Annotated in this window: 101 protein-coding genes, 1 tRNA gene and 2 pseudogenes (2 of these 104 running past the window's edge); 64 read left to right on the top strand and 40 right to left on the bottom strand. The window is 48.3% G+C overall.

Translation table 11 applies throughout. The features are described from left to right. The 3 genes from HWI92_RS22980 to HWI92_RS22970 all read left to right on the top strand — a co-directional run. On the top strand, positions 1-1,458 hold the 3' portion of the coding sequence (locus tag HWI92_RS22980; protein WP_229248508.1) for a DUF5723 family protein. It extends 54 nt beyond the left edge of the window; 1,458 of the gene's 1,512 nt are visible here — the last part of the coding sequence; its start codon lies beyond the left edge, outside the window; its stop codon occupies positions 1,456-1,458. A gap of 75 nt (positions 1,459-1,533) precedes the next feature. Continuing rightward, on the top strand, positions 1,534-1,929 hold the full coding sequence (gene msrB / locus HWI92_RS22975) for a peptide-methionine (R)-S-oxide reductase MsrB (protein WP_204659676.1): 396 nt from the start codon (positions 1,534-1,536) through the stop codon (positions 1,927-1,929). Between the two features lie 75 nt (positions 1,930-2,004). Then, entirely contained in the window at positions 2,005-4,563 is a 2,559-nt protein-coding gene (locus tag HWI92_RS22970; RefSeq protein WP_204659674.1) for a penicillin-binding protein 1A, read from the top strand. Positions 4,564-4,582: 19 nt separating this feature from the next. Here HWI92_RS22970 and HWI92_RS22965 read toward each other — a convergent pair whose 3' ends face one another. Then, entirely contained in the window at positions 4,583-6,352 is a 1,770-nt protein-coding gene (locus HWI92_RS22965) for an ABC transporter ATP-binding protein (RefSeq protein WP_204664787.1), read from the bottom strand. Between the two features lie 171 nt (positions 6,353-6,523). Between HWI92_RS22965 and HWI92_RS22960 the strand changes: the two genes are divergently transcribed. The 14 genes from HWI92_RS22960 (at position 6,524) to HWI92_RS22895 (ending at position 19,220) form a co-directional block, all read left to right on the top strand. Next, a complete protein-coding gene (locus tag HWI92_RS22960; protein ID WP_204659672.1) occupies positions 6,524-7,438 on the top strand; it encodes a helix-turn-helix domain-containing protein in 915 nt (304 codons plus the stop codon). A 94-nt stretch (positions 7,439-7,532) separates the two neighbouring features. After that, positions 7,533-8,918, top strand: a complete 1,386-nt coding sequence (locus HWI92_RS22955; protein WP_204659670.1) for a glycoside hydrolase family 88 protein — start codon at positions 7,533-7,535, stop codon at positions 8,916-8,918. A gap of 326 nt (positions 8,919-9,244) precedes the next feature. Continuing rightward, positions 9,245-10,069, top strand: a complete 825-nt coding sequence (locus HWI92_RS22950) for a sugar phosphate isomerase/epimerase family protein (protein WP_204659668.1) — start codon at positions 9,245-9,247, stop codon at positions 10,067-10,069. 19 nt (positions 10,070-10,088) lie between these two features. Then, positions 10,089-11,234, top strand: a complete 1,146-nt coding sequence (locus tag HWI92_RS22945; protein WP_204659666.1) for a Gfo/Idh/MocA family protein — start codon at positions 10,089-10,091, stop codon at positions 11,232-11,234. Further along, the gene (locus HWI92_RS22940; RefSeq protein WP_204659664.1) at positions 11,231-12,001 is read left to right on the top strand and encodes a 3-ketoacyl-ACP reductase; all 771 of its coding nucleotides are present in this window, start codon (positions 11,231-11,233) and stop codon (positions 11,999-12,001) included. The genes HWI92_RS22945 and HWI92_RS22940 overlap by 4 nt, the downstream gene beginning before the upstream one ends. 205 nt (positions 12,002-12,206) lie before the next feature. After that, on the top strand, positions 12,207-13,448 hold the full coding sequence (locus HWI92_RS22935; RefSeq protein WP_204659662.1) for an MFS transporter: 1,242 nt from the start codon (positions 12,207-12,209) through the stop codon (positions 13,446-13,448). A gap of 294 nt (positions 13,449-13,742) precedes the next feature. Beyond that, positions 13,743-14,123, top strand: coding sequence for a hypothetical protein (locus HWI92_RS22930; protein ID WP_204659660.1), 381 nt, complete (start codon positions 13,743-13,745; stop codon positions 14,121-14,123). 156 nt (positions 14,124-14,279) lie between these two features. Beyond that, a complete protein-coding gene (locus tag HWI92_RS22925) occupies positions 14,280-14,630 on the top strand; it encodes a type II toxin-antitoxin system HigB family toxin (RefSeq protein WP_204659658.1) in 351 nt (116 codons plus the stop codon). Positions 14,631-14,640: 10 nt separating this feature from the next. Continuing rightward, the gene (locus HWI92_RS22920) at positions 14,641-15,216 is read left to right on the top strand and encodes a helix-turn-helix transcriptional regulator (RefSeq protein ID WP_204659656.1); all 576 of its coding nucleotides are present in this window, start codon (positions 14,641-14,643) and stop codon (positions 15,214-15,216) included. A 57-nt stretch (positions 15,217-15,273) separates the two neighbouring features. Continuing rightward, positions 15,274-16,383, top strand: a complete 1,110-nt coding sequence (locus HWI92_RS22915; RefSeq protein ID WP_204659654.1) for a Gfo/Idh/MocA family protein — start codon at positions 15,274-15,276, stop codon at positions 16,381-16,383. Between the two features lie 12 nt (positions 16,384-16,395). Beyond that, positions 16,396-17,508: a Gfo/Idh/MocA family protein gene (locus HWI92_RS22910; protein ID WP_204659650.1), complete on the top strand. Its 1,113-nt coding sequence runs from the start codon at positions 16,396-16,398 to the stop codon at positions 17,506-17,508. Between the two features lie 24 nt (positions 17,509-17,532). Beyond that, positions 17,533-18,528 carry a glycosyl hydrolase family 18 protein gene (locus HWI92_RS22905; protein WP_204659648.1) on the top strand — a complete coding sequence of 332 codons (996 nt, stop codon included), beginning with the start codon at positions 17,533-17,535 and terminating at the stop codon, positions 18,526-18,528. Positions 18,529-18,585: 57 nt separating this feature from the next. Next, positions 18,586-19,032 (top strand): DUF6934 family protein, encoded by a 447-nt coding sequence (locus HWI92_RS22900; RefSeq protein WP_204659646.1) that lies wholly within the window; start codon positions 18,586-18,588, stop codon positions 19,030-19,032. A gap of 8 nt (positions 19,033-19,040) precedes the next feature. After that, positions 19,041-19,220 carry a hypothetical protein gene (locus HWI92_RS22895; RefSeq protein WP_204659644.1) on the top strand — a complete coding sequence of 60 codons (180 nt, stop codon included), beginning with the start codon at positions 19,041-19,043 and terminating at the stop codon, positions 19,218-19,220. 76 nt (positions 19,221-19,296) lie between these two features. Here the strand turns inward: HWI92_RS22895 and HWI92_RS22890 are convergent, their stop codons facing one another. The 3 genes from HWI92_RS22890 to HWI92_RS22880 are packed head-to-tail and all read right to left on the bottom strand — an operon-like array spanning position 19,297 to position 19,960. Beyond that, entirely contained in the window at positions 19,297-19,515 is a 219-nt protein-coding gene (locus tag HWI92_RS22890) for a helix-turn-helix transcriptional regulator (RefSeq protein ID WP_204659642.1), read from the bottom strand. Continuing rightward, complete coding sequence (locus HWI92_RS22885) at positions 19,505-19,729, bottom strand: helix-turn-helix domain-containing protein (protein ID WP_204659640.1); 225 nt, start codon at positions 19,727-19,729, stop codon at positions 19,505-19,507. The genes HWI92_RS22890 and HWI92_RS22885 overlap by 11 nt, the downstream gene beginning before the upstream one ends. Positions 19,730-19,747: 18 nt before the next feature. Further along, positions 19,748-19,960, bottom strand: a complete 213-nt coding sequence (locus HWI92_RS22880) for a helix-turn-helix transcriptional regulator (protein ID WP_204659638.1) — start codon at positions 19,958-19,960, stop codon at positions 19,748-19,750. Between the two features lie 154 nt (positions 19,961-20,114). Here HWI92_RS22880 and HWI92_RS22875 point away from each other — a divergent pair, with 154 nt between their 5' ends. The 11 genes from HWI92_RS22875 (at position 20,115) to HWI92_RS22825 (ending at position 26,779) form a co-directional block, all read left to right on the top strand. Then, on the top strand, positions 20,115-20,339 hold the full coding sequence (locus HWI92_RS22875) for a SymE family type I addiction module toxin (RefSeq protein WP_204659636.1): 225 nt from the start codon (positions 20,115-20,117) through the stop codon (positions 20,337-20,339). Positions 20,340-20,385: 46 nt separating this feature from the next. Next, a complete protein-coding gene (locus tag HWI92_RS22870; RefSeq protein WP_204659634.1) occupies positions 20,386-20,628 on the top strand; it encodes a hypothetical protein in 243 nt (80 codons plus the stop codon). Continuing rightward, positions 20,625-21,023: a type II toxin-antitoxin system VapC family toxin gene (locus tag HWI92_RS22865; protein WP_204659632.1), complete on the top strand. Its 399-nt coding sequence runs from the start codon at positions 20,625-20,627 to the stop codon at positions 21,021-21,023. The genes HWI92_RS22870 and HWI92_RS22865 overlap by 4 nt, the downstream gene beginning before the upstream one ends. A gap of 23 nt (positions 21,024-21,046) precedes the next feature. Continuing rightward, positions 21,047-21,850 (top strand): penicillin-binding transpeptidase domain-containing protein, encoded by an 804-nt coding sequence (locus HWI92_RS22860; RefSeq protein WP_204659630.1) that lies wholly within the window; start codon positions 21,047-21,049, stop codon positions 21,848-21,850. A 108-nt stretch (positions 21,851-21,958) separates the two neighbouring features. Beyond that, entirely contained in the window at positions 21,959-22,504 is a 546-nt protein-coding gene (locus HWI92_RS22855; protein WP_204659628.1) for a DUF6934 family protein, read from the top strand. 14 nt (positions 22,505-22,518) lie between these two features. Continuing rightward, entirely contained in the window at positions 22,519-22,710 is a 192-nt protein-coding gene (locus HWI92_RS22850) for a hypothetical protein (RefSeq protein ID WP_204659626.1), read from the top strand. A 229-nt stretch (positions 22,711-22,939) separates the two neighbouring features. Further along, entirely contained in the window at positions 22,940-23,854 is a 915-nt protein-coding gene (locus tag HWI92_RS22845) for an SMP-30/gluconolactonase/LRE family protein (protein ID WP_229248506.1), read from the top strand. A gap of 89 nt (positions 23,855-23,943) precedes the next feature. Next, complete coding sequence (locus HWI92_RS22840; RefSeq protein WP_204659624.1) at positions 23,944-24,714, top strand: hypothetical protein; 771 nt, start codon at positions 23,944-23,946, stop codon at positions 24,712-24,714. Positions 24,715-25,064: 350 nt separating this feature from the next. Next, positions 25,065-25,475: a hypothetical protein gene (locus HWI92_RS22835; protein WP_204659622.1), complete on the top strand. Its 411-nt coding sequence runs from the start codon at positions 25,065-25,067 to the stop codon at positions 25,473-25,475. A 96-nt stretch (positions 25,476-25,571) separates the two neighbouring features. Next, positions 25,572-26,264 (top strand): DUF421 domain-containing protein, encoded by a 693-nt coding sequence (locus tag HWI92_RS22830; RefSeq protein ID WP_204659620.1) that lies wholly within the window; start codon positions 25,572-25,574, stop codon positions 26,262-26,264. Positions 26,265-26,377: 113 nt separating this feature from the next. Beyond that, on the top strand, positions 26,378-26,779 hold the full coding sequence (locus HWI92_RS22825; RefSeq protein WP_204659618.1) for a DUF1398 domain-containing protein: 402 nt from the start codon (positions 26,378-26,380) through the stop codon (positions 26,777-26,779). A gap of 7 nt (positions 26,780-26,786) precedes the next feature. Here HWI92_RS22825 and HWI92_RS22820 read toward each other — a convergent pair whose 3' ends face one another. Beyond that, positions 26,787-27,800, bottom strand: a complete 1,014-nt coding sequence (locus tag HWI92_RS22820) for a threonine aldolase family protein (RefSeq protein WP_204659616.1) — start codon at positions 27,798-27,800, stop codon at positions 26,787-26,789. Positions 27,801-27,888: 88 nt separating this feature from the next. On the opposite strand from HWI92_RS22820, the gene HWI92_RS22815 reads away from it, so the two are divergent. Then, the gene (locus tag HWI92_RS22815; RefSeq protein ID WP_204659614.1) at positions 27,889-28,077 is read left to right on the top strand and encodes a hypothetical protein; all 189 of its coding nucleotides are present in this window, start codon (positions 27,889-27,891) and stop codon (positions 28,075-28,077) included. A 47-nt stretch (positions 28,078-28,124) separates the two neighbouring features. Then, complete coding sequence (locus HWI92_RS22810; RefSeq protein ID WP_204659612.1) at positions 28,125-29,000, top strand: alpha/beta hydrolase; 876 nt, start codon at positions 28,125-28,127, stop codon at positions 28,998-29,000. A 69-nt stretch (positions 29,001-29,069) separates the two neighbouring features. Here HWI92_RS22810 and HWI92_RS22805 read toward each other — a convergent pair whose 3' ends face one another. Next, positions 29,070-30,218 (bottom strand): FAD-dependent oxidoreductase, encoded by a 1,149-nt coding sequence (locus HWI92_RS22805; protein ID WP_204659610.1) that lies wholly within the window; start codon positions 30,216-30,218, stop codon positions 29,070-29,072. A 201-nt stretch (positions 30,219-30,419) separates the two neighbouring features. On the opposite strand from HWI92_RS22805, the gene HWI92_RS22800 reads away from it, so the two are divergent. Further along, on the top strand, positions 30,420-31,268 hold the full coding sequence (locus tag HWI92_RS22800; protein WP_204659608.1) for an MBL fold metallo-hydrolase: 849 nt from the start codon (positions 30,420-30,422) through the stop codon (positions 31,266-31,268). Between the two features lies 1 nt (position 31,269). Further along, on the top strand, positions 31,270-32,031 hold the full coding sequence (locus HWI92_RS22795; RefSeq protein WP_204659606.1) for a patatin-like phospholipase family protein: 762 nt from the start codon (positions 31,270-31,272) through the stop codon (positions 32,029-32,031). Here the strand turns inward: HWI92_RS22795 and HWI92_RS22790 are convergent. The 4 genes and pseudogenes from HWI92_RS22790 to HWI92_RS25690 form a co-directional block, all read right to left on the bottom strand. Further along, a complete protein-coding gene (locus HWI92_RS22790; RefSeq protein ID WP_229248504.1) occupies positions 32,020-33,345 on the bottom strand; it encodes a vanadium-dependent haloperoxidase in 1,326 nt (441 codons plus the stop codon). The genes HWI92_RS22795 and HWI92_RS22790 overlap by 12 nt on opposite strands. Next, positions 33,335-36,721 carry a VCBS repeat-containing protein gene (locus HWI92_RS22785; RefSeq protein WP_204659604.1) on the bottom strand — a complete coding sequence of 1,129 codons (3,387 nt, stop codon included), beginning with the start codon at positions 36,719-36,721 and terminating at the stop codon, positions 33,335-33,337. The genes HWI92_RS22790 and HWI92_RS22785 overlap by 11 nt, the downstream gene beginning before the upstream one ends. A 92-nt stretch (positions 36,722-36,813) precedes the next feature. After that, positions 36,814-37,082 (bottom strand): annotated as a pseudogene (locus tag HWI92_RS22780) (hypothetical protein); the annotation flags it as partial. Positions 37,083-37,139: 57 nt separating this feature from the next. After that, positions 37,140-37,220, bottom strand: a pseudogene (locus tag HWI92_RS25690) (hypothetical protein); the annotation flags it as partial. A gap of 281 nt (positions 37,221-37,501) precedes the next feature. Between HWI92_RS25690 and HWI92_RS22770 the strand changes: the two are divergent. Next, positions 37,502-38,854, top strand: a complete 1,353-nt coding sequence (locus HWI92_RS22770; protein ID WP_204659602.1) for a vanadium-dependent haloperoxidase — start codon at positions 37,502-37,504, stop codon at positions 38,852-38,854. Here the strand turns inward: HWI92_RS22770 and nadB are convergent. The 6 genes from nadB to HWI92_RS22740 form a co-directional block, all read right to left on the bottom strand. Continuing rightward, on the bottom strand, positions 38,851-40,428 hold the full coding sequence (gene nadB / locus HWI92_RS22765; protein ID WP_204659600.1) for an L-aspartate oxidase: 1,578 nt from the start codon (positions 40,426-40,428) through the stop codon (positions 38,851-38,853). The two genes, HWI92_RS22770 and nadB, sit on opposite strands and share 4 nt — an antisense overlap. Before the next feature lie 30 nt (positions 40,429-40,458). Beyond that, the gene (gene nadA / locus HWI92_RS22760; protein ID WP_204659598.1) at positions 40,459-41,454 is read right to left on the bottom strand and encodes a quinolinate synthase NadA; all 996 of its coding nucleotides are present in this window, start codon (positions 41,452-41,454) and stop codon (positions 40,459-40,461) included. A 156-nt stretch (positions 41,455-41,610) separates the two neighbouring features. After that, positions 41,611-43,032 (bottom strand): inorganic phosphate transporter, encoded by a 1,422-nt coding sequence (locus HWI92_RS22755; RefSeq protein ID WP_204659596.1) that lies wholly within the window; start codon positions 43,030-43,032, stop codon positions 41,611-41,613. Positions 43,033-43,108: 76 nt separating this feature from the next. Next, complete coding sequence (rlmN, locus tag HWI92_RS22750) at positions 43,109-44,173, bottom strand: dual-specificity RNA methyltransferase RlmN (protein ID WP_204659594.1); 1,065 nt, start codon at positions 44,171-44,173, stop codon at positions 43,109-43,111. Positions 44,174-44,306: 133 nt separating this feature from the next. Then, positions 44,307-44,864 carry a CvpA family protein gene (locus HWI92_RS22745; RefSeq protein ID WP_204659592.1) on the bottom strand — a complete coding sequence of 186 codons (558 nt, stop codon included), beginning with the start codon at positions 44,862-44,864 and terminating at the stop codon, positions 44,307-44,309. Further along, positions 44,861-45,310: a GatB/YqeY domain-containing protein gene (locus HWI92_RS22740; protein WP_204659590.1), complete on the bottom strand. Its 450-nt coding sequence runs from the start codon at positions 45,308-45,310 to the stop codon at positions 44,861-44,863. Before HWI92_RS22740 ends, HWI92_RS22745 begins: the two co-directional genes overlap by 4 nt. A 542-nt stretch (positions 45,311-45,852) precedes the next feature. Here HWI92_RS22740 and HWI92_RS22735 point away from each other — a divergent pair. After that, entirely contained in the window at positions 45,853-46,572 is a 720-nt protein-coding gene (locus HWI92_RS22735; RefSeq protein WP_204659588.1) for a pyridoxine 5'-phosphate synthase, read from the top strand. Between the two features lie 21 nt (positions 46,573-46,593). Here HWI92_RS22735 and HWI92_RS22730 read toward each other — a convergent pair whose 3' ends face one another. After that, entirely contained in the window at positions 46,594-46,899 is a 306-nt protein-coding gene (locus tag HWI92_RS22730; protein WP_204659586.1) for an SCP2 sterol-binding domain-containing protein, read from the bottom strand. 151 nt (positions 46,900-47,050) lie between these two features. Here HWI92_RS22730 and HWI92_RS22725 point away from each other — a divergent pair, with 151 nt between their 5' ends. The 3 genes from HWI92_RS22725 (at position 47,051) to xylA (ending at position 51,274) form a co-directional block, all read left to right on the top strand. Beyond that, positions 47,051-47,533 carry a hypothetical protein gene (locus HWI92_RS22725; protein WP_229248502.1) on the top strand — a complete coding sequence of 161 codons (483 nt, stop codon included), beginning with the start codon at positions 47,051-47,053 and terminating at the stop codon, positions 47,531-47,533. Positions 47,534-47,639: 106 nt separating this feature from the next. Then, positions 47,640-49,760, top strand: coding sequence for a peptidylprolyl isomerase (locus HWI92_RS22720; RefSeq protein WP_204659584.1), 2,121 nt, complete (start codon positions 47,640-47,642; stop codon positions 49,758-49,760). Positions 49,761-49,945: 185 nt separating this feature from the next. Continuing rightward, entirely contained in the window at positions 49,946-51,274 is a 1,329-nt protein-coding gene (xylA, locus tag HWI92_RS22715; protein ID WP_204659582.1) for a xylose isomerase, read from the top strand. Positions 51,275-51,363: 89 nt separating this feature from the next. On the opposite strand, the gene HWI92_RS22710 is transcribed toward xylA, so the two are convergent. From HWI92_RS22710 to HWI92_RS22665, 10 genes are all read right to left on the bottom strand, one after another. After that, positions 51,364-52,866, bottom strand: a complete 1,503-nt coding sequence (locus HWI92_RS22710) for a RagB/SusD family nutrient uptake outer membrane protein (protein WP_204659580.1) — start codon at positions 52,864-52,866, stop codon at positions 51,364-51,366. A gap of 27 nt (positions 52,867-52,893) precedes the next feature. Beyond that, positions 52,894-56,349: a SusC/RagA family TonB-linked outer membrane protein gene (locus tag HWI92_RS22705; RefSeq protein WP_204659578.1), complete on the bottom strand. Its 3,456-nt coding sequence runs from the start codon at positions 56,347-56,349 to the stop codon at positions 52,894-52,896. A 21-nt stretch (positions 56,350-56,370) separates the two neighbouring features. After that, positions 56,371-57,378 (bottom strand): FecR family protein, encoded by a 1,008-nt coding sequence (locus tag HWI92_RS22700; protein ID WP_204659576.1) that lies wholly within the window; start codon positions 57,376-57,378, stop codon positions 56,371-56,373. 42 nt (positions 57,379-57,420) lie between these two features. Next, positions 57,421-58,095 (bottom strand): RNA polymerase sigma-70 factor, encoded by a 675-nt coding sequence (locus tag HWI92_RS22695; protein ID WP_204659574.1) that lies wholly within the window; start codon positions 58,093-58,095, stop codon positions 57,421-57,423. Between the two features lie 278 nt (positions 58,096-58,373). After that, complete coding sequence (locus HWI92_RS22690; protein WP_204659572.1) at positions 58,374-60,086, bottom strand: GMC oxidoreductase; 1,713 nt, start codon at positions 60,084-60,086, stop codon at positions 58,374-58,376. Between the two features lie 96 nt (positions 60,087-60,182). Then, entirely contained in the window at positions 60,183-60,704 is a 522-nt protein-coding gene (locus HWI92_RS22685; RefSeq protein ID WP_229248500.1) for a gluconate 2-dehydrogenase subunit 3 family protein, read from the bottom strand. Positions 60,705-60,732: 28 nt separating this feature from the next. Beyond that, complete coding sequence (locus HWI92_RS22680) at positions 60,733-61,974, bottom strand: MFS transporter (protein WP_204659570.1); 1,242 nt, start codon at positions 61,972-61,974, stop codon at positions 60,733-60,735. 141 nt (positions 61,975-62,115) lie between these two features. Continuing rightward, positions 62,116-62,604, bottom strand: a complete 489-nt coding sequence (locus HWI92_RS22675; RefSeq protein ID WP_204659568.1) for a lipocalin-like domain-containing protein — start codon at positions 62,602-62,604, stop codon at positions 62,116-62,118. Positions 62,605-62,757: 153 nt separating this feature from the next. Then, positions 62,758-63,768, bottom strand: a complete 1,011-nt coding sequence (locus tag HWI92_RS22670) for a T9SS type A sorting domain-containing protein (RefSeq protein ID WP_204659566.1) — start codon at positions 63,766-63,768, stop codon at positions 62,758-62,760. Positions 63,769-63,839: 71 nt separating this feature from the next. Then, positions 63,840-64,217 (bottom strand): helix-turn-helix domain-containing protein, encoded by a 378-nt coding sequence (locus HWI92_RS22665; protein ID WP_204659564.1) that lies wholly within the window; start codon positions 64,215-64,217, stop codon positions 63,840-63,842. A gap of 246 nt (positions 64,218-64,463) precedes the next feature. Between HWI92_RS22665 and HWI92_RS22660 the strand changes: the two genes are divergently transcribed. The 6 genes from HWI92_RS22660 (at position 64,464) to HWI92_RS22635 (ending at position 72,135) form a co-directional block, all read left to right on the top strand. Next, a complete protein-coding gene (locus tag HWI92_RS22660) occupies positions 64,464-65,138 on the top strand; it encodes a ClpP family protease (RefSeq protein WP_204659562.1) in 675 nt (224 codons plus the stop codon). A 280-nt stretch (positions 65,139-65,418) separates the two neighbouring features. After that, complete coding sequence (clpX, locus tag HWI92_RS22655) at positions 65,419-66,663, top strand: ATP-dependent Clp protease ATP-binding subunit ClpX (RefSeq protein ID WP_204659559.1); 1,245 nt, start codon at positions 65,419-65,421, stop codon at positions 66,661-66,663. A 240-nt stretch (positions 66,664-66,903) separates the two neighbouring features. Then, on the top strand, positions 66,904-67,863 hold the full coding sequence (locus tag HWI92_RS22650; RefSeq protein ID WP_204659557.1) for a 1-phosphofructokinase family hexose kinase: 960 nt from the start codon (positions 66,904-66,906) through the stop codon (positions 67,861-67,863). Between the two features lie 83 nt (positions 67,864-67,946). Next, the gene (locus HWI92_RS22645; protein ID WP_204659555.1) at positions 67,947-69,008 is read left to right on the top strand and encodes an NHL repeat-containing protein; all 1,062 of its coding nucleotides are present in this window, start codon (positions 67,947-67,949) and stop codon (positions 69,006-69,008) included. A gap of 221 nt (positions 69,009-69,229) precedes the next feature. Continuing rightward, a complete protein-coding gene (locus HWI92_RS22640) occupies positions 69,230-71,542 on the top strand; it encodes a TonB-dependent receptor (RefSeq protein WP_204659553.1) in 2,313 nt (770 codons plus the stop codon). Positions 71,543-71,580: 38 nt separating this feature from the next. After that, complete coding sequence (locus HWI92_RS22635) at positions 71,581-72,135, top strand: hypothetical protein (RefSeq protein ID WP_204659551.1); 555 nt, start codon at positions 71,581-71,583, stop codon at positions 72,133-72,135. 47 nt (positions 72,136-72,182) lie between these two features. On the opposite strand, the gene HWI92_RS22630 is transcribed toward HWI92_RS22635, so the two are convergent. Continuing rightward, positions 72,183-72,593: a Fur family transcriptional regulator gene (locus HWI92_RS22630; protein WP_204659549.1), complete on the bottom strand. Its 411-nt coding sequence runs from the start codon at positions 72,591-72,593 to the stop codon at positions 72,183-72,185. Between the two features lie 176 nt (positions 72,594-72,769). Here HWI92_RS22630 and HWI92_RS22625 point away from each other — a divergent pair, with 176 nt between their 5' ends. Then, complete coding sequence (locus HWI92_RS22625; RefSeq protein ID WP_204659547.1) at positions 72,770-73,168, top strand: MerC domain-containing protein; 399 nt, start codon at positions 72,770-72,772, stop codon at positions 73,166-73,168. A 7-nt stretch (positions 73,169-73,175) separates the two neighbouring features. Here HWI92_RS22625 and HWI92_RS22620 read toward each other — a convergent pair whose 3' ends face one another. After that, positions 73,176-74,390, bottom strand: coding sequence for a serine hydrolase (locus tag HWI92_RS22620; protein WP_229248490.1), 1,215 nt, complete (start codon positions 74,388-74,390; stop codon positions 73,176-73,178). Positions 74,391-74,538: 148 nt separating this feature from the next. Here HWI92_RS22620 and HWI92_RS22615 point away from each other — a divergent pair, with 148 nt between their 5' ends. Then, positions 74,539-76,263 (top strand): IlvD/Edd family dehydratase, encoded by a 1,725-nt coding sequence (locus HWI92_RS22615; protein WP_204659543.1) that lies wholly within the window; start codon positions 74,539-74,541, stop codon positions 76,261-76,263. 11 nt (positions 76,264-76,274) lie between these two features. After that, complete coding sequence (locus tag HWI92_RS22610) at positions 76,275-77,081, top strand: SDR family NAD(P)-dependent oxidoreductase (protein ID WP_204659541.1); 807 nt, start codon at positions 76,275-76,277, stop codon at positions 77,079-77,081. Here HWI92_RS22610 and HWI92_RS22605 read toward each other — a convergent pair. From HWI92_RS22605 to HWI92_RS22595, 3 genes are all read right to left on the bottom strand, one after another. Then, the gene (locus HWI92_RS22605) at positions 77,078-77,791 is read right to left on the bottom strand and encodes a hypothetical protein (protein WP_204659539.1); all 714 of its coding nucleotides are present in this window, start codon (positions 77,789-77,791) and stop codon (positions 77,078-77,080) included. The genes HWI92_RS22610 and HWI92_RS22605 overlap by 4 nt on opposite strands. Positions 77,792-77,855: 64 nt before the next feature. Beyond that, positions 77,856-78,452 (bottom strand): gliding motility lipoprotein GldD, encoded by a 597-nt coding sequence (gldD, locus tag HWI92_RS22600; protein WP_204659537.1) that lies wholly within the window; start codon positions 78,450-78,452, stop codon positions 77,856-77,858. A 128-nt stretch (positions 78,453-78,580) separates the two neighbouring features. After that, positions 78,581-79,387, bottom strand: a complete 807-nt coding sequence (locus HWI92_RS22595; protein WP_204659535.1) for a glycogen/starch synthase — start codon at positions 79,385-79,387, stop codon at positions 78,581-78,583. A 207-nt stretch (positions 79,388-79,594) separates the two neighbouring features. On the opposite strand from HWI92_RS22595, the gene panC reads away from it, so the two are divergent. Then, positions 79,595-80,437 (top strand): pantoate--beta-alanine ligase, encoded by an 843-nt coding sequence (gene panC / locus HWI92_RS22590; RefSeq protein WP_204659533.1) that lies wholly within the window; start codon positions 79,595-79,597, stop codon positions 80,435-80,437. Between the two features lie 57 nt (positions 80,438-80,494). Here the strand turns inward: panC and HWI92_RS22585 are convergent, their stop codons facing one another. Next, a complete protein-coding gene (locus tag HWI92_RS22585) occupies positions 80,495-81,967 on the bottom strand; it encodes a Gfo/Idh/MocA family protein (RefSeq protein WP_204659531.1) in 1,473 nt (490 codons plus the stop codon). A gap of 300 nt (positions 81,968-82,267) precedes the next feature. Here HWI92_RS22585 and panD point away from each other — a divergent pair, with 300 nt between their 5' ends. The 4 genes from panD to HWI92_RS22565 all read left to right on the top strand — a co-directional run bounded on the left by panD (position 82,268) and on the right by HWI92_RS22565 (position 85,011). Beyond that, complete coding sequence (panD, locus tag HWI92_RS22580; RefSeq protein ID WP_204659529.1) at positions 82,268-82,618, top strand: aspartate 1-decarboxylase; 351 nt, start codon at positions 82,268-82,270, stop codon at positions 82,616-82,618. A 39-nt stretch (positions 82,619-82,657) separates the two neighbouring features. Further along, positions 82,658-83,686 (top strand): lysylphosphatidylglycerol synthase transmembrane domain-containing protein, encoded by a 1,029-nt coding sequence (locus HWI92_RS22575; RefSeq protein ID WP_204659527.1) that lies wholly within the window; start codon positions 82,658-82,660, stop codon positions 83,684-83,686. Positions 83,687-83,764: 78 nt separating this feature from the next. After that, complete coding sequence (gene rfaE2 / locus HWI92_RS22570; RefSeq protein ID WP_204659525.1) at positions 83,765-84,253, top strand: D-glycero-beta-D-manno-heptose 1-phosphate adenylyltransferase; 489 nt, start codon at positions 83,765-83,767, stop codon at positions 84,251-84,253. A 77-nt stretch (positions 84,254-84,330) separates the two neighbouring features. Then, a complete protein-coding gene (locus tag HWI92_RS22565) occupies positions 84,331-85,011 on the top strand; it encodes a zinc metallopeptidase (protein WP_204659523.1) in 681 nt (226 codons plus the stop codon). A 57-nt stretch (positions 85,012-85,068) separates the two neighbouring features. On the opposite strand, the gene HWI92_RS22560 is transcribed toward HWI92_RS22565, so the two are convergent. Further along, entirely contained in the window at positions 85,069-86,238 is a 1,170-nt protein-coding gene (locus HWI92_RS22560; protein WP_204659521.1) for an FG-GAP repeat domain-containing protein, read from the bottom strand. Between the two features lie 161 nt (positions 86,239-86,399). On the opposite strand from HWI92_RS22560, the gene gcvT reads away from it, so the two are divergent. The 8 genes from gcvT (at position 86,400) to HWI92_RS22520 (ending at position 95,727) form a co-directional block, all read left to right on the top strand. Further along, positions 86,400-87,479 carry a glycine cleavage system aminomethyltransferase GcvT gene (gene gcvT / locus HWI92_RS22555; RefSeq protein ID WP_204659519.1) on the top strand — a complete coding sequence of 360 codons (1,080 nt, stop codon included), beginning with the start codon at positions 86,400-86,402 and terminating at the stop codon, positions 87,477-87,479. A gap of 26 nt (positions 87,480-87,505) precedes the next feature. After that, positions 87,506-88,216 carry a 2-phosphosulfolactate phosphatase gene (locus tag HWI92_RS22550; RefSeq protein ID WP_204659517.1) on the top strand — a complete coding sequence of 237 codons (711 nt, stop codon included), beginning with the start codon at positions 87,506-87,508 and terminating at the stop codon, positions 88,214-88,216. 21 nt (positions 88,217-88,237) lie between these two features. Beyond that, positions 88,238-90,208 (top strand): hypothetical protein, encoded by a 1,971-nt coding sequence (locus tag HWI92_RS22545; protein ID WP_204659515.1) that lies wholly within the window; start codon positions 88,238-88,240, stop codon positions 90,206-90,208. Between the two features lie 18 nt (positions 90,209-90,226). After that, on the top strand, positions 90,227-92,041 hold the full coding sequence (locus tag HWI92_RS22540; RefSeq protein ID WP_204659513.1) for a PorZ beta-propeller-like domain-containing protein: 1,815 nt from the start codon (positions 90,227-90,229) through the stop codon (positions 92,039-92,041). A 52-nt stretch (positions 92,042-92,093) separates the two neighbouring features. Continuing rightward, a complete protein-coding gene (locus tag HWI92_RS22535) occupies positions 92,094-92,735 on the top strand; it encodes a uridine kinase family protein (RefSeq protein ID WP_204659511.1) in 642 nt (213 codons plus the stop codon). 40 nt (positions 92,736-92,775) lie between these two features. Then, positions 92,776-93,480 (top strand): hypothetical protein, encoded by a 705-nt coding sequence (locus HWI92_RS22530; RefSeq protein WP_204659509.1) that lies wholly within the window; start codon positions 92,776-92,778, stop codon positions 93,478-93,480. Positions 93,481-93,607: 127 nt separating this feature from the next. Continuing rightward, positions 93,608-93,763 carry a lasso RiPP family leader peptide-containing protein gene (locus tag HWI92_RS25685; protein WP_204659507.1) on the top strand — a complete coding sequence of 52 codons (156 nt, stop codon included), beginning with the start codon at positions 93,608-93,610 and terminating at the stop codon, positions 93,761-93,763. A gap of 23 nt (positions 93,764-93,786) precedes the next feature. After that, positions 93,787-95,727 carry an asparagine synthase-related protein gene (locus HWI92_RS22520; RefSeq protein ID WP_204659505.1) on the top strand — a complete coding sequence of 647 codons (1,941 nt, stop codon included), beginning with the start codon at positions 93,787-93,789 and terminating at the stop codon, positions 95,725-95,727. On the opposite strand, the gene porU2 (HWI92_RS22515) is transcribed toward HWI92_RS22520, so the two are convergent. Both porU2 (HWI92_RS22515) and porU2 (HWI92_RS22510) read right to left on the bottom strand, forming a co-directional pair. Continuing rightward, a complete protein-coding gene (gene porU2, locus HWI92_RS22515; RefSeq protein ID WP_204659503.1) occupies positions 95,724-99,059 on the bottom strand; it encodes a putative type IX secretion system sortase PorU2 in 3,336 nt (1,111 codons plus the stop codon). The genes HWI92_RS22520 and porU2 (HWI92_RS22515) overlap by 4 nt on opposite strands. A 58-nt stretch (positions 99,060-99,117) precedes the next feature. After that, positions 99,118-102,078: a putative type IX secretion system sortase PorU2 gene (gene porU2, locus HWI92_RS22510; RefSeq protein ID WP_204659501.1), complete on the bottom strand. Its 2,961-nt coding sequence runs from the start codon at positions 102,076-102,078 to the stop codon at positions 99,118-99,120. A 315-nt stretch (positions 102,079-102,393) separates the two neighbouring features. Here porU2 (HWI92_RS22510) and HWI92_RS22505 point away from each other — a divergent pair, with 315 nt between their 5' ends. From HWI92_RS22505 to HWI92_RS22495, 3 genes are all read left to right on the top strand, one after another. After that, positions 102,394-102,972, top strand: coding sequence for an RNA-binding protein (locus HWI92_RS22505; protein WP_204659499.1), 579 nt, complete (start codon positions 102,394-102,396; stop codon positions 102,970-102,972). 262 nt (positions 102,973-103,234) lie between these two features. Continuing rightward, a complete protein-coding gene (locus HWI92_RS22500; protein WP_204659497.1) occupies positions 103,235-104,761 on the top strand; it encodes a malate:quinone oxidoreductase in 1,527 nt (508 codons plus the stop codon). A 160-nt stretch (positions 104,762-104,921) separates the two neighbouring features. Next, positions 104,922-107,858, top strand: a complete 2,937-nt coding sequence (locus HWI92_RS22495) for a DEAD/DEAH box helicase (RefSeq protein WP_204659494.1) — start codon at positions 104,922-104,924, stop codon at positions 107,856-107,858. 72 nt (positions 107,859-107,930) lie between these two features. Here HWI92_RS22495 and HWI92_RS22490 read toward each other — a convergent pair whose 3' ends face one another. The 3 genes from HWI92_RS22490 to HWI92_RS22480 all read right to left on the bottom strand — a co-directional run bounded on the left by HWI92_RS22490 (position 107,931) and on the right by HWI92_RS22480 (position 112,223). Beyond that, a complete protein-coding gene (locus HWI92_RS22490) occupies positions 107,931-109,226 on the bottom strand; it encodes an adenylosuccinate synthase (RefSeq protein ID WP_204659492.1) in 1,296 nt (431 codons plus the stop codon). A gap of 68 nt (positions 109,227-109,294) precedes the next feature. Further along, complete coding sequence (locus HWI92_RS22485) at positions 109,295-109,798, bottom strand: Fur family transcriptional regulator (RefSeq protein WP_204659490.1); 504 nt, start codon at positions 109,796-109,798, stop codon at positions 109,295-109,297. Positions 109,799-109,922: 124 nt separating this feature from the next. Continuing rightward, entirely contained in the window at positions 109,923-112,223 is a 2,301-nt protein-coding gene (locus tag HWI92_RS22480; RefSeq protein ID WP_204659488.1) for a RelA/SpoT family protein, read from the bottom strand. A gap of 168 nt (positions 112,224-112,391) precedes the next feature. Here HWI92_RS22480 and HWI92_RS22475 point away from each other — a divergent pair. After that, positions 112,392-112,473 (top strand) — tRNA-Leu (locus HWI92_RS22475). A 150-nt stretch (positions 112,474-112,623) separates the two neighbouring features. Beyond that, the gene (tig, locus tag HWI92_RS22470; RefSeq protein WP_204659486.1) at positions 112,624-113,973 is read left to right on the top strand and encodes a trigger factor; all 1,350 of its coding nucleotides are present in this window, start codon (positions 112,624-112,626) and stop codon (positions 113,971-113,973) included. A gap of 71 nt (positions 113,974-114,044) precedes the next feature. Here tig and HWI92_RS22465 read toward each other — a convergent pair whose 3' ends face one another. Further along, on the bottom strand, positions 114,045-115,343 hold the 3' portion of the coding sequence (locus HWI92_RS22465) for a sulfatase family protein (protein WP_229248485.1). The gene runs 225 nt beyond the window's last position; 1,299 of the gene's 1,524 nt are visible here — the last part of the coding sequence; the start codon falls outside the window, past its right edge; it ends in the stop codon at positions 114,045-114,047.

The raw sequence follows: 115,343 nt of genomic DNA, 5'->3' as shown, positions 1-115,343 counted from the left end.
ATGAGTAATTACGCAGGTATCAATGCATTGTATCACAATCCCGCGTTTGTAGCCGACAGCCGGTACAATGTTCACGTCAACGTAGCGGGTGCGCAGATGTACGTTGGCAACAACTACGTCAAGTATGGAGCTCCTTTTTCCATGTTCGCCTACATTACCGACTCGGCCAACGACAAGTACAAAAATTCGCGCGGCCAGGTTGAATTTCCCCGGACTTACCTGATCGAAAAACTGAACGGAAAACCCAAATACCTGAACACCGGAGGTGACCTGCGGCTGCCTTCCATTATGTTCAACCTCTTTCATTCCCGCGTGGGGATAGCATTTTCGTCAAGAGGAAGGTTCTTTGTTAATGCATCCGAAGTCACCGAGCCTATCGCCCGCGTTATTGCCAAAACCACCCGCCCGCGCGACCTGCGCAATACGCTTTATGAAAATCAATCCGGCAGGCTTCATATGAATGGGTTCGGAGAAGTGGCATTTACGTTGGGCGGAGTACTCATGAACAATGAAACCCAGTTTCTGAAAGTCGGGGCAACTGTAAAAAGGCTCATCGGTCTGTATACAGCCCACGTCATCATCGACCAGTCTTCTTTCAGGGTACTGCCCGACCAAACCTGGGACAACCGGAAGCAATACATCAGCGTGGACGAAATCCATGTCAAGTATGCCATTACAAGGGATGCAGGTTATGAAAATGTACAGCCGGCCTGGCTCCTCAGCAATGGTCCTCCGGGCAGCGGCTGGGGATTTGACATCGGGGCTGTTTACGAGATCAGGCCCGACATCCAGAAATTTACCTACCGGGAAAAAGGAGAGCGGAAGCAGGACCCCTCCAAAAATAAATACAAGTACCGCATTGCAGCTTCACTGACCGACATTGGGAAGATCCATTTCCGCAATCCGGCCTATGTGATCCAGCAGGAAACACACGCTGTCAACAAGGAATTCCGCTTTGATAATTTCCAGGATCTGGACGGGTCTGAGGGCTTGTACAATGCCATCAACACGGCATTGGAAGGCGGCCCTTCCCTGGCTCCCAATTTCCGGTCAGTACTACCGGCGGCTTTCCAGGCGAGCGTGGATTATCATCACAGGGACAACATTTACGTGAATGCATTGTGGGTACAAAACATGATTCCAAAGGATGCATTCGGCATGAAAGCAGAGTCTGTACTAAGTGTTACGCCGCGCTATGAGCATAAATGGTACGAGTTTTCTGTACCGCTGAGCCTGCTCAACCATTACCGGTCGCCTGCCATCGGACTGGCGGGCCGTGCAGGGCCGGTATGGATCGGGACAGATAACCTGACGGCCATGCTCAACATCGGCAACCCCAGGGCGTTCAGCTTTTACTTCGGGCTTTCGGCAGGATTGTACAGGCAGGGTCCCGAATCCCAAATCAAATGCTGGCCGCCGCAAGACTCCTGGCTGCGCCGTATTTTCACCAAACGATAATGCACCCGAAGTTGTTAACAGACTGAGTGGTATGCCTTTTTAATTGATATCATTTGTAAAACAGGAACATCTGAAATGAGAGCAGTAGAAAAAACCAAAGAGGAATGGGCACAGGAACTTACTGGCCAGCAATGTTTTGTCTTGTTTGAAAAAGGTACCGAGAGGCCGTTTTCGCATCCGTATAACGACAATAAAGAAAAAGGCACCTACGTTTGTGCAGCATGCAATACGCCGCTGTTTGACTCTGATGCCAAATTCGATTCAGGCACAGGCTGGCCCAGCTTCTTCAAACCGGTGGATGCCGACAATGTGGAGGAAATTACGGACAGGAGCCATGGCATGAGCCGTACCGAAGTGCTTTGTACCAACTGCGGCGGCCACCTGGGTCACGTTTTCAATGACGGACCGAGGCCCACAGGACTGAGGTACTGCATGAATGGAGCCGCATTGAAGTTCATCAAAGCCGTTTAGCATTAACAACAAAAGCCGGAAGCCATAAATGTCCGGCTTTTGTTATCTTTGAATCCTTACGAACCATAACGTTTGATGGAAGTTATCAGATCGTTTTTTAATAAAATCAAGGCCATTTTTCAATTCATTGGAAATCAGCTATACACATTCTTCAAACGCATTGCATACAGGCTGGTCGCCGTATTCCTGGGCAGGGAGAAAGCAGACCGCCTCTTTTTTTCCGTCAGACGAAACCGGAAGTCTGTCCAGGGCTGGTGGCACGAAAAGGTAGACGTCCATTCGCGCTTTTACCGGCCCGTCGTGTTTCTCTGGAAAACCTTCCTTTACGGCGTTGCCTTCATCGCTGTTTATATTTTCTGCGTCGAAACCAACTTTCTCTGGCTTATGGGCAGCATGCCCAGCGTTGAAGACCTGCAGAATCCCAAGGTTGCCCAGTCATCCGAAATTTATACTTCCGATGGCGTGATGATTGGTAAATTTTACACCGAAAATCGTACGCCCGTCACTTTCAAGATGATCTCCCCCAATCTGGTAAAAGCATTGATTGCCACGGAAGATGTTCGCTTTTACCGGCATTCGGGCATTGACTACAAGGCCATGGCCAGTGTGGCTTTGGGAATCGTAACCGGGGCCACAGACCGCGGCGGCGGCAGTACCATTACGCAGCAGCTCGCCAAAAAGCTCTTCCAGACCCGGAAATCCGGCGCAAGAGGCTTGCTGGGCTATGTTCCCGGATTCGGTATTATCATTTACAAAACCAAAGAGTGGCTGACGGCGATCAAGCTTGAAAGGAATTTTACCAAAGAAGAAATTCTTACGATGTACTTCAATACCGTGGATTATGGTAACAATACCTACGGAATCAACACCGCAGCCCAGTCCTATTTCAGCAAATCACCCGACAGCCTCAATGTCCAGGAGTCGGCCGTACTGGTAGGTTTGCAGAAGGCGACAACCACCTACAACCCCATCCGGAACAAAAAGCGCTCGCTTGAACGCCGCAACGTGGTGATCGGACAAATGGCCAAATATGGCTACATCAATGCAAAGCAGGCGGATTCTATCAGCGCCCTGCCCATTGAACTCAAAGCCAAATTTGAAACACCGTATGATGGCAATGCCAACTATTTCAAGAATGCGGTAGTGGATTTTGTTAAAAAATGGGGGGACAAAAACGGTTATAACCTCTATACCGACGGGTTGAAAATCTATACGACCATCGATTCCAGGATGCAGGAGGATGCCGAGGAAGCCATGACCCAGAAGATGAAGCAGTTACAGCGTGTTTTTGAAGACCACTGGGGTAAACAAAACCCCTGGGTAGATGAGCAGGGCAAAGAAATTACCGACTTTTTACCCAATGTTGTAAAAAGAACCAGTAAGTACCGCACCCTTGCCGCCAGATTTCCCAATGCTCCGGACAGCATCGCCTATTACCTGAACAAAAAGGACACCATGACGGTGTACGACTGGAAAAACAGTGGCGAAATGAAGAAGTATTGGAGTTCCATGGACTCCCTCGACTACTATAAAAGAATCCTGCGGGCTGGCATGATGGCCATGAACCCGCACTCCGGACATATCAAGGCGTGGGTAGGCGGACTTGACTATAATTACTTCAAGTACGATGCCGTAAAGCAGGGCAAACGCCAGCCAGGATCAACTTTCAAATCTTTTGTATACACGACTGCAATCGACGATACGACTTTCAACATGACCCCTTGCGACCAGATTGTTGACAAGCCCTTTGAAAAGAAGTATGAAGAAGACGGGGAAGAAAAAATCTGGAAGCCGCGGAATGCAACCGGTACGTTTTCCTACGCCAACATGACCCTGAGGCGTGCACTGGCACAATCCATCAACTCGGTCACTGCCGAACTTACCGACCAGGTAGGGCCGGCTAATGTGGTGCGTTATGCAAAAAAAATGGGCATTACCACACCGTTAAAGCCCGTACCATCGATCGGGCTGGGCCCCTTTGATGTTTCCTTGTACGATATGGTGGCAGCTTACAGCGTGTTTGTCAACAATGGTACCTATACCACACCCATACTTGTAACCAAGATCGAAGACAGTAATGGAAAGGTCATCGAGGAATTTCAGCCGGAAACGCACGAAGCCATCAGGCCTGAGTCTGCATTTCTGATGCAACAAATGCTGCGGGGTGGCGTGGAAGAAGCAGGCGGAACTTCCGGGAGCATCCGGTGGAAGTTTGATGTAACCAAAAACGGGAATGAGCTGGGCGGCAAAACGGGTACGACTTCCAATAACTCCGACGGCTGGTTTATGTGTATCACCAAAGACCTGGTAGTAGGTGCCTGGGTGGGCGGCGACGACCGCAGCATTCACTTCCGTACTACCAACCTGGGAGAAGGTGCCAAAACAGCCCTGCCGATTGTCGGCAGTTTTCTTGAAAAAGTATACCGTGATAAAGGAAACGGTGTAGAGCCGGGACCATTTCCAAAACCAAACTTCAAGATCAGTAAAACTTACCAGTGCCCAACCTATTACGAGCCTGTTGCCGACGACTCGCTCTACAATGGCGTTGACTCAATACCCGACAGGCGCAATGACGAAGATGATTTTCTGATAGGTCCGCCTCCAATCCCGCTGGATACCGGGCGAAGCAACTGACGATAGGGCCTTACGGGCCCTATCCTATTTTCAGGACCTCCTTGTACTGCATCCGGTACAGGTTGGCGTAAAAACCCTCCTTTTCAAGCAGCTGCTCATGCGTACCTTCTTCCATGATCCGGCCCTTGTCTACTACAATGATCTTGTTGGCTTCCTGAATAGTGGACAACCTGTGCGCAATCACGATAGCCGTACGGCCTTTCATCAGCTTTTCTATGGCTTTCTGGATCAGCTCCTCCGTCTCACTGTCCACAGACGAGGTAGCTTCGTCGAGTACGATGATCTTGGGTTCGTGCACCATGGCGCGCACAAATGAAATAAGCTGCCGCTGACCCACCGAAAGGGTTGAACCCCGCTCCATCACATTATAGCTGTACCCGCCGGGCAGTTTTTCAATAAAATCATGCACGCCTACCAGCTGCGCAGCTTCCACGATTTTCTCGTGCGTAATACTGGTGTCACCCAGCCGGATGTTATTTTCAATAGTATCGGAAAACAGGAAAACATCCTGCAAAACAATGCCGATATGCCTGCGGAGTGCATTGAGCTCATAGTTGTGCACTTCCACATCATCCACATAAATATTCCCCTTATTGATATCGTAAAAACGCGTCAGCAGATTGATGATGGACGACTTGCCTGCGCCGGTAGCGCCTACCAGCGCAATAGTTTCCCCTTCATTGGCGTGAAAAGAAATGTCACGCAGCACATATTCCTCCTCATTGTAGGCGAACCACACGTTTTTAAACTCAACCTTTCCTTTGAGATGATCAGGTGCGAAAGTGCCTTCATTGGAAGTATACTCGTCACTATCCAGCACTTTCAGGATCCTGTCGGTACTTACAATGCCCATCTGAAGGGTGTTGAACCGGTCGGCCAGCTGACGTATCGGTCTGAAAAACAAGTTGATAAACATCACAAAAGCGGTGACGGTACCAAATGTAATTTCAGCATTCAGGATTTGTTTGGACCCGTACCATACCACCAGCCCCGTACCAGCGGCAGCAATCACATCAGCCACCGGATAATAGACCGAGTAATACAGGATCGACCGGATGTTGGCATCACGGTGTACCTTATTGATCTCCCTGAATTTTTTATACTCAATATCCTCACTGCTGAAAATCTGCACAATGCTCATCCCGGTGATATGTTCCTGCACAAAGGAGTTCAGATTAGATACTGCCGCGCGTACTTCGTTAAAGGAATCTTTGATCTTTTCCTTGAAAATGTAGGTACAGATCAGCATCAGCGGGATCATGGAAAGACTGATGAGCGACAATTTCCAGTCTGTATAAAACATGACGGCAATAATGAGTACCAACTGCAGAATATCTCCCGCAATCGCCGCCATACCATCACTGAAAACATTGGAAAGTGTCTCTACATCCGAAATAACCCTGGTAACCAGCCGGCCGATGGGGGTATTATCAAAAAATTTCAGGCGCAAGCTGATCAGTCTCTGATACAGCTGCACACGAATGTCGCGGATGATGTACTGTCCCAGCCAGCCCGACATGTACGTATTCCAGAACTGGGCAATCCCCTGCAGAATGGTCACCACGATCATGATAATCAGCATCACCGTAAGCTGGCCGTAGTCCCCGTTTGCGATGGGCGTGTCAATGGTGTACTTGATCAGCAGCGGTGTGAGCGGCGCCAGTACGGCATTCAGCATAATGATAAATATCAGCAGGTAAAACTGCTTCTGGTAGGGACGAACAAACGCATATAAACGCCGAAGGGTAGGCAGGTCGAATATCTGGCCGCTCTTGGTTTCCTGATTCACCGATGGACTGGTTGTTTTGATGTGATGCTGAAGCAACAATGTTCGGGCCGAAAATGTCGCACTCAAATGCAGATTTGTAGTCGGTGGCAGCTGCCGCAAGTGATTAGTTTTTTTGTAAAACAAGCTTATAAAACAGGATTGTATTTTGAAAAAGCATAAAAATCCGGCGCCATGACCGATGAAATTCCTGTACATACCCTGCCCAAAGCGACTGGAAAAGTACCGGCGCTGAATATTTACCGCTTCAAAAACAGCATTGGCGTGCAAAGGGAATTCCCTGTTTCCCTGCCCATTACGCCCCTGCCTACCGACACGCCCCACCGGCATACCTATTATGAAATCCTGTTCATTGAAGAAGGCAGCGGCTTTCATGAGATTGACTTGCATTCCTACCCCATACAAGGTGCAGGCATGCATTTTCTGACGCCCGGCCAGGTGCACTTACTGACATTTTCAGCTTCGTTCCGGGGCTACATCATTGCCTTTTCCGAGGATTTTTACACGTTTTACAATCCGGAAAGTCCGGCTTTGTCCCAGCTTCCGTTTTTTCAGCCGGTACGGCGACAGCCTGTCGTGCTGCTTTCCGAGAACGAAAAGCTGTATTTTCATAATCTGGTTGCCAATATGGTGTCCGATCATCTTCAGGAACCTGCCGACCCGGGTATGAGCGGGAGGTATCTGGGATTGCTTTTACAAAAATGCACACACCTGGCAAAGCAGCAGAACCAGGTGCCCAATGCCGCCCCACACGCATTGCCGGAGCTGGTCGGAAGATTTCAGGAGCTGGTAGAAAAAAACTTTCTCCGCATGCATGAAGTGCAGCAGTATGCCATTCTGCTCGACGTTTCACCGGACTATCTCAGTAAAATCATCCGGCGGCACCTGGGCATTTCATCCCAGGAGTATATTCTGGAAAAACTATTGCTGGAAGCCAAGCGGCTGCTCGTTTTTACAACCCTCAGCAGTAAGGAAATCGCCTATCACATTCAACTGGACGACCCTTCGTATTTTGGCCGCATCTTCAAAAAGAAAACCGGCCTTACGCCCAGTGAGTACCGCGACCATGTTCGGAAAAGTGCCATTTAATGTACGAAATGTACCTTGATGAGGTAAACAGGGAAGGATAGCTTTGTATAATCCTGCTTTTAAATAGCAGGATAACACGACTGACCTTTTTCCTATGCAAATACGCCAGGACCTCACCGCAGCAGCGCTCCAACCCAAAATCGACCGCCTCTGGCAGTTATCAGCCGAGAAAATCGACCTGATCAACCGTGAATACGACAATTCAAAGGGAACACCCGTATTTACGGTCAATGGCAAATATACCCTTCGCGGCTGGACAGAGTGGACGCAGGGATTTCAGTACGGAGCAGAAGTACTTCAGTATGACGCTACCGGCGATACCCGGTACCTGGAAAGTGCCAGACAAAAAACGGTCGGACTGATGGCCTCCCATGTGGGGCATTTTGGTGTGCACGACCACGGGTTTAACAATGTGAGCACCTACGGAAATCTGCTCCGGCTGATGAACGAAGGCCGCATACCCGAGCAGGAATGGGAGCGCAACTTCTACGAGATTGCTCTCAAAGTTTCCGGGGCTGTGCAGGCGCGTCGCTGGACGCCCATTCAGGGCGGACAGGGATTTATCCACTCCTTCAACGGACCGCATTCCCTTTTTGTGGATACGATCCGCTCCGTGCGGGCATTGATGGTGTCGCATTTGCTCGGCCATAGTTATATGGGTGAGAATGATCTGAAAACCAGTCTGCTCGAAAGAGGTACACTGCATTCACTCGCCACGGCCAGGTATGCCGTGTACTACGGCGAGGGCCGCGACAGCTACGATCTTTGGGGCCGCACGGCACATGAAAGTATTTTTAATACCAATGACGGCAACTATCGCTGCCCTAACAGTCAGCAGGGATTCTCAGGCTTCACCACCTGGACGCGCGGCCTGGCCTGGGCGATGGCCGGTTTTGCTGAGCAGCTTGAATCACTTTCTGCATTTAAGGAGGAAGAGCTTACATCCCTGGGCGGACGTGCTGCATTGGAAACCATTTACCTGAAAGCTGCCCGCGCTACCTGCGATTTTTACATTGAAAATACCGCATCTGACGGCATCCCCTACTGGGATACCGGCGCACCTCAGCTACACAAACTGGGTGACTACACTTCCCGCACCTCGGATCCGTACAATGATTTTGAGCCAGTCGACAGTTCGGCGGCGGCGATCGGTGCGCAGGGCTTGCTTCGTTTGGGAAAATACCTGAATGACAAAGGGCAGACGGACGATGGAAGCAGATACTGGCAGGCCGGGCTTACCGCGCTTGATTCCCTGTTTGCCGAACCCTACCTGTCTGCCGACCCGGCTCACCAGGGACTGATCCTGCATTCCATTTACCACCGTCCCAATGGTTGGGACCACATTCCTGCCGGCCAAAAAATCCCTTGCGGAGAATCCAGCATGTGGGGCGACTACCACGCCCGCGAAGTAGCATTGTACGTAAACAGAATTAACAAAGGGCTGCCCTACTACTCCTACCTGGGAAGCGTGCGGGAATGAGGTTGGCTTGTGCCTCCTTTGTCACCCTGAGCGCAGTCGAAGGGGAGTTCCGGGCCTCCTTTGTCACCCTGAGCGGAGTCGAAGGAAGTTGCGGGCCTCTTTGTCACCCTGAGCGCAGTCGAAGGGGAGTTCCGGGCGACCTAGGTGTTATGTAAAAACTCAGGTAAAGTGCTTTGGGTGGCGTTAAAAGAGCTTTTTAGGTGCCGCATCAGCCCTTCGGCTCCGCTCAGGGTGACAATGCGTGGTCGACAAGCGGGCGGAAGCGCCTTAGGCTTACAGAAGGGACGAATGAGCTGCTTATTGTTAAACATTTTAGAAGAACAACCTTGGAAAATATAACCCTCGACCGTTGCTGCATTCACACCATCACTACTAAACCCTGGGCTTTGCCGGAGGCGGTGGAGAAGTATGCGGCGGCGGGTATCAAAGGTGTCAGCGTTTGGACAAATGCAATCGAAGGCCTTGGACCGAAGCGGGCAGGTGAGCTGATCCGGGAGGCCGGGCTGGAAATCGTGTCGTATGTACGCGGAGGCTTTTTCCCGCACAGCAGCAGCGCAGGACGCGCGCAGGCAATTGAGCAAAATAAAAAATTGCTGGAAGAAGCTGCTGCATTGAGCGCACCGATGATCGTGCTGGTATGCGGCGCCTCGCCCGATCAGTCTATGCAGCAGTCGCGTGAACAGATCAGGGAGGGCATTGAAGCCATCCTGCCCCTGGCCGAAAAGCTGAACGTGAAGCTTGCTATTGAACCTTTGCACCCGATGTACGCCGCCGATCGTTCCGCGATCAACACGCTGGCGCAGGCCAATGATATGGCCGAACATTTCAGGTCGACTTATCTGGGTGTGGCGGTGGACGTGTACCACCTCTGGTGGGACGGGGATCTGGAAAAAGAGATTGCAAGATGCGGCGCAAACCGAAATCTGTTTGCTTATCATGTATGTGACTGGAAGGTAAAAACACTTGATTTCCTGAATGACCGCGGACTGATGGGAGAAGGCTGCATTGATTTGAAAAAGATCAGGGGCTGGGTAGAAGCGGCCGGCTTCAACGGCTTTTGTGAAGTGGAGATCTTCTCGGATATCCATTGGGCCAAAGACCAGAATATTTTCCTGAAAGAAGTGACCGACGCATTTGTAAAAACTGTCTGATAAAAACAAGCATTTCAATATGACGACACATACCATTGGTATTATCATGAACGGCGTCACTGGCCGTATGGGGACCAACCAGCATTTACTGCGCTCCATTAAAGCGATCATTGAGCAGGGCGGCGTACGAATCTCGGCCGACGAGGTGATCATGCCCGACCCGATCCTGGTAGGTCGCAATGCAACCAAGCTGCAGGCACTTTGCAGGCTGGCCGGCGTAGAGCAATATACAACTGATCTGGACGCAGTACTCGCCGACCCCCGGTACCAGATTTACTTTGATGCACAGGTTACCGGCCGGCGTGCAGCGGCGGTAAAAAAAGCCATTGAAGCCGGCAAACACATTTATTGCGAAAAACCCACAGGTACTACCACTGAAGAAGCACTCGAACTGTACGAACTTGCTACGGCGGCCGGCCTTAAAAACGGGGTAGTTCAGGATAAACTCTGGCTGCCGGGATTACGCAAGCTGAAAAGACTGATGGAAAATGATTTTTTCGGAAAGATCCTTTCAGTTCGCGGAGAGTTTGGCTACTGGGTATTTGAGGGACATAGCATTCCGGCTCAGCGGCCTTCGTGGAACTACCGCAAGGAAGATGACGGCGGTATTATCGTGGATATGCTCTGTCACTGGCGTTATGTACTCGACAATCTTTTTGGTCAGGTAAAAGCAGTATCATGCCTCGGCGCTACCCACATTCCCGAGCGTATTGATGAAAATGGCCAGCCATATGAATGTACTGCGGACGACTCATGCTATGCCACATTCGAGCTGGAAGGGGATGTAGTAGCACACTTCAACTCGTCATGGACGGTACGCGTACGCCGGGACGACCTACTCACTTTACAGGTAGACGGCACCAAAGGCTCAGCTGTGGCAGGACTTCGTGATTGCTATATTCAACACTACGGCAATACGCCGAAGCCCGTCTGGAACCCCGACATTCCCCAGCCTATCCCATTTTTCGAAGGCTGGTCCAAAGTACCTGAGCAGGAAGTATTTGATAATGCATTCAAGGTACAATGGGAGCTTTTTCTCAAACATGTGGTCAAGGACACACCATTTCCGTGGGACCTGAAAGCGGGTGCAAGAGGTGTGCAGCTGGCCGAAAAAGGGCTGGAAAGCTGGGCTAAACGTGCCTGGGTAGACATTGAGGCACTATGAGAAAAACAGCCCTGATTACCGGCGGCAGCCGAGGTATTGGCTTCGGTATTGCCACAGCACTTGCGAAAGAAGGATTTGACCTGGCCATCAATGGGGTGCGTGATGAAGCATATGTTGGTGACGCCCTCGGTGAATTGCGTGCACTCGGTGCAGAAGTCGTGTATTGCCAGGGCAGCATTGCATCCGCAACTGATCGTGAAGCGATTTTAGACAAAGCCTATGCAGGCCTGGGTGAGATCAATGTGCTGGTCAACAATGCAGGCATCGCGCCCAGAACACGCCTTGATATTCTTGAAACCACCATTGAGAACTATGAAGAAGTAATGACCACAAACCTGCAGGGTCCTTTTTTTCTTACGCAGGCAGTTGCCAGGAGGATGGCACATACCAAACAGAATAACCATGCATTTGAGGCTGCAATCATATTTGTGACCTCTATTTCGGCAACAGTTGCGTCCATCAACCGGGGAGAATACTGTATTTCCAAGGCAGGACTGGCAATGACCAACTTACTTTTTGCGGTAAAAATGGCCGAGTTCAGCATTCCTGTTTTTGAGGTACGACCCGGTATTGTGTCTACGGATATGACATCCAAAGTACAGGAAAAGTACGACAACCTTTTTCAGAGCGGCATTGCATTACAGCCGCGCTGGGGTACACCCGAGGACGTCGGAAAAGCGGTGGCATCTCTTACCCGCGGCGACTTCCCCTACTCTACCGGACAGGTGATCGGGGTGGATGGGGGGATGCTGATTGGGAGACTTTAGGCTGTCGGCAGTCGGCTTTCGGCGATCGGTTTTTTTAATGAGAATTGAATTCAGGAGTTTGTGCATTTGATATAAAAACAAAAAAGCCGAAAGCCGACTGCCAAAAGCCAATGTAAAAAACCCCTGCGTCCCCCCTGTGATCTGAAAGATTAAAACCAAACATGCCGACTGCCGAAAGCCGACAGCCGGAGTAAACATTCGCTCCATGTCCGAACTTCCCCAAACCCGTCCATCCCTTTTGTCGCAGCTCCTGCAGGTACCGGTCATTGTGGCTGCATTGGGCTACCTGGTGGATATGTATGACCTTTTTTTGTTCAGTGTAGTGCGGGTACCAAGCCTGAAAGCGCTGGATGTACCTGCCGACCAGCTCCTGCCGCAAGGTATTTCACTGCTCAACTTCCAGATGGCCGGTATGCTGATCGGGGGTGTTCTCTGGGGAATCATTGCGGATAAAAGAGGCCGCCTTTCGGTACTGTTCGGCTCTATCATCATGTATTCGCTGGCTAACATTGGCAATGGCTTTGTTACTTCGTTACAACAATATGCCTTCCTGAGGTTTATAGCAGGGGTTGGTTTGGCAGGTGAGCTGGGCGCGGGCATTACGCTGGTGACCGAGGTTTTACCCAAAGAAATACGGGGCTACGGCACAACACTTGTAGCCACACTGGGTGTGCTGGGCGCTATCCTGGCCTACTTTGTTGCCGACTTGTTTGCGTGGCGCATCTCCTACTTTGTGGGCGGTGGTATGGGCCTGCTGCTGCTGGTCCTCCGGTTTAATGTATTTGAGTCGGGCATGTTTCACCAGGTGAAGGAAAAATCTGTAGAGCGCGGGAATATCCTGATGATCCTGACCAATGGAAAAAGACTGGGCAAATACCTCATGGCGATCCTCGTCGGGCTGCCGATCTGGTTTGTGGTGGGAATTCTGATCACCTTTTCTCCCGAGTTCGGCGAGGCAAAAGGTATTGAGGGGATCAATGCCGGCAAGGCTGTGATGCTGGCGTTTTCGGGGCAGGTAGGCGGAGATATTGTGAGCGGACTGTTGAGCCAGTACCTGCGAAGCCGTAAAAAAGTAATCAGGCTGTTTATAGCCCTCTCTCTTGCGATGATTGTCGGTTACCTGATGATCCCTATCACAGACCTTTTTTCATTTTACGTGCTTTGTGCATTGCTGGGCTTCTGCAATGGCTACTGGACACTTTTCATCACAATTGCTGCCGAGCTTTTCGGAACAAACCTTCGCGCTACGGTTGCCACGACGGTGCCCAACTTCGTACGCGGCGCGACTATACCGCTCGCTGCATTATTTGTGAGCTTCAAACCAGGGCTGGGTGTCATTCAAAGTGGATTACTACTTGGGGTCGCTACTGCGCTGGTGGCGCTGGTTGCCCTCTATTTCTTAGAAGAAACCTTTACGAAGGATATGGATTTTGTAGAAAAGGAATAATTCAGACAGAACCTAAAATCATAATTTAAGCGGCTTTCCGGTGACGGGGAGCCGCTTTTTTTAACTTTTCTTAACAAAGAACATGCAACGTTCCGGGTCATGCCGGGCTCATTATACCAAAGATTAAACCGGAAGAAAAAGCCATTTAATTGCTCATGAAAGATATCAACCATTCATTTACCTAAAACTCCCACTCCTGTACTTTGTATTACATAGTACCGGAAATCCTGCCACCTTTGTTATGTCCTCAGGGACAAAAAAAGAATTTAAAACAGCCATAAAAATAAAATAGCCATGAAAACTTCAGTAAAAACCTTCGCATTTGCCGCAGCCCTGATCGCTGCTTCCTTTACTGCCAACGCAGAAGATAAAGAGGCCAAAAAAGCTTCTTCGTTTGCCACCGGAATTTATCCCACCAAGCAGGGAAAAGTGAATGTACTTGTTGATAAAGCCAATGCGAATTCCAATACCACGCTCCTGCTGAAAAACGAAGACGGCACCATTGTTTACCGGGAAACCATCAACAAATCACAGCAAAAATTTGGCCGCTCGCTGAATGTTGATGGCCTGGATGCCGGCAAGTATCAGCTGGACGTGATCAGCGGAAAAGAAGTCCAATCCAAAACTTTTCAGCTCTCGGAACAAAAAGTAGAGCGTACCGTGGAAGTAAAATAAGGTTCAAATTGAGTGAACAAGCCTCCGGATTGCTCCGGAGGCTTTTTTGTTTGGGGCAACATTGTGACCTGCCGGGCTTTTGACCGTCCAAACCTTGGGAAAGAAAAGCCTAGTTCTACTTTTTACAGAACTTTCTGTTTACATTTACTTAGTCCCATGAATGTAGAAGGCAAGGACATATTGTTCCGGTTTTTAAAGAAAAACAGGGGTGACAGCAGGCTGGTTGATGCGGCAACCCAACTGATCAAAGACCTTGAAGAAGCAGAAGTGAAATCTCTCGACCACCTCTATAAGCTCAGAAACGGCGTTGACAAAGTTCATAATGACGGATTTTACTTCTTTGATGTCAACCTTCACAGAGCCCTGATCCTGGTCAGATTTTTTGCAGACCGGGCTATCATAGTCTGGTTTGGCAGCCACAAGCAGTACATGTCTACTTTTAAAAATAATAAAAACAGTATCGAAAATGGCTCAGAAAAAACGGGCATATCCACTAAGCGAATCTAACATTCGCTCAATGGTTCGCAAAGGAGCGCTGAGTTCTGAGCTCGACTTACACAGGGCTTCCATTGCCGCCCGGTTTTTGCGCCAGCAAAGTCAGGAGTATCCAGATCTTGTTGGCCTCGAAGAAGAACTGGGCAAGCTCATCCGTAGTTACGAATCAAAGCACTGGTCTGATTTGGAAACAATCAGCCAGGAACAAGTGGCAGAAAATGAATCAGCTGAAAAGCAGGCAGCGGCTGAGTTCAGGTTTTTCAGGCGGAGAAGAGATACTATTTTGAAGAAAATGAAAAAGGCTGGTATCAGACAGTCAGACCTGGGCTTTATTCTTGCACATAGTAAATCATACACGTCCGAATTGCTGAACGGGATCAGGCCATTTTCAACAACTGACCTGATTGTCATTCATCAATTGCTCGAAATACCGCTTGACCAGCTTTTCTGTACCGAACTCTCAGCAAGTACACAGGAGAAAGTCGACCTGGTAAAGCAAAATCTAAGTTCTGCGGATCGAAAAAACAAAGCTTCACAATCTGGTTCTCTATCCTCCGCGCCTACTCACATTTCCATGTCGGCTGCTGATCTGAAATAAGGAGATAAGTAACCGGGGCCTCTTTTTCAGTTGTTTTCAACATGCTAACAACTGACTATGAACTCCCGTCGCGATTTCCTGCAAACACTTTCATTAAGCATAGGTGCGGCTGCTCTGGTGCAGCCTGCCGTCGCTGATACTCCGATTTTCGATACACCCAAAGCCGACAAGCAGCTCCGCGTGGCACTGATGGGCCTGGGCGGCTATGCCAATATTGTTGCAAGGGGAATGCAGGAATGTAAGGTGGCAAAGCTGGTAGGGATTGTGACAGGAACGCCTTCCAAAATTCCCGAGTGGAAGCAGAAGTACGGAATCGAAGACAAGAATGTGTACAACTACGAAAACCTGCACGAAATCAAGAACAACCCGGACATTGACCTTGTCTATGTAATTACTCCTAATTCACTGCATCACAAGCATGTGCTGCAAGTAGCGGCAGCAGGTAAGCATGTGCTCTGTGAAAAACCGGTTGCGGATAATGCAAAGCAGGCGCGGGAAATGATTGCAGCTTGTGAGAAAGCGGGCGTTAAGTTTTATATCGGTTACCGGCTGCACTTTGAGCCGCACACGCGCGAGCTGATCCGTATGCGCGAGGCGGGAGAGTTTGGCAAGATCAAGCATGTAAACAATTATGCGGGATTCACGATCGGCGATCCCACGCAATGGCGGCTGAAAAAAGCATTGGCAGGCGGCGGCGCGATGATGGACGTAGGCGTTTATTCAACAAACGGAGCGCGCTACTGCACGGGGGAAGAGCCGGTTTGGGTGACGGCTCAGGAAAGCAAGACAGACCCTGTCAAATTTAAAGATGTGGATGAAACAGTCACTTTCCAGCTGGGTTTTCCGAGCGGCATTATCGCCAACTGCGGCTGCACCTACAATTTTAACCACGCAGAAATGCTGCGTGTGATGGGTGAAAAAGGCTGGGCCGAAATGAATCCGGCATTTGGCTACGGGCCTATCCGCGGAAATACAGACAAAGGTCCGATTGAGCAGCCCGACGTAAATCACCAGGCCTACCAGATGGACGGCATTGCAGATGCAATCCTGAACGGAAAGCCAGACCCGAATGTGACCGGGCATGAAGGTTTAAAGGATATGCTTGTCATTGATGCTGTTTACGAGTCGCTTCGCAAAGGAGGCGCGAAGGTTTTTATCAAACAATAATCGCTCATTACTATGGATTCCCGTCGTGATTTTTTACAAAAAGTAACACTTGGGCTGGGCGCTACGGCATTGTCCAACCTGCCTGGCGTGGTGAGTACGTCCTGCGCTTCTCCCAAAGCCGACAAACAATTGCGCGTAGCGATCATGGGGCTTGGGAGTTATGGCTCGCGTGTAGCAGATGCAATGAAAGATTGCAAAATGGCTACACTGGTCGGGGCGGTATCCGGCACGCCGGCCAAGCTGGAAGACTGGAAAAAGAAGTATAACATTCCGGACAAGAACACCTACAACTACGAGACGGTAAGTCAGATTAAAAACAATCCGGACATTGACCTGGTGTACATTACTACTCCGAACTCGCTGCATCACAAGCATGTGCTGCAAATTGCCGCAGCCGGAAAACATGTTCTCTGTGAAAAGCCCGTGGCCGATAATGCCAAGCAAACGCGTGAAATGATTGCAGCCTGCGAAAAGGCAGGGGTGAAATTTTACATTGGTTACCGCATGCATTTTGAGCCGCATACCCGCGAGCTGATCCGCATGCGCGAGGCCGGCGAGCTGGGCAAGATCATGCATGTCAACAACTATATGGGCTTCAAGTCCGGTGATCCCAATCAGTGGCGACTGAAAAAAGCGCTGGCTGGCGGCGGCGCGATGATGGATGTGGGTATATATGCATTGAACGGTGCGCGGTATGCGACGGGCGAAGAGCCTATCTGGGTGACTGCCCAGGAAACCAAAACCGATCCTGTCAAATTCAAGGAAGTTGATGAGACGATCATGTTCCAGCTGGGTTTTCCGAGCGGCGTGGTGGCAAGCTGCGGCACAACTTACAATTTTAACAACTACGAAAGATTGTATGTAATTGGTGAAAAAGGGTTTGTAGAGCTGAGCCCCGCATTCAGCTACGGGCCGATCAAAGGCCGCACGCACAATGGCCCGATGAACCAGCCCGTGGTAACGCACCAAACCCTTCAGATGGACGGCATTGCCGATATTATCCTCAACAATAAACCAGATCCGAACGTCAGCGGTGCCGAGGGATTGAAGGATATGATTGTGGTGGATGCGGTATATGAATCCATCCGAAAAGGCGGCGCGAAGATTATGCTTGCAGGAAAATAGTATTTCAATCTACAAAAAATCACCATGAAGACTCCGAAGTTGTTCAAGCAATGTATCTCCGTTTTCATGGTGATTCTTGCATTAAGTGCCGGTTGCAGTAAAAAGAGCATGAGCGTTTCCGGCAATGGAGGCGGCAGTAATTCCTTCAAAGTGATCGGTTACCTGCCCAATGGTACCAGTTTGTCTGCCGGGGCCAATCAGGTGGATTTTGGTAAAATCACCCATTTGTACGTTGCATTCATCAATCCGGACTCCCTGGGAAATTTGACGGGAACTACTGATCTTAAAGCAGTGGCTGCACTGGCCCATGCTAAAAACGTGCAAATCATGGCCTCGATCGGCGGGGGTGGTGCGCCGAAGTATTACCCTTCTTTTTTGATCGGGGACAAAAAAAGTAAACTGATCAAAGACCTTGTTAATCTGGCAGTTGATAATAACCTCGACGGCATTGACGTAGACCTGGAAGGTGCATTGATTGACGCGAATTATGAGAATTTTGTGATTGACCTTGCTGCTGCATTACGACAGAAAAACAAGCAGATTACCGCCGCGATTGCTACTGTTTACAAAGACCAGTTTACGGATAAAGCATTGGCTCAGTTTGACTTTGTAAATATTATGTCCTACGACCGGACCGGTCCCTGGCGGCCCGACAAACCCGGTCCGCACGCACCCTACTCCATGGCTGAGGAAGACCTGGATTACTGGCTCAACACCCGCAAAATTCCGAGAGAAAAGCTGACCCTTGGTCTGCCTTTTTACGGCTATGGGTTTGGCGGCAATGCACCTGAAAGTGTGTCGTATAAAGGTATTTTAAAGCAGTACCCTGACTCCATCAATCAGGATGAAATGCACTTGAATGGCGGCATGGTATACTACAATGGCCTGCCGACAATCCGGAAGAAAACGCAGCTCGCGAAGGAGCGGGTAAGCGGGGTAATGATCTGGCAATTGTTGCAGGATACGACGGGAGCAAGGTCGATGTTGGGGGAGATTGATGGGGTGATTAGGGGGAAGTGATTTTGTAAAATTCTCCCTTTATTTGCAAGGTCAAAACACACTGGTTAAATCACTTAAATGAATCTTGATACATACACACTATCCGCATCACCCGACTTTCAATCATTTAAATTTTACAGCGTTGGTCCGAACGGAAGTATTCCAAAGGCAGTACAGTTTCAGACAATACTCGGTACAGATTATTTTAACTTGGCTTTTGGAGACCTGGATCCAGCAAGTGGTGAGCTCGACGACTTGGCTAAATCAAACAATGGTGATAGTGAAAAGGTGCTAGCCACGGTGGTAACAGCCTTATACAGCTTCTTGAAAAAATACCCAAATGCAACTGTCTATGCAAAAGGAAGTACGCCTGTCAGAACACGTCTTTACCGAATGGGAATTTTCAAATATTACAATAAAGCCAATTCAGACATTTCCGTATACGGTGAACTGGAACTTGAATTTGAACCGTTCTGTAGCGGACAAGATTATCTAGGATTTCTGGTTAGAAAAAAATTTAATTAACTTGTATCATGTCAAGAACAATAACACCCAAAGCAGACAGTCACGTTTCAAACATCGAGATTGATCCTGAACTGGAAAGATATCAGGGTATAATTCTATTTCCTGAAAAATTGGCGATAGCTAATGAAGTTATCAGAACCAAGAAGATTCCTGAGGAAATGCAACCCAAAGTACCTGCTGAAAAGTGACCCGTCCCAACCTCCTCGTCGTCTGCGGAAGAAATAAAAGGCGCAGCCGCACTGCCGAGCATATCTTAAGAGTAGTTTACAAGGTTACTAACATCTCCAAACGAACTTCAAGCGCGACAGCAATCTCGTACAAAGTATAAAGCGAAGGTGACAGCTTTCCATTTTCGATCCTTTCCATAGCCTGCCGATCCTTTTCGCACGCACGGGCAAGATCCGCCTGGCTCCAACCTTTCTCGGTTCTAAGCTGAACAATTCGCCTTCCGATCAGCTTTTGAAGTTCTACCTTATTCAGCATTGTTCGGCAACTTCACTCCTTTATAGATGGTTTTTAGAAGATCGCATGGATCGACATCCATGGCGAGCGCAATCAAATAAAGCTCCTTTGCCCGCAGATGCGCTCCTTCTTTTAATGTAAGTTCACTCAACCGCGAAGCGCTGATTCCAGTCTTACGCGAAATCTCTGCTTTGTTGATTGATTTTCTTCCCAGGTATAAACCTAATTCTGTCATTGAATCCTGTTTTGCAGCTTAATACTGTTTTGAAGGCACCAGTAATTCTCTAACTTCAACATCCAGCAACTTTGCAATCTCGTAAAAAGTCTCAATCGTAGGCTGCATATCGTTTGTACACCAACGTGATACAGTAGATTTATCCTTACCAGTTACTTCGGCCAACCACTTAGCTGACTTCTCTTTTTCTGCAAGAACAATTTTGATTCGATTGTACTTCTGCTTGGGCATTCACTTGGAAGTTTTCGTTTGGCGCAAACTTAGCAAAAACTTTAAGCATATGACAACCAATCAGTTACCAGCCTAATTTGTGTAATATGCGAAACATAGTTTTCGTTTTACGAAACTTATTTTTAGTTTCGCGAAAACTATATCTTACATTTGTATGTCAAAATACAAAAAACGTCAATTGAAAATTTATTCCAAGTTCAAGCAAAACTCCGGTTGGAACTCGAAGCTTGTCCCGGAAATACGGCTTTGCGGAAAGTGGCTGGAAGAAATGGGATTTGACTATGGTGACCGCATTACTGTCCGGCTGGAAGAGGGGCGGCTGATCATTGAACCGGAGGGTGAATTGAGAAAGAACCCTCAGCTGACTATCTGGAACTAAAAATAACTCCGGATTTTTCCTAAATTTGGATAAACGACACATTATCATGACATCAGGTAATCAACATATTAGCCTTGCCGATCACTATTTTGGTTTTCTGAAAAACCTTGACTCTGAAAGTAAGCTCGATTTAATCAGCAAGCTTTCGCGGTCTTTGGAAGAATGTCAATCTGGTGAGATCTCCTTGCAATCGCTTTTTGGGGCCTACCAGTCGGAAGAAACCGCTGACGAGATTATTGCAGGGATTCGGTCATCACGAATTTCGAACCGCAACATTGAGCAGCTTTGACACAATATCTTCTTGACACCAACATTTGCATCTACTTCATCAAAGGTCTTTATCAACTTGATAGTCGGATTAACAGCATTGGCGCAGACAACTGCTTCATTTCCGAGGTGACAGTTGCCGAGTTGAAATATGGAGTCGCTAATAGTAACCAGCCGGCTTTGATGAAACCCATCATTGAAGCATTCATTCCAAAATTCGCGATACTTCCCGTTTACGACGCGCTTGACATATATGCTGCCGAAAAAGCCCGGCTCCGAAAATCCGGATCATTAATTGACGATTTCGACATTCTGATCGGAGCCACCGCAATTCAGCATCAGCTGATACTCGTCACCAATAATGTTAGCCACTTGGGAAGGTTGCAAGATATTGTCATTGAGAATTGGGCTAAATAAACCACCAATCCACTACCAGCCTGATGAAGTGCTTTGTACGCATACTTACTATTCTTTTTCTTGGGCTTCTATCATGGAATTTACCTGCCCAGGACCTCACCACCCCATTCAAATCCTGCAAACTCGCTGGCAGCATCACCATTTACGATTACAAAAACAGAAAATGGATCACCAGCGACGAGGCGGACTCGCAGCGCGAAACGCAGCCGGCTTCGACTTTCAAGATTTTTAATTTGCTTGTCGCACTGGAAACCGGGGTGATTGCGGATGAAAATGCTGTGGTGAAGTGGCCTGGAAATACGGATACTACCTTATACGGTTACCGGCCGGAAATCTATAAGGATATTACGGTCAAAGAGGCATTTGAGGTATCAGCTGGCTGGGCGTTTGTCGAGCTGGCAAAGCAGATCGACCGCAAGAAATATGCACATTATATGAAGCTCACGAAATATGGAAATGGAGACCTCACCGAGCAAGGCGACGATTTCTGGAACTTCGGTGCATTCGGCATTTCACCCCGAAATCAGGTGGAGTTTCTGATCAGGGTTTTTGAAGGTAAAACACCGTTTTCAAAGCGGAATGTTGATATTTTGAAAAAAGTGATGATCAATGAACAACCCACCGATTACACGCTTCGTGCCAAAACCGGCTGGACTCGGGTGAATGGAAATGATATTGGCTGGTGGGTTGGCTATGTGCAGCGAAAGGATAATACTTACTTCTTTGCCACACGCGTGACCAAGAAGCGGAGCACACCAAATCCAGAGTTTGGGAATTGCCGAAAAACGATCACGAAGGATGTGCTGCGGCAGTTAGGGGCGATTTGATGTAATCGTTAACCGAAGGATCATTTGCAGTTAGCCGAACGATCAGTTTTTAAGAGCACAGACTCTTTGCTTTGCTAATTTTTGCCATTTCGAATTTAGTCTCCGCGAATGGCAAATCTGACACAAGCTTATGAGCTGCAAGAACTGGATATCAGAACTGGATACAGATTTTTGTTTGTAAGTGTAGGATCGAAAACTATTTTAAAAGCTGTCCGATATACCTACGCCCGGACATTTGAAGACAAAAAAGTATACAACCTAGGTTTTGGAGATTACGACATCAAGACCGGTACAATTGTTGATCAGGCCAAATCCAATAATGGTGACGCTTACAAGGTTCTACAAACAGTCCTCTCCACAATTCCATATTTCTTCGAAAAAAATCCAGACGCAATGGTACTCGTCCAAGGAAGTGACAGTGATCCTGCTTTTGCTGAAAGATGCAGGAAAACCTGTAACAAACATTGCTTCACTACTTGTAAACGATTCAGGCAGCGTATTAAAGTATACAGATCATATGTTGAAAAAAATTTTGGCGATTTGAGCATATCTTTTTGGTTTTTGGGCGGTTTCTTATCTATTAATAGAGATGTAGAAATTCAGCGGTATGTACCTGGCCGTGAGTATGATGCCATTTTATTTTTTAGAAAATAAAACTAACTTGATATATGGAAGCGAAACAAAAAGAAGAAAGGACTATTCCTACGGACCCGGTCGAACAAGCCAAATTTCTTCGAGAGCTGGCAGAGGAAATCGGTGACCGGGATCTCTTTCCCGAAAAAACAGCAAGCGCTAAAAGATTTTTAGACAGGCTGGAAAAAAGCCAGCAGCGCATTACCCCAAAGGTGTCAGCAAGCTGACACCTTTTTTATTATTGTTTAATCACCTCTCAAACAATCCGCTCAGAATTTGATGTGCATCACAGGATTGTTTGAGAGGCATAGTTTACAAAAAACAAATGAAAATCCCGCAACGTGGGGTACGACGTGAGCAACTTGAACCCGAAACCTCATTGAATTGCAAGTAACCCTTGATGCCCGGCGACTTTATTGCACGTCGGGCTTCTTTATATATACCGGCATCAATTTTATGAACTATCGGAAAAGTATCTACTCACTCATAGCAGCGGCGGCATTGATGCCAGCCTCGCTTTTTGCTCAGATTATGGATTCAAAATCAATTGTTGCGCCTGGTGCACAGGTCGAGAAGCTGGGAGACGGCTATAAGTTCACCGAGGGACCTACACCTGACAAAGACGGAAATGTTTATTTTACCGATCAGCCCAATAACAAAATCATTCGCTGGGATGCCGGAACAGGCCAGTTTTCTGTATTCTCGGATAGTCCCGGCCGTGCGAATGGAATGTATTTCGATAGCCGGGGTAACCTCATAAGTTGTTCGGATGAGGATAATCAGGTTTGGTCATTTGACAAAAACGGAAAGCATACCGTGCTGGTCAAAGACTATGAAGGCAAGCTGCTGAATGGCCCCAATGACCTCTGGGTGGATGCCAAAGGCGGCATTTACCTTACGGATCCGCTTTACAAGCGTGATTATTGGAAGCGTGACCCGGCAATGCAGCAGGATGGCGAGCACGTCTACTACCTTAGCCCCGATCACAAGAAATTAAGCCGCGTTGACGAAAAAATAAAAAAGCCCAACGGCATCATTGGGACACCTGACGGCAAGACGCTTTATGTGGCAGATATTGGCGATAACAAGACTTATAAGTACGACATTCAACCCGACGGAACACTTACCAACCGCCAGCTTTTTATCTCCAAGGGTTCTGACGGCATGATCCTCGATGAACAGGGCAATCTTTACATAACCGGAGATGGCGTAACTGTATTTGATAAAAAAGGAGAACAGATAGCCCACTTTCCTGTTCATAAAGGCTGGACAGCGAACCTTTGCTTTGGTGGCAAAAACCGGGATATGCTTTTTATCACTGCTGAAACCGCGGTATACGGACTAAAAATGAAGGTGAAAGGAAACAAGTAAGCAGTACCGTTTACTCGAACTGCTCACCAGCGTTGCAACCTTTCATTTTCCTATTGTTTCAGGCTGATAAACAACATCCATTTTCAGCCATGAACAAAAGCATCAGAATCGCATTACTTTCTTTCAATCATTGCATTGCCGCCATGCTCCTGGCGGCAATTGCTTTTTCCTGCCGTACCGCTGAGGTAAGTGTACACAATGACTTGAAAACCGGCGCAGAGGTCTATACTGTCAAAGGCAGGCAGGGCTTCCAGGTAGGACAGGTACTTAGCTTTGGTGATTTCAAAACCAGCAAGGTAAACCGTGGCTGGACCTTCGGTTACTCCATTCCATTTATCGTTAGCTTTCAGGGAGCAAGCGAAAAGCTCAGCTTCCGGCAGCTGGATCAGCATGGAGGTCAGGCCGAGGTTGTACTCGTGAGTAAATTCAGGGAAACAGAACTGGCCGTGGCAAAAGACTATTTTTCAGTTTCCCTGCACTACAAAAACTATTTTGCAGGCGCCATTAAACTTGACCATGCAGAAAGCTCGTGGGACTTTATCGTATATAATGCGGACGGCGCAGGCCGCGGCTTCGGTAATCGGGAAACCAGTGGTTTTGTCAGAAATGGTCGTACACGAATCGATATACGCGCAATCAACTCACTTGAAGGCTCCTCCGAAATTCTGACGTACAACAGCGTGTATGGATATGAGTTCACGCAGGGCGGCAAAGTCATTGCTGCCGTGTCGACCATCAACAATGGTAAAGTATGGATGAAAGAGGGTCTGGATGCGGAAACCAGGCTGGTACTCGCCGGTATATGCTCCGGGCTCATGCTCAGAAACCAGGTAGAAGATCAGGCTTTATCGCTTCAATAAGGTGCTTTCTACATTTTCGGCCACAATGAGGTGCTTTAACCTCATTGTGGCTGGTTGTTTATTAACATTTTGCCAGGAAAATATATAACTTACTATCCTTAACACAATACGGATGTTAAGCAACATGAGCGTAAGTAACATGATGATTATCTAATCCCGTTTTAATGATCATCAGGCACAAATAAAGTGTTTGCTGCACGTGTAAAAGCATGTATTCTGACGGTGACTCCTGGCAATCCGGCCAAAGGCACAGTTTTTTCCATATACACTAGCAAAACATTCACCTGAACGAACCTGAACTTTACAGTAACCCGTTCGACAAATATTGATAACCTTAAAAAACTTTTCTTATGGACTTACAACACACGGATAAAAGGGACGAAAAACAGGAAAATCCTTCAAATAAGAATATGAGCGAGCCTGATACCCTGATCGAAACTCTTGAAGCTTTGCAGAAAGACGGCTATACCTATGACTTCAATATGACAGCACATGCGCTGGAAGTTCATAACACCGACGGTATCTGCCTGACACTTTCTCCTGATCAATTTGATATCGTGCATGTTTACCGTTTTGAAGGAATGACCAATCCGTCGGATATGTCTATCCTGTATGCCATCGAATCAAAAGATGGTTTGAAAGGTACACTGGTAAGCAGCTACGGCGTATATGCGGATTCAATGTCTAATGAAATGATCAAAAAGCTGGATACGCGCAGCTCGTTGATTGTACACCACGATGATGAGGAGACTACTTCATAAATCTTCGTGTAGTAGACTTAGCTAATAATTCAGGATGTTACTTTATCGGAAGGTGGAGTAGCATCTTTTTTTTACAAAAAACCGCCTTACCTGGTTATGACCGAAATCCTCGAATGGGAGCGCGTCCTGCTTAACGAACTTCCGCCTGCATTTTTGCTAGAGGTAGCAATACGGTCGTTTATTATGTTCACTTTTCTGCTGATCGCCCTGCGCGTTACCGGAAAGCGGGGGGTGAGGCAACTCTCGATTTTCGAGATGGTGATCATCATTTCACTGGGTTCGGCAGCGGGCGATCCCATGTTTTACGAAGATGTGGGTATCATGCCGGCACTCGTCGTGTTTGCGACGATCATCCTGCTTTACCGGATCGTGACCTGGCTTACCGGAAAAAGCCAGTTTTTTGAAAAACTTGTGGAAGGTAAAACTGTTTGCCTGATTCACGAGGGAAAGTTTTCTGTAACAGAATTCAAGAAGGAAACGCTGGCCCAGGATGAGTTTTTCTCAGAGCTAAGGATCAGAAATGTCGAGCACCTTGGGCAGGTAAAGAATGCCTACTTGGAACCTTCGGGAGAGGTAAGTGTATTTTTTTATGAAGACAAAGCCGTTAAACCCGGCCTCCCGCTCCTGCCCGAGCTATATCTGAAAAAAACCAGAACAATCCCCAAAGAAGGTACATATGCCTGCACCTTTTGCGGTAACACACAGGAGCACAGTGCCAGTACCGCTGCCTGTGAAGTATGCGGAAAAGATGAGTGGGTAGAAGCTATTGACACGGTCCGGATTGCATGATAGAATTACAAAAATGCCCTTTGCAGCCTGGCATGCGTATTTTAAGCCATTTTGCGCGGCTGATCTTTGTGGAACGTTGACTAACTATTTATAGAACCAACCATCACATCACTATGGAACTTATTGAATTAACCGAAGAACAAATCAAAGCCGCAGAGGAACAAGCGAGCGGGCAGCCTTATCCATATCTGGCAAAAATCCTGAAAGATATCGGGGTGGATAATTACGAGGTAAAGGTGCGCAACCACAAGGTAACCTACACGAGCATCAATGGTGAAAAGCTGGTTCTACCGGGAGATATGCCTGAGTTTGAATGCGCTGAAGCATTCAAGCTGGAAGAAGTAAAAAGCGCAATCCGCAGAACCCAGGAAGGACAAACGGACTACGCAACTTTTCTGAGAGAAATCGGAGAAGCGGGCATTCACACCTACGTTGCCGACCTCACCGGGATGAAAATTATTTACCAGGGTCCCAACTCCGAATATGAGTATGAGGAGCTGATTCCGGAAGTGTAACCGGCGGCTATTTCAGCCGCCGGCTCATTTCTTCCAGATGGTCATCCGTAAAATCAAGGTGTGTCACGAAGCGGACCAACCCTTTACCAAAACCAATTGCGAGTATATCCTTCTCGGCCAGGCTGCGGACGTACGCTACTTCCGAAATACCCTCAGCCAGCCTGGCGATCACAATGTTGGTATCCACAGGAAACACTTCCTCCACCTCCGGGCTTTTTTCCATCAGCAAACCAATAGCACGTGCGCGGCTATGGTCTTCTTTGAGACGATTGACATGGTAATCCAATGCATAAATACCGGCCGCGGCCAGAAAACCTGCCTGCCGCCAGCCTCCTCCCATTACTTTCCGGAACCGGCGCGCATGCCGGATACTTTCGGCGGAGCCCACAAGCAATGAGCCCACGGGACATCCCAAACCTTTGGAAAGACAAATGCTGATGGTGTCAAATACCTGTCCGTACTGCATGGTGGTTTCACCCGTTTCCACAAGTGCATTGAAAAGGCGGGCTCCATCCAGGTGCAGGGGAATACCGCTATCGGCACAAACTTGCCGTATTTGCCTGATTTCTTCAAAATCATAGTAACACCCGCCACCCTTATTCATGGTGTTTTCCAGCGAAACCAGCCTGGTGACAGTAGAATGTACATCATTTTGCGGGCTGATTGCCGCCGCTACCTGGCCGGCCGAAATGCGCCCCCGGTTACCGTCCAGCAACTTTACCGATGAGAATGCATTGAGCATGATGCCGCCGCCTTCGTAGAGGTAGATATGGGATGATTTATCACAAATCACATCGCTGCCCGGCAAGGTATGGATACGGATCGCCAGCTGGTTGGTCATGGTACCGGACGGACAAAAAAGTGCGTCCTCCATTCCGAACAACCGGGCAGCCTTTTCCTGTAATGCATTGACGGTAGGATCATCACCCAGCACGTCATCCCCTACTTCCGCCGCCCACATTGCCTCCTGCATTTCCCTCGTCGGCCTGGTGATTGTATCGCTTCTTAAGTCAATTTTCATTTTTATAAAACTTTTACCCGGTCAGCGGATTTTACACATTGGACCAAGATAAAGTCGAAAGCGATATATTGCAATCAAAATCGGCCGCATGGAGTTTTCAGAATACCTTATTCAAAAAAAAATAAGCCCTCAGCTATTTCGGGAAGGTGACCCGGCGCGGTACCGTGAGTGGAGCGACCTCTTTGAAACCATGCACCCCGAGAGCTTTACTGCTCAAAAGAAATTTCTCGTCAATGAGATCCGCAGGCGCTACCACCTGCCCGATCCTGATAGGTAGGATTTACAGGCAGCTGCTTTTTTCTGAAAATATAAAAACAGACCTGCATGAAAAAACTGCTGCTTTTCGCCTGCCTGCTCTTTGCAGGACTACCTTCATTTGCCCAGCACAGCCTGATCAAGGAGAGCCTTAAAATTCAGAGCTCCGTAATGGGAAAAGAGATGAGGTACAACATTTACCTGCCCGCAGATTACGACAAAACCGACCGCAGCTACCCGGTATTATACCTCCTGCATGGCTACTCCGATGACGAAACCGGCTGGACACAATTCGGAGAAGCGCAGCAGATTGCCGACAAAGCGATCGAGAGCGGCGACGCTACGTCCATGATCATCGTGATGCCGGATGCTGGTGTTACTTTTTACATGAACAGTTACGATGGAAAGGCAAAGTATGAGGATTACTTTGTTAACGAATTCATTCCGCATATTGAGTCCGCCTACCGGATCAGGAAGAAAAAAGAGTTCAGGGCTGTGGCAGGACTGTCTATGGGCGGCTACGGCACCATGCTGCTCGCCATGAAGCATCCCGACCTGTTTGTGGCCGCGGCTCCGATGAGCGGTGCTTTCTGGTCAGATGATGATATTGCAAACATGCCGGCTGAGCGCTGGGACGGGCTGATGGCCACGTTGTTTGGCAAGGCAGCTCCCGGTAAAGCCCGGCTTTCAGAACACTGGTACAAAAATTCCATTTTCAAGATCATCGAAACCACTCCGCTCGACAAGCTGAAATCCGTAAAATACTACATTGATTGCGGAGACGACGATTTTCTGATCAAAGGAAATATGGCGCTGCACGGAGCCATGCTGGATAAGGCCATACCCCACGAGTTCAGAGTACGCAATGGCGGGCACACCTGGACCTACTGGCGTACCGCTCTCCCGGAAGTCATGAAGTTTGCTACCCAAAGCTTTCACCGCTAAAATCAGAAAGGGTCAGAAAGCCCGATGCTTCCTGACCCTTTTTATGTTAACAAACGGCCACAAGTCCTGTCAGCCTTTCATTTCCTCCATCAACTTCATCAAAATACCGACAGTCTTTTCGGTCTGCTCCCTGCTTGGCGTTGTATCCCAGTTGCCGACAATACCATTACTGCCAATGTAAATTCCATCTTTACGGGAGATGAAATTGGCCCCCTGCGTATACAGCTTATAATTCGCTTCTCCTTGCGGGATCAGGCACGAAAGCTGCCCCGATACGGGTGTCAGTTCCTCATCATTGAACACCGGCTTGGCACCGAGCCCCATGCAATTCACCACTACTTTTTCGGGTAGAGCGTCAATGTCCTCCGGTTTTCTGATCTCCTGTATTTTTACTTTTCCACCAAACATGGTAAAATCCTGTAACTGGTGCCGGAGGTAAGCCGGTATGTTGAACATCAGGTTGCTTCGGCGGGTTACATGATTTGCTTTAAAAGGGTGTTCCCTGGCACTCAGGCTCACTCTCTCCGGCAAAAGTCCATGCACCTCGAAGTCCTCTCCGCCGGCACCTGGCACATAGTTTGGTTCATTTTGAAAAACGCCGTACTCTTCCGCCCAGCATGCAATGTCGTTCATACCCAGTAAAAACTGGAACCTGCGGAATGAAAACCGGCAGGCATCTTCCCATACCGCCCGGAACTCAGGCCTGACAACCTTGACGTCGCACACCCGGGAAGCCGGTGACCAGGTACCTGTGGCAAGATTGCTGGTGATGTTGGGAGGAACATCCCTGGTGTAGATCGTCACCTCACAGCCGCTCTCCTGCAACAGCCGCGCGGTGGCAATACCAACCGTACCGCAGCCAAGTACCGCCACCTTTTTCTCCTGCGTAGCCAGCACGTGCTTGCGGGCAATGTTTCCAGTACCCCATGAAAGCGACCATCCCGAACCTCCGTGACCATAGTTATGAACAAGCGTTTTATTCCCGAGCTGCTCCACATCCAGCCTGGGTCCCGACGCACGGAAAGGCCGCAGTCCCACCGTTTCTTTCACAATGCGGTCCATGGAAAGGCGCAGCTTGGGAATGTGGTGGTAACCCCGGGAAATATGGTAATGTTTGTCGGGGTACATCTGCTGACTTTTGGGCATGCAGGCCGAAACGCCAGCTGCGAGCGCGATACCAGCCGGCATTGCAGTTTCAAGGAAATTTCTGCGGTTCATCAGGTGAGTTTAGAATGGTAGATACAGGCTGAAAATAAATACATACAACTAGTAATACAATTTATATTCTGCTATCACCAAATTATACAATACAAAATTTGTTGAATTACAGTTTTTGCAAATTCGTCTCCAATTACCTGCGATTGAATCTTATTGAAAATAGTACTATGTTGAACCCATTAAGATTTTAATAAATCAGTAATGAGGATACGTACAGTAGATACCGGATATTTCAAGCTGGATGGAGGCGCCATGTTCGGGGTGGTACCTAAGTCGCTCTGGAACAAACACAATCCTGCGGACGAAAAGAACCTTTGTACCTGGGCAATGCGATGCCTGCTTATCGAAGACGAAAACCGGCTTATTCTGATCGATACCGGCCTCGGCGACAAGCAGGATGCCAGGTTCTTCGGGCACTATGACCTGCACGGAGATGCAAGCCTGCTTAGTTCCATCAGGCAAAATGGCTACACGCCGGAAGATATTACCGATGTAGTACTCACACACCTTCATTTTGATCATGTAGGCGGAGCCGTAACTTACAATCATGACCGCTCCGAGTTACGGCCCGTTTTCCCGAATGCTACGTACTGGTCCAACGAGGCACACTGGCACTGGGCAACCAACCCCAACCCCAGGGAAAAAGCGTCTTTTTTACGAGAAAACATCTGGCCGCTGCACGAGAGCGGACAGCTGAAATTCATTTCCGAAGGCAGTTCACCATTTCCATCGGTAGACTTTTTACACGTAAACGGACATACGGAGCAAATGATGCTTCCTCTGATCCACGCCGGAAAGCACCGTCTGCTTTACGCCGCCGACCTGCTCCCGTCCAGCTATCACATTCCATTAGCCTGGGTGATGAGCTATGACGTGCGTCCGCTGCTCACCATGCAGGAGAAGGAAACTATCCTGCAAACCGCGGCACAAGAAAATTACGTCCTGATCTTTGAACATGACCCCGTGTACGAAGCCGGAATTGTGGAGCAGACGGACAAAGGTATCCGCATCCGCGAACGCGGCAACCTGAGCAGCTTTATCAACCTGTAATATGCGCGTCGGACTGGTACTATCAGGCGGAGGCGCACGCGGAATTTCCCACATCGGGGTAGCAGCAGCATTATCCGAGTATGGCATCGTCCCGGATATAATCAGTGGCACGAGCTCAGGCGCCTTTGTAGGAGCATTGCTTGCGCACGGCTACAAACCCAGGGAAATTATTGAGCTGATTACCAAAACACGCCTGTACTCCTACCTCAGGCTTGGTTTCGGTGTGAATGGATTTTTGCAGCTGCACAAAATGGAAGAGGTTATATGCCGCTACCTGCCGCATAACAGTTTCGAAGCATTGCAGATACCCTTGATTGTGACGGCGACCGATATTGTAAATGCTGCCGAGATCAGGTTCAGCAGCGGGCCGCTGGCGATACCCATCGTAGCGTCGTGCAGTATTCCCGGACTTTTCAGTCCCATTATGCATGCAGGATACGAGCTGGTGGACGGAGGTGTGCTCAACAACCTGCCGGTAGAGGCCATAAGAGAAGAGACAGCATTCGTGATCGGCAGTCATTGCAATCCTTTTCTTTTGGATAAACCGCTGAAAAGCACCTCGGAGATCGTGTATCGCAGCCTGATTCTCGCCATGCACGCCAAAACGCGGGAGCGTTTCGGCAAATGTGACCTGCTCATCGAGCCGCCCGCCCTGAGCCGTTTCAGTATTTTTGATTTCCGGAAGGCTGAGCAGTTGTTTGAGGCAGGTTACCGGTATACCAAAGAACTGCTCGCCGAGGTAAGACCTCGGTTACCTGCCTGAATGCTGCTGCTTCACTCCCAGCTTTTTGACGACCCACTCTCCTACGCGCGCGCCCTGCACCTGTCCGTTGGTCACGGCATCCATAAAGTGAATACCGCCATAAAAACGCGACATGGCCGATTCCTGCGCTGCCGCCGCAAAGGAGGCGAACTTACGGGCTTTAAGGCCGAAGCGCTCCTCGACAGTATCAGTATATGCAAACTTATCGCCAAAGTAGTGGGTCAGAATGATTGCCGAAGTTGTGGAAATCACGGAGTGCCCGCTCAGATATTCGGGAAAAGGAGGGGTTTGCAGGAACGGTTTCCAGGAAGGATCAATGTACTTGCGGATGGCCGTCTCGGGCCTGATCCGGTTGCTTAGGTACTTTTCGTCCCAGCAAGCCATAAAAGAGTCCATCAGCCCCACCGCCACACTGGTATTTACGAGTGTTGTTTTCGCAAAATCAGCCTTGGCCTGCCCGCAGGCAATATTGGTAATTCCCATCCAGTGCGCCCCCGGTGAGATTTTCTTCATTCCCACCAGCAAATGTCCCCGGTTTTCCAATGCAAAAGGATTGCAGTCCCAGTATGCTGCCATCACCAGGTGCTCTGCCTGCTTAGTATCATCATAATTCAGTTTCATGAGCTTGAAAAACGCTGAATTTTTGTCTTCTGAAAATGCTACCGGTGGGTTTCCCCGGAACTGGGAGCAGGTATCCAGCGTAAATGGCCGCACCGTGCGGAAGTAAGGCTCTACGGGTGGAAAGTAGCCGGGAGGTGTAGGGTACCAGGTTCCGGGCAGACGGCTGGGCTCATACCTCGGGAAATTACTGATCCGGTTGTAGCGGTCACTTTTGGCATATTTCAGTATTTCCTTGCTGATCGCCAGCGCATACGCCTGCGAGCCGGCAATCCGGTCGGCATCCAGGCCCGCCTTGCGGCAGGAGTCAATCAGCCGGTCCTGGTACTTGCGGAGCAAAGCGCCGGACGGCTGCATTTTCCTGGCCGTTTCCAGCATAGCCAGTGCAGCAGTGAGCTGATAAGCATGGTTCTCAATACCTTCCGGACGTTTGATCGAAGGATAATTGTTGAGTACGCCGAACATGCTGCGGTAGGCGGAATCGTTTTGTGCAATGACCTCGTAACCCGCCAGACACGCATAAGCAAAGAACCGGGCACCGAGAGGCGGATTGGTCACATCATGCACCATTACATCCGTCATTTCATTCACCACAGTACCTACTACCGCGGGATGGATGTCGAAGGGTTTGTTGTCTTTTTTACAACCGGCCAGCATGCCTGCCAGCAGCAGGACCAGGATCAATTTATTGAGCACTTCCAAGTTGATATGCTTTAACTTCCTGCTGATTTATACCAAATAATAACTTATTACCCACCGGCAATACACTCCGGACATCCCCGCGAAGCGAAAATCCGGACAATGCCTGCGGCACATATTCAAATGCACCATTGCCTTTACCTTTCAGCAAAACACCATAATTGGCATCATACTTCCCGAATCGCAGCCGGGCCTTGCTGACATTGCCGCAAAGCAGCAGGTCTTTTTTTCCATCGGCATTGAAGTCCAGCGAAGTAATGGTGTATACCGGTGAATTTTGTGCTTCCAGCGGCAGTACCGTAGGGGCATACTTCCCGTTTTTGTTTGTGACAAAAATAGTGGTCTGCAGGTAGTTGGAGGTAAGCTCCTGTGCTCCTTCCAGTTCATCCTGTGTAAAAACCTCTTTAACCGTAGCATCCGCATAGCTTTTATAATCCTGAAAACGCGTCCGCATAATGCTCATCTGATCAAGCAGCTCGTCGCGGGTGATGTAGGGATAACTTTTTCCCTGGATATAAAAACTCATAATCGGATCCACGGATCCGTTATCGTCAAAATCTTTGTAGATCAGCTGAACCGGCTCCTTGTCACTGGCTTTGCATTGGGTGTTGAGCCCCATGTTCCCGGCCACAATTTCCGGCTTACCATCTCCATTGAGATCTTCCACAAGCAGTTTATTCCACCAGCCGCTATATGGTTTATCAAAGTACTCGCTTGTTTTATTTTCCAGCTTTCCGTTGCTGCTGATAAATATACTGACCGGCATCCACTCCCCTGCCACTACCAGGTCGGGCTTCTTGTCTCCATTGAAATCGGCCCAGCTGGCATCCGTAACCATTCCAATACGTTCCAAAGCCGGGCACAATGCCTTCGTCTGATCCGAAAACTTTCCTTCTCCATCATTGATCAGCAGGTAGCTCCGGGGTGTCTCGGGGTATCTTCCCGGGATCACGCGCCCACCGACAAAGAGGTCGGGCTTCCCGTCTCCATTCACATCCGCGACTTCCACGCAGCTGGTACTGGTGAGCATGGCCGGCAATACACCCGCAGCTTTTGTAAAATTACCCTTGCCATCATTCAGGTACAGCCGGCTTTGCAGCAGTGGATCCTCAGGCATAAAGCTTGCATAACCGCCGCTGCACACAAACAGATCCGTAAAACCATCCCCGTTTGCATCAAAAAACGCGGCGTCGGTATCCTCACTTTGTTTGTCTGCGACAAATGCAGGTACTGGCCGAAGCGTAAAAGATCCATTTGGACCGCCTATGTACAGTTTTGCAGGTTCACCCGAGCCGCCGCCTGCAAAAATATCCGCTATCCCGTCCCCATTCACATCTCCTTTGACCATACACGGACCGGAAAATGAAATAGGATTTGTGAGCAGTGGCTGGCGCTTGAAATCATTGGTATTAACCGGCGCACCTTTGAAAGCGATCGGCGCATTTACCGGGACAAAAACAGGCTTGGCAGTAGTACTTTTTGCCGTACCCGGCTTTGCATTCTTTTCTGATAATGTCAGCAGCTGATTGACTTTCGGATTTACCAGCAGCTCGGTTTTTGCATTCAGCCACACAATCCGCAGCGAGTCGATTGTACCTTCTTTTCCGAGTCCGAAATGCAATACCGGCGACACGCTCGACTGGTAACCTCTGGTAGGCATTTGTTCGAGGTACTGCTTTTTTCCTTTCTGGTAAATAGTCAGCTTTGCGCCCAGCCCGAGCGTATTCAACCCGGCACCATCCAGCTTTACATTCAGATAATTGGTCTTTAGCTGCGACCCTGATTCGTTCTGGTAAATGAATGCAGGTTTGTTGATGTTGTTGACAACCAGGTCCAGGTCACCATCATTATCCAGATCGGCATAGGCAGCGCCTCCGCTGTTGGAGACTTCTCCCAGGCCCCATTGCTCAGCTACATTAGTGAATGTCAGGTTTTTCTGATTATGAAAAAGATAGTTTTTCATATTGGAAGAAGGCATCTGATAAACAAGCTGCAATACATCTTCCCGCTTCACCTGTCCTTCTATCCGCTTAAGATGGTCGCCCATAAACTTTACAAAGTCCATGTTCGTAAAATCCCGCAGGTTTCCGTTCGTGATGAAAATGTCCTTCCAGCCATCATTATCATAATCTGCAAAAAGCGGCGCCCAGCTCCAATCCGTGTTGGAAACGCCCGACAGCTGACCAATTTCTGAGAATACCGGCGCTTTCGTGTTTTTCCCTGCACCCTCATTCAATTGCAGCATATTGCGCATATACTGGTGATGAAAACCAACTTTAACGTTGAAATCAAACAGTTCATAGTTGTCGAGACCGGCAAGCAGCTTCTGGCGGCGATTATCTTCGGGCAGCATATCCAGCGTAAAAATATCCGGCAGACCATCATTGTTGAAGTCGGCAATGTCATTGCCCATGGAGGAGTGCGACGTATGCCCAATGCCTGCATCGGTAGCATCTGTAAACGTACCATTTCCATTATTGATGTACAGGAAATCGGGTACGGAATAATCATTGGACACATACATATCCTGCCAGCCATCCTGATTTACATCCGCTATGCCAATCCCGAGACCATAGGTAAGAGGCGAGCTTTTGATGCCGGCTTTGGCAGTGATGTCGGTAAAATGGGGTGTACCGTTTTTCCCGGCTTCATGACGAAACAACCTTACACCCGAAATCGGGTCATCTTTTTTCAGCAGATCGGCGGTACTTGCCTCATCGAGGATCGGGAGTGACTTGGGATTGTGATTGAGCAGGAACATATCGAGGTCACCATCTTTGTCAAAATCAAAAAATGCCGCCTGCGTGCTTGTACTTGGATCTGCCAGGCCATATTGCTCGGCCAGCTCCTCAAACTCGGGGATACCCTGCGCATTGTTGCCTTTGTTAATGAAAAGCTGATTTTTGAGACTTTCCGGCGAAACGTTCCCAGAGTAGCACACATAGATGTCGAGCTTGCCGTCACCATTCACATCGGCCATCGTCACGCCGGTTTTCCACGGCCTTTCCCTGCCGGCTACGCCTGCCACACTTGTTATGTCCGCAAACGTCATCTTGCCTTTGTTCAGGTAGAGCTTGTTGGCGACCATATTACCTGTGAAATAAATATCGTCAAGACCATCCCCGTTCACATCACCGGCTGCAACCCCGCCGCCATTATAGAAGTACTCGTACATGAGCACATTCGTATTAAGGCCTTCCGTCAGGGTATTTTCAAAGGTGACACCTGTTTTTTCCGGCGTAAGCAGACTGAAAAGGGCTGGACCTGCCTTGGATTGTTCATCCTTTTCAGAGGAAGATGAATTACAGGAAACGAAAAGTTGAACTATAAACAGGAAAAACACGCCTGCAAGGCAGGATCGGGCTTGCTTCATGACAACGAAGGAGAAGTATTTGGTATACAAAAAAAGAAACTATGCCTTACAGCGAAGGCATAGTTTCAGTAAAATTAAGTAATTAAATATTACTATTTACCGTAACCCGGGTTTTGAACCAATTTTGCATTCCGGTTGATTTCATCTCTGTTGAAAGGACGGAAATACACCTTGTCGATTCATGTACGGTTTTCATGCGCCTTTTCTTCCACCGGCGTATAAGCCTTGGTATAGCGGAAGAAAGGCCACGGAATATTCTTAAAATCGGTGTTGTCCACCAGGTCAGGGTTTGGATTAATGAATTTACGCATGTAGTATCCATTGTGGCTTCGTTCCAGTCTTCGATAGAGCTGCGACTGTTTTTGTCTGCATTTACGGTATAAAGACCATCAATATCGGTTGCAGTACCGGCTGTTGTTCCTTTAACCACAACGCTTACGCCGCTCAGTGATTGGCCTTGCTCATTCTTGATCTTACCGCTGATTGTGTTCTGCGCCATAGCACCGCAGACCGCAACACGAAGGAGCGCCAATGACAATATCCATCGAAGGAGAACAGGATGAATTGATCCGGTAGAAAATGTTTTTTTAAACCATACATTCTTCAAAAACAACAATAAAAAGCACTTTTCTGAGATATATTTTGATTTTTAGTAGCCAATGGTTACAATGGGTACTTGCTACCATGATACGTTTATGTTAATTTAGTATCCGTGTTCGCCAGGCAAATGGTTTTTATAAAACAGTCACCCACACCCAACCCATATTTGTGTTTGCAAGAATGAAAGTACGCTTACTCTCCCTGCTCGTCATAGGAATCGCGTTGGGCTGCAAGCCGGACCAAACGCCGGAAAAATACAATGCAGCAGCGTCCGACCCCAGGTTATTTCATGAGACCGCCACGCATCTCACAGATGTGATCATCCATGATATTTTCAAACCGCCGGTAGCCAGCCGGATTTACGGATATTCGTTTCTGGCTGCGTATGAGGCACTTGTCCCGGCTTATCCGGAGTACCAGTCACTAGGCAACAAACTGGTGAAGTTCACGCCTGCGCCCCGCCCTGACACCTCGGCGACCTACTGTTTTCCGCTTGCCAGTATCAAGGCTTTTACGGTGGTAGCCCGCACACTGACCTTTTCCGGAGATATGTGGGATGCGTATGAAAAAGGCCTTTTTGCCAAATACGAAGACATGGGGATCCCTCAAGACGTTTATGAACGCTCCATGGCATACGGCGACACGGTTGCCAAACATATCCTGGCTTATTCCGCCAAAGATCATTATAAAGAGATCCGGGGTTACAGGTATACGGTTACCAATCAGCCAGGCACCTGGGTGCCCACACCACCCGCCTATGCCGACGCTTGCGAGCCTATGTGGAACACCGTTAGAACTTTTGCGCTCGACTCGGTAACCCAGTTCCGGTGTCCTGCTCCTGCCAGTTACAACCTGGCCAAGGATAGCCCGTTTATGAAGCTGGCGATGGAAGTTTATAACATGGGCAACAACCTTACTGAACAACAGAAAGCAAGTGCTTTTTTCTGGGATGATAATCCGTTTGTGACCAACGTGGTAGGACATGCCATGTTTGCCAATAAGAAAATGACCCCCGTAGGACACTGGATGGCCATTATCAGAACGATTACGACCGACAAGAAAGCCGATCTGATGCAGGTTAATGAGGCGTATACGCTGGGAGCTCTTGCGGTTTACGATGCATTTATCGCATGCTGGGATGAGAAATACCGCTCAGTGCGCATCAGACCGGAGACCGTGATCAATAACAATTGGGACCCCAACTGGCGCCCGTATCTGGAAACACCTGCATTCCCTGAATATGTCAGCGGGCACAGTTCCATATCAGCGGCCTGCGGCAGGATACTGATCCACCTCTTTGGTGAAAATGTTGCATTTACCGACACCACGGAAAAGAAATATGGCCATGGTGTAAAGTCCTTTACATCCATTGAAGCTGCCTATTGGGATGCTTCCATCAGCCGGATGCTCGGGGGTATCCACTACCGCGACGGCGTGGAAGAAGGCACTCGATTGGGCGAGAAAGTAGGAAATAATGTGTGGCAGCGCGCGGTTACCCGCAAAAACCGGGAAGCGCTTGCCCAGAAAAACTAAACGTTATCAGCATTGAAATGCAGGCCGATGTTCTCGCGGCGCGCCATCGCCATTTTAATGATCAGGTACGAAACCGAGATCATATTCCTGAGCTCGCATATGGCAACGGATACCTTTGACTCACGGTAGAGCTGCTCGTGTTCCTTATGGAGTAGTTCAAGCCGGTCATATGCACGCTTCATCCGGCGGTCGGTGCGGACAATGCCTACGTAGTTGGACATGATGCTGTTGAGCTCACGCGTCATTTCCGTAACCAGCACCTGTTCCTCCGGGTGGGTAGTGCCAGAGTCATCCCATTCAGGAATGTCTTGGGGAATTACGGCTTCTGCAAACCGGGAGATGGTATCTTCATAAGCGCGATGACCAAAGACCACCGCTTCAAGAAGAGAATTGGAAGCCAGGCGATTTGCGCCGTGCAGTCCGGTGCAGGCGCACTCGCCCGCAGCGTACAGGAAGTTAATATTGGTGTGCGCCCATTCATTTACCTTGATTCCACCGCACATATAATGCTGGGCAGGCACCACAGGGATCATATCTTTGCGGATGTCTACACCGGCTTTGAGGCAGTACTCGGTGATATTTGGAAAATGGTCGACAAATTTCTCGTAGTCGCAGTGGCGCACATCCAGGTACACGTGATCTACCCCGTTCTTTTTCATCTCGGAGTCGATGGCGCGGGCTACAATGTCCCGGGGAGCCAGCGACAGGCGCTCGTCATAGTTTTCCATGAATGTACTTCCATCCGCACGCTTCAGAATGCCGCCGAAGCCCCTTACTGCCTCCGAAATCAGGAATGAAGGTTTTTGGCCCGGCTGGTAAAAGCTTGTGGGATGAAACTGGATAAACTCCATGTTATCGCAAATTCCCTTGGCGCGGTACGCCATGGCAATTCCGTCACCTGTAGCGATGGTCGGGTTGGTGGTGCTCTGGTAAATATTACCAATGCCGCCCGTTGCCAGCATAGTCGTTTTGGCTACAAACTTCTCTACTTCACCCGTTTGCCGGTTCAGCACATAAGCCCCGAAACATTTAATATCTTCCCTGTAACGGTATACGGTTTCCCCCAAATGGTGCTGGGTGATCAGCTCTACTACGTAATAATGCGTAAGAACCTCAATACTCGGATGGCGGTTGACCTCTTCCAGCAATGCGCGCTCAATTTCAGCTCCCGTAATGTCCTTGAAATGCAGGATACGATGGTCGGAATGCCCTCCTTCCCTGGCCAGGTCGTATGCTTCTCCACCCTGGTCTTTGTCAAAACGGGTACCGTAGTCAATGAGCTCCTGAATTCGCTCAGGAGCTTCCCTGACCACAATGTCCACAATATCCTTTTTGTTGATACCATCCCCGGCATCCATCGTGTCCAGGATGTGTTTTTCAAAAGAGTCTGACTCCGACCATACTACCGCAATGCCGCCTTGTGCATACTTGGTATTGGTTTCGTCCGCCTGCACCTTGGTAATGACCGCAATGGACACTTCCTGGTTTAACTTATCAAAATGGCGGGCTAGTTTGGCAGCGTAGCTAAGTCCGGCAATGCCAGACCCGATGATCAGAAAATCAAACTGGGGCATAAAGTCAATATGGAATAAATGGTGTCAGGATCAAATGCCTTTGCTCAGTTCCAGCATGCGCGCAACTGACTCGTAAGCTTTCAATCTGATATCTTCCGGGACAAAAATCTCCGGCTGCTCATAGTAAAGTGCATTATACACTTTTTCTAAGGTATTCATTTTCATATACGGGCACTCGGAGCAGGCGCAGGTATTATTATCGGATCCTGGCGCCGGAATCAGCTTTTTGTCAGGTACCGCCTGTTTCATTTTGTGCAGGATACCGGCTTCGGTAGCCACGATGAATTTATCATGGGAAGATTCCTTGACAAACTTAAGAAGGCCCGTAGTGGAGCTGACAAAATCAGCCTGCTTCAAGATATCCTCTTTGCATTCAGGATGTGCAATGAGCAGTGCATCCGGATTTTCGTCCTGCAACTGTTTTAATTTCTCCCGTGAAATATCAATATGTACAATGCATGCACCATCCCAGAGCACCATTTCCCGCCCTGTTTTATGCGCCACGTAGCGGCCCAGATTCGCATCAGGAGCAAAAATGATTTTCTGATCTTTTGGCAGACTATCAACAATCTGCAAAGCATTGGACGAGGTACAAACAATATCCGTCAATGCCTTGATCTCGGCGGAACAGTTGATATAACTGATCACAAGATGGTCAGGATACTGAGCCTTAAAAGCAGCAAATTTGTCTGCTGGGGCCGAATCGGCCAGGGAGCAGCCTGCATTCAGATCGGGGATAACCACTTTTTTATTCGGGCTCAGAACTTTGGCCGTTTCACCCATAAAATGAACGCCGCAAAATACAATCATATCCGCGTCGGTAGCAGCTGCCTGTTGTGAAAGCCCCAGACTGTCACCAATGTAATCGGCCAGGTCCTGGATTTCAGCGTCCACATAGTAATGCGCGAGGATTACTGCATTTTTCTCCTTTTTCAAACGCTTTATTTCCGCAATCAGGTCAATATCTTCTGCCACTGCCTCGGTTACATACCCGTACCGGCCTACCTGCTCTTCAATGGTTGTCATTCTGGTGAATAATTGGGTTCAAATGGTTTATAATGAAAAATCCCCTGCCGAATTTACTATATTAAACCAATGTAATCCAAAGAAAGTGCGGTATCCTGATAAAAGAAGAGGCCGCAGGAATCGATCCCCCGGCCTCTTCATCAGCATATGATTTACTTATAAAATCCAGCGGAAAAACACGTAAAGTGTTCCTGAAAGTACCATTGTTACCGGCAGCGTAAGAATCCATGCAATCACAATGTTCCGGATCGTCCCTCCCTGAAGGTTTTTAACACCCTTACTGGCCACCATAGAACCTGCGATACCAGAAGAAAGTACATGCGTGGTTGAAACCGGCAATCCCATGTAAGACGAAACCCCAATGGTACTTGCCGCAACCAGCTCCGCAGAAGCACCCTGCGCATAGGTAAGGTGTTGTTTACCGATCTTCTCACCAATCGTAACCACGATACGCTTCCAGCCAACCATGGTACCCAGGCCAAGTGAAAGCGAGATCATCAGGATTACCCAGTCAGGCGCATAGTCGGTGTACCGGCGGATGCCTTTTTCGCCGGACGACTGACTTTTCAGAAATGCCAGGTCGGCGGCATTCAGATTGGCATGACCGTTATCGATGATCGTTTTGGTATTACGGCTGATGAGCAGCAGCGAGCGGCGGGCGTTCATACGCGCGTCTCCTGGTAATTTGTTGTCGACAAGAGGCTTGCTCAGCTGCGTGTTCAGGTTGTTGATTTCCTGGTGGATCATGTATAAATGCTGCCTGTCTGCAATCGAGAGGCGGGAAGAATCGATGCGGCTCACAGCCTGCTCAATGCCGGCAAGCTCGGTCTTCATGGCAAGCGGATTTTCATTGTTGTTAATAGCAAAATGAGCGGGCACAATGCCGATCAGAATCAGCATCACAAGCCCCACACCCTTCTGACCATCATTGGAGCCATGAAAAAAGCTTACCAGTGTACAGGTCGTCACCAAAATTGCCCGGATCCACATGGGCGGTGGTTGATTTTTCTTGGGCTCACTGAAAACAACCTCACGCAATGGTTTGGACAAAGACCGTCTCAAGATAAACATGATGATGATCGCCATCGCAAAACCAAAAATCGGTGAGGTAAGAAGCGACATAAAGAGTTCCTGCGCCTTGGACCAGTTGACTCCCGATCCAAATGAATTTTCAGGCATGAAGGTAAATGCAAGTCCGACGCCCAGAATGGAGCCGATCAAGGTATGCGAGCTCGAACTCGGCAGACCAAAGTACCAGGTTCCCAGGTTCCAGATAATAGCGCTGAACAGGAGTGAAAACACCATGGCAGCGCTGTGATATACATTTTGATCAATCAGCAACTCTACCGGAAGCAGGTTTACAATCCCCATCGCTACGGCAATGCCACCGAAGAAAACACCGCAAAAGTTCATAAACCCCGACCAGACAACGGCCACGCTTGGTTTCAGGGAATTGGTGTAAATAACTGTGGCAACAGCATTGGCAGTGTCATGAAATCCGTTTACAAATTCAAATGCGCAGGCCGCTAGGATACTGAATGCAAGAAGGAGGAAAATGTCGGTTTCAAGACCAAACATAGAAGAGAAGTATAAGTTTTTTATCGAATGCCGGACAAAGCTACTTAATGTGCCCCGTTACAATATTAACAAATTGTTAAGTTGCCGGCTGAACGGTTTCCTTGTTGGCGAGTTGGCCGCAGGCTGCATCAATGTCCTTCCCACGGCTCCGGCGCACATGTACAGACACGCCGCGGTCTTCCAGAAATGCTGCAAAACGATCCAGTCTGTCGGCTTCCGTGTTCCGGAAATCGGCTTCTGCAATGGGATTGTACTCAATGATATTGACGCGGGCAGGAACCCGCTTTGTAAACTCCCAGAGCTCCTTTGCATCCTGCAAAGTATCATTGAAGTTGTTGAAAACAATGTACTCGAAAGTAATCCGGTTTCCTGTTTTCCTATAAAAATAATTGAGCGCCTCGGCCAGGTTATCCAGCGAGTTCGACTCATTGATCGGCATAATCTGATTACGTTTTACATCATTGGCCGCATGCAGCGAAAGTGCCAGCCTGAAACGTACCTCATCATCGCCCAGCTTTTTAATCATCTTGGCAATGCCGGCAGTTGAAACCGTAATGCGCTTCGGCGACATATTCAGTCCTTCGGGAGAGGTAATGTATTCGATAGACTGTAATACGTTTGCATAATTGAGCAGCGGCTCGCCCATGCCCATATACACAATGTTGGTCAGCGGCGCTTTAAAGCTACCCTCCGCCTGGCGCGCAATGGCCACTACCTGATCGTAAATTTCACCTGCATCCAGGTTACGCTTGCGGTCCATATAGCCTGTCGCACAAAACTTGCAGGTGAGCGAACATCCTACCTGGCTGCTTACACACGCTGTCATACGGTCAGCAGCGGGTATCAGCACGCCTTCTACGAGATTGCCGTCGAAAAGCTGAAATGCAGACTTGATCGTACCATCATTGCTCTGCTGCTGTTTGGCTACGGAAAGTGTGTGAATTACAAAATGCTCATTGAGCAGCTGACGTGTGGCAAGTGACAGATTGGTCATGTCGTCAAATGAAGCAGCCGACTTTTTCCAGATCCATTCATACACCTGTTTGGCCCGGAATCCTTTCTCCCCATGGCCGGCTAGCCATTCTTTGAGCTGGCCGGCGTCCCATTTTCTAATATCCTGCTTTGTATTTTCCTGGATCATCTTAATATGCTGTCTGCCAAACGTATACTGCTCGGCTAGTATTGGTCAAAGGTACTGAAACTCAGTTACCCAAGTGTAACTGCTACTGCATTTTGAAAGTTCATTATGCCGGAATACTGCAAAACGATGACATTCAGGATTTATCATTGCGCTCTCCCGCATCGTCAAGGTACTCTTTTTTCCATTCACGGATCAGGTCCGTTCCGGCCGGCATCATGCCGAGTGCCTTGGTAATCAGGTTGGGTGCGATGGGTACTACCAGCGGGTAAATGAAAGTATCGTCCGTGCGGTGTGCCGGAATTTTTACCCCCACCGCATTGACAAGCCAGAAGAACACACTGATGCCAAATACCCAGGTAACAATACCAACCAGGCCACCCGCAAAGCTGTCGAAAGTACCCAGGATAGAGTACCGCAGCGACCGCCTGATGGAGTAGCCGAATTGGTTCAGTAAAAAAATAGTCGGGAAGAATATAGCTGCAAAGCCAACATAAGGTAATATCCGCCTTGCTACGCCGGCACTCATATAAGGTGTCAGGACCTCCATTCCTAGCCCCAGGAATTTGAAGCCCAGTACCATGGCTACCACCAGGCCAAGTATGCCGATGATCTCGATCAGCAAGCCTTTACGGTACCCATGTACTGCGCCCCAAAGCAGGGGAACCAGGATCAGCAAATCCAGTAACTTCATGCAAGCAGGCTTTTTACGGTTGCGGAGATAACCTTTCCGTCGGCTTGCCCGGTAAGCTCCTTGGTAGCAGCGCCCATTACTTTGCCCATATCGGAAGGACCACTTGCTCCTACCCTAGCAATGATTTCCTGCAACTTCGCTTTCAGCTCATCATCGCTGAGTTGCTTGGGCAGAAACTGCTCGATCACGGCAAGCTCGGCTTCTTCTTTTTCAAGAAGGTCGGCACGATCCTGTGCCTTGTAAATGTCAGCAGACTCCCGGCGCTGCTTGGCAGCTTTGGTCAGCAGTTTCAGTTCATCGTCAGCCGATAGGTCGCCGCTTGCGCCTCCTTTGGTTTCTTCCAAAAGAATAAGTGACTTGATCGCACGCAGTGCACGCAGTGTATCCTGATCCTTGGCACGCATAGCGTCTTTAATTCCGCTTTCAACCTGGGTTTTTAGGGACATGGGAAGTTTTGAATGGGTGAATGATGATTGTTAATGACTGAATGATTGAATGATTGAATGACTGAATGTTCGTGATGGGTATTTTATACTAGTGTCGTAGCTGGTTGTTGTGGGTTGTGTGTTTTTGTTTTTAAGTTATTAATCAAATATAGCCTGCAAAGTTGGGTGGCGGACCTGCATCCATCCTTTTACATTGCAGGCAGGGAGCAAAGTTAGAATTTTCATAATAAATGCCATCCTCCCATCTCTAACCCAAATTTCCTACATTTACCTCTAAACACATCAAAAATGAAGTTTATAAAAGGATGTAACGACCAATAATCATCGGGAATCCTAGGGCAACATTAAGTCATTAGGTCATTAGGTCATTAGGTTGTTCAGTCATTCAATCATTAGGTCATTAAGTCATTAGGTCATTAAGTTATTTGTTCATTCAAACATTCAGTCATTCAATCATTCAGTCATTCAGTCATTCAGTCATTCAAACATTCAGTCATTCAAAACTCACTACCTCACTAACTCACCACCCAATCCCCACCCCCATGACCCGCCTGAGCGTTAACATCAACAAAATTGCTACCCTGAGAAACTCCCGCGGCGGAGACAATCCCAATGTACTGAAAGTGGCGCTGGACTGTGAACGGTTTGGTGCGCAGGGAATTACGGTACACCCGCGCCCCGATGAGCGCCATATCCGCTACCAGGATGTGTATGACCTCCGTGCTGAGGTAACGACCGAGTTCAATATAGAGGGAAATCCTTCTGAGAAGAAGTTTGTGGAGCTGGTACTCGCCAATAAACCCGAACAGGTAACACTTGTGCCCGATGCCTTACACGCAATTACGTCCAATGCGGGCTGGGATACCATCACCAACGAAGCTGAACTTACCGACCTGATTGCCATATTTCACTCAGCCGGGATACGCGTGTCGGTATTTGTGGATGCAGATGAAAAAATGGTGGAAGGTGCCAAAGTCTGCGGTGCCGACCGTGTGGAGCTGTATACCGAACCCTACGCAGCCTACTACTTTGAAAACCGGCAAAAAGCAGTCCTGCCTTTTGTTAAAGCCGCAGAAAAGGCCAGGGAAGTGGGACTCGGCCTGAATGCCGGTCACGACCTCAGCCTTGACAACCTGCGTTTTCTGAAACAAAACATACCCTGGCTGGACGAGGTATCCATCGGACATGCGCTGATTTCGGATGCATTGTACCTGGGACTGGAAAATACCATCCAGATGTACCTCCGCGAACTGCAGGTTTAACGATTGGCAGGGAGGCTGCGGCTATTCGCGGCCTCCGAACGTTTGCGCAATCTTCATCGCTACGCTCATATCGCCATCGATTTTCAGCTTTCCGGTCATGTAGGCCATCATGGCATTCAGGTCACCGTCGATTAGCTTCAATGCATTTTTGGTAGAAACTTCAAAAGTACAATCTGCTTCCAGGTCTTCCTGGGATACGGAATTGGGAACCGATTTACCGTCCACGAACAAAGAGCCGTCTTCGGTTTTAAATTTAACAGTAGCATCAAGGCCGCTGTCGGTTCCCAAGATATCTTTAATGCGGTCGGCAAGGATTTGGAGGCTCATAATGGCGGTTTTGAGAATGTTGCGCGTATATTTTGCAAAGCGACAAAAGTAAAGACCGTGCCAGAATAATCAAATGCACTTTGGTGTTTTCACTTAAAACGGCAAATTTTACATGCTTTGCCAATCTCGCGGGCATCCACTGTTTTGACTTATGAGTGAAGATTTTATCAGACCCACGTTCCTAACCATACTTTGCTTTCTCACATTTATGACTTCGGTTTCAGCCCTTTGGAACCAGTCGAAAAATCTCTGGAGCCCGGGTGTTGCCGCGGAAAATGTGACGCAAATGTTCGAGAGCGCGCAGGAGAAATTGCATGCCCGCCCCGGTGCCGCTGACCTGCGGGCGACAGATACCATGTTTAAGATCATTTATGATCAGACCAATGCTGCCAATATGCATACAATGGCAGTGATCCTCCTGATTTTTGAATCCATATCGCTTTATGCCGCTTACCTGATGTGGAACCTGCAGAAACGTGGATTTTACCTGTACCTGGCGGGGATAGCCATAGCGTTTTTTACTCCCTTGCTGCTGATCGGAGGATGGTTTGGGGCGGTTAATGCCATTGCCGGTGTATTTTTCAGCTGCTTCATGGCAATCCTGTACGCCTTCAATCTGAAACATATGCATTGAGTGCCAGCGTGATCGTTGCTCTGCCAATTATTTGATTTTGAAACGGTCAACCCTTGCATTCGATATAGAAAAGATATTATTTTGCGCACTAATTTGAATTGAGAAAATGGCTTTAATTAACAAGATCAGAGAAAAATCCGGTATTGCCGTAACCGTAATCGCAGTCAGTTTAATTCTTTTCATGGTAGGTGGCGACCTGCTGGGCCCTAATTCCCTTTTTGGCAGTGGTAATAACCAGACTGTCGGAGAGATTGCCGGAAAAGAAATTAACATCAAGGATTTTCAAAGCCGGGTGGATGGTTTTCGCCAGAATTACGAGGCACAATCCGGGCGCAGCCTGAATGAAAATGAGCTCGCTTCTCTCCGCGATCAGGCATGGAATCAATTCATTATCGACATTGCTTATAAAAAACAGTTTGATGAGCTCGGACTGACGGTAACTGACGACGAGCTTGTTGACATGGTACAGGGCAACCATATCAGCCCCTCTATATTGCAGGCTTTTTCAGATCCTACTACGGGTAAATTTGACAAAAATGCAGTTGTCAACTACCTGAAAAACCTGAAAACACTTCCGATCGAGCAGCAAAGATCCTGGGAGAACTTTGAGAAAAGCCTCCGCGAGGAACGTGTCCGTACCAAATACGAAAACATGCTGCGCCTTTCTACCTACATCCCGAAGGCACAGGCAGAGAAAGAGTACGTAGCCCAAAATACCAAAGCTACCTTGCGCTACCTCTATGTACCTTACTACTCTGTTGTGGATACAACAATCAAGGTTACTGACTCACAGCTTGAAGAGTACCTGAGCGCCCATAAGAAGGAATACAAAGGTACCGACACCCGCTCCATCGAGTACGTCACTTTCCCGATCCAACCTGCAAAAGACGACAGTTCCGCACTTTATTCCGAAATCAAACAACTCGCAAGAGGCCTTGCTACTGCGCAGAACGACTCTGCTTTTGCAAGCATGAACACGGATATTCCATTGCCGATCAACATGTCTTATGCAAGTATGTCGGATCAGCTTAAAGAGGCTGTAAAGTCATTCGTTCCGGGAGGCGTTTACGGCCCGTACCGCGAAGGCAACAATTATTTTATTTATAAATATGATGGTACCCGTTCTGATACGGTTTCCACTGCCCGTGCCAGCCATATCCTGATCCGTGCTGAAAACCAGTCGGACTCTGCCAAATCAGCTGCCCGCGCCAAAGCAGAAGGTATCCTTGCACAGATCAAAGCCGGTGCCAACTTTGAGGCCCTGGCTGCTACATCCAGTGCCGATCCCGGTTCGGCCCAGCGTGGTGGTGACCTGAATTATTTCCAGAACAACGGTGCCATGGTAAAGCCATTTGAAGAAGCTGTGTTTTCAGCTACTGCTCCCGGCCTGATCCCTCGCCTGATCGAAAGCCAGTTCGGTTTTCACATTATTAAAGTAACTGAGCCTAAGTCCAACACGCTGTACCGGATCGCTGCAATCGGAAAAACCATTGCGCCAAGCCAGGCAACACGCGATGAGGCTTACCGCCGGGCTGACGAGTTTGCCAATTCCGTGAAAACGAAGGAAGACTTTGATGCAGCAGTGAAAAAGAACAAGGCACTGGTTGTGGCGACTGCAAACCGCATTCCCGAGTCGGCTACCAACATCAATGCGATCCAGAACGGACGTGAGATTGTAAGGTGGGCATTTAAGGATGACACCAAGATCAACTCGGTTTCTCCTCAGGTTTTTGAAACTGATGAACAATATGTGGTGGCTGTACTGACAGGCAAGTCGGACCAGAAAGATGTGAAAGTGAATGATTTCCGTGATGAACTGACTACTAAGGTGCGTAACCAGATCAAGTCGGAGCAGATCACCGCCAAGCTGAAAGGTGCTACCGGCAACCTGGAAGGTATTGCAAAAAAATACGGCGCAGGTGCACTGGTTGAATCTGCTAATGATATTTCCCTGGCTACCGGCTTCCTGACAAGCGCAGGATTTGACCCGATCGCACTCGGAAAAGCATTTGCTTTGAAAAACGGACAGCGTACCGGCGTATTCACAGGTGAAAACGGGGTATTTATCGTAGAAATGGTCAACAAGGCGGAAGCACCTAAAATTGCTGATTACACGCAGTACAAGACACAGCTGACCCAGTCTCTGGAAAGCCGTATGTCCTACCTGGTGAATGAAGCAATTCGCGAAAACGCTGATATTGAAGACCGTCGCGCGAAGTTTTTCTGATAGCATAAATTTTCAGAGGTCAGGAGGAGCAGAAATCATTTCTGCTCCTCTTTTTATTTATACTGCAATCCATTCAGAAAAAAGTGATAGTATTGCAGTATGAACTGTCAATGTTACACTTAATGAATAAAGATGTAGCATTCCGCAGGCCAACCATTCATTCAGAAACATTTAATTACAATACAATGAGCATTTTACTCGGAGAACAGGAGTATTTCAAAGGTATCGGGAAGATCGCATACGAAGGCCCCGAAACAGACAATCCGCTGGCTTACCGCTGGTACGATGAGAACCGGATCATTGCCGGAAAAAGTATGAAAGAACATCTTCGGTTTGCTGTCGCTTACTGGCATACATTCTGCGGATCGGGCCTTGATCCTTTTGGAGGACCTACCTTGTTTTTTCCCTGGGATAAAAAATCCGATGCAGTAGACCGTGCCCGTGACAAGGCTGATGCTGCCTTTGAATTTATCACCAAACTGGGCGTGCCTTACTACTGCTTTCACGACGTGGACGTGGTAGACTACGACGACGACGTGCGTACCAACGAAAAGCGCATTCTGGCATTGACGGAGTACCTGGGTCAGAAACAAAAAGAATCGGGTGTGAAGCTGCTTTGGGGTACTGCCAACCTTTTCGGACATCACCGCTACATGAATGGTGCGTCTACAAATCCTGATTTCAACGTAGTAGCCCATGCCGGAGCCCAGATCAAAATGGCGCTGGATGCAACAATCGCCCTGGGTGGTGAAAACTACGTGTTCTGGGGAGGACGTGAGGGTTACATGACTTTGCTGAACACGGACATGAAACGCGAGCAGGAGCATTTTGCACAAATGCTGAAAATGGCTGTGAAGTATGCCCGTGCAAATGGTTTTACAGGTAAATTCTTCATTGAACCCAAACCTTGCGAGCCGACCAAACACCAGTATGACTATGACGCAGCTACCTGCATCGGTTTCCTTCGTCAGCACGATCTGCTGGAAGACTTTGCATTGAACATTGAAGTAAACCATGCGACATTGGCAGGCCATACTTTCGAGCACGAATTACAGGTAGCGGCGGATGCCGGCATCCTGGGTTCGATTGATGCCAACCGTGGTGATTATCAGAACGGCTGGGATACCGACCAGTTCCCGACGGATATCGCTGAATGGACAAAAGCATTGCTCGTAATCCTGAAAGCAGGCGGCCTGAAAGGTGGCGGCGTCAACTTCGACGCAAAACGCCGTCGTAACTCTACCGACATGGAAGATGTGTTCCATGCACATATTGGCGGTATCGACACCGTAGCCCGTGCACTGGTAGTAGCCGACAAAATTATCCAGCATGGCGAATATGACAAGATTCGTACGGATCGCTACGCCAGCTTCAATGGCGGAAAAGGTGCCGAGTACGAGGCTGGATCACTGAGCCTGGAAAACCTTTTTGACCTTGCTGCAGCCAACGGAGAGCCTGCAACGATTTCAGGAAAACAGGAGTACCTGGAAAACCTGCTGAACCGCTTTCTTTAATTAATTTCATACCAGCAAAAAAGGGGATAGCCGAAAGACTATCCCCTTTTTGCGTATGCGCTATTTGCTTACCGGCGCTGGAACAAATCCTAGTACCCGGTATTCTGTCTCAGATTGGTGTTATTGCGCATTTCGGGTGTTGGAATGGGAAACAACAGCTCACGGGCAGAAAGCGTAGGGCCATAGGAAAACCGGTGACCTACATAGTCATCGAACTTTTTGGTAGACACATTGAATGCCTTCCGCAGCCTGACCATATCAAACCAGGTGATATTTTCAAAACACAGCTCATACCAGCGCTCGCGCCATACTGCTTCCCGGAATGCATCTTTCGACAAACCCGTCCATGCAGGCAGTTGTGCACGGGTGCGTACGGCATTTAAAGCTTCATAAGCTTTGGTCGCCGGGCCGCTTACTTCATTGGCAGCTTCCGCGTAGGTCAGCAGCACGTCGGCATAGCGGATTACAGGCCAGTTGAGGTCGCTGCTGGCTGTGCTGGTCTGGGCAGTAGGATCAAAATGTTTGTAAATAAAATACCCGCCTAGATCCACTTCCTGATTCCGGTTAGACTCATTGGTGAACTTGGTAAAAAAGAATTGTTTTTCCTTGATCCGGAGATCGGCGGGATCGTATGACTTTACAAAATCGCCGGTAGCGTAAATACCTCCGGTTTCATCCGAATACTGAGAAATATTCTTGTTGTAAGGAATAATCGAAACCTGCCAGTTGGAAGGCAGTATCTGTGCCCGGAACTGGATCATGAAAATGTTCTCCTCAATGTTCTTTTTGGCAGGATCGTGCAGGTCGTTGTACGAGCTGAAAAGCTTGAATTGCTTTGAGTCGATCACTTCCTCAGCTTTCTTGGCCGCCAAACTGTAATGCGATGCGCCTTTTTGCAATGGAAACCCTGCCATCGTAAGGTACACCTGCGAAAGCAGTGATTTCACAGCTCCCAGGGTTGCACGGCCGGTATTATCCGTCCAGGGTAATCCCGCAGCCTCTGCCGTCGTCAGATCGGCCACGATCAGGTTATATACTTCTTCAACACTCGCCTGGGTCGGCCGGAGCTGCTCCGATTGCAGGTTAACAGGCTCCGTCACGAGCGGAATGTTGCCAAACATGCGCACCAGCTGAAAGTAGTACCAGGCTCTGAGAAAGTATGCCTCGCCCATGAGCATTTTGGCTTGCGCGGCGTCCATGGTAATTGTCGGAATCTTGCTCAGCGACAAATTGGCATTGGCTATGCCCCGGTAGTACGATGACCAGTAAGTCTGACCATAACCATTATCAGAGGTATTCCGCAGGTCTTTTACAAAGTAACTGTTTACTGCCTGGCCAAGGTCGGTGGCTGCAAGCCCGGTACCGAACTCAGTCATCATCCAGGCACCGCCACCAAATCCGCTGCCCAGTGGGTCGCGCATGGGTGCATATATTGCATTCACGGAACTGACTGCATGTGCCGGCTGCGTAAAGTAGTTCTCTACTGTAAAGTTACTGGGGTCAGATTCGTCAAGGAAGTCGGAGCAGCCTGTTGCCGCGAAGATGCTCAGCAAGGTTGCGAGCAGTCCCATTTTTTGAGATAATTTATTCATTGCTACTTCAAGTAAGAGTCAGTATTGTTACAAACCTATGTTCAAGCCCAACATGAAAACCCTTGGTTTCGGATAATCGTACAAGCCAAATCCCTGATCAAACGGGGAGCCCGAGTTGGACACTTCCGGATCGTACCCGCGGTATTTTGTCGTAACAAAGAAGTTCTGAACTGACCCAAATACACGCAGCCGGTCAAGTTTCAGTCGGGATACCACATTGGGTGAGAAAGTGTAAGCCAGCAGCAGGTTACGGCCCCGGATAAACGATGCATCGGTTACCTTGTGGCTGTCATTGTTGGTCGTATAGTAGGCATTAATAGGCCGGATCTGCGCAATCGGCGTGTTCTGGTTGGTTTCGGTCCATGCATTCAGTACGGTTTTGTAACTGTTGGCAATGCCCTGGCGGTCTTCCGCCGAGTGGATACTGCGGTCGAGCACGTCGTTTCCATACATGTACTGCAGGTCAACGGTCAGCGACCAGGCTTTGTACTGGAACGTATTCAGGAAAGTACCGAAACCATCGGGAATACCTTTACCGATGATGGTACGGTCATTGTCGTTGATGGTTCCGTCTCCATTCAAATCCTTGTATTTCACATCGCCCGGCAGCATATTGTACTTTTTGGCCTGCTCAGCTTCTGCGGTAGACCATGTACCTTCATGGACCCGGCCAAAGAATGAACCCACAGGCTCCCCTACCCTGATGACCGTAGCGCCTGAATAAATGTCGCTGCCTCCTGACAATGCAAGCACTTTATTTTTGTTGACAGAAATGTTGAAAGTAGTGCTCCAAGAAAAATCTCCCGCCTTGATGTTGGTAGAATTAATAGCAAATTCAACACCCTTGTTTTCCATACTGCCGATGTTGGTAAAGATACTGGCATACCCGCTGCTCATCGGGAGGGGTGCATCCAGGAGCATATCGTTTACTTTTCTGCGGTAGAGATCAAGCTCAAAGCTGAGCCGGTTAGAGAAAAGTCCCAGTTCGATACCCAGATCAACCTGCTGCGTTTTCTCCCACTGCAATGCAGAGTTGGACATCCTGCCCACACCGATACCGATGTTGCGGGAGCCGCCGAAGATCACATCGTAGCTCGACATCCCTGCCAATGCACGGTAAGCCGGGATTTCGGAGTTACCGGTAGCACCATAGCTGGCCCTGATTTTCAAATTTGTGATCGCATGCACCCCTTTCAGGAACTCTTCTTCGGATACACGCCAGGCGACGGCAGCCGATGGAAAAAATGCATAGCGGTTAGCATCCCCGAACTTGGACGAACCATCGATCCTGCCTGTGAAGGTGACGAGGTACTTGTCCATTAAACCATAGTTAAGCCGTGCAAAGTACGAGTTCAGGCCGTATGCGGATGCAAAAGACGAAGGCGCCAGCGCCGTAGCACCGGCTCCCAGGTTGTTATATTCGAAATAGGTATCAGTAAAGTTCTGGCTTCTGGCCATGTTTTCGAACCGATCCACGTGCTGCCACGACAAACCCAGCATGGCATTCAGGGAGTGAATTTTTGCAAACTCCTTATTATAGGTCAGGTAGTTTTCAAATTGCCAGGAATTGTAGCGGTTGTTCGTAACCTGGGCATCCCCATTGTTGGAAATGTACTGCAGACCGGCCGCTGCAAAGTAGTCCAGGCGCTGGTTGATCACGTTAGTACCGAGTGTCGAGCGCAGATCCAGTCCGTCGGCCAGGTGGAAAGCAGCATACATATTGCCCAGCATGGTCTGGGTTTTAAGATAATACAGGCGCTCATTAACCACACGCAGCGGGCTGTCGCCACCTTCCATTCCCGGGTAATCACGGTTGCTTGCCCAGCGGCCGTCAGGATATTTGACAGGAATAATGGGCAAAGCTTCCAATACCTGGCGCATGGCCGTAATACCTCCGCCGCCCAGCTGGTCCACCTGCTTTTCATTCTGATCGGTATAGCCAAGGCTGCCGCCTACTTTGAGCCAGCTTTTTATTTGTGAATCAAAAACAAAGCGGCCCGAGTACCTTTTCTGCCATGATTCACGGACGATACCGTTTTCGTTCCGGTAGTTGAGGAAGGCACCGTAGCTGCCCTTTTCACTGCCGCCGGTAAGGCCGAGCTGGTGATTTTGAATCAGGGCTTTTTGAAACGCTTCTTTCTGCCAGTCTGTATCATACAATGGATTTCCACTTGCATCAAAAAGGAGCGGATTGGTGCGCTTGGTACGCGGATCGGTGTACTTGGTACCCGTAGCCCATCCAACCGGATCGTACTTGGCTGCATTGGCGTAGGCCTGTTCTTCTACCTGAAGAAATTCGCGCGAGTTCAGCACGGGCAATTTCTTGGGTGCAACTCCGATGCTGAAATCGGTATCATAAGTGATTTTTCCTCCGCCGGATGTACCACGCTTGGTTGTGATCAGGATTACACCATTGGCACCCCGGGCTCCGTAAATCGCCGTTGACGACGCATCTTTCAATACCTCGATAGACGCAATATCATTAGGGTTAATGTAATCGATCGGTGTACTGCCATTCTGCAGGTCTACTGCATTCAGGATCACCCCGTCAATCACGTACAGCGGATTGTTGGACACGCTGATGGAGCTGGCACCGCGGATACGGATATTGGCGCGTCCACCCGGACGTCCCGAGTTAGAGGAAACGTTAACCCCCGCTACCCGGCCTGACAATCCCTGGTTGAGCGAAGATGCGGGACGCTCCTGCAATACCTCACCTTTGATCGTACCCACGGCCCCGGTAAGATCCGATTTTTTCACAGTACCGTAACCCACCACGACCACTTCATCCAATGCATTTTCATCAGGCATCATGCTTACAGATACCTCTGCCTGATTGCCCACAGTAACTTCCTGCGATTTGTACCCTACAAAACTAAATACCAGAATGTTGCCGCTTCCGTCGGGGACGTCCAGTGCAAATTCGCCCGCTGCGCCCGTAGAAGTACCACGCTGGGTACCTTTCAATACCACACTTACGCCTGGAAGTCCATTCCCCGACTCGTCCGCAACCTTGCCTCTCACTGAACGATCCACTACGGCCACAGTCGGCACAACTTCGTTTTCAGGGTTCACAGGCGACTCAGGCAGGGCCGCCGACTCCTTTTTTCCAGCCTTTTCAGGGGTATTTTCCCGCAGTTTATCCTCCGTAATCACAAAGGTATTCTTCCTCGTTTTCCGGTATTTAAGCCCATTTTGTCCAAGGATCGTTTCCAGGTTTTTTTCGATAGGGCGGGAAAAATCGAGGGAGGCGGATGTGACGTTTACCGACCCTACGAGGCGGTCTTCGAAAACAATCTCCACCCCATAATGACGCTGCAGATCAAGGAGCACATTTTTGAGCTTCATTTCCTGCCTGCCACTTGCAGAGCGGGCCGGAGAAGCGGCAAAGGCAATGGCTTGTGCATGGAGAGGCTGGTACGACTGCACCATGACGACAAGTCCGAGCCCCACCCATTGCTTGGCTGATAGCTTTACTTTCATAGTAAAAAGGTTTAGGATGAGTTAATTATTGGTTAAAAGAGTAGTATCACCCTGCTGCTGTATGTGCAGGTCAAGTACCTCGGACACTGTTTTAAGCAGTTCCTGAGCACTTTTGGTCTTGAAATTTCCGGTAATCGTGCGCCGCCCGATGACAGGGTCAGCCAGTGCCACCTTCTGGCCGAAGTTTTCCTCGATCATCGCCGCAATCTCCTGCACCGGTGTGCCATTGAAGACGTAGCGCTGCTCGGTCCAGGGTGCAAAAGTTCTGAAATCCTGCTTTTTCATCAGCTGCACTGCGCCACTCCGGTCGAGACTGGCGAGGTCGCCCGGTTCCATCAGCACCTTGGATTTCTTGTTATTCTGAGAATAATCGAGGCGCACACTCCCCGATTTAAGGGCTACCCTGGTACCGCGGGGCCTGGCAAAAACCGAGAACGTAGTACCCAATACCTCCACCTGAAACTGTTCCGAGGTTTTCACCACAAAACGCTTGTGGTCTATTGTATGGCTGACAGCAAACTCGGCTTCACCTTCCAGGATTACATTCCGGACATCAGCAGCGAACCCGAGGCGTGGCACCTTCAATTTTGAATTGGCATTCAGGCATACCCGGCTGCCATCTTCAAGGTACACTTCTGTGGTTTGCCCGTAGCCTGTTTGATAGGTCTTGTAAAAAACCGGTTCACGAAAAATCCATCCGAACCCAAAAACAACCGCAATGCTTGCTGCCATAAGCCAGTAGCGGCTCCATTGTACGGGAGCATTGGGGTACTGAAAACCCTGCTCATCCTCATGCCGGGCAGGACTTTCCTGAAAGCCCGTATTAATACGATTCAACAATGCAGTCGCTGCCGCATCCTCGTCCGGACTGAACTGCGGATATTGAGATTCATATTCAAGGAGCCACTGGTAAAACAACTCTGAATTTGCCTCAGACCCGATCCAATCCTCTACCCGCTGTCTTTCAAGTGGATTTGCCCGCCCCGACAAATACTCAAAGAGCGTCAATTTTGATAATGTGCCTTTCATCTTATATGCAGTTCGAGGCTCAAAGCGGCCTGTTAGCAAGAGTTATATCATTTCGGAAGTGCTCACCACGGTAAGCGCAAGGGAGATCATCCACTCTCCACGCAATGCAGTCCGCAGGTGCTTCAATGCTTTGGAGATATGGACCTCAACGGTCTTGGGTGAGATATGAAGCTCGTCGGCGATCTCGCTGTACTTTTTATTTTCAAACCTGCTCAGCAGAAAAACTTTCTGGCATTGCATGGGCAGGCGGCTGATCGCCTCATTGACTTTGATAAAAAGATTGTTGTAGTGAATTTCAGCGTCGGGCTGCTGGTGGCGTGTTTCTTCAGCCGTCTCTACCGATGATTCCAGACTGTCTGTCCTGCCAAATTCCCGGCGCATATAGGTATAGCATTCATTACGTACCGACCGGAAAAGGTAGCTCGTGTATGAAGTTGTAATGTTTTCGTATGCTTTGGTCCTGTAAAACTGGAAGAATACCTCACTCACCAGGTCTTCCGCGATTTGCCTGGAATAGACAAAACGCACCGCATGACTGCATAATGGGGCATAGAATCTCCTGAACAATAATTCGAGCCCTTTTCCGGGATCTTGTTCAAATGTCAGTTTCAGGAACTGGGCGGCATCCACCTCTTTGGATTGAGGATTCTCCTGCTCGGCAGGTGCCCGAAACGGCGTGTTTTCCTGAGAGTCTTGGTGAGATAGAGGATCGCGCATAGAGTCTCTTTTTATGTAATAATTAAAAGACTTTCTTGCACTTGAATCCCCTTACTCTTAATTAAAAAAAATGAAAACTTTTATAAGTGATATTGTAAGCACCGGATCAATGATATGCACCTTGCAACTTTGTATCCCGCTGAACCTTCCATCCATTGCAAACCCCGATGATCCGGGCAGGTTTTCTGAGGCACTCCGGGCATCAGAAAATCAGGTTGCCTGCAAAGAAAAAAGCCGCGCAAATGCACGGCTTTTGACTTTACTGTAATTTCTGATGCTTACAAATTCTTCGCTTTCATTTCCTTCACCGCATGATCAACCGCGCGGGCTGAGAGGGCCATGTAGGTGAGCGAAGGATTTTGTGTTGACGTAGACGTCATGCAGGCCCCGTCGGTAACAAATACATTCTTACATGCGTGCACCTGATTCCATTTGTTGAGCACCGAGGTTTTGGGATCTTTGCCCATCCGCGCGCCACCCATTTCGTGAATGTCATTGCCCGGATTACGGTGATTATCATTTGATTTCACATTCTTGAAACCGGCTTGAACAAACATCTCCGACACCTGCTCCATGTAGTCCTTGATCATTTTTTCATCATTGTCGTCATAATCCACCGAAATATTAAGCAGTGGAATCCCCCACGCATCTTTTTGCGTCTTGTCGAGTGCGACGAAGTTTGATTCTTTGGGAATCGTCTCACCCATCATATGCGAACCTACGCTCCAGTTACCATACAAGGTTTTATGTAACCCGGCTTTGAGTGATTCACCCAATCCCGATTCATCATTGAACTCTATCCGGCCAGCCCCGAAACCTGCTGCGTATCCACGCAAAAAGTCTGTATCCTGCTTGTACACATTCCGGAAACGCGGAATGTAGCCACCATTCGGTCTGCGGCCGTCATCATTGGAATCCAGGAAACCCTCGTATTCACCCGAAACCGTCGCGCGGTAATTGTGAAATGCGACGTATTTACCCAGTACACCACTATCATTACCAAGTCCGTCCGGAAAGCGGCTTGACGTAGAGTTCAATAAGATCAGATTGGAGTTGAGCGCAGCAGCATTGATAAAAATAATATCTGCATAAAACTCCATTACTTCCTTCGTATTCGCATCAATAACGCGTACACCAGAGGCTTTGCCTTTTTTATCATCATAAATCACCGAATGCACAACGGAATGCGGACGCAATGTCAGATTCCCGGTTTTCAGTGCCCAGGGAATTGTGGAAGAGTTGCTGCTGAAATATCCGCCAAACGGACAGCCTCTCTCGCACAAGGTACGGTTCTGGCATTTCGCACGTCCCTGATCCAGGTGCACCTGCTTGGGTTCCGTAATGTGCGCAGCCCGACCGATGATAAAATGGCGGTCTTTATACGTTTTTGAAACCTGTTCCTTGAAGTATTTCTCCACACAGTTGAGCTCGTGCGGCGGCAGGAATTCTCCGTCGGGCAATGAGTCCAATCCGTCTTTATTTCCTGTAATACCTGCAAATTTCTCCACGTGGCTGTACCAGGGTGCAATATCATCGTAGCCGATCGGCCACTCCACTGCAAACTTGTCCCGTGCAGGGCCTTCAAAATCGTATTTGCTCCAGCGTTGCGTCTGCCGCGCCCAAAGGAGCGACTTTCCGCCTACCTGGTATCCCCTGAGCCAGTCAAATGGTTTGTTCTGAACATAGGGATGCTCATTATCTTTTGCAAAAAAGTGTGCAGAAGACTCACCAAATGCGTAGCATCTACTTGCAATCGGGTTTGCGTCCGTTATTTCTTTCGGCAGGCGCCCACGATGCTCGAATTCCCAGGGCATCATGTTGGTGGTCGGATAATCCTTGATGTGCTGCACATCGCGGCCCCGTTCCAGCAGGAGGGTTTTCATCCCTTTTTCGGTCAGCTCCTTAGCCGACCAGCCGCCACTGATACCTGATCCAACCACAATCGCATCGTAGGTACGGGCTTTTTTACTGTCAATATTGAAATTCGCCATAGGTTTTTAGGAAAGAAGGAGAAAGGAGGATGGAGGAAGGGGAAAAAGGACGATGTTTTTTAGCAGACTTCCTTTTCTCCCTTCCTCCTTCCTCCATTATCCCTTTTTAAGAGGTACGCAGCCATGATAGCGGGCTGGCACCAATTCATAATGGGTGATATTGGTCATAACGTACTCGGAAGACATGTAGCCCTGGATTGTCAGGTTTTTCACCAAACCAAAAAAAGCTTTCTGGCTTGCGTCGGTACTCTTTTCGGCTTCCTGCAGTAGCGTCAGTCTTTGCTCTTTACCTGCATCCGCGAATGATTTTCCAAACCGCTGGATACTCTGCTCGTCCAGATTGGAGATTCCGCCCGACAGATTTGTCTGGGTGTTGGTATCATAGCAATCCTTCACCATTTTTTGTACAAACTCGCCTACACCCAGCTCGCCTGCACCCGGCGTATCCGTTTTCGGAATGATGGTCTCTACGATCGCAGTCAGGTTCCTGGACTGATCGGCGGAAAGGAAGCTGATTTTCGCAAGTGAGCTCTTGCTCCATCCGGATGCCCAGGCCGGCAAATTCGCCAGTGCGCCCATGGCCAATGCCATGCTTTTCAGCGCCACGCGTCTTTCCATTTGATTTTTATTTAAATTTTTTGAAACGCTATTCTTCAAGAAAATCGAGATCACGACCGTGTGTCTCGGGAATCGTAATAATGCATACAATCCCTATTATAAAGCAGATAACACCCACCAGTGCACCTGAGTTGAGGACTGAAAAGGAATCTTTAAAAACGGCAAAAAGGGTGGTCATCAGTACAACCGTACCCCGAACCATATTAGGCACAGTAGTCGCAGCAGTCGCACGCAGGTTGGTACCAAACTGTTCCGCACCAATGGTCACGAACATGGCCCAGTACCCGATGCCAAACCCGAGCAGGGCTGCCACGCCATAGAAAACATCAGCTGTTTTGATCCCTGCATAAAGGTAAACACCGCTCCATATCAGTGTAAACAGCATTAGGTACAGCACTGCTTTCTTACGACTTTCCAGCCAGTGACTAAGGAAACCGCTGCAGAGGTCACCAATCGATAATCCTACATAACACCACATAATGGAAAGTCCGGGCTTCACTGCCTCTTGAATGCCCAGTGCCTTGCCAAATTCATTGCTGAAGGTAGCCAGTATCCCGATCACAAACCAGGTTGGCAAACCGATGCCGATGCATTTCAGATATCTTAGTAAACGATCTTTATTTGTAAACAATGCAAAGAAATTGCCTTTTTCAATGTGGTGCTGGTCTTTCATATCTTTAAAGATCCCCGACTCAAAAACACCGATTCTTAGCAGAAGAAGCGAAATCCCCAGGCCCCCTCCGATCAGGTAGGCATTGCGCCAGTCAAAAAACTCGACAGTGAAGTAAGCCACTACAGCGCCCAGAAGACCAATTCCGGCAACCAGTGAAGTGCCGATGGCGCGGAGATGTTTGGGCAGGATTTCGGACACGAGCGTAATGCCTGCTCCCAGCTCGCCGGCCAGACCCACGCCGGCCACGAAACGCAGCAGCTTGTAAACGGTAACATCCTGCACAAAACCACAGGCAATGTTGGCCAGGGAATAGGTGATAATAGATCCAAACAATACGGAAAGTCTGCCTTTTTTATCGCCCAAAATCCCCCATAGAATTCCACCGAGCAACAATCCGGTCATTTGCCAGTTAAGGATGCTGGCACCTGTCAGGGAAATATCGGCCTCCGAAAGCCCGAGTGATGCCAGACTGGGCAACCTTACAATACCAAAAAGGAGCAGATCGTAAATGTCAACAAAATAGCCAAGGGCTGCTACTATAACCGGGGCACTGAAGAGATGGGATGCATCAGAACGTGAGGCAGAAAGGGACTCCATTTTAGTTAATCAGGGTTTTTCAAGAATTAATACAATATTATGCAAATAGCCGGACTTATGCCCGGCTATTTGCTGCTAAAATTAATAAATATCAGGAGAATGTTTTGTTTTTAGATGCGTACATTTTCCCGCTCATGCATGCTACTGGCGCTTGAACACGAGGGTATACTTGTAACTTACGCCGTCTTCCGTTTCCTGCTGAGACCATTTCATCTCGGTTTTGCTTACCTGCAGGTCGTATTCAGTAATATCATTTCCTTCTTTCAGCTGGATTTTGTTGCCTACTACCTGCCAGGTTGCCTTGTCGTCCAGCACGTCTGAGTCTTCGGCTTCATCGGAACAACCCTGCGGAACAACCCCGTCAATACTTCCATTGCCTTTGAACTCAAATATGATGGAAGATAAACAGTGGTTTCCGGTCAATGCTTCCAGGTAGGCCAGATAATCGGTAATGCCATCCTGGGCCGGATCCACTGTAATCGCAGCTATTTTCCACTTTCCTTCTACTCCGTTATCGTTTCCGCCACCGGGTGCCGGATCATTTTTGTCTTTGTCGCACGACATGATACCGAGTGCCAGCAGGGCCACAAACAGGAAACTTTTGAAACTTTTAAAATTTTGATTTTTCATGGTAGTTAAAAAATTTTTGATTTAGGCCACGAAAATAGAGCTCCGTTTCTGTGCCGGAAAATGATACCGAGTTTCCGGTCCGAATCTTGAGTTTCCGGTTTTTGAGGCTATTTTGTCACTTTTTGACACTGTATTAACGCTACAAACCAGCACTCACTCCACCATTACCCGGAGCGACCGTTTGCGACCTTCAAGATCATCGTACATCACCAGATAGATACCCGGCACGAGCGGTTGGTGAGGCGAAATAATGAGCGTACCGGAATTTTGCCAGGTTGTACTGCATGCTACCTGCTGGCCATTTTGCCTCGTGAGCTGCAACGTTTTCTCTCGCATACTTCCGGCTTGGAGCTCAATACGGTTGTGGGGACTTGGATTGGGCGCAACCCATGCACGATCCGCGGCCCGGCGACTATGCATTCCTTTTATCAGTATTTCATAAATCCTGACCTTACCTACTCCGTTACGGAATCGCATTTCAAAGTTGGAAAGCTTGGTGGCTGAAAACGGGGAATGCATGGGATATGCCGGAATCCCCCGGCCCACAAGCGAGCTGTCAACCCAAAGATCATAGGTACCCGGCAATGCGCTGTAAGCTTGCCGGCTTTCCGGCAGCTCATAAGCCACTACCTCTCCTGAGTTGTTCAGCACCCAGGTCAGGGTGACAGGTGTTTTTGAAGGTATCTGTTTGCTAAATGCCTGCGTCTGATGGTCCTTGATCACAAAACTGTTGCTCAGAAAATGAAGGGACACTTTACCAAACATCAGGTCATTGCCTGGAAAAGCATTGTTCACAGGATTAAAATGTTCACCTACATAAAAGTAAATGGCATTGGGCGAAACAGACTGGATTTGCTCAGCACTTAATGTCACCCTGATCATCAGGGCATCAGGTACCGGCATAAAAGGCGTCGCCCGCATGGCCCGGATGATACCACCGGTAGCAGAATCCTGCAGGGTACGGACGAGCTCCATATAACCCTTATGGAATTTGTGGTAGGAAAGCGCCGGGGCTGTCAGGATCATGTGACTGAACTGCCCGGTGTCAGGCTCCGGATTAACAAAGCTGCCGGAACCGGAAAATGTCTGGTGAAAGTACACCGGCTGCGCCGCCAGGAATGCGGTGCACAGTATCAGGAAGGTACAGGTCAGAAAGGGCTTCATGTGACAAAAGATGGTTGGTATACTTTTGACGTATCCTTCCTTCTTTGGTCACGCTGCCTGCACTTGTATTTTCAAAATCCGATACGCTCCCTCTGCTCACCGGTTTCGCGCAGCAGCGTGCCCGAAAACAACTGGCTAAACCTGGCTTTCCATTGACTGAGCTCGGCCTGCAACCGCTCATTGGCGGCCAGCAGACGGGCATTTTCCTGCCGGAGCCATTCGGCTTCGGACAACGTACTGGTATTAAGTCCGAGAAGTTCCTGTACAGGCATGTCCAGTACCTTTGCAATATTTTCAAGACGCGAGATGGAGACTTCGGTACGGCCGCGTTCAAGATCGCCATATGCGGTCGTTGATAAACCGAGCATGTCTGCCATATTTTCCTGTGACAGTCCCTTTTGCAGCCGAATGAGCCGGACCCGCTCTGACAAATTGGAAGAAATATTCATAATATCCGACATTTACCCTTTCTGGCAAAACAATTGATACACTAAAATAGTCACAGTACTGAAAAACTGCTAATCGCAATTTTCGATAATTTATCACTTGAAATGATAAGGTTTTTTCAACGAAATAATCAATTTTGTGAACAGGCCACAGGACAAAGTGCCGTGGCAAACCTGGAATACAGGCAGCAGCAGTATTGCTTTGGGTTTCAGATTTGGTAAATACAATCATTTAAATTCAGCTTGTTCATGCATTACGGAAACGAATTCAGAAAATATGCCGTCAATCATTTAGGAATGAATGGCCTTACCATCGACGGTTATGTAAATCATACTGTTGAAAACATGACGCGCTCGGTGATCGAGGAACGTCCCATGAACTTCCGGGAAGTGGATGTTTTCTCGCGCCTCATGGCCGACCGTATCATTTTTATGGGTACTGGTGTGGACGATAACATTGCCAACATCATAGTAGCCCAGCTGCTCTTCCTCGAATCGGCAGATCCCAAAAAAGATATCCTGATGTACATCAACAGCCCGGGCGGCTCTGTGTACGCCGGTCTGGGAATTTATGATACCATGCAGTATGTACGCCCCGATGTGGCAACAGTATGTACCAGCCTTGCGGCTTCCATGGGTGCCGTATTGCTCGCAGGCGGTGCTGCCGGCAAACGCTCGGCCCTGCCGCACGCAAGGGTGATGATCCACCAGCCATCAGGCGGTGCACAGGGTACTTCCGTGGATATCGAAATCACTACCCGTGAGATCGTGAAGCTGCGTCATGAATTGTACGAAATTCTTGCAAAACATACCGGCCAGACTGCCGAGCAGATCGGGCTCGACTCTGACCGTGACAAGTGGCTCAGAGCGACCGAAGCCAAAGAATACGGCCTGATTGACGAGGTGCTTACCCGCGATAAGTAATGCCGGAAACAATCTGATCAAGTGCCTGCCTGGTTTTCCCGGCAGGCGCTTTTTATTTTATGGGTACCTGAAAGCTTGGTAAGCAAGCCAAAAACATGGAAATTTGTACTAAATGCAAACCGGCAGGTGCACTGGATGCATGGGACGGTTATTGAAACAGCAAACATCGGAAACAATAAAGTAATGCTGTTTGTTGTTAAGGTCGCGATGGCTATGTCAAACTTTTAGTTCATCGGAAGAGGCGTGCGGTAGAATTACATTCACAGTTTAACTCACATCAATGGCACAAGTAAGTTGTTCGTTCTGCGGACGTAAGAAAAACGAAGTAGATTTATTACTCTCAGGAATTGATGCACACATTTGTAATCACTGCATATCCCAGGGTTACCAGGTAGTAACCGAGGAACTGGGAGGTAAAGAGGATAAAAAAGAAAAGAAAAATAAGCTGCCCAAACTCAAGCCCATCCCCCCAGCCGAAATCAAGCATTTTCTCGAACAATATGTGATAGGCCAGGACGAAGCGAAACGCTCGCTCGCCGTAGCCGTATATAATCATTATAAAAGGATCAACCAGCTGACCACCGAAGATGATGTGGTGATTGAAAAATCAAACATTATTATGGTGGGCGAAACCGGTACCGGTAAAACCTACCTGGCCAAATCCATCGCCCGTATCCTGCAGGTGCCTTTCTGTGTGGCAGATGCGACCGTTGTTACCGAGGCGGGGTATGTGGGCGAAGACGTAGAAACCATCCTTACCCGTCTTCTTCAGGCTGCCGACTATAATGTGGAAGCTGCGGAAAGGGGGATTGTTTACATTGATGAGATTGATAAAATTGCGCGCAAGTCGGACAACCCTTCGATCACAAGGGATGTAAGCGGCGAGGGTGTTCAGCAGGCTCTGCTCAAATTACTGGAAGGATCCATTGTGAATGTACCGCCCCAGGGAGGTCGTAAGCACCCTGACCAGAAAATGATTACGCTCAATACCGAGAACATTCTTTTCATTTGCGGAGGTGCATTTGACGGTATTGAAAGACATATCGGAAAAAGAATCAATACACGTCCGATCGGATTTTCAGGTGATAACCGCATTATCGAAATTTTTGATAAAGGAAACCTGATGCGCTACGTGACGGCTATGGACCTTAAATCATTCGGTCTCATTCCCGAGCTCATCGGCCGTCTACCGGTACTGACTTACCTCAACCCGCTTGACCGTGAGACTTTGCGCAGGATTCTGACAGAACCGAAAAATGCGCTTGTGAAGCAGTACAGCAAGCTTTTTGAAATGGAGGGCATCAAGCTCAACTTTGATGAAGATGTGTTTGATTACATTGTGGATCAGGCGATGGCTTACAAGCTCGGCGCGCGCGGACTGCGATCCATCTGTGAGTCGATTATGACGGATGCCATGTTTGACCTGCCTTCCCAAAAAGATATGACCGAGTTTACCCTTTCGCTTGATTATGCAAAGGATAAATTTGAAAAATCATCCATGTCGCTGCTGCGCTCCGTAGCCTAGGCACATGATTCGTGCAAAACGCCCTGTATCTCTTGCAGATGCAGGGCGTTTTGTTTTTTTATGTTACTGTAAAATCAGGAAAACAGCTCCTGCTGATACACCGGAAACCATCACGCGTAAACGGTTGCTGCATGAAGAAATTGCAGCCAGAGGCTTTTGGATCAGTTTTTTTCTTTTATTCGCACTCATTCGCTCAACGGTTTTCTTCCATTTCAATTAAAACGAACATACCATATTGCCATGGCAACCGGACCTATTGTTACACTCACCATCAATCCCGCCCTTGATAAAAGCTCCAATGTGGCGCGCATTGTCCCGGACAATAAACTGCGCTGCGGCACGCCCAACTTTGAGGCGGGAGGCGGCGGTATCAATGTGGCCAAGGCCATTCACAGGCTTGGAGGCAATCCCATCGCCATTTTTACGATAGGCGGCCCTACCGGTCAGCGGCTGCACAAGCTGGTGAAAGCCGAGGGTGTGGAAACCATGGTGATCGAAACAAAGCAATGGACGCGCGAAAACCTGCATATCCTCGAAACGAGTACAGGACTCCAGTACCGGTTCGGCATGCCCGGTACCGAAATGATGCCCACGGAAGTGCGGGCAATTCTGGAAACAATGGAGGAATTTGATCCGAAGCCGTCCTATATTATTGCCAGCGGCAGCCTCCCGCCGGGAGTTCCTGCCAACTTTTACGGCCAGATTGCCGAAATCGCCCATAAACAAGGTGCCAAGTTCATTGCCGATACATCCGGTGAAGCCTTGCGGTATGCCGCAGAAGCCGGTGTTTACCTCCTCAAACCCAACATTACCGAGCTTTGCGAGCTGGTAGGTGTGGATAAGCTGGAAATGGACGAGGTGGACGATGCTGCGCGTGCGCTGATCATCCGCGGGCAATGCGAGGTAGTGATTGTTTCACTGGGGGCGATGGGCGCGATGCTGGTTACCGAGGACCAGGTAGAGCACATTCCTGCTCCTCCCGTACAGCCCACAAGTACCGTAGGCGCAGGGGATAGTATGCTGGCGGGCATCGTATGGATGCTTTACCAGGGCAAATCGTACCGCGAGGCCGTACGCATGGGCGTAGCATGCGGATCCGCAGCCACCATGAATGCAGGCAGTGAGCTCTTTAAAATGCAGGATGTAAGCAGGTTGCTCGACTGGCTTAACCGGTACGGCAAGCGCTACTCTGCAAGCTAGGCAGCTCATTTCTCAGGCATTTCACATTTGATCCTCTGATAGTAAGAAAACGGGGGTACGGGCTTTTGCATAAAAACACAACCATGCAAGACCAACCATCCCGGCGCCAGTTTACCCGGCTGGCTGCTGCCACAGCCGCTGCCATCACGTTCAAGCCATTTTACATACTGAAAGCTTCCCCCAAGGCTGATGGCGAGACCATTGGCCATGGTGCCTACCGCTACAAGGTGCATCAGGGCTGGGGCAACCTGGATGCCGCTCAGTTTCCTGTCAACAATTGCCATGAAATGGTACAGGATAGTAAAGGCAGGCTGATTATGGTGGGAGATGAAGTTAAAAACAACATTCTGGTTTACGACCGCTCCGGAAAGCTGCTTGACAGCTGGGGACATGAATTCCCCGGCGGACACGGGCTTACGCTCTGGAATGCAAACGGGGAAGAGTTCCTCTTTATATGCGACCCTAATCTGGGCAAGGTTTTTAAAACGGACATGAAAGGTAAGATCCTGCTCACGATTGAACATCCTTCCAAAGCCGGGGCCTACAAGGAAACTGATCCGTTTAAGCCGACGGAAAGTGCGATCGGGCCGGACGGGACGATTTATGTGGCTGATGGATATGGCTCCAACTGGATCCTCCGCTACACACCGAAGGGTGAATTTATTGATAAGTTTGGCGGCACGGGCGATGAAGATTCGCAGTTTTCAACAGCCCATGGCATTGCAATCGACCATCGTGACAAGGCTAATCCGACACTCATGGTGACCTCCCGCGCGCACAATGCATTCAAAAGGTTCACATTGGATGGCAAGTACCTCAGCACCATTTTTCTCCCCGGCGCATTTGTATGCCGGCCTGTTTTCAAAGGAGACCAGATGTTTGCCGGAGTTTGCTGGTCAAGGCTGCGGTACCTGAACCAGACACCGAACTCAGGATTTGTTACCATTCTTGATAAATCCAATAAGGTTATTTCCAATCCCGGCGGCACCAAGCCTGTATATCAGAATGGCGCATTGCAGCTTATGGTACAGGAAAAACCCATTTTCATGCATTGTCACGATGTATGCGTGGATAATGATGAGAATATTTATGTATGTCAATGGAATGCTAAAAAGACCTACCCCGTCAAACTGGAAAGAGTCTGATCGCAGCCCCCCAATAAAAAGCCGGAATGCACTCAACCCATCGAGCATTCCGGCTTTTTATTTTAACACATTCAAGACATATCCCTCCTCCATCCTCCTTCCTCCCTCTTATTAAAGCCCCAAATACTTTAAACTATTTCTTGCAACACAGTTGCACTTGATTTACTTTTGCAACATTGTGGCATTATAATCCACATCACTCCTGCGTTTGTAAAAGACCAATGAACCGCTTTCTGCTCAGCATCCTGCTTTTTTTTACCATAACGATCACCCATGGCCAGAAAACCGGGTGTGAATGTTACATAAAAGGTGTTGTAAAAGACCAGCACAGCGGCCAGCCTGTACCGGGCGCCACAGTTTTTGTGACGGGACAAAGCAGTGGGGTATTTACGGATAAAGATGGCCGGTACGAGCTCCGGAACCTTTGTCCCGGAAAGTACACCCTCGAATGCCGCATTATTGGCTACAATCCTGATAAACAGCAGATTGACTTACATGCCGGTCACGAAGAAAATTTCAGCCTGCTTGAACAGGAGGTACATTTACGCGATGTTGAAATTACAGCTCACCGGACAACTTCACCTGCTACCCAGCCACTTACCACACTTACAGGTGAAGACCTTGACAAAACCCGCGGGCAAAATCTGGGTGAAAGCCTGAAAGGCATAACAGGCGTAACTACGCTGCAAACCGGCTCATCGATTTCCAAGCCTGTCATTCACGGACTGCATAGCAACCGTATCCTGATCATGAATAATGGCGTGCGCCAGGAAGGGCAACAATGGGGCTCCGAGCACGCGCCGGAAATAGATCCTTTTGTTGCAACCCGCCTGTCGGTTGTGAAAGGTGCCGCAGCAGTTCGGTACGGTTCGGATGCAATAGGCGGTGTGATCCTCGTTGAGCCGGAGGAACTGCCTTTTAAGCGAGCACTTTCAGGAGAGGTGAATTCGGTAGGATTTAGCAACGGACGGCAGGGCGTGGCCTCGGCAACGCTGCAAAGCGGTTTCAAAAGCTTTGCCTGGCGCGCACAGGGTACGATCAAACGCGGAGGAAACATTCGTACGCCCGGCTATTTTCTGGATAATACAGGAATCAGTGAGAAAAACTTTTCACTGGCGGCAGGCTATCGCCGCAAAGGATTTGGCGTAGATGCATTTTACAGCTACTTCAATACACAAATCGGTATTTTTTCGGGCTCACACATCGGAAGTATTACCGACCTCCTCAATGTGATTGCCAGTGGTGAGCCGCAGGTAAAATCGGGGTTCAGCTACGGGATTAACCGGCCCAACCAGAACGTGCGCCACAGCCTGCTGAAAGCCGAAACGCATTATCATTTCGAGGATGGTAACCGTTTGCAATGGACTTTTGCATACCAGGCCAACAACCGCAATGAATTTGATTTACATAAACCCAAAAATGACTCCCTGGCGGCACTCAACCGTCCTGAACTGACTTTCAGACTAACAACCCTCACCAATGATGTGATCTGGGACCATAAGCCCCTGGCCGGAAAGCTGACCGGGCAGCTTGGCATCAGTACCTTGTACCAGTACAACCTCATGGATGGCCGGCCGCTGATCCCGAATTTCAATCAGTTCAATATCGGTGTTTTTGGGCTGGAAAGACTGGTAACCAGTAAGTGGGAGCTTGAAGGCGGTGTACGGTATGACCTGCGCAAACTGCGCACTTACCGGATCGTCAGCCGGCAGAAAGTGGCCAATGATTTCCAGTTCGCTAACTTCTCGGGCACGCTGGGTGCTACACGTAACTTTTCAGGACGCATGTCGGCCAAGCTGAATGTAGGTACTGCCTGGCGGGCCCCCAATGTAAGTGAGCTTTTTACGGACGGTGTGCATCACGGAGCGGCAGCTTATGAAAAAGGTGATTCCACGCTGGTGCCCGAAAAAGCATTGAACTCGATTTTGAGTGTGAAATATACCGGTGAGCGCTTTACTGTTGAACTGGGAGGATACTACAATTACATTGCCGACTTCATTTATCTCAAACCCCAGGCTGAACCTATCCTGACCATTCGAGGAGCATTTCCTGCTTTTAAATACACCCAAACTGACGCGAGCTTCAAAGGCATTGACCTTTCTGCCAGCTGGGAGTTTACACAAAACCTGACGGTTACAAGCAAGCTCAGCTACCTGCGGGTTTATGACGAGCGCAACAATGGCTACCTGGTCATGATCCCATCCAACCGCCTCGATCATGAGCTCAGGTACCAGTTCCCGGATGGTGGCAAGTGGCACAGGCTATTTGTTTCGGCAGGAAACCTGATGGTCGCGCGGCAGAAGCGCGTACCGGCCCAGAGTGATTTTGCTCCTCCCCCGCCAGGTTATTCGATCTGGAACATCCAGTCGGGGGTAACTATTCCCGTCTCAGAAAAACAGCAGCTTGAAATCGGCATTGCAGTGCAGAATCTTTTCAATACCTCCTATCGCGACTACCTGAACCGGTTCAGGTACTATGCGGACGAAATGGGCAGAAATGCTTCTATCCGGCTCAAATGGAAATTTGGGGCTTAGGCAGCGAATCAATTTTAGTTTAATAAATCTTTTTACCTATGAAAATGAACCGTAAATGGGGCTGGCCTGTCATGCTGGGCTTGTCCATCCTTTTCGCACAATGCAAGGACTCCGGCGAGGATCTCGAACCAGATGATGAGAATGAGCTGATTACGTCAGTAACACTGAAATTTACAGAAGCCGGAACAAACACCGTGACTTCGTTTTCCTACAAAGATGCGGATGGTGACGGTGGCAATGCGCCCACAGCTTTCGACACCATTGCATTAAAACCCAATGCATCGTACACACTGACAGCGGCGTTCCTGGATGAAAGCAAGAATCCTGTTGAAAATATCACAGAAGAAATTGCGGAAAAAGCAAACGAGCACCTGCTGGTTTATACGCCTGCACCGTCGTCCCTGCTGATCTACACCTATGGTGACAAGGATGCAAATAATTACCCGATAGGATTGACCGGCACTGTTAAAACCGGGGCAGCAGGCGCGGGTACGCTGAAAGTACAGCTCCGGCACCAGCCAGGCACGAAAAACGGCACAACCTCACCGGGAAGTGATGACGTGAACCTGGATTTTAATCTGAAAATCAGGTAATAAGCAGGCTTGCTTCGTAAGGCTGGCGCTACGCCGGCCTTACCAGCCTAGTTGCATTTGGGGCAAACTCCCTGGATGAGCAGGTTGAAGTTCTCGGCCTGGTAGCCATTTGGAAGCTGGACGACCGGGATATGCAGGTTTTCAAGACAGTTGGTCTCGCCGCAGGCACTACATTTGAAATGAATATGGTCATGATGATGCTGCTGCTCGGAGCAATTATGCGAGCAAAGCGCATAACGCAGGCCTTCATCATCCAGTACTTTGTGAATAATCCCTTTTTCAAGGAAAGTTTTAAGCGTGCGGTAAATGGTAACCCGGTCATAAGCCTCGCCCAGTGCACCTTCCAGATCCCCGTGAGATAATGCGTTTTTGCGGTTAATGAAAGCAGACAGAACATCCTCCCGGCAAGTTGTAGTGCGCAGATTATGTTCTTTCAGCGTTTCTTTTAATCCTTCCATTGTCCGACAATTTAATTTGGCTCTGATGCTTATAAAACCTTTCAGCTCAAAGTTAAGTTCTGTGATTTAAAGTTAACAAAGTTTACAGGCGCCGCATTGCACCACATGTTAAATTTATTGCAACAGAGTTGCATCTTGCCAAAATGCGGCTTATTTTTGTACGATATTAAAACAGTATGAAAGCATCACATTCACATAACAAAGCAGATTACGTTGGCATTGCCGGCTCTGTGCTGTGCATTATCCATTGCCTGCTGGTACCGGCTGCGGTGGCATTCGGCTCAGGATTCGGGCATGTGCATCATGCTGATTTCAGCCTGCTTTCGCTGGATATGCTGTTTATTCTGATCAATGGACTGGCGGTTTTTTATGCAACCCGTGATCACAAGTCTGTGCCGGTGCGTATCCTGCTCTGGGGTGGGCTTCTTGTATTTTCGGTCTCGCTGATCTTTGAAAGCCGTCTTCCGGTTTTCTCCTGGCTGGGTTATGCAGGTTCAGCCCTGCTCATCATCGGGCATTTTGCCAATCTTTACATCTGTCAGATCGCCCCACGTCTGAAATACAAGTCTTTTTAAGCTACCGCTACTTATCGTATTCAACCTCAAACCGGCTCAGATCAGGCCGGTTGGTATGCTTGCGGCTCAGCTCGTATTCGAAGAGCGTCTTGCCCAGGTTGACCATAAATGGAAATCCGACGGTCTCATACTCGTACTTGTCGTCGTTGAAGATGCCGTCTTCATTACAATAAATTACAGCTGTAACCATCAGCTCGATGCCTTTTTCAAAATCAGCTATGTAGGCATTGTCCAGCAAAAATCCGTAAGCATCTCCCGACTTGTTGAACAACCGGATATGGCGCGGCAGGCGCGTCTTGGTTGACCCAAACAACAGAAACTTCACATAGCCATCGTAGTAGTCGTCCGTGTAATTGGCCGGGAAGCTCGTTTCCACAGGGAATTGCGACATGTACTGGTACAAAAAACGATAATCTTCCGGTGTCAAATTAAAGCGCTCAGCCGGTACTACTTGTTCAGGAAAGAAAATAGACCTGAGAAGCCGGTGCTGCTCTTCGAGCGGGAAGTAGTTCTTTTCAGCAAAATCAAAAGGCTCCTCAACAAGCTTGCCGTTTTTTACAAAACCTTTACCCAAAGGAATAGGAGCATGGGCCGTGTATACTTTACTACAATAAGCCGCAGGCTGCTCGTAAACCACTTTCCCGTCTTTTACAAACTTCACCGGATTGGTATACCGGTTGTTTTCTGTGCCTATGTTCAGGTCGAGGCGGTGCGTGATGCGCGCTTGGGTATAGCCATGCTTTTTCAACCCTTCATTGAACTCCTCCTGACCAATAAATTCATAAAGCCGGTTGAATGCATCATTATCGCTCGCAAGCAGGATTTTCTTGGCATAGTGGGCTACGGAAGGAAGCCCATCCTCGGAGGTCGTATCCCGGGTGACGGCCGTCTGCTCGGGACGCGCAGTACCTGTGAACATGGGTGTATACTTGTCAATCCCGAGCCTATTGAGCTTTTCAAATGCCAGGATAATAGCGGGCAGTTTGACTGTACTGGCGGGATAAAAGTAGTCTGTGCTGTTTACGCCGTAACTGTGGGTTGTAAAATGGGGTTCATTTTTGCGGTTACGGTCAATGCGCGTGTACAGCACCTGAACCTTGTACTTCTCCGGCTGGGAGAGGACATTCGTAAACCGCTCGGGGTATTTTTTTAATAATCTTTCAAGAAAATGATCGGTCTGGGATTGTGCAGGCGAAGGGTATGCAAATAGTTGTAATGACAAGCAAAGCAGTATCTTATATAATCTAAACACATTCATGGACAGTCTTCCGATCGTACAGAACCGAATATACGATATTTATTTTAAAGGCCGGGCTAAATTATATTTAACTGAAACCCGCCTTTACCAGGGTGTGTAACAATGGCGAAAAATGGAAGAAAACAGCAATAAGCTACGTAGTCAGGGCTGGTTTGGCAAATCAGGAAAAGACGGGTTCATTTACCGGGCGTGGATGAAAAACCAGGGCTACCCGGCTGATGAATTTGACGGAAGGCCGGTCATCGGCATTTGTAATACTTTTTCGGAGCTTACTCCCTGCAACGGTCATTTCCGCGAACTGGCGGAGTCGGTCAAGCGGGGTGTATGGGAGGCAGGAGGATTTCCGGTGGAATTTCCGGTAATGTCACTCGGAGAAACACTTATCAAACCCACGGCAATGCTCTACCGCAACCTCGCGAGCATGGACGTAGAGGAAAGTATCCGTGCCAATCCGATCGATGGCGTGGTACTGCTTTGTGGCTGCGACAAGACAACCCCTTCCCTAGTTATGGGGGCAGCCAGTGTGGATATTCCTACAATCGTGGTGTCAGGCGGACCGATGCTTACAGGCCGGTACCGGGGTACCAACATCGGCACAAGCGATGTATGGCGTTTCAGTGAAATGTACCGGAATGGCGAGATCAGCCAGGAGCAGCTGAGTACGGCCGAGGCCTGCATGTGCCGGAGCAACGGACATTGCGCTGTGATGGGCACGGCTTCCACAATGGCATGTATGGTGGAATCGCTCGGGCTGACGCTTCCTGAAAATGCCGCTATTCCTGCGGCTGACTCGCGGCGGAAAGTCATTGCGCACTTGTCGGGAAGAAGGATCGTGCAAATGGTGAAGGAAGACCTGCGTATGTCCAAAATCCTGACTAAAGAAGCTTTTGAAAATGCCATCATGCTGAATGCGGCTATCGGCGGTTCTACCAACTTTGTCATTCACCTGCTTGCCATCGCCGGAAGGATCGGGGTAGACCTTACCCTGGACCATTTCAATGAACTTTGCGAGAAAGTGCCCCTGCTGCTCAACTTGCAACCTTCGGGCGGATACTTTATGGAAGATTTCTATTACGCCGGCGGACTGCCGGTCGTGATCAAGGAGATGATCAGCCTCCTGCATCAGGATGTAATCACCGTAAATGGAAAAACCATGGCAGAAAACTCTGCTTCGGCGGAGTGCTTTAATACGGATGTGATAGGAACCCTGGATGAGCCTGTGAAAACGCTGACCGGGCTTGCAGTAGTACGGGGCAATTTGTGTGAGAACGGAGCGGTGATCAAACCTTCGGCTTCCCTTAAACCTGAACTGATGCAGCACCGCGGGCGCGCTGTTGTTTTTGAAGATATAGATGATTACAAAAGACGCCTTGACGATCCTGATCTGGATGTAGACGAAAACAGCATTCTTATTTTAAAAAATGTCGGCCCGAAAGGATACCCGGGCATGCCGGAGGTAGGCAATATGTCTTTACCCAAAAAGCTACTTGCACAGGGTGTTATTGATATGGTGCGGATTTCGGACGGGCGCATGAGCGGTACCGGCTTTGGTACGGTGGTATTGCACGTTTCGCCGGAGGCAGCTGTGGGCGGCAACTTTGCATTGGTGCAGGATGGTGATTTCATTGAGCTGGATGTCGAAAAACGAAAGCTGCACCTGGAAGTGTCACCGGAAGAACTGGAACGCAGGCGCGCTTACTGGAAACCGCTCGAAATGGGCTACAACCGTGGATATGTCAACTTACATATCAATCACGTCATGCAGGCACACGAAGGCGCAGACCTGGACTTTCTGCGCGGAGGCTCGGGTGATAAGGTTACAAGAGATTCGCATTAAAAACCCGCTTCATGAACAGCTACTTATTTGAAAATCAGGTTGCTATTGTTACAGGAGCCGGTCAGGGTATCGGGTACGAAATTGCCAGGCAACTTGCCAGCCAGGGAGCCGGTGTGATCCTGAACGATCTGGATGAAGCGCTGGCAACCGAGGCCGCAAGGAGCATTTGTGACAAAGGAGGAGCCTGCGTAGCCTTTCCGGGAGACTCTTCCAAACAGGAAGTTATCGACGGAATGGTTAACGAAGCCCTGCGGCACTTTGGGAAACTTACCCTTGCTGTTGCCAATGCAGGCATTACCCTGTTCGGAGACTTTTTTGAATACCCTGCCGAAAATCTCCAGAAGGTTTTGAATGTAAATCTGATGGGCTCATTTCTGCTGACGCAGGCCGCTGCCAGGCAAATGCGTCAGCAGCAGTCGGGCGGGCGGGTACTGCTGATGTCCTCTGTAGTAGGGCATCAGGCACACAAGTACCTGGCCGCCTACGCGATGACCAAGGCCGGACTGGAAATGCTGGCCAAGAACCTGGTCCTCGAACTTTCGCCGCATGGTATTACCATCAACACCGTCGCGCCGGGCGCTACGCTCACGGAGCGTACGCTGGCTGACGATCCTACGTATCCCAAAATCTGGTCAGGAATTACACCCATGGGGCGGCCGGCGGTTTGCGAAGATATTGCCAATGCAGCATTGTTCCTGCTGTCGCCGCACTCAGGACATATTACGGGTCAAAGCCTTGTAGTGGACGGAGGCTGGACTTCGGTAAGTCCCCTGCCCGATCTCAGCAATTTAAGTCATGAAAGTTTGGGTAAACATTAATCCAGATCGTGCGAGAAGAGCTGTGCTTCCAGATCGTCGATGCTGCCGTCTTTGGTGACAAACAACTCCCGCGGCCTTGCCGATCGTACCGGCGTAACCGACATAAAGTTGCGGTACTGCTCGTCGGAGATGATTTTTAAAGCAAGTGCTCTTTTCAGCACCATTGGAAATGGTACTTTGAAGAAGTTGGCGATGTCTGCGGCCAGGGCGCCGGAAATCTTTGAAATATCGGTCCGGAAAAAGCTTTCGACCTCCTCAAAAGGCAGCAATGCATCAAAGATCAGCTGCTCAGACCGGGCGCAAAGCGATTCTGTATTAGTATAAAGTGCGTGCAGCCCCAAAGAAACTGTCAGCAGGTGAATGTGGTAATTGCGCTCGTTAATGTCGGAAGCAGCATTCACAAAGACCCAGCCTTTTTGTTTATAAATAGCCGAAAAACCTTTGAAAGTAGGGGCTACCTGGTGCAGCTGAGCGATTTTGATGCCCTCCGGATAAGGAAGTTTGTGACCGATCTGGTGAACGATATCCTGCGCATAGGAAATATCAGCTGCATCGCCGGCAGGCTCAATCACCCAGTCACCATTGATAAGTCCTTCAAAAACAAAATCCGCCACCCGCTGGCTTTCCACCTGGCCCAGGCGCAGCACCATCCTGTTCCCACGCACGGAATAATCGAGAGAGAGCTGGTTTTTGGGTTGTTTCCTTGCCATGGTGCCTGTGATTTCGTTGAAGATCAAAGATACACCCTCGCCCACTTCACTGCAATAAGCGCTTTTATTTTTTTCTCCACTGCAGCGTGTTCAGCAACCGGAGCATATCTTCCTGTATGTAGGCGATGACAGGAGCCAGAGAATCATTTTTTGTAGCAGTCGGAAAATAAACAGCCCCGCGCATAAAGTGTGTGGTACTGTCAGTCGTGTAAAACTGAAAAGGACTGGGCACGTCTCCTTCTATCCTGAAAATGGTCGCTATGTTCCCGCTTGGCGTAGTAATGCGCTGCTCCTGAATGGAAGATGCGCGAATCTGATGTTTAGCGGCAAGCTTATAGGAATCATTGATGAATTCGCCCAGCAACTTCGGATTGTTTTGCAGCGGCTTGTAGGTAATCTGAATATTGGCATTGAGTTGTGGATAATGAACAAATATCCAGTCCTTTCCCGCCATAGCAAAGGTATCAGGCACAATCCTGGAAAACTTGGAATATTCAAAATCGTAAGGATGAATTTTGTCCAGCATGCGGTATGCGTGTGCCGGCAGCTCAATGCGGTTATAGCCTTTAGGTTTGGGAACAAAGGTTTGCTCTTCACTGCCGCAGGAGATCAGTGATGCAGCAAAAGCAGCCAGCACAAAGGCAGTAACCGGTATTTTCATGTTCAAATGCATGTGGAAGAAAAACATCGCAAAGCTAACGAAAAGGCCGTTTACATTATTTTTTACGTGTATGGCACAAAAAAAGCGGCAACATTGCTGCTGCCGCTTTACTTCAATATTTTGCAGGATCAATTTACCAATTCTGTATAAAGATTGTAGTAAGATGCTGAGAACTTGTCGCTTTGCTCGTCCAGCTCAACGCGCTTCGGTGCATCGTTGAAAATCTGGTTGAGACTTTCGCTGATATGTTCATCGGCTTTCAAAACTGCATCGGCATAAGCACATCCGATTTTGACAAAACCTTCAAAATCCGCAGAGTGCAGATGTGAGAGTGCCTCGTCACTTACGTCCATAGCCTTCGCCTTGCTTTGCAGGTCAGCATCAAACTTAAAGTCAAAAGCATTATTATGTACCGTAAACACACTTTTCGTATCCTTGAACATCGGATCGTTGCGGTAAGTGGTTTTCAGGTAAAGCGGGATCAGGGCAGTCATCCAGTCATTGCAATGTACAACATCCGGAGCCCAGCCCAGTTTTTTTACTGTTTCCAGAACACCTTTGCAAAAGAAAATTGCGCGCTCATCATTATCGTCGTAAAAGTTGTTCTCCTTATCAAAGAACACGGACTTACGGTGGAAGTAATCATCATTATCTATAAAATAGACCTGAAGCTTGGCATTGGGAATGGAAGCTACCTTGATGATCAATGGCTTTTCTTCATCTCCTACGGTGATATTAATTCCTGACAGTCGAACTACTTCATGAAGCCTGTTTTTCCGCTCGTTAATCAAACCAAAACGCGGGACGAGAATCCTGATTTCAGCGCCCAGCTCTTGCATTGCCTGGGGCAGCTTTCTTACGTAATCAGCAACGTCTGTGGTCTGGAGGAAAGGGTTGATTTCACTGGCTACATATAAAATTCGTAGTTTCTCCATAGATCTTTTAGCAGTTTGTGAAAAAAAGTTTTGCAAAATTATACAAAAAAAATGGCAAACTCAAAAGATATCCCAAACTAATCGTATTATTGCACGGAGTTTGGGAGACGTGTGCCTACCGGCCTGAAACCTCCTCTACCCCCATCCTTTCCAGCTTACAAAGTACTCAGCAGAGCCTGATTACTCCCCTGATTTTTTACTTTTTACATGGAAGTATTTACTTCGGTCAGCGGCCTACGCAAGTTTCTTTCGCAGCAGTTTTTACAACAAAAATCCATCGGCCTGGTACCTACCATGGGCGCCCTGCATCAGGGTCACCTGGCATTGGTCGAGGCAGCTGCGGCTCAGAATGACATTGCTGTCACGAGCATTTTTGTCAATCCGACACAGTTTAACAATGTCGAGGATCTGGCGAAATATCCCCGGACGCTGGAAGCAGATCTTGAACTGTTACGCGTAGCGGGCTGCCACGCAGTTTTCGCGCCTTCAACCGAAGAGATGTACCCCGCCCAACCTGCACTGAAATTTGACTTCGGACCAATTGAAACAATAATGGAAGGTGCTTCGCGGCCCGGGCATTTCAATGGCGTCGGGATTGTCGTGTCAAAGCTGTTTCATATGGTGAAGCCGCACCGCGCATATTTCGGCCAAAAAGATCTGCAGCAGGTAGCCGTCGTCAAGCGCATGGTTGCCGACCTGTCCTTTGACCTGGAAATCGTTGTTTTCCCGACGGTCCGTGAGGCCGACGGGCTCGCAATGTCGTCCCGCAACCGCAGGCTCAGCCCTGCCGAGCGGCTGATTGCGCCGCACATTTATCAGATACTGACGGCCACACGCGACCGCATACAGCAGGGAGAAACAGTAGGTAATGCAAAATATGCAGCCTTGCAGGCTTTTTCCGACATTCCTGAACTGATCCTTGACTACATAGAAATTGTAGATACCGCTACATTACAAAATATTCCGGAGCCGGGCGAGGCTGGTACCAGTGCCATTTGCGTGGCCGTGCAGCTGGGACCTGTCAGGCTGATTGATAATCTTATTTTCTAAAACAAAAACGGGCAGGTCGCGAAACCTGCCCGTTTTTGTTTGCATGAAAAACCCTACCTAAACCAGCTTCCATTCGCCCCGGTACTTGCGGGTAACAAACTGGTTAGCCTCATCGAAATTCGTGATTTTCATATTATTACCATCCCAGATCAGCTTTTTACGGCCCGGGAAGTTAAACGATTTGCCGTCGGCGCTGGCAGTACGGAAGTTGTAGCTGCGGATCGCCAGGTTACCCATGATTACGGTTTCGGTAAGCGGGCCTGAGTAGTCGAAAGACGAGGTCAGCGCCTTGTGCTCCTTGCTGTTAAATCCAGCTTTGCAGGCGTCGGTCCAGGCTACCTGGTGGCCAAACTCGGGCAGGGAAGTGTATTTAGTTTGGAAAGCATCTTTGGGCATTTCGAGCTTTTCACCGCTTTTCAGGTATACTTTCGGGTCTTTTCCATAGGTAGCGCACATCATAACCCCTTTATCACCGATCAGCATGGCTCCATTACTGCTGTCGGGCTCGCCCAGCGGATCATTGGCAGGAACCAGATCCGGGTGGAAAGGACGCAGACCACCGTCATGCCAGGTCATCTTGATATCCGAATTGTTCATTTTCGAAGCCGGAAACTTGATCTGTACGCGGGATGAAGGCGGGCAACCTTCGGGAATGTATTCCGGGGTCCAGTCTTTCAGGAACACCGCTCCTACGCTGCATTCCACTTCAGTAGGATACCCCAGACCCAGTACGCGGAAAGGCGTGTCGATCAGGTGGCATCCCATATCGCCCAATGCACCCGTACCGAAGTTCCACCAGCCGTGCCATTTGAACGGGTGGTAAGCCGGGCTGTAATCCACCCACTCGGCCGGACCTACATACAAATCCCAGTCAAGGGTGCTTGGTACCTCGGCTTTGGCGGTAGGTACCGGAATACCCTGCGGCCAGATCGGCCGGTTGGTCCAGACTTCCACTTCCTTTACCGTACCAATTACGCCTTTTTTAAACCATTCCACCATTTGCTGCTGGCCGGGGTTGGAGGCTCCCTGGTTTCCCATCTGGGACACCAGCTTGTATTTGCGCGCTGCTTCGGTCAGCTTACGGGCTTCGTTGATATTGTGGGTCAATGGTTTTTGCACGTACACATGCTTGCCTCGGCTCATGGCTGCCATGGCTACTACGGCGTGCGTGTGGTCGGGAGTAGATATGGTTACGGCATCGATATCTTTGCCCATTTCATCAAACATCTTGCGGAAATCTTTGTACTTCTTCGCATTCGGGAATTTATCAAAACATTTCTGAGCAAGGTTCCAGTCTACATCGCATAGTGCCACTATGTTCTCCGCCCCGTTATTCCAGGCATTGCTGATATCCGAAAATCCTTTTCCGCCAATACCCACAGCGGCAATATTCAGTTTATCACTTGGCGCACGATACCCTTTTCCCAACACATGGCGCGGAACAATAAAAAAACTGCCAATTGCTGCTGCCGAGCTTTTTTGTAAAAAGTCGCGGCGAGTAACATCCTTCGGGTTGTTGTTTGTACTCATTGGATTTTTTGTAAAAAAATAAAAGTGGATAATAAAGTTAAAGCCTCATCACCGGCCTACATACTTACAGCATTAAATCAGGCTTAAATATAATGATCTTTCGAGTAAAGGTGTGCGGAGGCAGATTTATAAATTAGCTTTGAAAAAATATAAACCTGCTAGTACTCAGCACTTAATGCCAGGTGCCTGATCCGGGAACCCCGCAGCCCGGCCTGATGTTTTGATGGCTGTGCATTATTCCTGTACCTTTGACAGCTAATGCATTGTTCATTATAATATCTCGACTTTCTAATCCGGGAAATGCAAATCACAGTAATGAAATCGAAGATTCACCGGGTAAAGGTGACTCAGGCGGAGTTGAATTATGTCGGCAGCATTACAATTGACGAAGACCTCATGGATGCCGCCGGTTTGATTGAAAACGAACAGGTACATATCGTCAACAATAATAACGGTGAACGGTTTGTCACGTACGTCATCACGGGCGAACGCGGCTCGGGCATGATCTGCCTCAATGGGGCCGCAGCCCGTAGGGTACAGATCGGCGATATCATCATCATTATCGCCTACGGCAGCATGTCGCAGGAGGAAGCCAAAACCTTCAAACCCATGATCGTTTTTCCCGATCATGATAACCGGCTTGTGGTCTGACCGCAGCTTCGTCAACAACATCGCACTACCTGACATTCTATGAAAAGCATTTTACGTTATGCCATCTCGCTGGTACTCGCAGGCGGGCTGCTCTGGTTTGTATTCAAGGATATCAACCTGACCGAAATGCTCGACCGGTTTGCACAGTCTGACTGGCGGTGGATTGCAATTTCCTGTATTTTCCTGTTGTTTGCCCACCTGCTGCGCGCCTGGCGCTGGGGAATGCTTATGGAACCTCTCGGGCACAAGCCTCAGCTGTTTGACGCATTTATTGCCGTGCTCACAGGCTACTTTGCCAACTTCATTGTTCCACGTATGGGCGAAGTCACGCGCTGCGGCACGCTCTACCGCCTCGAACGCATTCCCGTGAACCTCAGCTTCGGGACCGTTGTGGCAGAGCGCATCTTTGATGTGCTGATCCTGCTTATTTTAATCGGGCTCAATTTTGTGCTTGAATTTGAGCGGCTCAGTACGTTTTTCACCGATTTTTTTCAGAGCAAAATAGCTGGCGGACAGCAAGGCTCAGGCAGCGGCATGCTGATCTTCATACTTCTGGCTGCCCTGCTGGTGTTTGTGGGAGCAGCGTTTTTCATCTACCGCAATGTGGCGTTCAGAAGTAAAATGCAGCAAAATGCATTGATGCAGAAAATCATCGTCTTCGCCCAGGGTATGCTCGACGGACTGCTGAGCATTCGTAAGCTGCGCAACCCAGGCCTGTTTATCCTGGCTACGCTGATGATCTGGGTGATGTACTACCTGGTTTCGTACGTGCTGTTTTTCTGTATCCCTGAAACTTCAAACCTGGGCATGCTGGCAGGGCTTACCCTGCTGGTTGTGGGCTCCATAGGAATGACGGCCCCTACGCAGGGCGGTATTGGCGCTTATCACCTGCTGGTGGGCAATGTGATGGTATTGTACGGGCTTTCACAAAATGATGGCATTACTTTGGCTACCTTCATCCACGGGGCGCAGATGCTGTTTATGCTGGTGGTCGGGGCACTTGCGTTTTTGTATGTTTTGATACAAAACAAAAAAACGCTGGCAGGCGAAAGCCAGGTTTCAGCCTGAGGCAGCGCGTAATAGTACCTGAGGCCCGGAAGGCAGTATTCCAGTACATCAGGTCCATCAATCCTATTCTTTTTACCCATGAATGTTACTGAAAGCAAAATTCAGCGGCTCGACGAGGCCGTGGTAACCGTGGCCGGCTGGCAACGTGCCGGACAGAAGGTCGTTTTTACAAATGGCTGCTTTGACATTGTTCACCTCGGCCATATCGACTATCTCGAAAAAGCCCGTGCTTTGGGCGACCGGCTGGTTCTTGGGCTTAACACGGATGCATCGGTATCCCGGCTCAAAGGTCCGCTCAGGCCGGTGGTCAATGAGTATGCGCGTGCCCGGCTGATGGCTGCGCTGCAATTTGTGGATGCTGTCATTTTGTTCGACGAACCGACGCCCAGTCAGTTGATTGAAGCGGTAAAACCTGACATTTTGGTCAAAGGAGACGATTATACGATTGAAAATATTGCTGGCTCGGATTTTGTCCTGTCAAATGGAGGTGAGGTCAAAACGATCGCCCTGGTACAGGGATACTCGACGACTGCACTGATTGAAAAGATAAAACAAGGCTATCAGTAAAGACGAGGCGACGCGCCGGAACGTTACTAATAGACTTGAAATAACGAACAGTTAACCATCGAAAATTAAAAGGAGCTATGGGAGGTGCATATTTGATTGCTATCATTGTAATGGGCGTTAGCCTGTATGTACAGTGGCGTTTAAAAAGTAAGTTTGAAGAATACTCACAAGTAGGCCTGAGCAATGGAATGAGCGGTAAGGAAATCGCCGAAACCATGCTTCGTGAAAGCGGAATTTTTGATGTACGGGTACTTTCTGTAGAAGGCCGCCTGACAGACCATTATAATCCGCAGGACAAGACGGTAAACCTGAGCCCGGATGTGTATTACGGAAGGAGCGTGGCAGCCGCAGCAGTAGCATCCCACGAATGCGGGCATGCGGTGCAGCATGCCAAAGCATACAGCTGGCTGCAGTTCCGCTCGCAAATGGTGCCTTTCCTGAGCATTGCGTCTCAGTATATGCAATGGATCATTCTGGCGGGTATATTTATGATCAATACCACCATCATTCCGCTGGCAATAGGTGTAGGTCTGTTTGCATTGACAACACTGTTCAGCTTTATTACCCTGCCTGTAGAGTATGATGCAAGTAACCGGGCATTGGCGTGGATTCAGAAAAACAGGATTGTGAACGAACGTGAGTACGTAATGTCTGCTGATGCGCTTAAATGGGCTGCGCGTACATATCTTGTGGCCGCGATCGGTTCACTGGCTACGCTGCTGTACTACGTAAGCCTGCTGATGGGGCGCCGTGACTAGATTACAATTTCAAATGAATATGAAAAAAGGAGGCACCTGCCTCCTTTTTCCGTTATGCTACTTCACTTTCTGGTTCCAGTACACGGCCAAATTGTGCGTGGCCCTGCCCGAGGCAATGATATCCAGGTCGCCATCGCCGTCCAGATCCGCTACGCTGATATCCTCACAAGCCATTTTGATCTTTTCGTCCAGGGTATATTCCTGCCATTTTTTACCTTCCGCATCTGATCCGATGTAAATCCGTACGCCGGTTTCCCCTGTTACATTCGGGTTGCGCCAGCCCATGACTACCTGGTCACGCCCCTGCCCGAAAAAGTCCGCGCACGCAAGTGCATGTCCCTCCTTGATCTTATCCGTCAGTACCGTACGCCCATCTTTGGTATATACTACCAGGGTGTTGCCGTGCATGGGTTCAATGGTAGCGGTAAACAGTTGCCTGTTGCCCAGGCTTCCCGTCCTGATTTCCCCTACTCCCCTGCCGGGTACCATCCAGTTGCCCGAGGGTGCCCACCCATTGGCGCCATCCAGAAACACCTGCACACCTTCCTTTCCTGCTATGGACACGCCCAGCATGCGGCCTGCAATTTCCATTGGCTGAAAGTTATGGGTCATATGCATGCCGGTTTCGATGAGGTCATAGGGCCAGATTCCGTTTTTCTTCTCCGGCACGTCCAGCGCGATCATCTTCACGCCGGCTCCCTCACCGCCTTCGTTTCCCTCTCCATGCAGCGGAAGTACTGCGAGCTGGAAAGTTCCATCGGCTTTTTTGAGCCAGTGCATCCTGTGCACAGTCACTTCATGGTGCAGCTTGACAGCCTCCCAAAGTCCGGCAGGGTTACCAGGGCGTTGCAGATAGAAAACTGCTCCCGATTGCTGGGAATTCTTTGTTTCGGAAGGATTCCATTGAGCGCCTACTGCAACCTCTACCATGCCGTCGCCATCAATATCGCGTGCGGCAATGCATACATTGTCATGTTCCGTAAGGTCACGGGCCATTACATTGCGTGTCCATCCGGACTGCCGGCTACCCGGATTTTTATACCAGACAATCTCCTTTTTATCTGCAAGCAATATGTCCGTTTGGCCGTCACCGTCCACGTCCCCGGTAGCCAGTCCGTAGCCGATGCTGATTTTATCGTCCAGCACTTCCCCCCGGAAGGTTGCAGTTTGCGAAAAGGCATTGCCTGCCAGGATGCTGAGTATCGTAACAAGTATTTTTTTATTCATAAACATGAAAAAATGTAAGCAGCGGGAACATACACCTTTTAGCCAACTTTTTCACAATATACTTCAAAGGACATGGGTGCAAAGCTGAAAAGACAGTTTTTTGTGACGCTTTACTGTGCATTGCATACTTTTGTAAATTATTCAGAACATATCCACTATCCATGAAAACAGTACCGTTACATCAGGTTCACGTAGGACTGGGCGCCAAAATGGTCCCATTTGCCGGCTTTGAAATGCCTGTACGCTATTCGTCAGATCTTGAAGAACATCATACGGTACGGAATAATGTGGGTGTTTTTGACGTGTCGCATATGGGCGAGTTCCTGGTAAAAGGACCTGGTGCGTTAAACCTGATACAGCGTGTTTCCGCCAATGATGCATCTGCACTTTTTGACGGAAAAGTACAATACAGCTACCTGCCCAATGCGGAAGGCGGCGTAGTGGACGACCTGCTTGTGTACAGGATCAGTGAGCAGGAATATCTGCTGGTGGTAAATGCATCCAATATCGAGAAAGATTGGAACTGGATTTCGAGCCACAACGCCGAAGAGGCTGAGATGACCAACATTTCGGATGAAACCTGCCTTTTTGCAGTACAGGGCCCCAATGCTGCCGCAGTATTGCAGCCGCTCACAGGGATTGACCTTGCTGCCATGGACTATTATACCTTTCAAACAGGCGAGCTGGCCGGTGTCAGCGACGTGCTCATTTCTGCTACCGGCTATACCGGCGCAGGAGGTTTTGAAATTTATGTAAAAAACTCCGATGCAGAGGCGGTTTGGAAAGCGATTTTCGAAGCCGGAAAAGCATACGATATCAAACCGGTGGGCTTGGGAGCCCGCGATACACTGCGGCTTGAAAAGGGTTTTTGTCTTTACGGCAATGATGTTGACGATCAGACATCACCTTTGGAAGCAGGCTTAGGCTGGGTTACCAAATTCACCAAAGACTTTATCAATTCCCCGCAGTTAAAAGTACAGAAAGAAGCCGGTGTACAACAGAAACTGGTCGGCTTTGAAATGATAGATCGCGGCATCCCGCGCGGTCACTATGAGCTCGCCGATGCCAGTGGCAACCGCATTGGTGAAGTAACTTCCGGCACACAGTCACCTACCCTGCAGAAAGGCATCGGCATGGGCTACGTACCAGCCGTATACAGCAAACCCGGCACCGAAATATTCGTCAAGGTAAGAGACCGGCTCCTCAAAGCACAGATTGTTAAACTCCCATTCGTAAAATAAGCTCCCGCGAGCATTCAGTACTTATAATGAAACAACTTGACGTTTGTCTAACCCCGGACCTGCTGCACCTGCACAAAATGGATAATTGCATTGTAGTAGTCGCCGACGTGTTCAGGGCTACCTCGTGTATGGTTACCGGCCTGGCCTACGGCGTAAAAAGCATTACCCCCGTGGCTACGATTGAAGAATGCAAGTTTTTGCAGGATAAAGGTTTTTTTGCTGCTGCTGAGCGGGATGCCAGGAAAGTGGAAGGTTTTGACCTCGACAATTCGCCATTCAGCTTTATGGATGAAAAGCTGATTGGCGCTGAGGTAGCAATGACCACTACAAACGGAACGTTATCCATTGCCAAGGCAAAAGCATCGGCAGTAAAGGTGATGGTAGGCTCGTTTCTGAACCTGGGTGCATTGGCACAACATCTCCGCTCCGAACCGTACGATGTACTTGTACTTTGCGCGGGCTGGAAAGGCCGCCCCAACCTGGAAGACACATTGTATGCAGGCGCACTGGCAGAGGCATTGAAGGACCAGTACATGCTCCTGGAGGACGGCACATTGATGGCGCAGCGTTTGTACAACCAGAGCCGGGATAACCTTCTGGGCAGCGTTTCCAACTCGTCACACGTTCGTCGTTTGCAGCGCCTCGGAATACAGAAAGATATTTCTTACTGCCTGCAGACCGACCTTTACGACGTTGTGCCTGTGCTGCGCGGCGGTGCATTGGTGGCTATGAATTAATGGTATTCTAAAAAACTGTACATGCATAAATACCTGCTTATTCTTTTTTGCTGGACATTGTTGCTGACTCATGGTGCCGTGGCGCAGAAACGCGCACTTCCTGCAAAAAAGCCAGCGGCAAGCAGCCCGAAAGCTCCTGCCCCCCAGGCCAGACCCAAGGCTCCCATAGCAGTACCTGCAAAGAAAGCAGTTCCTCCTGTTGTTAAGCCCGTTGAACCGGATACTACAATCGGTACCGTCGCTGACACTGCGACTATCGCCTCCGGTGATACCCTGACCGAAAAAGAAGCCGAAGAGCAGCTCGAAAAAAGCGGCAAAATCGCGGCCGATACCATGCATTCGTACCGAATCATCGTGGAAGACATCTCCTACCTTTCCGTATGTCCCGGTACTACCATTGACATTCCATTCAGGACCGTGGGGCCATTTGATGAAGACAATACCTTCACTGCCTACATGGTTGACGCTGCGGGCAAGTCGGTGCCGATCTCACTGCCGGTTAAAAAAAGTCCTGTAAAAGCAGTGGTACCTTCGTACAAAATCGGGGGTGAAGTGTATAAAATACAAGTCGTAAGTTCCATTCCTGTGATCAGGAGCCAGGAAGTACCGCTCAGGCTTTTACAAACACCGGCCGCACGCATTGAAATCATTGACGGCACACAATCTGTGCGCATTATGCCTGGGCAGGAAGCCAGCCTCCGCATTCATTTTACAGGCACTGCACCTTGGTCTTTCCGCCTTTCCGACAGCACAACGGTTATGCATACGTTATCCAATCCGCATTATTTAACTGTAAGTCCCAAAGATGTGAAAGCCTACAAGCTGCTGGGTGTGGCCAATGCATGCGGCAGTGGTACCGTATCAGGAGAGGCGATTGTGAACGTCAACAACAATCCTGAGCCCAAGCTGGAACTGAAAGAAGCTGAGAAAATTGCCAAGCTTTGTGCCGGTGTGCCTTTCCAGGTACCTTTCAATGCTACGGGAAAATATAAAGACGGAAACCGTTTTACCGTACAGATTGCGGAACGTACAGGTGCTTTTAAAAATATTTCCACACCGGACAGTACCGGATATATCACGACGCAGATTCCTGCCAGCTACAAACCGGGTGAGTACAAGCTCCGCGTGGTTTCCTCTGCTCCTTACCTGGTGAGTCAGACGGCCAATATTTCCATTGTTTCGCCTACAACAGCCATTTTGCAGCGGGATTCTTTGCGCCTGGGTGAAAATGAATCAGGAGAGCTGACGGTACGGTTTACCGGCGGCGGTCCGTGGTTTGTACTGCTCTCGGACGGTACATACGAAAACAATATCATAGAATCACCGGCAAAGATCAGGGTGAAGCCTTTATACGACACCAACTACCAGATTACCTCAGCGGGTGGCCTGTGCGGCGTGGGTACTTTCTCAGGATCCGCGAAAGTTTCGGTAAAAAGTCCTCCTGCAAGCATTACGCTCGACAAGCTGACCCAGAATATGGTTTGCTCGGGAGCTACGCTGGAACTACCCTACAAAACCGAGGGCAGGTATAATCCGGGAAACAAGTTTACGGTGCAGATGACCGATAAGTCGGGGCGTTTTGTGGATGTTCCTGCTACCAGTGCATCCGGAATGATGCAGGTGAAGGTGGCGGTAAATCCCGGAGATACGCTGACCTCCCGTAAAATCAGGATTATATCTTCATCGCCGGCTGTATCAAGCGCGATCCAGGAAGTGGAAATACTTGCGCCGGACCGCGCAGTGGCCGAAGTTTCGGGAAGAGGCACCATTACAGCCGGGCGCTCGACGCGTATTCAGCTAAAATTCAGAAACGGCCTGCCGCCCTGGTCATTTACACTTTCGGATGGTACTGCCATCAATGGGACCTTCCTGAACCCTTACCTGATTTCGGTATCGCCGGAGAAAACAACCGAGTACAAGATCAGCTCGCTGAAAAGCGGCTGCGGCTCGGGTGCAGGGCGTGGCTCGGCTATCGTGACGGTGGAACAATAACTAAAAACGTTCCGACAGATGAAAGCAGGTGGGGTTGTGTGGGGTTTGCTGTTACTGATGATATGCAGGAATGCGGATGCTCAGAATATACCGCTCCATACCTGGCAAACTCATTTCAGCTACCTCTCCGCCAGACAGATCGTCGCGGTAAACGATCAAATCTTCTGTGCTACGCAAAATGGCTTTTTCCGGTTCAATCCAGATGACAAGGCTTTTCAAACCTACTCAAAAATAAATGGTTTGAATGATACAGGAATCGGCGCGCTGGCGTACAATCCCGCCGACAGCATACTGCTACTTGCGTACCGGAACGGGAACATGGACCTCCTGTATCTGAATGCAGAATCGGATATTACCGAAATTGAAAACTGGCCGGTACTGGCTGTGGCCGGTGGTTTACCCGAGAATAAACAAATCAACAAAGTCACATTTGCTGAAAACAAGGCGTACCTGTGTACCAACTTCGGGATTGTGGTACTAAATGCAGCAAATCGGCAGGTACTTGAAACGTACAGGTACATTGGAAAAGCAGGTAGTGAAGTGTCTGTGACCGATGTTGCTTTCACGGCCGACTCTATGTATGCTGTCACCAATGAAGGCACGCTGCGGGCTTCTCTCAGCGCATCTGTCAACCGGCAGTATTTTGCAAGCTGGACCAATATATCGCGGGAAATTGTAGCAGTAACAACCCGAAACAACCTGCTGTATGCCGCATTTGCAGGTAAGGGAATTTATAAAAACACAAATACAGGATGGAAAACGGTACTGGCCTCCACCAGTAGCATTTCCCACCTTAGTACCCATGCTGACGAGATACTTGTTACAGCAGATAGTCAGGTGATCTCGATCGATTTACAGGACCGAAGCACGGCTTCTACAAGTCCGCTTTTTACATCGCTTCAACAAGTTATTAAAGAAGGTAACAGACTTTGGATTGCCGATCTGAAGAAAGGTTTGCTGGGTAATTTCACAGGCAGCTTTCAATCTTTTATTCCTGAAACAGGCGACACTACGCTTTTACCAAAAAACGATTCTATCATCACGGATCTTGCCGGACTTACCTGGACCCGCCTGCCAGCTGACTTGGGGGGAGGCATCCTGGTCAGGGATGCCGCGCAAAATAAACAGCGGCTGCTCAGCACGTCTATTGGAAACGGGAGTCTGCCATCCAACGCCATCAACAGTCTTGCACTGGACGAAGACGGTTACATCTGGTTTGCAAGTGACCGGGGTGTAGGCTACTTCATAACAGACAATGTTATTAACAGTTCGCGACTGGACGCTGTACTGCCTGTGTTTGGCAACAGAAAACTGTTTTCGACAGAAAGGTGTACGGCTATTTGTGTGGAACCGGGCAATCGCAAATGGATTGGAACCAGGGCCGGGCTTTATCTTTTCAATGCGGATGGAAGCGAGATGGTACAAAAATTTACGGAGAGTGACAGTCCGCTTCCTTCTGCCCAGATTGACGGTCTTGAATTTGAGCCTGCCTCAGGGCTGCTCTACGTGGATACGCCAAATGGAATGGTATCTTACCGGAGCGGAGCTTCGGCACCGGCCGCCGGGTTGTCGGCTGTAACCATTTTCCCGAATCCGGTCCGGCCGGGTTACGGAGGTTACGTAGGCATTAAAGGACTGGTCGGCAATGCGACTGTGAAGATTACCGAGCTGTCGGGCCGCCTTATTTTTGAAACAAAATCCCGCGGAGGAACTGCCTCCTGGAACCTGAATGACTATACCGGCAAGCGAGCCCGCGGCGGCATATACATGGTACTTGTGGTGAATGAGGATGGAAGTGAGAAATTTGCCGGCAAGCTCGCCGTGATTGACTAGTTTGAATATAGTATTAAAGGGATTTGAATAAAATCTCATTGTTTAAAGCAGCATGACAACCCCCGAAAAGCTACCTTATATTATAGGTATAACCGGCGGAAGCGCCTCAGGCAAGACCTACTTTATGAAAAGCCTGATCGAATCATTCGGTAAGGATGAGATCACGCGCATTTCGCAAGACAACTATTACCGTCCGATTCATGAAATACCAAGGGACGAAAACGGCATTGAAAACTTTGACCTGCCCGAAACCATTGACCACCATTTATTTGCAGAGCACATCGCGGTACTGCGTGCCGGAAAGCAGGTTCATCAGCTGGAATACACCTTCAATAATCCGCTGATTAAGCCGGAAGTACTTATTTTTGAACCGCGACCGATTATAATTGTGGAAGGGATTTTTGTTTTTTACTTCCCGGAAGTAGCACGGCTGATTGATCTGAAAATCTTTGTAGATGCTAAGGAGCATGTAAAAATCAAGCGCAGGATCATTCGTGACAATAATGAGCGTGGATATGACCTGGACGATGTGCTTTACCGCTGGGAAAACCACGTTGCGCCTACCTACGACAAGTTTATCCTTCCTTTACGCGCGGAGGCTGATATGGTGATCAATAACAATTCACGCTTTGATACCGGTCTTCAGGTACTGATCGGATTTTTAAGAAGTAAGCTCGAAGAAAGAAAAAGCTAGATTTTCCGTTATTGCAATACGCAACCATTAAGCTACACACATGATCCGAAAAATTACCACTGCATTTTTCCGAATTACACTACTTGCCGTGCTTGCCATGGCAGCTTCCTGCGAGTCCGACGATACAGAGCCGGTTGTTTATGAAAACTATTTCCCGCTTGAAGTGGGCCGGTATGCGATTTACGAAGTTACCGAAACGGTGTATTCGTCGGGACAGAAAGATCCGGTAACCAAAACCTGGCAGGAAAAAGATGAGATTGATCGTGTTACAACCAGTCAGGATGGTATGCCGCTGTATACATTCACACGGTCTACACGCAGTACGCCGGCGGATTACTGGCTGAAAGTCAAAGAATTCACCGCAGAAAAGTACCCGGACAAAATCCTGACTAACATTGACAATCGTGTATTTTATGCAATGACTTTTCCTGTGGACCCTGGTGCTATCTGGAATGGAAATGTTTACAATGATGGGGAAAAAGAGGATTACTACTACGAAAAGCTGGATACGCCTGCCCGGATCGGCAGTCAGGAATTTCAGAAATCACTGTCGGTTGTAGAACGCCGCGACTCCTCGCTGATCGACAAGTTTGTAGGGATAAAGCAGTACGCACTGGATGTAGGGCTCATTTCAGACGAGCAGGTAGCATATGAATACTGCCAGAATGAAGCTTGTATAGGGTCCGGAACGATAGATTCAGGCACCTACAAAATCCGCAGGATCATTGAATATGGGCAAAATTGACGTATAATCACTGGTTTCTACCGGAGGTTGCAATTTTACGGCCGGAAAAACATCGTTTGTTTGCATTTTAAAATTATATACATAAATTTACCCCTGGATACTGGTACTAATCATAAAACAACACAAAATGAGAACAGTGACTGCGCACTCTACACAGACGAAAAAGTCTTACGTAAAGCCGGCTTTGGTAAAGCACGGAAAAGTTAGCAAATTGACGAAGGGTAAGCAAGGTAGCTCGCTTGATGATGATGGTGGCGAATTTAACTACACTGCTGACGCCTAATCAGATTTTAATAACTTACATCGTTGGTTAACGTAGAAGGTGTAATTGGATTTAAACCACTTCGTTCTTTTTGGAATACCAATGAAGTAAATGATAATACTATCTGCTGGGAAAATGGATTTGTAAAAGTTCAAGGTTCTTTCAGAAGGAAGGCAAAATCTCAGTTCTACATCGGAATTGAAGTTCAAAAGAATATAGTCCGATTTTTAGGTGATTTAAAACCTGAAAGTCGGACTTCTTTTTTTACACATGATGAGTTTATATCTGATGAAGATAATTCCGGCAGATTGAAGGTTTGGTACTCCGAGCCTGAACAAAGATTAACTATCTCACGGGATTTATTTGGGGCGATCCCCTGCTTTTTCATTCATGAACCAGGCCAGTTTGTAGCTTTTTCCAGCAGTATTACTTCACTTATATCAATGCCTCTTGTCAGCAAAAGGCATCTTTCAATTGATATAAGACGTTTGGCCTCGTTTGTTACATTTCGTGCAGACCACCATACGGATTACAGTGAAAATACTTTCTTTGATCATATTAAGGCTGTTCTGCCCGGTCACGTTCTGGATCTGTCTACTGAACAATCTGACCAAAAACCAAATACAAAGCTCGTTATTTCAGATTGGGTTGGTGACGTTTCGCAAGATGATTATGGAAGTGCTTTTAGCCATTTACTAAGCGCATCTGTCAGTCGTCACATAGATGAAGATGCACTTTTAGGTGCTCACCTCAGTGGCGGTTTGGACTCGTCGTCCGTTGCCAGCTTAGTTAAGAAAATTCATCCTCAGCGGCCTCTGCACACACTTTACTACAGTACTCGCTACTATTCTGACGATGATCATCTGTATGCGAAAACCGTAGCCGACTCGATCGGATCCATCCATCATGAAGTTCAGCAGGAAAATAATGAATTAGCTCTTATCCAGAAATATACGATTGCATGTGGTCAACCGCAGATGGGAATTGTACCTCCAACATCTCAGGGCGCCTTAATGCAGCTCGCCAGTAAACTCGGGTGCAACGTACTTCTCAACGGCAGTGGTGGCGATTCTATCGTAGGAAGCGGACTTGAGTCTGTTGATAAAGCCTTTAAGGAAAAAAATTGGCCGCTGCTGAAAGAACTTCTAAGAAAACGGGTGTCGGCATTCTCGTATGCAGATCATTATAGTGGATGGGAGCAAATGTCTGTTGCGGCAAAAGAGTCTATTGTTCAACAAAACTTTCTTTATAATCGCCTCTCCTCAGCAAGCCACTCCATAGACTTGGTAAAACTTTATCATTTATATCGGGAATTGTCCGGGAATTTTAATATTTCGTTGGGTTATATGTTTCAACGATCAGCATCGGGGATGTTGAAGAAGTTTCAAAAGAGATCAATTCTGCCAGCTTCTCTTCTTAAAGATGACTTCAGAGCTTTACTGAATCAGCCAGTTGAACACAAACGCAGTTTCGTCGCGAGTCTGAGAGGTGATTTGCCTGACGAGTATCATCAGGATATCGAAAATATCTTCAACCAGCATACTATTCTGCTGAATGAAGAAAAATTTGCACTAGGTAATTATTACGGACTTAGAAATGCATCTCCCTTTTTTGACAAAGCATTATTCGAGTTGTGCCTTGCCATACCAGCAGAAATTAAGTTTGGTGATGGTCGAGGAAGAGGCCATTTCCGGAATGCCATGAAAAATACGCTACCGGAAAGTGTTCGTAACCGAAGCCAAAAGGCTACGATTGGTACATATGGCAGAGATGCTACACTGAGGCTTTATGATCAGGCTTATGATTTCCTGCATGATAATTCGGAAATATGGACTTACATAGATCCAAAGGCATTTGAGGAAACATTCCGGTTTTTGAAACGTGATGGGCTAGCCATGCACGAGTATAATCGCAGTATGTTTCACATTACACGCATCGTGTCACTCGCCTGCTGGTTAAGCTGGCTGCATACGGCAAAAAGTTAGCGGATCAGTTGTATTCTCCCTGCAAGCTTTTCCCGGGTATTATCATTTGTTTTTAAAACAATTTGATAGATGTAAGTGCCTGCCGCATTTTGTGGTTGCCAGTACCATTCTGTTATACCCGAAGCTGATACGTTTACTGATTTACTGGTTTGAACTACGCCGCGTAAATCAAAAACGGTATATTCAAGTGTGGTAACACGACTGACATCATACCCATCAAGCCTGAACTTAACATAACTTGAAGCCGGGTTGGGGCTTGCTACTATTTTGGCTGTTACTGCTGTACTATCACCTATCCGAAACTTGATCCTGTAATTATCTGCGGCAGTATTGCCTGATTTGTCCTGCGCGATTACCAGCAATTCATATTCACCATTTGCAGCAAGATCTGAATTATATTTTACGGTTACTGCCCGGTCGGAACTTTGTTGTATAGTAAGTTTAGGGTCCGCAAAACTGATTTTTACAAAATCACAAGTGCCATCTCCGCATGGTTTTACAAACACGTCAAGCAGCGATGTGTCAGCAGACATGAGGCGATCATCTGTAAGGAGAAAAGTGATTTCTGGTGACGGCTTTACAGCCTCATCGTTTTCGATTTGCCTTCCATTAAACCTGACATTCAATACTGGTGGAACAACGTCCTTTACCTGCTCTGTCGGATAAATTCTTTGAGCGGCTGCCACATTCCAGTCGACAATAAGCTCTGTGACATTGTTACTTATATTTGATTCGGATAATGTAGCAGCAGGGTCAATTTTTGCTACGATGCTTTCGAGATTCTGCTTGTTTGGTACTGTGATGAACACAGTGTCCTGGTAAGAAATGGCATTAATAAGCTGAGAAACTACCTTTTCAGAACCATCCTGATAATGGTATCTCACTTCAAGTGGAATTTTTTGATCCGCATTATACCTGCCCTTGTTGCTGATGATGAGTCCAGTGCGAAGGTTAGCCGAATTACCAATGGTCTTACCAGCTTCTCCATAAAGCATGATCCCAGTGTTCGGATCCATGGCATAGTCAGGTTTAGCAACGTAGATCATATGCAATGCAGGATCCCCCTGAAGCAATGCCTGGTGAGCGTTTGTAACATCAAAGTAATTGGCACCGGCACCTAATACCCGTCGTGTGACTTCTGCCTGGATCTTGCCAATAGACAATGCAGCCAGGCTGTCTTCGGTAAACAGAGCAGTATAAAGCTGCGTCAGGTACCTGCTTGTAGAGGACACATAAGTGTCAAAAGTGTTGGCAATAATCGCTACTGAACCTTTATCCGGCGCTAAAATCCAGTCCAGAGAAAGAGCAATGCGGTCACCCGAAGATGGATTTGTATTAAATCTGCCACTGAAAATATTTCCTACGCCGCACCCATTGAAGTACATCAGCGGATATTTACCCGCATTGTTATACCCTTTGGCCGCGTCAGTGATATAACCGAAATCAAGATCTGTCGAGGTTGTTGAGCCGTGCCCGAAATAGGTGAGCAATCCGATACCTGCATTGACCTCGGGGGTAATATTTACTTTTTCAACTTCTGCAATTCCTTGTTGTTTAACAAAAGAGGTAACCTTGCCACCAATAGCGCCATTTTCAACTTTAGGTACAAGGTTTGCAAGAATGTTTTTTAGCTGATTGATCTCATCGGAACTTTTACCACCATTGAGATGCAGTACCTTCTTTTGCCATCCAAATTCATTACTTACGTTGGACTCATAGTCGATTACCTTGGCAAGATAATCGGCTACATGCTGGTTATTTAAAGCCGACAACCGGCCAAGAGGAAGTGCAGGAACATCCTGGGGAGCACCTGCCAGACCTTCTACCAAAAGCAGATCAGAACCCGGAAATCCAATGGATGGTACTTCGTTTGGAAGTTCGCGGATCATACGTTCATTAAAAGTGATTGACTTGCCAAGCAGAAACAGATATTTATCCCTGTTTTTATCCGATAACATGTAATCTACAAAGCGTCTCACGCCTACCGGACTTGGCTCTCCATAGTTGAATTCGTTATAAACGTCATGAATTTTCATGACCAATACCTTGTATCCCCCTCCCGGCTTACTGGAACGGTATGCCGCATATTGTTTTGCTCCGGCATCCAGATTCTCAGTGGTAAGGATGATATAGTTGTATGCTTTCGGATCAAGTGCAGTAAAATCCATCATACTGATTTTGGAAGCTGCTACTGTTGCTGTTTCGGATGTTCCCAACAGTGTAAGTGCCTTACCTAATGTGCGTGGAACCATCAGATTGCTGCTGCTTCCCCTGATAATTTTTGGCAGGTGATTGTCAGTAATATCATAGAATGTAATGTCCGAAGGAGCATTTGAAATACTAAGTCGGGAGGTGGCCGCATTGGCCGCTTCTAAATTGAACTGGTAGGTTTTCGCATTTGTCATATTCAGCTCCTGCGGGTAGGAAACAGTGTAATATGCGAGTGAAAACCTGTTGCGAGTCTGCGTATCAGAGCTGGTCGACCTGAATGCCAGGATTCCCTTTCCATTTGCATCCGTATCTGCGGGTTCCAGAGAAAAGGTATGTAGCGCAGCAACAAACCCAATACTTGGAATATCAGTGATTTTTCTGAGTGATTCGGTATTCTTACCTACGTATACGCTGATGGTCTTTGCACTGTTACTTCGTCCATGCAACATAAATTTCACCACGGGCTTTTCATCTATCGCCAATGAGCGGTTTTTAAGCTCAATCGGATAAGTGGAAAGTGAATCTCCCACTGATGTCACACCTGTTTTGCTAGCCCCTTTTTCAAAATAGCTATTGAAAAAATCGGCCCTGATACTGATCAATGTACTTAATGAGTATTCCTGCGAGAATGCCTTTACATCTGTTTGTTTATGGAAAACCGTTGGAGTAATTCCGGAATTAGCCGGTTCGTTTACAACTTGGGCGCGTAATCCCTTTTCTTTTCCAACGGTGAGAAAATACGCACTTTCATCGGAGTAAATACTTGTGTATGGATTTAACCTGGAACTCATGGGCCTGTAAAGCAAAGAGTCAGTAGCTCCGTCATTTGGAACCGCATAGAACACGATCTCATTATTGGAAGTACTAAGAATTGCCACCTGCCTGCCACGATGCCACAGCTGTAAATTGTCAGGCGTTGAAGTCGGAAATGTTGCAGGAAGAGACGCGAAGGCTACTTTCTGAACACCCTTTTTTGTAATGCCAATCCTGACGTAGGGCTGATCATATTTTATCCAGCTGTTGGAATAAGGTGCTCCCCATTGGCCAAATGCGGGTGAGAATGCCTGACCTAGAAGTGTCAGCAGGATTAAAGCAAAGATTTTGCGGATAAATAGGCTCATATATATAAAAGTAAGGCATGGACTGTGTGTTGCCCATGCCTTAATAAAACGTATAAGATTAGAGTTTTACTATTTTTCTGGTATAAACATCTCCATTCAAAGTAGTAATCTTAATAATATAGTCACCAGCCTGCAAACCTGACAAGTTGATTTTGCTTCCTGTTTGCTGCTTTTTAATCATCCGTCCATTGATGTCAAACAGGTTCCAGCTTTTTATACTCACAGGTGCATCAAGCTTAATTTCTGCAATGTCAGCAGATGGATTAGGAGATACGACCAGGCGATCAAAGTTATCTCTTGACACGGAAGCGAGTTTAGAGTAAATATTCTGATCCTGAACTTTAACTCCATTTTCAATGGTTTCGACATCTACCTGCGTCAACCGGTAATAGCTGGTACCTGCCAGCGGATGCGTGTCTATGAAGTTGTAAGTAGCCTCACTTTCTGAGTCACCTTTACCCTCTACACGCCCGATAGCCTCAAAGTTGCGTGCATTATAACTTTTTTCCACAATGAAATGGCTGTTGTTACGCTCAGATGCTGTTTTCCAGGTAAGCGTAACCTGCGATGGCGAAGTAACTTTCGCATCAAAAGAAATGAAATTGACAGGCAGCGCACTTTCAGTCAGCAATACTTTCAAGGCAGGATCACCTTGAAGAAGTACCTGGTGAATATTGGCTCGATCGGCATCATAGTAACCGGCAACACGTGAATTCTGATCTGCATTGTAGGTGTAACCCTTTGCCGCTTTTGTCTGAGCAGCTACATTTTGCAGAATCTGACCGATCGATAAGCGTTTATCATCCGAAGTAAAAAGCAAAGGATATAATCTGTCGAGATATTCATTGGAAGTACTTGCATAAGCATCCCAGTCATTTCCAAAAACTACAATAGCACCCTTGGCCGGAGCAAGAAGCCAGTCGAGTGACATAGGGCGGGATGTAGCTGCATTCACGGTTGGATCAAACAAATTACTGAACACATTGCCGACACCACATCCATTATAAAACAAGACTGGGTATTTGTTAGTGTTATTATATCCTTTCGCAGGGTCAGTTGCATAACCAGCATTTAAGTCAGTCCGATAAGTTGAACCATGTCCAAAGTAACTGACCATTCCCAAACCTTTGATTGTTGCACCCGTACCATTGAGTTCCGGAGCGATTGTAATCTGTTCCTGAACGTCCTCAGCAATTGTCTTGATCTTTTGTATAACCGTACCTGAAAAAGGCGCGCCAGTTACATTTCCACCTATAGTTGCCAGATAACCTGAGAATTGATTAATCTCAGACTGGTCTTTACCTCCGCTCATGTGCATCACGTTTTTACGCCATGACAAGTCTTTTTGACTCTCATAAGTGGAAATTTTGGCAAGGTAGTCGAGCACCTGCTGATTAGCCGTAGCGGATATCCTTCCGACAGGTATAGCAGGCACATCTTCCGGAGTTCCCTGCAACCCGTCTGTCAGCAGTACGTCTGAACCCGGAAAACCGACAGTAGGAACTTCATCTGGCAGCTCCTTGGTAACACGGTCAGGACGCGTAACAGATTTACCTAAAATAAGCAGGTACTTATCCTTATTCCCATCAGAAATCATATAGTCAACCATGTGCCTGATTGCTACGGGGCTGGGTTCACCATAGTTAAAAACGTTATATACATCTTTGATCTTCATTACGGCAGGCTTAAACTTCCGTCCGGGCGTAGTAGTTTGCCTGTAAGTTGCAAATGCAGCAGCAGACGATTCAAGTGTCTGATTTGTAACGATCAGGTAGTCCGTATTTGCAGGATTGTATTGAGGAAATGTGATCGTCGAAATCTTGGCAGGCAATACCTCTACTTGCTGGTTTGTTGCCAGCAGTTTCAAAGCTGATCCATTACGCGTAACCATCAGATCAGCTGCATTACCTGAAATTATCCTGGGCTGATTTACATTTGAAATATCGTAAAACTTGGTATTTGCAGCCGGATTTGCAATGGTCATCCTTGATTTGGACCCTGAGGCCGCAGCAGGAAAATTGAATTCGTACGTGCCCAATCCCTGCATGTCAATTAACTGGTCGTAAGTAACTGTAAAATAGGTTACCGAAAAGTAGTTAAGATTAACTGTTGACTGAAAGCCCAGCGTTCCATTGCCAGTGGCATCATAGTCTTCCGGCAGCAAGTCAAATGAGAGCTCATACGGATTAAAATCCGACGTATAAACAGTTGATGCAAGACGTAAGGTATTGGCATTTTTCCCGGCAAACACATCAACTTTCGGATTACCATAACGGCCGCTCAACATAATTTTTACATTCGGCTGCGCATCTTCTGCCGGCACCTTTATCTGGTATGAAAAAGGCTCAGGAACGTAGCTGTTTGTATAATTTATTGACTTGGGATTGCTGGTATAGATAGTAGATAATGCATTGGAGATTGGAATGCGGCTTCCTGTACCAGTTTTACCCTCTTCAAAATAACTATTTAGCGTAGATGGCCTTAAAGAATATAGCGTCGTATGCGTAAACTCATTCTGATAGGTTTTCAATTCCGTCCTGACATGAGATGCCAGCGGAGTAATGCTACCATCAACAGGAGTATTTTCAACAGCTGCCCTTGCACCATTTGTGGTTCCTATGGTCAGGAAATATGCACTTTCGTTAGAGTATAAGCTGAAATACGGATTTTTCCTGGAAGTCGGCAACCGGTAAAGCTGTTGATCCGACGCACCGTCATTAGGTACTGCATAAAACAGGATCTCAGTGGCATCCGCTTTGATAATGCTTACCTGGACTCCCCGCCTCCATAGTTGAAGCTTCGTTTTATCGGCATTTTGAAATGCCGACGGCAATGAGCTGATTGGAATACGATGAATGCCGGTTGCATTAACTCCGATACGCACCCAACTTTGCCCATACTTGCCCGCCAGCCACTCGTTACCGTAAGAACCGCTCCATTGAGCGTTGACGTTGGCAGCCGTGAAAATGAATGCGAGTACAACAAGACTGAAAAATGATGTAAAGTTTTTTACTTTCATAAACCTGGTTATTATAGTGTATATTGACTTAATTATTGGATTAGTAACGAAAATAAATTTATTTATGATACACAAATAATTCTACCATTGTGTGCATTGCGCCGACTGGTTTTTAATGCAATGTCCAAAATGACAGTTGAAGATTGAGTAATGAGGTTGTACAAAAATGCATCAAATCATAGAATTGTAACATTAAAATTCCTGTCTGTTTATAAATATATGCTTTAAAATAGCCAGGGCACGATTTTTTGTGAGTTTTAGATCAGTATATTTGTCCGAAACAGTAATTGCTACAAACTCAAACAACACGTTAAGATGATTAAACAGCTAATTTTGATCGCATGGATAGGTCTGGCTGCCGTATCGCTGGGTTGCGATGGTGACAAAGGTGATGTAGGTCCAGCTGGACCCGCAGGACCCGCAGGTGCAGCCGGCGCAAAAGGAGATACCGGTGTAGCGGGAAAAGATGCATTAGGCGCTAAGGTGATTACAACTGACAGTGTACTTTCAGATGCAGGAGGATATTCATTCGGTGTAGCTGCATCACAAGATACAGCGTTCTTCAGCACATGCGGTGTGTTTGTTTACATCAAAAGTAATGGCTGGTGGTATAATATTCCCGGGAGTGTTGCTTTTGGAGATCAGTCATCGACATTTAACTTTAGACATGCGCTTCTCAACGGTCGGACATTTTTCGTAAAGATATTCCCGACAAGCTGGTCAGAGCAGACTGATGTTGCTCCCGAACGTAAATTTGAATCTATCAGGATTATCCTGGTTCCTACTACCCAATATGGCCGATTGAATTCAAGTGTTGATTTCAAAGACTATAATGCGGTTGTTAAAGCTTTGGGAGTTAAAGAGAAAGACTTTATCAAAGGTGTTAAGTATTAAGCATCTGAGAATATTATAATACACCAGATGCCACTCCCTCACCGGAGTGGCATTTTTTTTGTAGCATGTTTCGGCTTGGTACCGGATTCGTTGCAATGATCTACGTTTTAGTTGACCCTTGTTAAGAACTTGTAAGGCGAGTTAATTTTATTTTTGAAATTATACTATTTTCGAAACAAATTGTGTCAGACTCTTTGTTAAGCAATTGTTTATTGTACTTTTCCGAGCTTTACTAGCTCCATAACATACTACTTTTTCTCTGATGAATACCAAAAAGTCTTCAAAAACGACCTCCCCCGATGTAGTTTTGATCGGAGCCGGTATCATGAGTGCAACGCTGGGTGTGCTGCTGAAAAAACTCAATCCTGCTATTACCATTTCCATTTACGAGCGTCTCGACAGGGTTACCGCCGAGAGCTCTGATCCCTGGAACAATGCCGGCACAGGGCACTCTGCATTTTGCGAACTGAACTACACACCCGAGCTTCCCGATGGTTCTGTCGAAACCAAAAAGGCTGTTAAAATCGCCGAATCCTTCGAAGTCTCGAAAGAATTCTGGGCGTACCTCGTTGAAAATGGCGTGATCGACACACCTGAAAGCTTTATCAACAAAATCCCGCACATGAGTTTCGTGTGGGGTGAAGAAAATGTAAACTACCTGCGTAAAAGGCATGCTGCACTGACAAAACACCACCTTTTCAAAGGAATGGAGTACAGCGAGGACAAAAACGAAATTTCCAGCTGGGTGCCCATCGTGATGGAAGGCCGTGATGCGCAGGAGAAAGTAGCTGCGACGCGTATGGACCTTGGTACAGACGTTAACTTTGGTGCTTTAACCAAATTCATGTTCGACTATCTTGAAAAACAAAACGGTGTAGCGTTGTACCTCAATCACGAGGTAGATGATATTGACCAGCTGAAAACTGGTGAGTGGGGCATTGAAGTGAAAGACCGGGCGACCAGAAAGTCACAGAAAATCCGCACAAAGTTTGTATTCATCGGAGCAGGAGGCGGCTCTCTGCCTTTACTCGAAAAATCGGGCATTCCGGAAGGAAAAGGATTTGGCGGATTTCCGGTGAGCGGACAATGGCTGGTTTGCAACAAGCCCGAAATCATCGAACGCCATCAGGCAAAGGTGTATGGAAAAGCATCTGTGGGATCACCGCCTATGTCTGTACCCCACCTGGATACACGCATGATTAATGGACAGAAAGCCCTTTTGTTCGGACCATATGCAGGTTTTTCAACGAAGTTCCTGAAAAATGGTTCGTACATGGATCTCCCGCTTTCCATTAAGCTCAACAATATTCGCCCGATGCTGGCCGCCGGGATCCATAATATTCCATTGACCAAGTACCTGATCGACCAGGTACGTCAGTCTCCCGAAGACCGCCTGGATGCATTGAAGGATTACCTGCCCGATGCGAAGCTCGAAGACTGGACCCTTGAAACTGCCGGACAGCGTGTGCAGGTTATCAAAAAAGATAAGAAAGTAGGAGGTGTACTTGAATTCGGTACCGAAATGGTGACTGCGGCTGACGGCTCGCTGGCTGCATTGCTGGGAGCTTCCCCGGGTGCGTCTACATCCGTTTCCATTATGCTCGATCTGATCAACCGATGCTTCAGGGAAGCCAAGTCCAAAGAATGGCAGGAACAATTCAGAGAGATCATCCCATCTTACGGAAAATCGCTTGCAAAAGATGGAGAACTGGCTGCAAAAACCAGGGCACGCACCACCGAGGTACTGCAACTGAATGCATCCCAACTCGAAGAGGAAATCACAGCCTGATCCTGCATCAGACCAACCAGTATTCAAGTCTCCGGCATATCCCCGGAGACTTTTTTATTGCTCTTGTTTAGCCTATATTTGAAGTTTTCGTACCGGTGAAAAAGCAAAAGCTGCTGGTACTTTTGATCACAATCACACTCTACATCCCGGCCCCTGCGAAATGAAAGTATCTCCCTCAGAGCCTTTTAAGATCATTTATACCATCCTGAACCATGAGTACCTGGGCTATATCTTCGAGTCCTTTGTGGTTCAGCTGAATGGTCAGGGAGCATTCAGTTTTCAGGTGCAGAATATTTCCTCCAAAAACGTCAGGGAGTTCCGGGCCGGTCTGGATACTGCTGACTTTGAACTGGTAAAACTGATTGACGACATTCAGCAGGATACCGTGCTCCGGAAGTTTAATACCAAAAAATGGAGTGCTGTCGATTTCTTTCTGAAAGTATATGATTCTCAAAAAGGGGATAAGGCGATTCAGGAAGCCATTGCGGGGTACCTCGAAAATTGCAAGGCACGCATCCTGGAAAAACTCAGGGGAAAGCACCTTTTTATCATGGGCAGCGATGGAAATCCGCTATGGAAAGAGGTGATGCTGGAAGATGAGAAAGCAACAATCCGCTTTCATTTTATCCGGAATGCAGACAATACGCACTATTTTCCCACCATCCGGCATCGCTACCAAAAGCTTGATTTCCAATACAAAAATGCATTCCTGGTTTGCGAAGAGCCTGCATGGCTGCTCGTGGAAGGGCATTTGTATCAGTTCGAAGGCAATGTGGACGGCAAAAAGATCAAGCCTTTTTTGGCAAAAAAATATATAGCCATCCCCGGGCAGGTTGAGGAGCAGTATTATGGCAGGTTTGTGGCCCCGCTGATTGCCTCCTACGACGTGGTAGCGCGTGGTTTCGAGATACGCAATGTCTCATCGTCTCCCAAAACGGTCCTTACCATTTCGGAATATGCCGAAAAGCCCCCTCTCATCCTGGCCGGCGCTGACGATCATTCGGATGAGGGTGAGGATGAAGACGTTGATCTCTCCTTTGACCTTTCTTTTCAGTACGCCAATTTTTCGTTTCACTACGACAGCTTTGCACACCCCGCCAGCGTGCAGATGGAGAAGAAGGGAAATGACTATTTTTTTAATAAAATACAGCGCGACATAGAAACCGAGCGGCTGAATGTCACCCGGCTCAAAGACTGGGGGCTGAATATGCGGGACGGAACGATCCGCATGCCCAAGGCACATGCATTTGGCTGGCTGCAGAGCAATGCCAATACACTTGCGCAAAACGGGATTTTTGTCCGGCAAAACACTTCCGACAGCAAACGCTACTTCCTGGGATACTCGTCGCTGGATATTTCTATTCAGGAGGGCCGTGACTGGTTTGATATCAATGCCAAAGTTCGTTTCGGTGAATTTGAGATTCCTTTTATCCAGCTTAAAAACTATATTCTCGGTCGTAAAAAGGAGTTTTTGTTACCAAATGGAGAAATTGCCGTCATACCCGACTGGTGGTTTACCAAGTACTCTGAGTTCTTCTCATTTACCGAGCAATCCGGTGAAGCCGACCAGCTCCGGCTCAACATGCATCATCTTGCATTGGTACAGGAGCTTAAAGAAGAAAATCTTGCAACTGCCATTATCAGCAGAAAACTCGAAAACCTCCGTGATTTCAATCACATTGAACCCAGTAATCCTCCCCTAGGCTTCCAGGGAGCATTGCGGCCGTACCAGAAAGCCGGGTATGACTGGATGCAGTTTTTAAAGCATTATCGTTTTGGCGGGTGCCTTGCCGATGATATGGGATTGGGAAAAACCGTACAAACACTGGCCCTCCTCCAATCGCAGAAAGAGGCTGGTACATTGGAGCCTTCCCTGCTGATTATGCCTACTTCCCTGCTTTACAACTGGCAGCTTGAAGCAAAACGATTCACGCCTGAGTTGAAGCTGCTGATTTACACCGGAACCAACCGCGAAAAAGATACTGCGCTCTTCAACGATTATGATCTTATCCTGACATCTTACGGCATTGTACGCCTGGATATAGACCTTCTGAGAACTTATCGCTTCAACTATGTTATTCTGGACGAGTCGCAGGCGATCAAAAATCCGGCTTCCATCATTACGAAGGCTGTCAAAAACCTGAACTCCGCCTTCCGGCTGATCCTGACGGGTACGCCGGTGGAAAACAGCACCCTCGACCTCTGGTCGCAAATGTCATTTATCAATCCCGGGTTGCTGGGCAGCCAGTCATTTTTCCGGGACGAATTTCAGGTACCTATCGAGAAAAGAAATGATGAGGAAAAGACCAAAAAGCTGTACAACCTGATCAAACCCTTTATTCTCAGAAGATTAAAATCACAGGTAGCGACCGACCTTCCTGAAAAAGTGGAAAGTGTACAGTACTGTGACATGTCCGAGGAGCAGGAAAAGGCTTATGAGGAAGCCAAAGCTTATTACCGCAACATGATCCTTCAGAGCATTGATAGTGAAGGGATTTCCAAGTCGCAACTGGTTGTCCTGCAAGGTTTGACGCGCCTGCGCCAGCTTGCCAATCATCCTGTGATGGTGGACTCCGGGTATGCATTCGGCTCCGGCAAGTTCGAGGATGTGATCCATAAAATGCAGACTGCAATCGGTGAAAATCATAAAATTCTGATTTTCAGTCAGTACATCCGGCATCTGGATCTATTCAGGGCGTACCTGGATGAAAAAGGGATTTCTTACGCCTATCTTGATGGCTCCACGCGGGACCGGCAGGAGCAGGTGGAGCATTTTCAGCAAAATCCAAAAATCAAGCTTTTCCTCATTTCACTGAAAGCCGGTGGGCTGGGGCTCAACCTTACCGCTGCCGACTATGTGTTTATCCTTGATCCCTGGTGGAATCCGGCCATAGAAGCACAAGCGGTTGACCGGGCTCATCGCATTGGGCAGGACCGTACTGTGTTTACCTACAAGTTCATCACCAAAAACACGGTTGAAGAAAAAATCCTGGCTTTGCAGCACACCAAGAAGCAGCTTGCCAATGAGCTGATATCCAATGAAGAAGGTTTTATCAAGTCGCTGACACGTGACGATGTGCTGAACCTGCTGTCGTAGGTACGGCTGTAAAACAAAGTCACCCTGAGCGTATGTACGTTCAGGGTGACGAGCATCATTTTCGTTTTATAATTATGCCTCAGCAGCTGACGCCTCCCGGCTGATCAGTGCCTCACGGTCCGGCCCCGTAGAAATATAGGTAATCGGCAGGTTCAATTCTTCTTCCAGAAATTTCACGTAAGCAAGCAGTTGTTCAGGAATAGCATCAAAGTCATAAATGCCGTCGAGTGACGTTTTCCATCCTGAAAATTCTTTGTAAACCGGCTCTACGGTTTCGTCACAAAGGTCATAAGGAAGCTGGGTTGTCAAAGTGCCGTCAGCAAGGCGATAATGCGTACAAACCTTGATTGTATCAAAAATGGTAAGTACATCGACTTTCATCATAATAAGCTGCGTCACACCATTGATCATGATCGCATACTTCAATGCAGGCAGGTCGAGCCAACCGCAGCGGCGGGGCCGGCCAGTTGTGGCACCAAACTCACGACCTTCTTTGCGCATTTCCTCACCGGTAGCATCCAGCAGCTCAGTAGGGAATGGTCCGCTTCCAACCCGGGTGCAGTAAGCCTTGAATATCCCGAATACTTCACCGATCTGGCTGGGAGAAATCCCCAGTCCTGTGCAGGCACCGGCTGCCATGGTTGTAGAGCTGGTCACAAACGGATATGAACCGAAATCAACATCCAGCAGCGATCCCTGCGCACCTTCCGCCAATACCGATTTTCCGGCATCCAGCGATTCATTGATCAGGTATTCACTATTTGCCAGGGTAAACTGCTTCATGAATTCCACTGCTGCAAAAAACTTCTCCTCTGCCGGCGCAAGCAGCTCTGAATAGTCAAAAGCGTAGAAGTCAAGGATTACCTTATGCGCATCTACCAGCTTTTTGTATTTGTCGGCAAAACGTGGTGAAAGTATATCCCCTACCCTGAGGCCCAGACGTGCTATTTTGTCCTGGTAAGCCGGACCGATACCACGCAGGGTCGATCCGATTTTGGCTTCTCCTTTAGAACGCTCGTAAGCCGCATCCAGCAAAGAATGGGTAGGCACGATCAGTGAGGCTTTCTTGGAAATGAACAGGTTGGCAACAAGGTCCAGGTTATATGGGCCAAGATTGTCTATTTCTTTTTTAAAAACGATTGGGTCCAGCACAACGCCGTTTCCGATCACGTTCTGGATATCGCTTCTGAAAATCCCGGAGGGTATCTGGTGTAAAACGTGCTTGATACCGTCAAATTCCAGTGTATGCCCTGCATTGGGGCCTCCCTGGAACCGTCCTACAACCTGATAGCGGGGCGCAAGAACGTCCACGATTTTTCCTTTACCCTCGTCTCCCCATTGAAGACCAAGCAATACGTCAACTTTCATTAAAATTTTTGATTACTGAAAAAATGGTGAGTGCAGGACCAGATAATGCCGGCCTGCTTTTAATTGCATTATCTGTCTTCGTAAACGGCGGATGCTTCTTTGGGAGCTTCGTTGCGGTTCTGGCAGTTCTCTTTGTTACAGTTTCCGTAAAATATCAGGGAGTGATGCAGTACACTGAAATTCAGCATTTCACCAACCATATTCTGAATACTTTGTATACGCGGGTCGCAAAACTCCATCACCTTATGACAATCGGTACAGATAAGGTGGTCGTGCTGCTTGTTTCCGTACGACTTTTCAAACTGCGCCAGGTTTTTACCAAACTGATGCTTGGTCACCAGGTCGCAATCCACCAGCACGTCCAGCGTGTTGTACACCGTAGCACGGCTCACGCGGTAACGCTTGTTTTTCATGCTGATGTACAGTTCATCCACATCAAAATGGTCCTCCCTGGTGTAGATTTCTTCCAATATCGCAAACCTTTCGGGGGTTTTACGAAGTCCTTTATTTTCCAGATAAGCCGTTAAGATTTTCTTGGCGGCTTCAAAATTCGGCTTGCTAGCTTGTGGCATATCTCTGATAATCTTGCGCGAAAATACGCTTTTTTACTTAAAACCCGTTTTGAAAACTCTCTTATTACGGACATTGCCGTATGCCGTTTTCATAACATATCTGCACCACAAAGGTTCATAACTCTCAGCTGTCAGTCAGATTATTATCAAACCGCTGCACGTTGTAAACCCCCTCTACCTGTTCCAGTTTGGCAATCAGAATATCGAGGTGGCGGGTATCCTGCACATACAATTTTATATCTCCGTTGAACACGCCGTCTTTGGTATCTATGGTCAGGCCACGCATGTTGATGTGCAGCTCATTCGAGATAATTCTGGTCACATCATTCACCAGTCCTACCCGATCTGTTCCCGAAAGATACAACCCCGCCAAGAATGCTTCCTGCTTGTTGGACTCCCACTTGGCCTTGATAATGCGGTTGCCGTGCTTGGACATCAGCTCGGCTGCATTGGGGCAGGTAGTGCGGTGTATTTTTATTCCTTCATTGATCGTCACAAAGCCAAATACGTCATCGCCCGCAATCGGATTACAGCACTGGGCAAGCTTGTAATCGATTTTGTCCATATCATCGCCGATCAGCAGGGTATCACTATCCGCCCGGTCGCCGTGAATGTGTTTCAGGAACTTGGTAAATGCTTTTCCGTCGCCATCCGAGGCCGGATTGACCGTATTTGAATTATTGTTGCCTGAACTTTCGGCAAGCTTCCTTTCTTTGATCTCCTTGTCCCTCTTGAACCTTTTCAGCTCATCCAGCTGAATATAGCCCTTCCCGATCCGGTAAAAGAAATCAGTCTGCGTTTTACACTCAAAAAACGCGCGCAGCTGGTTGGCCACTTCTGAGGTCAGATCAATTCCGAGGGTTTTGAGCTTTTTCTCGGTCATCTGCCGGCCGTCCGTCTCGTACCGCCGGTTTTCCTCTTTTAGAAAATCCTTGATCCGACCGCGGGCCTTGGAAGTTACTACAATCCTGAGCCAGTCCTCATTAGGCTTTTGCTTCCCGGAAGTAATGATTTCGATCTGGTCGCCATTATTGAGCACATAGCTGATGGGTACCAGTGCGCCGCCTACCTTGGCAGCCATGCAGTGCGCACCGACTTCCGAGTGTATGTCAAATGCAAAATCCAGTGCCGTAGCGCCGCTTTGCAGCACTTTCAATTCTCCTTTAGGGGTAAAAACAAAAACCTCCTCATTGAAGAGATTACTCCTGAACTCGTCCAGAAACTCGATTGCGGCGGTTTTATCCCCGAATCCATTTTCAAGCGTTTCCCGCACCTGGGTGATCCACTGCTCAATGTTACCCCGCACTTTGGTATCGTTGCCTTTGTACTTCCAGTGCGCAGCATAGCCTTTCTCGGCAATTTCATCCATGCGGCTCGTACGGATCTGCACTTCTACCCATTGTCCGCTTTTGCTCATCACCGTGGAATGCAGCGACTGGTATCCGTTAGCCCGGGGTGTACTCAGGAAGTCTTTAAGGCGGTCGGGATTGGGTTTGTAATGGTCGGTAACAATAGAATAGGCCTGCCAGCAGATCGCCTTCTCACGATCACTTTCGGGAGGTGATTCCAGTACAATACGGATTGCAAAAAGATCATAAATCTCTTCAAAAGGCTTGTTTTGCTTCCGCATCTTGTTCCAGATCGAGTAAATCGATTTAGGCCTTCCTTTGAGAATAAAATTAAGCCCCGCAGCTTCCAGATCCTGTGCAATCGGCTCCATGAACTTGGCAATGAACCGGTCGCGGATGTTCTTGGTCTCGCGTAGCTTGCGGGCTACCGCACGGTATTCCTGCGGCTCGGTATATTTGAGATAAAGCTCTTCCAGCTCGGACTTGATGCTGTACAAGCCAAGCCGGTGTGCCAGCGGAGCATAGATAAATATTGTTTCCGACGCGATTTTCAACTGCTTGTCGCGTGGCATACTGTCTAGCGTACGCATATTATGCAGACGGTCGGCGAGCTTTACAAGAATCACCCGTACATCGTCTGATAATGTCAGCAGCATTTTCCGGAAATTCTCGGCCTGCTGTGAGGTACCATATTCAAAGCGCCCCGAGATCTTGGTCAGCCCGTCGATGATCTTGGCTACTTTTTTACCAAAAAGCCGCTCAATATCCTCGATACGCATGTCCGTATCTTCGACCACATCGTGCAGCAGGGCCGACACAATGCCGGTGGTACCAAGCCCGATTTCCTCAACCACGATCTGGGCTACGGCAAGCGGATGGTAAATGTAAGGTTCGCCCGAACGCCGCCGCATGTCCTTGTGGGCATCTACGGAGGTGTAAAAAGCTTTCTTGATTAATTTGGCGTCATTATCCTTCAAATAGGGCTTCGCAGTTCGCAAAAGCCTGCGGTACTTTTTGAGAATGTCCTTCCGCTCCTGTTCGAGATCAATGTTGAGAGATTCAACGAGTTGCTCCACTGCTATAATTTAATTAGTACGCTTCACTAAAATAGTAAATTCCAGCCACAATGTTAAACAGCAGATTTCCAAATGATAAATTTTTGGGAAAAGTTTGCTTGCATTTAAAATTTAACAATACCTTTGCACTCCCAATTCGACGGCTTGCGCCGGAATGTATTGGCGAATGCGGGCGTGGCGGAACTGGTAGACGTGCTAGACTTAGGATCTAGTGCCGCAAGGCGTGGGGGTTCGATTCCCTCCGCCCGTACAGATTAACAGGGGAATGACGGGGCGTCCAATTCCTTTTTTCAGAAGCTGCTCCGTAGTGACCCGTCAAATGCCCTCAGGACCTGGTTTTGAGGGCATTTTTGTTTTTCGTTCATATTCTGTTAGGTATTACCATAAGCATAAGCGACACATGGAAGTTTTGTTAGAAAAAAGTTCGCCTACATTAGCCTCTCTGAAAGTTACACTGACGAAGGAAGACTATCAGCCTAAGGTTGATAAAACCATCAAGGATTATTCCAAGCGTGTAAACCTGAAAGGATTCCGCCCTGGCAAGGTACCATCCCATGTGATCCAGCGCATGTATGGTAAGAGCATCCTGGTAGATGAAGTCAACAGCCTGCTCAGCAATGCTGTAACGAATTACATCCGTGAAAACAAATTGCAGGTTGTAGGTGACCCGGTTCCTGATCGCGACAAAGCATCGGAAGTGAACTGGGACAGCCCTAATGCACTTGAATTCAGCTATAACCTTGGTGTAGCTACTGATTTCGACGTGAATCTGGGTGAATTACCCGCTGTAAAAAGATATGGTATTGATGTGGACGATGCCGAGCTTTCCAAAACTGTAGACAGCCTGCGCGAACGTTTTGCACAAACACTGCATCCTGAAACCAGCGAGGCAGGTGATATCCTTTACGGAACGCTGGCACAAGCATCGTCAGAATTCTCAACCAGCACTGCGGTACCTACCAAGCAGATTAAAGAGGAAACATTAAGCAAGTTTGTAGGTGCAAAAAAAGGGGATGTGATCATTTTTGACATCCGCGATACTTTTACGGATGAGTCTGCAATTGCACATGTTACCGGGAAGAAAAAAGAAGATGCAGCCGAACTATCCGGCGAATTCACGCTGACCGTTGAAGATGTAAACCGTTCGGCTCCTTCCGAGCTGAACCAGGAGTTTTTTGATAAAGTACTCGGACCAGGTCAGGCCGAGGGGGAAGAACAGTTCAGCGAGAAAGTGCTGGAAATCATCAAAGGCAACTACGAGCGTGAAACAGAAGCATTGCTGCGCCGCGATATTGAAAATTCATTGCTGGAAAATATTTCCATTGAGCTGCCTGAGGAATTTCTGAAAGAATGGCTGGAACGTACCAATGAAGGCAAGTTCACCCGCGAGCAGATTGAAGAGCAGTTTGAAGATTTTAAAAAATCCTTGAAACTGAGCCTTATTAAAAATAAAATTGCAGACCGCGACGGTGTGAAAGTGGAATATCCTGAATTGCTGGATTTCACACGTGAAATGGTAAAAGGCCAGTTCGGTATCTATGGTGATGACGAAAATATGCGTGAAACCATCGACCGCGTAGCGCAGGGCTACCTTGCCGACAAGGAGCGCGACAACTATACCAGCGTTTTCAACCAGATGTTTGATAACAAGGTATTGGATCTGATCCGCAACCAGGTTACTACCGACGAGCAGACGATCTCCGTAAGTGAGTTTGAAAAACTTGCAAAAGGCGAAACTGTCGAAGCCTGATCCAAATAGCTTTAAACTAAAAAATCCCGCTCGAATGAGCGGGATTTTTTAGTTTAATTCCGGACCTGGTGCTACCGGCTTCTTCCGTCCTGTCTGATCTTTTCGAGTCTGGCGGCCATGGTTTTTACTTTGGCCGGATATTTCTCAGCCAGGTTCGTTTTTTCACCCTGGTCGCGGCTCAAGTCGTAGAGCTGCGGTTTTGGATTCGCACCTGTTTCTATACCGGTTAATTCCATGTAAGCTTTTCCTTCACGGGGTTCTATGTATTTCCAGTTTCCCTCGGTTAGCGAGAGTGCTCCGCCCTGTTTGACGAGAAACTCCCTGCCGGATTGACTTTTTCCCAGCAATGCATTCATCACATCATAGCTATCCACGGCGTCAGCATGATCAGGCTTCTGACCCAAAAAGCCGGCAAATGAGGCTAGCAGATCCACCTGGCAGATCAGCGCATCCGAGACAGCTCCCGCTTTAATGCCAGCAGGCCAGCGTGCAATCCAGGGCACGCGTGTTCCTCCTTCAAAAGCGCTGTATTTGCCACCCCGGAATGGGCCCGCCGGCTTGTGTCCGGAAGCCAGTTCCACGGCCCTGTCGGCATAGCCGTCATCAAGCACGGGACCATTGTCACTTGAAAAAATCACCAGCGTTTCGTCGGCAATGCCCAGGTTGTCCAGCGTGACCAGGATCTCACCCACGGTCCAGTCCATCTGCAGGATCACATCGCCGCGCAAACCCATCTTACTCTTTCCTTTGAACTGCGTACTGGGCATTCTGGGAACATGAATATCATTCAGGGAAAAACACAGGAAAAACGGATTTTTGGCATTGTCCTGGATAAACTGTTTTGCTTTGGACAGAAAAACATGCGCAACCTCTTCATCAGTCCATCGTGCCTGCTTTCCACCCGTCATCCACCCGATCCGGCCAATTCCGTTTACAATCGTATTATTATGTCCGTGATCCGGGGATGCCGGCAGTTTAAGCAACTCGGGATTTTCCTTACCCGTCGGTTCATTGCCTATTTTCCTGCTGTAATCCACTTCGATAGGATCAGCGGTATCCAGGCCGGTGACATCATGATCTTCTATGAAAACCGTAGGAACCCGGTCCGAAGTAGCAGGAAAGAAATAGGCATAATCAAAGCCAACCTCATTGGGACCCTGGCTAATCGGCTTGTTCCAGTTGATCTGCTTGCCGGATTCTCCCAGTCCCAAATGCCACTTGCCGACCGTTGCCGTTTTATAACCTGCATTCCTGAAAACGCCCGGCAGGGTAAGCCGGTCCGTAGGAATAATCAGGGCTGCGTCGCCGGGTAGTACGCCTGTACCTTTTTGCCGCCAGGGATATCCTCCGGTCATCAATGCAAACCGGGA

The sequence above is a fragment of the Dyadobacter sandarakinus genome, from assembly GCF_016894445.1.
Lineage (GTDB): Bacteria > Bacteroidota > Bacteroidia > Cytophagales > Spirosomataceae > Dyadobacter > Dyadobacter sandarakinus.
Note: the sequence above shows the minus strand (reverse complement) of the source record. Positions and strands in the feature narration are given on the sequence as shown.

What these genes read in the sequence shown, in the direction of transcription:
- msrB (WP_204659676.1), top strand. Translation starts at nt 1,534, where the DNA reads ATGAGAGCAGTAGAAAAAACCAAAGAGGAATGGGCACAGGAACTTACT.
- HWI92_RS22970 (WP_204659674.1), top strand. Translation starts at nt 2,005, where the DNA reads ATGGAAGTTATCAGATCGTTTTTTAATAAAATCAAGGCCATTTTTCAA.
- HWI92_RS22960 (WP_204659672.1), top strand. Translation starts at nt 6,524, where the DNA reads ATGACCGATGAAATTCCTGTACATACCCTGCCCAAAGCGACTGGAAAA.
- HWI92_RS22955 (WP_204659670.1), top strand. Translation starts at nt 7,533, where the DNA reads ATGCAAATACGCCAGGACCTCACCGCAGCAGCGCTCCAACCCAAAATC.
- HWI92_RS22945 (WP_204659666.1), top strand. Translation starts at nt 10,089, where the DNA reads ATGACGACACATACCATTGGTATTATCATGAACGGCGTCACTGGCCGT.
- HWI92_RS22940 (WP_204659664.1), top strand. Translation starts at nt 11,231, where the DNA reads ATGAGAAAAACAGCCCTGATTACCGGCGGCAGCCGAGGTATTGGCTTC.
- HWI92_RS22935 (WP_204659662.1), top strand. Translation starts at nt 12,207, where the DNA reads ATGTCCGAACTTCCCCAAACCCGTCCATCCCTTTTGTCGCAGCTCCTG.
- HWI92_RS22930 (WP_204659660.1), top strand. Translation starts at nt 13,743, where the DNA reads ATGAAAACTTCAGTAAAAACCTTCGCATTTGCCGCAGCCCTGATCGCT.
- HWI92_RS22925 (WP_204659658.1), top strand. Translation starts at nt 14,280, where the DNA reads ATGAATGTAGAAGGCAAGGACATATTGTTCCGGTTTTTAAAGAAAAAC.
- HWI92_RS22920 (WP_204659656.1), top strand. Translation starts at nt 14,641, where the DNA reads ATGGTTCGCAAAGGAGCGCTGAGTTCTGAGCTCGACTTACACAGGGCT.
- HWI92_RS22915 (WP_204659654.1), top strand. Translation starts at nt 15,274, where the DNA reads ATGAACTCCCGTCGCGATTTCCTGCAAACACTTTCATTAAGCATAGGT.
- HWI92_RS22910 (WP_204659650.1), top strand. Translation starts at nt 16,396, where the DNA reads ATGGATTCCCGTCGTGATTTTTTACAAAAAGTAACACTTGGGCTGGGC.
- HWI92_RS22905 (WP_204659648.1), top strand. Translation starts at nt 17,533, where the DNA reads ATGAAGACTCCGAAGTTGTTCAAGCAATGTATCTCCGTTTTCATGGTG.
- HWI92_RS22900 (WP_204659646.1), top strand. Translation starts at nt 18,586, where the DNA reads ATGAATCTTGATACATACACACTATCCGCATCACCCGACTTTCAATCA.
- HWI92_RS22895 (WP_204659644.1), top strand. Translation starts at nt 19,041, where the DNA reads ATGTCAAGAACAATAACACCCAAAGCAGACAGTCACGTTTCAAACATC.
- HWI92_RS22890 (WP_204659642.1), bottom strand. Translation starts at nt 19,515, where the DNA reads ATGCTGAATAAGGTAGAACTTCAAAAGCTGATCGGAAGGCGAATTGTT.
- HWI92_RS22885 (WP_204659640.1), bottom strand. Translation starts at nt 19,729, where the DNA reads ATGACAGAATTAGGTTTATACCTGGGAAGAAAATCAATCAACAAAGCA.
- HWI92_RS22880 (WP_204659638.1), bottom strand. Translation starts at nt 19,960, where the DNA reads ATGCCCAAGCAGAAGTACAATCGAATCAAAATTGTTCTTGCAGAAAAA.
- HWI92_RS22875 (WP_204659636.1), top strand. Translation starts at nt 20,115, where the DNA reads ATGTCAAAATACAAAAAACGTCAATTGAAAATTTATTCCAAGTTCAAG.
- HWI92_RS22870 (WP_204659634.1), top strand. Translation starts at nt 20,386, where the DNA reads ATGACATCAGGTAATCAACATATTAGCCTTGCCGATCACTATTTTGGT.
- HWI92_RS22860 (WP_204659630.1), top strand. Translation starts at nt 21,047, where the DNA reads ATGAAGTGCTTTGTACGCATACTTACTATTCTTTTTCTTGGGCTTCTA.
- HWI92_RS22855 (WP_204659628.1), top strand. Translation starts at nt 21,959, where the DNA reads ATGGCAAATCTGACACAAGCTTATGAGCTGCAAGAACTGGATATCAGA.
- HWI92_RS22850 (WP_204659626.1), top strand. Translation starts at nt 22,519, where the DNA reads ATGGAAGCGAAACAAAAAGAAGAAAGGACTATTCCTACGGACCCGGTC.
- HWI92_RS22845 (WP_229248506.1), top strand. Translation starts at nt 22,940, where the DNA reads ATGAACTATCGGAAAAGTATCTACTCACTCATAGCAGCGGCGGCATTG.
- HWI92_RS22840 (WP_204659624.1), top strand. Translation starts at nt 23,944, where the DNA reads ATGAACAAAAGCATCAGAATCGCATTACTTTCTTTCAATCATTGCATT.
- HWI92_RS22835 (WP_204659622.1), top strand. Translation starts at nt 25,065, where the DNA reads ATGGACTTACAACACACGGATAAAAGGGACGAAAAACAGGAAAATCCT.
- HWI92_RS22830 (WP_204659620.1), top strand. Translation starts at nt 25,572, where the DNA reads ATGACCGAAATCCTCGAATGGGAGCGCGTCCTGCTTAACGAACTTCCG.
- HWI92_RS22825 (WP_204659618.1), top strand. Translation starts at nt 26,378, where the DNA reads ATGGAACTTATTGAATTAACCGAAGAACAAATCAAAGCCGCAGAGGAA.
- HWI92_RS22820 (WP_204659616.1), bottom strand. Translation starts at nt 27,800, where the DNA reads ATGAAAATTGACTTAAGAAGCGATACAATCACCAGGCCGACGAGGGAA.
- HWI92_RS22815 (WP_204659614.1), top strand. Translation starts at nt 27,889, where the DNA reads ATGGAGTTTTCAGAATACCTTATTCAAAAAAAAATAAGCCCTCAGCTA.
- HWI92_RS22810 (WP_204659612.1), top strand. Translation starts at nt 28,125, where the DNA reads ATGAAAAAACTGCTGCTTTTCGCCTGCCTGCTCTTTGCAGGACTACCT.
- HWI92_RS22805 (WP_204659610.1), bottom strand. Translation starts at nt 30,218, where the DNA reads ATGAACCGCAGAAATTTCCTTGAAACTGCAATGCCGGCTGGTATCGCG.
- HWI92_RS22800 (WP_204659608.1), top strand. Translation starts at nt 30,420, where the DNA reads ATGAGGATACGTACAGTAGATACCGGATATTTCAAGCTGGATGGAGGC.
- HWI92_RS22795 (WP_204659606.1), top strand. Translation starts at nt 31,270, where the DNA reads ATGCGCGTCGGACTGGTACTATCAGGCGGAGGCGCACGCGGAATTTCC.
- HWI92_RS22785 (WP_204659604.1), bottom strand. Translation starts at nt 36,721, where the DNA reads ATGAAGCAAGCCCGATCCTGCCTTGCAGGCGTGTTTTTCCTGTTTATA.
- HWI92_RS22770 (WP_204659602.1), top strand. Translation starts at nt 37,502, where the DNA reads ATGAAAGTACGCTTACTCTCCCTGCTCGTCATAGGAATCGCGTTGGGC.
- nadB (WP_204659600.1), bottom strand. Translation starts at nt 40,428, where the DNA reads ATGCCCCAGTTTGATTTTCTGATCATCGGGTCTGGCATTGCCGGACTT.
- nadA (WP_204659598.1), bottom strand. Translation starts at nt 41,454, where the DNA reads ATGACAACCATTGAAGAGCAGGTAGGCCGGTACGGGTATGTAACCGAG.
- HWI92_RS22755 (WP_204659596.1), bottom strand. Translation starts at nt 43,032, where the DNA reads ATGTTTGGTCTTGAAACCGACATTTTCCTCCTTCTTGCATTCAGTATC.
- rlmN (WP_204659594.1), bottom strand. Translation starts at nt 44,173, where the DNA reads ATGATCCAGGAAAATACAAAGCAGGATATTAGAAAATGGGACGCCGGC.
- HWI92_RS22745 (WP_204659592.1), bottom strand. Translation starts at nt 44,864, where the DNA reads ATGAAGTTACTGGATTTGCTGATCCTGGTTCCCCTGCTTTGGGGCGCA.
- HWI92_RS22740 (WP_204659590.1), bottom strand. Translation starts at nt 45,310, where the DNA reads ATGTCCCTAAAAACCCAGGTTGAAAGCGGAATTAAAGACGCTATGCGT.
- HWI92_RS22735 (WP_204659588.1), top strand. Translation starts at nt 45,853, where the DNA reads ATGACCCGCCTGAGCGTTAACATCAACAAAATTGCTACCCTGAGAAAC.
- HWI92_RS22730 (WP_204659586.1), bottom strand. Translation starts at nt 46,899, where the DNA reads ATGAGCCTCCAAATCCTTGCCGACCGCATTAAAGATATCTTGGGAACC.
- HWI92_RS22725 (WP_229248502.1), top strand. Translation starts at nt 47,051, where the DNA reads ATGAGTGAAGATTTTATCAGACCCACGTTCCTAACCATACTTTGCTTT.
- HWI92_RS22720 (WP_204659584.1), top strand. Translation starts at nt 47,640, where the DNA reads ATGGCTTTAATTAACAAGATCAGAGAAAAATCCGGTATTGCCGTAACC.
- xylA (WP_204659582.1), top strand. Translation starts at nt 49,946, where the DNA reads ATGAGCATTTTACTCGGAGAACAGGAGTATTTCAAAGGTATCGGGAAG.
- HWI92_RS22710 (WP_204659580.1), bottom strand. Translation starts at nt 52,866, where the DNA reads ATGAATAAATTATCTCAAAAAATGGGACTGCTCGCAACCTTGCTGAGC.
- HWI92_RS22705 (WP_204659578.1), bottom strand. Translation starts at nt 56,349, where the DNA reads ATGAAAGTAAAGCTATCAGCCAAGCAATGGGTGGGGCTCGGACTTGTC.
- HWI92_RS22700 (WP_204659576.1), bottom strand. Translation starts at nt 57,378, where the DNA reads ATGAAAGGCACATTATCAAAATTGACGCTCTTTGAGTATTTGTCGGGG.
- HWI92_RS22695 (WP_204659574.1), bottom strand. Translation starts at nt 58,095, where the DNA reads ATGCGCGATCCTCTATCTCACCAAGACTCTCAGGAAAACACGCCGTTT.
- HWI92_RS22690 (WP_204659572.1), bottom strand. Translation starts at nt 60,086, where the DNA reads ATGGCGAATTTCAATATTGACAGTAAAAAAGCCCGTACCTACGATGCG.
- HWI92_RS22685 (WP_229248500.1), bottom strand. Translation starts at nt 60,704, where the DNA reads ATGGAAAGACGCGTGGCGCTGAAAAGCATGGCATTGGCCATGGGCGCA.
- HWI92_RS22680 (WP_204659570.1), bottom strand. Translation starts at nt 61,974, where the DNA reads ATGGAGTCCCTTTCTGCCTCACGTTCTGATGCATCCCATCTCTTCAGT.
- HWI92_RS22675 (WP_204659568.1), bottom strand. Translation starts at nt 62,604, where the DNA reads ATGAAAAATCAAAATTTTAAAAGTTTCAAAAGTTTCCTGTTTGTGGCC.
- HWI92_RS22670 (WP_204659566.1), bottom strand. Translation starts at nt 63,768, where the DNA reads ATGAAGCCCTTTCTGACCTGTACCTTCCTGATACTGTGCACCGCATTC.
- HWI92_RS22665 (WP_204659564.1), bottom strand. Translation starts at nt 64,217, where the DNA reads ATGAATATTTCTTCCAATTTGTCAGAGCGGGTCCGGCTCATTCGGCTG.
- HWI92_RS22660 (WP_204659562.1), top strand. Translation starts at nt 64,464, where the DNA reads ATGCATTACGGAAACGAATTCAGAAAATATGCCGTCAATCATTTAGGA.
- clpX (WP_204659559.1), top strand. Translation starts at nt 65,419, where the DNA reads ATGGCACAAGTAAGTTGTTCGTTCTGCGGACGTAAGAAAAACGAAGTA.
- HWI92_RS22650 (WP_204659557.1), top strand. Translation starts at nt 66,904, where the DNA reads ATGGCAACCGGACCTATTGTTACACTCACCATCAATCCCGCCCTTGAT.
- HWI92_RS22645 (WP_204659555.1), top strand. Translation starts at nt 67,947, where the DNA reads ATGCAAGACCAACCATCCCGGCGCCAGTTTACCCGGCTGGCTGCTGCC.
- HWI92_RS22640 (WP_204659553.1), top strand. Translation starts at nt 69,230, where the DNA reads ATGAACCGCTTTCTGCTCAGCATCCTGCTTTTTTTTACCATAACGATC.
- HWI92_RS22635 (WP_204659551.1), top strand. Translation starts at nt 71,581, where the DNA reads ATGAAAATGAACCGTAAATGGGGCTGGCCTGTCATGCTGGGCTTGTCC.
- HWI92_RS22630 (WP_204659549.1), bottom strand. Translation starts at nt 72,593, where the DNA reads ATGGAAGGATTAAAAGAAACGCTGAAAGAACATAATCTGCGCACTACA.
- HWI92_RS22625 (WP_204659547.1), top strand. Translation starts at nt 72,770, where the DNA reads ATGAAAGCATCACATTCACATAACAAAGCAGATTACGTTGGCATTGCC.
- HWI92_RS22615 (WP_204659543.1), top strand. Translation starts at nt 74,539, where the DNA reads ATGGAAGAAAACAGCAATAAGCTACGTAGTCAGGGCTGGTTTGGCAAA.
- HWI92_RS22610 (WP_204659541.1), top strand. Translation starts at nt 76,275, where the DNA reads ATGAACAGCTACTTATTTGAAAATCAGGTTGCTATTGTTACAGGAGCC.
- HWI92_RS22605 (WP_204659539.1), bottom strand. Translation starts at nt 77,791, where the DNA reads ATGGCAAGGAAACAACCCAAAAACCAGCTCTCTCTCGATTATTCCGTG.
- gldD (WP_204659537.1), bottom strand. Translation starts at nt 78,452, where the DNA reads ATGAAAATACCGGTTACTGCCTTTGTGCTGGCTGCTTTTGCTGCATCA.
- HWI92_RS22595 (WP_204659535.1), bottom strand. Translation starts at nt 79,387, where the DNA reads ATGGAGAAACTACGAATTTTATATGTAGCCAGTGAAATCAACCCTTTC.
- panC (WP_204659533.1), top strand. Translation starts at nt 79,595, where the DNA reads ATGGAAGTATTTACTTCGGTCAGCGGCCTACGCAAGTTTCTTTCGCAG.
- HWI92_RS22585 (WP_204659531.1), bottom strand. Translation starts at nt 81,967, where the DNA reads ATGAGTACAAACAACAACCCGAAGGATGTTACTCGCCGCGACTTTTTA.
- panD (WP_204659529.1), top strand. Translation starts at nt 82,268, where the DNA reads ATGCAAATCACAGTAATGAAATCGAAGATTCACCGGGTAAAGGTGACT.
- HWI92_RS22575 (WP_204659527.1), top strand. Translation starts at nt 82,658, where the DNA reads ATGAAAAGCATTTTACGTTATGCCATCTCGCTGGTACTCGCAGGCGGG.
- rfaE2 (WP_204659525.1), top strand. Translation starts at nt 83,765, where the DNA reads ATGAATGTTACTGAAAGCAAAATTCAGCGGCTCGACGAGGCCGTGGTA.
- HWI92_RS22565 (WP_204659523.1), top strand. Translation starts at nt 84,331, where the DNA reads ATGGGAGGTGCATATTTGATTGCTATCATTGTAATGGGCGTTAGCCTG.
- HWI92_RS22560 (WP_204659521.1), bottom strand. Translation starts at nt 86,238, where the DNA reads ATGAATAAAAAAATACTTGTTACGATACTCAGCATCCTGGCAGGCAAT.
- gcvT (WP_204659519.1), top strand. Translation starts at nt 86,400, where the DNA reads ATGAAAACAGTACCGTTACATCAGGTTCACGTAGGACTGGGCGCCAAA.
- HWI92_RS22550 (WP_204659517.1), top strand. Translation starts at nt 87,506, where the DNA reads ATGAAACAACTTGACGTTTGTCTAACCCCGGACCTGCTGCACCTGCAC.
- HWI92_RS22545 (WP_204659515.1), top strand. Translation starts at nt 88,238, where the DNA reads ATGCATAAATACCTGCTTATTCTTTTTTGCTGGACATTGTTGCTGACT.
- HWI92_RS22540 (WP_204659513.1), top strand. Translation starts at nt 90,227, where the DNA reads ATGAAAGCAGGTGGGGTTGTGTGGGGTTTGCTGTTACTGATGATATGC.
- HWI92_RS22535 (WP_204659511.1), top strand. Translation starts at nt 92,094, where the DNA reads ATGACAACCCCCGAAAAGCTACCTTATATTATAGGTATAACCGGCGGA.
- HWI92_RS22530 (WP_204659509.1), top strand. Translation starts at nt 92,776, where the DNA reads ATGATCCGAAAAATTACCACTGCATTTTTCCGAATTACACTACTTGCC.
- HWI92_RS25685 (WP_204659507.1), top strand. Translation starts at nt 93,608, where the DNA reads ATGAGAACAGTGACTGCGCACTCTACACAGACGAAAAAGTCTTACGTA.
- porU2 (WP_204659503.1), bottom strand. Translation starts at nt 99,059, where the DNA reads ATGAGCCTATTTATCCGCAAAATCTTTGCTTTAATCCTGCTGACACTT.
- porU2 (WP_204659501.1), bottom strand. Translation starts at nt 102,078, where the DNA reads ATGAAAGTAAAAAACTTTACATCATTTTTCAGTCTTGTTGTACTCGCA.
- HWI92_RS22505 (WP_204659499.1), top strand. Translation starts at nt 102,394, where the DNA reads ATGATTAAACAGCTAATTTTGATCGCATGGATAGGTCTGGCTGCCGTA.
- HWI92_RS22500 (WP_204659497.1), top strand. Translation starts at nt 103,235, where the DNA reads ATGAATACCAAAAAGTCTTCAAAAACGACCTCCCCCGATGTAGTTTTG.
- HWI92_RS22495 (WP_204659494.1), top strand. Translation starts at nt 104,922, where the DNA reads ATGAAAGTATCTCCCTCAGAGCCTTTTAAGATCATTTATACCATCCTG.
- HWI92_RS22490 (WP_204659492.1), bottom strand. Translation starts at nt 109,226, where the DNA reads ATGAAAGTTGACGTATTGCTTGGTCTTCAATGGGGAGACGAGGGTAAA.
- HWI92_RS22485 (WP_204659490.1), bottom strand. Translation starts at nt 109,798, where the DNA reads ATGCCACAAGCTAGCAAGCCGAATTTTGAAGCCGCCAAGAAAATCTTA.
- tig (WP_204659486.1), top strand. Translation starts at nt 112,624, where the DNA reads ATGGAAGTTTTGTTAGAAAAAAGTTCGCCTACATTAGCCTCTCTGAAA.